The sequence below is a fragment of the Williamsia sp. D3 genome (assembly GCF_000506245.1).
Taxonomy (GTDB): Bacteria; Actinomycetota; Actinomycetes; order Mycobacteriales; family Mycobacteriaceae; genus Williamsia; species Williamsia muralis.
In genome coordinates this window covers 171,897-284,332 of sequence record NZ_AYTE01000003.1, presented here as the reverse complement: position 1 = coordinate 284,332, position 112,436 = coordinate 171,897, and the positions used below count along the sequence as shown (strand labels likewise).

Annotated in this window: 116 protein-coding genes and 4 pseudogenes (2 of these 120 cut by a window edge); 51 read left to right on the top strand and 69 right to left on the bottom strand. The window is 63.8% G+C overall.

Annotated elements, in window-relative coordinates; translation table 11 throughout:
• On the bottom strand, positions 1 to 645 hold the start of the coding sequence (locus W823_RS59210) for a condensation domain-containing protein (RefSeq protein WP_161633963.1). It extends 1,929 nt beyond the left edge of the window; 645 of the gene's 2,574 nt are visible here — the first part of the coding sequence; it begins with the start codon at positions 643 to 645; its stop codon lies off the left edge, out of view.
• A complete protein-coding gene (locus tag W823_RS59205; protein ID WP_152537964.1) occupies positions 642 to 2,417 on the bottom strand; it encodes a condensation domain-containing protein in 1,776 nt (591 codons plus the stop codon). The genes W823_RS59210 and W823_RS59205 overlap by 4 nt, the downstream gene beginning before the upstream one ends.
• A 200-nt stretch (positions 2,418 to 2,617) precedes the next feature.
• Between W823_RS59205 and W823_RS33615 the strand changes: the two genes are divergently transcribed.
• From W823_RS33615 to W823_RS33605, 3 genes are all read left to right on the top strand, one after another.
• Positions 2,618 to 3,553, top strand: coding sequence for a methionyl-tRNA formyltransferase (locus W823_RS33615; protein ID WP_023954556.1), 936 nt, complete (start codon positions 2,618 to 2,620; stop codon positions 3,551 to 3,553).
• 114 nt (positions 3,554 to 3,667) lie between these two features.
• Positions 3,668 to 4,984: an NAD(P)/FAD-dependent oxidoreductase gene (locus tag W823_RS33610; RefSeq protein ID WP_031331225.1), complete on the top strand. Its 1,317-nt coding sequence runs from the start codon at positions 3,668 to 3,670 to the stop codon at positions 4,982 to 4,984.
• Between the two features lie 21 nt (positions 4,985 to 5,005).
• The gene (locus W823_RS33605) at positions 5,006 to 5,722 is read left to right on the top strand and encodes a pyrimidine reductase family protein (RefSeq protein ID WP_023954554.1); all 717 of its coding nucleotides are present in this window, start codon (positions 5,006 to 5,008) and stop codon (positions 5,720 to 5,722) included.
• A 25-nt stretch (positions 5,723 to 5,747) separates the two neighbouring features.
• Here W823_RS33605 and W823_RS33600 read toward each other — a convergent pair whose 3' ends face one another.
• Both W823_RS33600 and W823_RS33595 read right to left on the bottom strand, forming a co-directional pair.
• Complete coding sequence (locus tag W823_RS33600; protein WP_023954553.1) at positions 5,748 to 6,356, bottom strand: flavodoxin family protein; 609 nt, start codon at positions 6,354 to 6,356, stop codon at positions 5,748 to 5,750.
• Between the two features lie 54 nt (positions 6,357 to 6,410).
• Positions 6,411 to 6,917 (bottom strand): CinA family protein, encoded by a 507-nt coding sequence (locus W823_RS33595; protein ID WP_023954552.1) that lies wholly within the window; start codon positions 6,915 to 6,917, stop codon positions 6,411 to 6,413.
• A 105-nt stretch (positions 6,918 to 7,022) separates the two neighbouring features.
• Between W823_RS33595 and nadE the strand changes: the two genes are divergently transcribed.
• The gene (gene nadE / locus W823_RS33590) at positions 7,023 to 7,859 is read left to right on the top strand and encodes an ammonia-dependent NAD(+) synthetase (protein ID WP_023954551.1); all 837 of its coding nucleotides are present in this window, start codon (positions 7,023 to 7,025) and stop codon (positions 7,857 to 7,859) included.
• Positions 7,860 to 8,011: 152 nt separating this feature from the next.
• Positions 8,012 to 8,455, top strand: coding sequence for an Hsp20/alpha crystallin family protein (locus tag W823_RS33585; protein WP_023954550.1), 444 nt, complete (start codon positions 8,012 to 8,014; stop codon positions 8,453 to 8,455).
• 204 nt (positions 8,456 to 8,659) lie between these two features.
• Here the strand turns inward: W823_RS33585 and W823_RS33580 are convergent, their stop codons facing one another.
• Together W823_RS33580 and W823_RS33575 are read right to left on the bottom strand one after the other, a co-directional pair.
• Complete coding sequence (locus W823_RS33580; RefSeq protein WP_023954549.1) at positions 8,660 to 8,962, bottom strand: hypothetical protein; 303 nt, start codon at positions 8,960 to 8,962, stop codon at positions 8,660 to 8,662.
• A 25-nt stretch (positions 8,963 to 8,987) separates the two neighbouring features.
• A complete protein-coding gene (locus W823_RS33575; protein WP_023954548.1) occupies positions 8,988 to 9,281 on the bottom strand; it encodes a hypothetical protein in 294 nt (97 codons plus the stop codon).
• A 180-nt stretch (positions 9,282 to 9,461) separates the two neighbouring features.
• Here W823_RS33575 and W823_RS33570 point away from each other — a divergent pair, with 180 nt between their 5' ends.
• Both W823_RS33570 and W823_RS33565 read left to right on the top strand, forming a co-directional pair.
• Positions 9,462 to 10,574 (top strand): glutamate--cysteine ligase, encoded by a 1,113-nt coding sequence (locus W823_RS33570; protein WP_023954547.1) that lies wholly within the window; start codon positions 9,462 to 9,464, stop codon positions 10,572 to 10,574.
• A 27-nt stretch (positions 10,575 to 10,601) separates the two neighbouring features.
• Positions 10,602 to 12,062, top strand: coding sequence for an aminotransferase class I/II-fold pyridoxal phosphate-dependent enzyme (locus W823_RS33565; RefSeq protein WP_023954546.1), 1,461 nt, complete (start codon positions 10,602 to 10,604; stop codon positions 12,060 to 12,062).
• On the opposite strand, the gene W823_RS33560 is transcribed toward W823_RS33565, so the two are convergent.
• Positions 12,063 to 13,061, bottom strand: coding sequence for a helix-turn-helix domain-containing protein (locus W823_RS33560; RefSeq protein WP_023954545.1), 999 nt, complete (start codon positions 13,059 to 13,061; stop codon positions 12,063 to 12,065).
• 70 nt (positions 13,062 to 13,131) lie between these two features.
• On the opposite strand from W823_RS33560, the gene W823_RS33555 reads away from it, so the two are divergent.
• Positions 13,132 to 13,329, top strand: coding sequence for a hypothetical protein (locus tag W823_RS33555; RefSeq protein ID WP_152537963.1), 198 nt, complete (start codon positions 13,132 to 13,134; stop codon positions 13,327 to 13,329).
• 62 nt (positions 13,330 to 13,391) lie between these two features.
• Here W823_RS33555 and W823_RS33550 read toward each other — a convergent pair whose 3' ends face one another.
• Positions 13,392 to 14,285 carry a GGDEF domain-containing protein gene (locus W823_RS33550; protein WP_051406316.1) on the bottom strand — a complete coding sequence of 298 codons (894 nt, stop codon included), beginning with the start codon at positions 14,283 to 14,285 and terminating at the stop codon, positions 13,392 to 13,394.
• Here W823_RS33550 and W823_RS57955 point away from each other — a divergent pair.
• Positions 14,278 to 14,415, top strand: a complete 138-nt coding sequence (locus tag W823_RS57955) for a hypothetical protein (protein ID WP_161633962.1) — start codon at positions 14,278 to 14,280, stop codon at positions 14,413 to 14,415. The two genes, W823_RS33550 and W823_RS57955, sit on opposite strands and share 8 nt — an antisense overlap.
• A 275-nt stretch (positions 14,416 to 14,690) precedes the next feature.
• On the opposite strand, the gene W823_RS33545 is transcribed toward W823_RS57955, so the two are convergent.
• The 5 genes from W823_RS33545 to W823_RS33530 form a co-directional block, all read right to left on the bottom strand.
• A complete protein-coding gene (locus W823_RS33545; protein WP_023954542.1) occupies positions 14,691 to 15,356 on the bottom strand; it encodes a response regulator transcription factor in 666 nt (221 codons plus the stop codon).
• The gene (locus W823_RS33540; RefSeq protein ID WP_081729606.1) at positions 15,353 to 16,615 is read right to left on the bottom strand and encodes a sensor histidine kinase; all 1,263 of its coding nucleotides are present in this window, start codon (positions 16,613 to 16,615) and stop codon (positions 15,353 to 15,355) included. The genes W823_RS33545 and W823_RS33540 overlap by 4 nt, the downstream gene beginning before the upstream one ends.
• 69 nt (positions 16,616 to 16,684) lie before the next feature.
• Positions 16,685 to 17,170 (bottom strand): MMPL family transporter, encoded by a 486-nt coding sequence (locus tag W823_RS59200; RefSeq protein ID WP_255326125.1) that lies wholly within the window; start codon positions 17,168 to 17,170, stop codon positions 16,685 to 16,687.
• The gene (locus W823_RS33535) at positions 17,149 to 18,906 is read right to left on the bottom strand and encodes an MMPL family transporter (RefSeq protein WP_255326124.1); all 1,758 of its coding nucleotides are present in this window, start codon (positions 18,904 to 18,906) and stop codon (positions 17,149 to 17,151) included. The genes W823_RS59200 and W823_RS33535 overlap by 22 nt, the downstream gene beginning before the upstream one ends.
• Before the next feature lie 154 nt (positions 18,907 to 19,060).
• A complete protein-coding gene (locus W823_RS33530; RefSeq protein WP_023954540.1) occupies positions 19,061 to 20,566 on the bottom strand; it encodes a long-chain fatty acid--CoA ligase in 1,506 nt (501 codons plus the stop codon).
• Positions 20,567 to 20,910: 344 nt separating this feature from the next.
• On the opposite strand from W823_RS33530, the gene W823_RS33525 reads away from it, so the two are divergent.
• Positions 20,911 to 21,573 carry a TetR/AcrR family transcriptional regulator gene (locus tag W823_RS33525; RefSeq protein WP_038252103.1) on the top strand — a complete coding sequence of 221 codons (663 nt, stop codon included), beginning with the start codon at positions 20,911 to 20,913 and terminating at the stop codon, positions 21,571 to 21,573.
• A 248-nt stretch (positions 21,574 to 21,821) separates the two neighbouring features.
• Here W823_RS33525 and W823_RS33520 read toward each other — a convergent pair whose 3' ends face one another.
• The 4 genes from W823_RS33520 to W823_RS33505 all read right to left on the bottom strand — a co-directional run bounded on the left by W823_RS33520 (position 21,822) and on the right by W823_RS33505 (position 25,438).
• Entirely contained in the window at positions 21,822 to 22,691 is an 870-nt protein-coding gene (locus W823_RS33520; RefSeq protein WP_023954537.1) for a mycofactocin-coupled SDR family oxidoreductase, read from the bottom strand.
• Positions 22,692 to 22,855: 164 nt separating this feature from the next.
• Positions 22,856 to 23,305, bottom strand: coding sequence for a VOC family protein (locus tag W823_RS33515; protein WP_023954536.1), 450 nt, complete (start codon positions 23,303 to 23,305; stop codon positions 22,856 to 22,858).
• Positions 23,306 to 23,321: 16 nt separating this feature from the next.
• Complete coding sequence (locus W823_RS33510) at positions 23,322 to 24,827, bottom strand: CoA-acylating methylmalonate-semialdehyde dehydrogenase (RefSeq protein ID WP_023954535.1); 1,506 nt, start codon at positions 24,825 to 24,827, stop codon at positions 23,322 to 23,324.
• Positions 24,828 to 24,874: 47 nt separating this feature from the next.
• Positions 24,875 to 25,438 (bottom strand): cupin domain-containing protein, encoded by a 564-nt coding sequence (locus tag W823_RS33505; RefSeq protein WP_023954534.1) that lies wholly within the window; start codon positions 25,436 to 25,438, stop codon positions 24,875 to 24,877.
• A 307-nt stretch (positions 25,439 to 25,745) separates the two neighbouring features.
• Between W823_RS33505 and W823_RS59460 the strand changes: the two are divergent.
• Together W823_RS59460 and W823_RS33500 are read left to right on the top strand one after the other, a co-directional pair.
• A pseudogene (locus tag W823_RS59460) lies at positions 25,746 to 25,847 on the top strand (DUF3237 domain-containing protein); the annotation flags it as partial.
• Positions 25,848 to 25,918: 71 nt separating this feature from the next.
• Positions 25,919 to 26,854 carry an alpha/beta hydrolase gene (locus W823_RS33500; protein ID WP_023954532.1) on the top strand — a complete coding sequence of 312 codons (936 nt, stop codon included), beginning with the start codon at positions 25,919 to 25,921 and terminating at the stop codon, positions 26,852 to 26,854.
• 358 nt (positions 26,855 to 27,212) lie between these two features.
• On the opposite strand, the gene W823_RS33495 is transcribed toward W823_RS33500, so the two are convergent.
• On the bottom strand, positions 27,213 to 28,250 hold the full coding sequence (locus W823_RS33495; protein ID WP_023954531.1) for an NADP-dependent oxidoreductase: 1,038 nt from the start codon (positions 28,248 to 28,250) through the stop codon (positions 27,213 to 27,215).
• Between the two features lie 300 nt (positions 28,251 to 28,550).
• On the opposite strand from W823_RS33495, the gene W823_RS33490 reads away from it, so the two are divergent.
• The 3 genes from W823_RS33490 to W823_RS33480 all read left to right on the top strand — a co-directional run bounded on the left by W823_RS33490 (position 28,551) and on the right by W823_RS33480 (position 31,105).
• Positions 28,551 to 29,006: a nuclear transport factor 2 family protein gene (locus W823_RS33490; protein ID WP_235189350.1), complete on the top strand. Its 456-nt coding sequence runs from the start codon at positions 28,551 to 28,553 to the stop codon at positions 29,004 to 29,006.
• Positions 29,003 to 29,461 (top strand): DUF3237 domain-containing protein, encoded by a 459-nt coding sequence (locus W823_RS33485; RefSeq protein ID WP_023954529.1) that lies wholly within the window; start codon positions 29,003 to 29,005, stop codon positions 29,459 to 29,461. Before W823_RS33490 ends, W823_RS33485 begins: the two co-directional genes overlap by 4 nt.
• Positions 29,462 to 29,974: 513 nt before the next feature.
• Complete coding sequence (locus W823_RS33480; protein ID WP_235189348.1) at positions 29,975 to 31,105, top strand: alanine--glyoxylate aminotransferase family protein; 1,131 nt, start codon at positions 29,975 to 29,977, stop codon at positions 31,103 to 31,105.
• A 699-nt stretch (positions 31,106 to 31,804) separates the two neighbouring features.
• Here W823_RS33480 and W823_RS33475 read toward each other — a convergent pair.
• Together W823_RS33475 and W823_RS33470 are read right to left on the bottom strand one after the other, a co-directional pair.
• Positions 31,805 to 32,158, bottom strand: coding sequence for a VOC family protein (locus tag W823_RS33475; RefSeq protein ID WP_023954526.1), 354 nt, complete (start codon positions 32,156 to 32,158; stop codon positions 31,805 to 31,807).
• Positions 32,159 to 32,266: 108 nt separating this feature from the next.
• Positions 32,267 to 33,544, bottom strand: a complete 1,278-nt coding sequence (locus W823_RS33470; RefSeq protein ID WP_023954525.1) for a serine/threonine-protein kinase — start codon at positions 33,542 to 33,544, stop codon at positions 32,267 to 32,269.
• 112 nt (positions 33,545 to 33,656) lie between these two features.
• On the opposite strand from W823_RS33470, the gene W823_RS33465 reads away from it, so the two are divergent.
• Positions 33,657 to 34,460, top strand: a complete 804-nt coding sequence (locus W823_RS33465; RefSeq protein WP_152537962.1) for a nucleoside phosphorylase — start codon at positions 33,657 to 33,659, stop codon at positions 34,458 to 34,460.
• Here W823_RS33465 and W823_RS33460 read toward each other — a convergent pair whose 3' ends face one another.
• Entirely contained in the window at positions 34,461 to 35,318 is an 858-nt protein-coding gene (locus W823_RS33460; protein ID WP_023954523.1) for an arylamine N-acetyltransferase, read from the bottom strand. It abuts the gene before it with no gap.
• Between the two features lie 238 nt (positions 35,319 to 35,556).
• Here W823_RS33460 and W823_RS33455 point away from each other — a divergent pair, with 238 nt between their 5' ends.
• Both W823_RS33455 and W823_RS33450 read left to right on the top strand, forming a co-directional pair.
• Positions 35,557 to 36,108 (top strand): NADPH-dependent FMN reductase, encoded by a 552-nt coding sequence (locus W823_RS33455; RefSeq protein ID WP_023954522.1) that lies wholly within the window; start codon positions 35,557 to 35,559, stop codon positions 36,106 to 36,108.
• A 112-nt stretch (positions 36,109 to 36,220) separates the two neighbouring features.
• A complete protein-coding gene (locus W823_RS33450; RefSeq protein ID WP_023954521.1) occupies positions 36,221 to 36,643 on the top strand; it encodes an SgcJ/EcaC family oxidoreductase in 423 nt (140 codons plus the stop codon).
• 33 nt (positions 36,644 to 36,676) lie between these two features.
• Here W823_RS33450 and W823_RS33445 read toward each other — a convergent pair whose 3' ends face one another.
• Positions 36,677 to 37,423, bottom strand: coding sequence for an SDR family NAD(P)-dependent oxidoreductase (locus W823_RS33445; protein ID WP_023954520.1), 747 nt, complete (start codon positions 37,421 to 37,423; stop codon positions 36,677 to 36,679).
• A gap of 88 nt (positions 37,424 to 37,511) precedes the next feature.
• On the opposite strand from W823_RS33445, the gene W823_RS33440 reads away from it, so the two are divergent.
• Complete coding sequence (locus tag W823_RS33440) at positions 37,512 to 38,072, top strand: TetR family transcriptional regulator (RefSeq protein WP_023954519.1); 561 nt, start codon at positions 37,512 to 37,514, stop codon at positions 38,070 to 38,072.
• A gap of 158 nt (positions 38,073 to 38,230) precedes the next feature.
• Here the strand turns inward: W823_RS33440 and W823_RS33435 are convergent, their stop codons facing one another.
• Positions 38,231 to 38,947 carry a winged helix-turn-helix transcriptional regulator gene (locus W823_RS33435; protein ID WP_051406327.1) on the bottom strand — a complete coding sequence of 239 codons (717 nt, stop codon included), beginning with the start codon at positions 38,945 to 38,947 and terminating at the stop codon, positions 38,231 to 38,233.
• A gap of 181 nt (positions 38,948 to 39,128) precedes the next feature.
• On the opposite strand from W823_RS33435, the gene W823_RS33430 reads away from it, so the two are divergent.
• Genes W823_RS33430 through zwf form a run of 3 tightly spaced genes read left to right on the top strand, consistent with a single transcriptional unit; the run spans position 39,129 to position 41,662 of the window.
• A complete protein-coding gene (locus tag W823_RS33430) occupies positions 39,129 to 39,710 on the top strand; it encodes a universal stress protein (RefSeq protein WP_023954517.1) in 582 nt (193 codons plus the stop codon).
• Positions 39,711 to 39,755: 45 nt separating this feature from the next.
• Positions 39,756 to 40,145: a hypothetical protein gene (locus W823_RS0127630; RefSeq protein ID WP_023954516.1), complete on the top strand. Its 390-nt coding sequence runs from the start codon at positions 39,756 to 39,758 to the stop codon at positions 40,143 to 40,145.
• Between the two features lie 44 nt (positions 40,146 to 40,189).
• Positions 40,190 to 41,662 (top strand): glucose-6-phosphate dehydrogenase, encoded by a 1,473-nt coding sequence (zwf, locus tag W823_RS33425; protein WP_023954515.1) that lies wholly within the window; start codon positions 40,190 to 40,192, stop codon positions 41,660 to 41,662.
• Here the strand turns inward: zwf and W823_RS33420 are convergent.
• The 5 genes from W823_RS33420 to W823_RS33405 all read right to left on the bottom strand — a co-directional run bounded on the left by W823_RS33420 (position 41,659) and on the right by W823_RS33405 (position 47,413).
• A complete protein-coding gene (locus W823_RS33420; protein WP_023954514.1) occupies positions 41,659 to 43,224 on the bottom strand; it encodes an MFS transporter in 1,566 nt (521 codons plus the stop codon). The two genes, zwf and W823_RS33420, sit on opposite strands and share 4 nt — an antisense overlap.
• A 198-nt stretch (positions 43,225 to 43,422) precedes the next feature.
• Complete coding sequence (locus W823_RS33415; protein WP_023954513.1) at positions 43,423 to 44,304, bottom strand: alpha/beta fold hydrolase; 882 nt, start codon at positions 44,302 to 44,304, stop codon at positions 43,423 to 43,425.
• Between the two features lie 93 nt (positions 44,305 to 44,397).
• Complete coding sequence (locus W823_RS33410) at positions 44,398 to 44,754, bottom strand: UBP-type zinc finger domain-containing protein (RefSeq protein WP_023954512.1); 357 nt, start codon at positions 44,752 to 44,754, stop codon at positions 44,398 to 44,400.
• Between the two features lie 111 nt (positions 44,755 to 44,865).
• Positions 44,866 to 45,039, bottom strand: a complete 174-nt coding sequence (locus W823_RS57950) for a hypothetical protein (RefSeq protein ID WP_023954511.1) — start codon at positions 45,037 to 45,039, stop codon at positions 44,866 to 44,868.
• A gap of 190 nt (positions 45,040 to 45,229) precedes the next feature.
• A complete protein-coding gene (locus W823_RS33405; RefSeq protein ID WP_023954510.1) occupies positions 45,230 to 47,413 on the bottom strand; it encodes an FUSC family protein in 2,184 nt (727 codons plus the stop codon).
• Between the two features lie 147 nt (positions 47,414 to 47,560).
• On the opposite strand from W823_RS33405, the gene W823_RS0127620 reads away from it, so the two are divergent.
• A complete protein-coding gene (locus W823_RS0127620) occupies positions 47,561 to 47,770 on the top strand; it encodes a dodecin (protein ID WP_031331204.1) in 210 nt (69 codons plus the stop codon).
• A 12-nt stretch (positions 47,771 to 47,782) separates the two neighbouring features.
• On the opposite strand, the gene W823_RS33400 is transcribed toward W823_RS0127620, so the two are convergent.
• The 3 genes from W823_RS33400 to W823_RS33390 form a co-directional block, all read right to left on the bottom strand.
• Positions 47,783 to 48,157 (bottom strand): MerR family transcriptional regulator, encoded by a 375-nt coding sequence (locus tag W823_RS33400; protein WP_023954508.1) that lies wholly within the window; start codon positions 48,155 to 48,157, stop codon positions 47,783 to 47,785.
• On the bottom strand, positions 48,157 to 49,689 hold the full coding sequence (locus tag W823_RS33395) for a SulP family inorganic anion transporter (protein ID WP_023954507.1): 1,533 nt from the start codon (positions 49,687 to 49,689) through the stop codon (positions 48,157 to 48,159). Before W823_RS33395 ends, W823_RS33400 begins: the two co-directional genes overlap by 1 nt.
• 118 nt (positions 49,690 to 49,807) lie before the next feature.
• Positions 49,808 to 51,325, bottom strand: coding sequence for an amidohydrolase (locus tag W823_RS33390; RefSeq protein ID WP_023954506.1), 1,518 nt, complete (start codon positions 51,323 to 51,325; stop codon positions 49,808 to 49,810).
• Positions 51,326 to 51,388: 63 nt separating this feature from the next.
• On the opposite strand from W823_RS33390, the gene W823_RS33385 reads away from it, so the two are divergent.
• Positions 51,389 to 52,918 (top strand): acyl-CoA synthetase, encoded by a 1,530-nt coding sequence (locus W823_RS33385; protein WP_031331202.1) that lies wholly within the window; start codon positions 51,389 to 51,391, stop codon positions 52,916 to 52,918.
• Positions 52,919 to 52,928: 10 nt separating this feature from the next.
• Positions 52,929 to 53,411 carry a PPOX class F420-dependent oxidoreductase gene (locus W823_RS33380; RefSeq protein WP_023954504.1) on the top strand — a complete coding sequence of 161 codons (483 nt, stop codon included), beginning with the start codon at positions 52,929 to 52,931 and terminating at the stop codon, positions 53,409 to 53,411.
• A 99-nt stretch (positions 53,412 to 53,510) separates the two neighbouring features.
• Here the strand turns inward: W823_RS33380 and W823_RS33375 are convergent, their stop codons facing one another.
• Positions 53,511 to 54,770 carry a citrate synthase gene (locus tag W823_RS33375; RefSeq protein WP_023954503.1) on the bottom strand — a complete coding sequence of 420 codons (1,260 nt, stop codon included), beginning with the start codon at positions 54,768 to 54,770 and terminating at the stop codon, positions 53,511 to 53,513.
• Between the two features lie 100 nt (positions 54,771 to 54,870).
• On the opposite strand from W823_RS33375, the pseudogene W823_RS33370 reads away from it, so the two are divergent.
• Positions 54,871 to 55,997 (top strand): annotated as a pseudogene (locus W823_RS33370) (citrate/2-methylcitrate synthase).
• Between the two features lie 59 nt (positions 55,998 to 56,056).
• Here W823_RS33370 and W823_RS33365 read toward each other — a convergent pair.
• Positions 56,057 to 56,488 (bottom strand): DoxX family protein, encoded by a 432-nt coding sequence (locus W823_RS33365; RefSeq protein WP_023954502.1) that lies wholly within the window; start codon positions 56,486 to 56,488, stop codon positions 56,057 to 56,059.
• 364 nt (positions 56,489 to 56,852) lie between these two features.
• On the opposite strand from W823_RS33365, the gene W823_RS58570 reads away from it, so the two are divergent.
• A complete protein-coding gene (locus tag W823_RS58570) occupies positions 56,853 to 57,014 on the top strand; it encodes a hypothetical protein (RefSeq protein ID WP_235189346.1) in 162 nt (53 codons plus the stop codon).
• Positions 57,015 to 57,041: 27 nt separating this feature from the next.
• Here W823_RS58570 and W823_RS33360 read toward each other — a convergent pair whose 3' ends face one another.
• A complete protein-coding gene (locus W823_RS33360; RefSeq protein ID WP_023954500.1) occupies positions 57,042 to 57,992 on the bottom strand; it encodes a triacylglycerol lipase in 951 nt (316 codons plus the stop codon).
• 112 nt (positions 57,993 to 58,104) lie between these two features.
• Positions 58,105 to 58,482, bottom strand: coding sequence for a helix-turn-helix domain-containing protein (locus W823_RS33355; protein ID WP_023954499.1), 378 nt, complete (start codon positions 58,480 to 58,482; stop codon positions 58,105 to 58,107).
• A 118-nt stretch (positions 58,483 to 58,600) separates the two neighbouring features.
• Between W823_RS33355 and W823_RS33350 the strand changes: the two genes are divergently transcribed.
• Positions 58,601 to 59,458, top strand: coding sequence for an SDR family oxidoreductase (locus W823_RS33350; protein ID WP_023954498.1), 858 nt, complete (start codon positions 58,601 to 58,603; stop codon positions 59,456 to 59,458).
• 18 nt (positions 59,459 to 59,476) lie between these two features.
• Here the strand turns inward: W823_RS33350 and W823_RS33345 are convergent, their stop codons facing one another.
• The 3 genes and pseudogenes from W823_RS33345 to W823_RS33335 all read right to left on the bottom strand — a co-directional run bounded on the left by W823_RS33345 (position 59,477) and on the right by W823_RS33335 (position 63,911).
• Positions 59,477 to 60,223: an SWIM zinc finger family protein gene (locus W823_RS33345; protein WP_023954497.1), complete on the bottom strand. Its 747-nt coding sequence runs from the start codon at positions 60,221 to 60,223 to the stop codon at positions 59,477 to 59,479.
• On the bottom strand, positions 60,220 to 63,108 hold the full coding sequence (locus W823_RS33340) for a DEAD/DEAH box helicase (RefSeq protein ID WP_031331199.1): 2,889 nt from the start codon (positions 63,106 to 63,108) through the stop codon (positions 60,220 to 60,222). The genes W823_RS33345 and W823_RS33340 overlap by 4 nt, the downstream gene beginning before the upstream one ends.
• 51 nt (positions 63,109 to 63,159) lie before the next feature.
• A pseudogene (locus W823_RS33335) lies at positions 63,160 to 63,911 on the bottom strand (isocitrate lyase/phosphoenolpyruvate mutase family protein).
• 421 nt (positions 63,912 to 64,332) lie between these two features.
• Between W823_RS33335 and W823_RS0127600 the strand changes: the two are divergent.
• The 3 genes from W823_RS0127600 (at position 64,333) to W823_RS0127595 (ending at position 66,117) form a co-directional block, all read left to right on the top strand.
• On the top strand, positions 64,333 to 65,253 hold the full coding sequence (locus tag W823_RS0127600; RefSeq protein WP_023954493.1) for a GGDEF domain-containing protein: 921 nt from the start codon (positions 64,333 to 64,335) through the stop codon (positions 65,251 to 65,253).
• Positions 65,254 to 65,327: 74 nt separating this feature from the next.
• Positions 65,328 to 65,711, top strand: a complete 384-nt coding sequence (locus W823_RS33330) for a VOC family protein (RefSeq protein WP_023954492.1) — start codon at positions 65,328 to 65,330, stop codon at positions 65,709 to 65,711.
• A 118-nt stretch (positions 65,712 to 65,829) separates the two neighbouring features.
• On the top strand, positions 65,830 to 66,117 hold the full coding sequence (locus W823_RS0127595; RefSeq protein WP_152537960.1) for a hypothetical protein: 288 nt from the start codon (positions 65,830 to 65,832) through the stop codon (positions 66,115 to 66,117).
• 8 nt (positions 66,118 to 66,125) lie between these two features.
• On the opposite strand, the gene W823_RS33325 is transcribed toward W823_RS0127595, so the two are convergent.
• The 5 genes from W823_RS33325 to rnhA form a co-directional block, all read right to left on the bottom strand.
• A complete protein-coding gene (locus W823_RS33325) occupies positions 66,126 to 66,896 on the bottom strand; it encodes a GAF and ANTAR domain-containing protein (protein WP_023954490.1) in 771 nt (256 codons plus the stop codon).
• Between the two features lie 193 nt (positions 66,897 to 67,089).
• A complete protein-coding gene (locus tag W823_RS33320; RefSeq protein ID WP_023954489.1) occupies positions 67,090 to 68,199 on the bottom strand; it encodes a sorbosone dehydrogenase family protein in 1,110 nt (369 codons plus the stop codon).
• 116 nt (positions 68,200 to 68,315) lie between these two features.
• Positions 68,316 to 68,525, bottom strand: a complete 210-nt coding sequence (locus tag W823_RS33315) for a dodecin (RefSeq protein WP_023954488.1) — start codon at positions 68,523 to 68,525, stop codon at positions 68,316 to 68,318.
• A 160-nt stretch (positions 68,526 to 68,685) separates the two neighbouring features.
• Positions 68,686 to 69,603: a D-isomer specific 2-hydroxyacid dehydrogenase family protein gene (locus W823_RS33310; protein ID WP_023954487.1), complete on the bottom strand. Its 918-nt coding sequence runs from the start codon at positions 69,601 to 69,603 to the stop codon at positions 68,686 to 68,688.
• Positions 69,600 to 70,085 (bottom strand): ribonuclease HI, encoded by a 486-nt coding sequence (gene rnhA / locus W823_RS33305; protein WP_023954486.1) that lies wholly within the window; start codon positions 70,083 to 70,085, stop codon positions 69,600 to 69,602. Before rnhA ends, W823_RS33310 begins: the two co-directional genes overlap by 4 nt.
• Positions 70,086 to 70,183: 98 nt before the next feature.
• On the opposite strand from rnhA, the gene W823_RS33300 reads away from it, so the two are divergent.
• The 4 genes and pseudogenes from W823_RS33300 (at position 70,184) to W823_RS33285 (ending at position 74,910) form a co-directional block, all read left to right on the top strand.
• Entirely contained in the window at positions 70,184 to 71,206 is a 1,023-nt protein-coding gene (locus tag W823_RS33300) for a nitronate monooxygenase (RefSeq protein ID WP_023954485.1), read from the top strand.
• 311 nt (positions 71,207 to 71,517) lie between these two features.
• Positions 71,518 to 73,352, top strand: a pseudogene (locus tag W823_RS33295) (hypothetical protein).
• The gene (locus tag W823_RS33290; protein WP_023954484.1) at positions 73,352 to 73,585 is read left to right on the top strand and encodes a hypothetical protein; all 234 of its coding nucleotides are present in this window, start codon (positions 73,352 to 73,354) and stop codon (positions 73,583 to 73,585) included. The pseudogene W823_RS33295 and the gene W823_RS33290 overlap by 1 nt, the downstream one beginning before the upstream one ends.
• Complete coding sequence (locus W823_RS33285) at positions 73,582 to 74,910, top strand: hypothetical protein (protein ID WP_023954483.1); 1,329 nt, start codon at positions 73,582 to 73,584, stop codon at positions 74,908 to 74,910. Before W823_RS33290 ends, W823_RS33285 begins: the two co-directional genes overlap by 4 nt.
• A gap of 8 nt (positions 74,911 to 74,918) precedes the next feature.
• On the opposite strand, the gene W823_RS33280 is transcribed toward W823_RS33285, so the two are convergent.
• The 4 genes from W823_RS33280 to W823_RS33270 form a co-directional block, all read right to left on the bottom strand.
• A complete protein-coding gene (locus W823_RS33280) occupies positions 74,919 to 75,695 on the bottom strand; it encodes a glycoside hydrolase family 16 protein (RefSeq protein ID WP_023954482.1) in 777 nt (258 codons plus the stop codon).
• Positions 75,696 to 75,700: 5 nt separating this feature from the next.
• On the bottom strand, positions 75,701 to 75,850 hold the full coding sequence (locus tag W823_RS58305) for a hypothetical protein (protein WP_023954481.1): 150 nt from the start codon (positions 75,848 to 75,850) through the stop codon (positions 75,701 to 75,703).
• A gap of 87 nt (positions 75,851 to 75,937) precedes the next feature.
• The gene (locus W823_RS33275) at positions 75,938 to 76,372 is read right to left on the bottom strand and encodes a VOC family protein (RefSeq protein WP_023954480.1); all 435 of its coding nucleotides are present in this window, start codon (positions 76,370 to 76,372) and stop codon (positions 75,938 to 75,940) included.
• Between the two features lie 79 nt (positions 76,373 to 76,451).
• On the bottom strand, positions 76,452 to 77,525 hold the full coding sequence (locus tag W823_RS33270) for an arsenic resistance protein (RefSeq protein WP_023954479.1): 1,074 nt from the start codon (positions 77,523 to 77,525) through the stop codon (positions 76,452 to 76,454).
• On the opposite strand from W823_RS33270, the gene W823_RS33265 reads away from it, so the two are divergent.
• The 3 genes from W823_RS33265 to W823_RS33255 all read left to right on the top strand — a co-directional run bounded on the left by W823_RS33265 (position 77,524) and on the right by W823_RS33255 (position 79,244).
• A complete protein-coding gene (locus tag W823_RS33265) occupies positions 77,524 to 77,757 on the top strand; it encodes a DUF3263 domain-containing protein (protein ID WP_023954478.1) in 234 nt (77 codons plus the stop codon). The two genes, W823_RS33270 and W823_RS33265, sit on opposite strands and share 2 nt — an antisense overlap.
• 69 nt (positions 77,758 to 77,826) lie before the next feature.
• The gene (locus tag W823_RS33260; protein ID WP_023954477.1) at positions 77,827 to 78,039 is read left to right on the top strand and encodes a hypothetical protein; all 213 of its coding nucleotides are present in this window, start codon (positions 77,827 to 77,829) and stop codon (positions 78,037 to 78,039) included.
• 230 nt (positions 78,040 to 78,269) lie between these two features.
• The gene (locus W823_RS33255) at positions 78,270 to 79,244 is read left to right on the top strand and encodes an antibiotic biosynthesis monooxygenase (protein WP_023954476.1); all 975 of its coding nucleotides are present in this window, start codon (positions 78,270 to 78,272) and stop codon (positions 79,242 to 79,244) included.
• Between the two features lie 25 nt (positions 79,245 to 79,269).
• Here W823_RS33255 and W823_RS33250 read toward each other — a convergent pair whose 3' ends face one another.
• From W823_RS33250 to W823_RS33200, 12 genes are all read right to left on the bottom strand, one after another.
• On the bottom strand, positions 79,270 to 80,019 hold the full coding sequence (locus W823_RS33250) for a maleylpyruvate isomerase family mycothiol-dependent enzyme (RefSeq protein WP_031331190.1): 750 nt from the start codon (positions 80,017 to 80,019) through the stop codon (positions 79,270 to 79,272).
• Between the two features lie 98 nt (positions 80,020 to 80,117).
• Entirely contained in the window at positions 80,118 to 82,037 is a 1,920-nt protein-coding gene (locus tag W823_RS56995) for a signal peptidase I (RefSeq protein WP_023954474.1), read from the bottom strand.
• On the bottom strand, positions 82,034 to 82,672 hold the full coding sequence (locus W823_RS33240; RefSeq protein WP_023954473.1) for a SipW-dependent-type signal peptide-containing protein: 639 nt from the start codon (positions 82,670 to 82,672) through the stop codon (positions 82,034 to 82,036). Before W823_RS33240 ends, W823_RS56995 begins: the two co-directional genes overlap by 4 nt.
• A complete protein-coding gene (locus W823_RS33235) occupies positions 82,656 to 83,255 on the bottom strand; it encodes a signal peptidase I (protein ID WP_023954472.1) in 600 nt (199 codons plus the stop codon). The genes W823_RS33240 and W823_RS33235 overlap by 17 nt, the downstream gene beginning before the upstream one ends.
• Entirely contained in the window at positions 83,252 to 83,776 is a 525-nt protein-coding gene (locus W823_RS33230) for a hypothetical protein (protein WP_023954471.1), read from the bottom strand. The genes W823_RS33235 and W823_RS33230 overlap by 4 nt, the downstream gene beginning before the upstream one ends.
• 13 nt (positions 83,777 to 83,789) lie before the next feature.
• Positions 83,790 to 84,335 (bottom strand): alternate-type signal peptide domain-containing protein, encoded by a 546-nt coding sequence (locus W823_RS0127580; protein ID WP_031331188.1) that lies wholly within the window; start codon positions 84,333 to 84,335, stop codon positions 83,790 to 83,792.
• Positions 84,336 to 84,934: 599 nt separating this feature from the next.
• Positions 84,935 to 85,834, bottom strand: a complete 900-nt coding sequence (locus tag W823_RS33225) for a universal stress protein (RefSeq protein ID WP_023954470.1) — start codon at positions 85,832 to 85,834, stop codon at positions 84,935 to 84,937.
• Positions 85,835 to 85,946: 112 nt separating this feature from the next.
• Entirely contained in the window at positions 85,947 to 86,096 is a 150-nt protein-coding gene (locus W823_RS58300) for a hypothetical protein (RefSeq protein ID WP_200866336.1), read from the bottom strand.
• A 138-nt stretch (positions 86,097 to 86,234) separates the two neighbouring features.
• Positions 86,235 to 87,830, bottom strand: a complete 1,596-nt coding sequence (locus W823_RS33215; protein WP_023954468.1) for a xanthine/uracil/vitamin C permease — start codon at positions 87,828 to 87,830, stop codon at positions 86,235 to 86,237.
• A gap of 15 nt (positions 87,831 to 87,845) precedes the next feature.
• Positions 87,846 to 88,544, bottom strand: coding sequence for a cysteine hydrolase family protein (locus tag W823_RS33210; RefSeq protein WP_023954467.1), 699 nt, complete (start codon positions 88,542 to 88,544; stop codon positions 87,846 to 87,848).
• Positions 88,541 to 89,971 (bottom strand): allophanate hydrolase, encoded by a 1,431-nt coding sequence (locus tag W823_RS33205; RefSeq protein ID WP_023954466.1) that lies wholly within the window; start codon positions 89,969 to 89,971, stop codon positions 88,541 to 88,543. The genes W823_RS33210 and W823_RS33205 overlap by 4 nt, the downstream gene beginning before the upstream one ends.
• A gap of 56 nt (positions 89,972 to 90,027) precedes the next feature.
• Positions 90,028 to 90,720: a GntR family transcriptional regulator gene (locus tag W823_RS33200; RefSeq protein WP_235189345.1), complete on the bottom strand. Its 693-nt coding sequence runs from the start codon at positions 90,718 to 90,720 to the stop codon at positions 90,028 to 90,030.
• 191 nt (positions 90,721 to 90,911) lie between these two features.
• Between W823_RS33200 and W823_RS33195 the strand changes: the two genes are divergently transcribed.
• Positions 90,912 to 91,289 (top strand): nuclear transport factor 2 family protein, encoded by a 378-nt coding sequence (locus tag W823_RS33195; RefSeq protein WP_031331186.1) that lies wholly within the window; start codon positions 90,912 to 90,914, stop codon positions 91,287 to 91,289.
• On the opposite strand, the gene W823_RS33190 is transcribed toward W823_RS33195, so the two are convergent.
• Positions 91,282 to 92,043, bottom strand: a complete 762-nt coding sequence (locus W823_RS33190) for an SDR family NAD(P)-dependent oxidoreductase (protein WP_023954463.1) — start codon at positions 92,041 to 92,043, stop codon at positions 91,282 to 91,284. The genes W823_RS33195 and W823_RS33190 overlap by 8 nt on opposite strands.
• Positions 92,044 to 92,154: 111 nt before the next feature.
• Here W823_RS33190 and W823_RS33185 point away from each other — a divergent pair, with 111 nt between their 5' ends.
• Positions 92,155 to 92,802, top strand: a complete 648-nt coding sequence (locus W823_RS33185) for a helix-turn-helix domain-containing protein (RefSeq protein ID WP_369792565.1) — start codon at positions 92,155 to 92,157, stop codon at positions 92,800 to 92,802.
• Positions 92,803 to 93,013: 211 nt separating this feature from the next.
• Positions 93,014 to 93,391, top strand: coding sequence for a DUF427 domain-containing protein (locus W823_RS33180; RefSeq protein ID WP_023954462.1), 378 nt, complete (start codon positions 93,014 to 93,016; stop codon positions 93,389 to 93,391).
• A 4-nt stretch (positions 93,392 to 93,395) separates the two neighbouring features.
• On the opposite strand, the gene W823_RS33175 is transcribed toward W823_RS33180, so the two are convergent.
• Positions 93,396 to 94,418 carry an oxidoreductase gene (locus W823_RS33175; RefSeq protein ID WP_023954461.1) on the bottom strand — a complete coding sequence of 341 codons (1,023 nt, stop codon included), beginning with the start codon at positions 94,416 to 94,418 and terminating at the stop codon, positions 93,396 to 93,398.
• 147 nt (positions 94,419 to 94,565) lie between these two features.
• On the opposite strand from W823_RS33175, the gene W823_RS33170 reads away from it, so the two are divergent.
• Complete coding sequence (locus W823_RS33170) at positions 94,566 to 95,765, top strand: hypothetical protein (RefSeq protein WP_023954460.1); 1,200 nt, start codon at positions 94,566 to 94,568, stop codon at positions 95,763 to 95,765.
• 67 nt (positions 95,766 to 95,832) lie between these two features.
• On the opposite strand, the gene W823_RS33165 is transcribed toward W823_RS33170, so the two are convergent.
• Both W823_RS33165 and W823_RS33160 read right to left on the bottom strand, forming a co-directional pair.
• Complete coding sequence (locus W823_RS33165; protein WP_023954459.1) at positions 95,833 to 96,792, bottom strand: alpha/beta hydrolase family protein; 960 nt, start codon at positions 96,790 to 96,792, stop codon at positions 95,833 to 95,835.
• Positions 96,793 to 97,106: 314 nt separating this feature from the next.
• Complete coding sequence (locus tag W823_RS33160) at positions 97,107 to 98,558, bottom strand: MFS transporter (RefSeq protein WP_023954458.1); 1,452 nt, start codon at positions 98,556 to 98,558, stop codon at positions 97,107 to 97,109.
• Positions 98,559 to 98,920: 362 nt separating this feature from the next.
• Here W823_RS33160 and W823_RS33155 point away from each other — a divergent pair, with 362 nt between their 5' ends.
• Positions 98,921 to 100,135 carry an alpha/beta fold hydrolase gene (locus W823_RS33155; protein ID WP_023954457.1) on the top strand — a complete coding sequence of 405 codons (1,215 nt, stop codon included), beginning with the start codon at positions 98,921 to 98,923 and terminating at the stop codon, positions 100,133 to 100,135.
• 48 nt (positions 100,136 to 100,183) lie between these two features.
• Here the strand turns inward: W823_RS33155 and W823_RS33150 are convergent, their stop codons facing one another.
• A complete protein-coding gene (locus W823_RS33150; RefSeq protein ID WP_023954456.1) occupies positions 100,184 to 101,119 on the bottom strand; it encodes a 3-oxoacyl-ACP reductase in 936 nt (311 codons plus the stop codon).
• Between the two features lie 67 nt (positions 101,120 to 101,186).
• A complete protein-coding gene (locus tag W823_RS33145; protein ID WP_023954455.1) occupies positions 101,187 to 101,693 on the bottom strand; it encodes a nuclear transport factor 2 family protein in 507 nt (168 codons plus the stop codon).
• A gap of 164 nt (positions 101,694 to 101,857) precedes the next feature.
• Between W823_RS33145 and W823_RS33140 the strand changes: the two genes are divergently transcribed.
• Positions 101,858 to 102,751 carry an IclR family transcriptional regulator gene (locus W823_RS33140; RefSeq protein WP_023954454.1) on the top strand — a complete coding sequence of 298 codons (894 nt, stop codon included), beginning with the start codon at positions 101,858 to 101,860 and terminating at the stop codon, positions 102,749 to 102,751.
• A gap of 34 nt (positions 102,752 to 102,785) precedes the next feature.
• Here W823_RS33140 and W823_RS33135 read toward each other — a convergent pair whose 3' ends face one another.
• Positions 102,786 to 103,289, bottom strand: a complete 504-nt coding sequence (locus tag W823_RS33135; protein WP_023954453.1) for a flavin reductase family protein — start codon at positions 103,287 to 103,289, stop codon at positions 102,786 to 102,788.
• A gap of 183 nt (positions 103,290 to 103,472) precedes the next feature.
• Between W823_RS33135 and W823_RS33130 the strand changes: the two genes are divergently transcribed.
• Genes W823_RS33130 through bphC form a run of 7 tightly spaced genes read left to right on the top strand, consistent with a single transcriptional unit; the run spans position 103,473 to position 110,971 of the window.
• Positions 103,473 to 104,342 (top strand): alpha/beta fold hydrolase, encoded by an 870-nt coding sequence (locus tag W823_RS33130; RefSeq protein ID WP_023954452.1) that lies wholly within the window; start codon positions 103,473 to 103,475, stop codon positions 104,340 to 104,342.
• Between the two features lie 2 nt (positions 104,343 to 104,344).
• On the top strand, positions 104,345 to 106,048 hold the full coding sequence (locus tag W823_RS33125; RefSeq protein WP_023954451.1) for an FAD-binding protein: 1,704 nt from the start codon (positions 104,345 to 104,347) through the stop codon (positions 106,046 to 106,048).
• On the top strand, positions 106,048 to 106,833 hold the full coding sequence (locus W823_RS33120; RefSeq protein ID WP_023954450.1) for a 2-keto-4-pentenoate hydratase: 786 nt from the start codon (positions 106,048 to 106,050) through the stop codon (positions 106,831 to 106,833). Before W823_RS33125 ends, W823_RS33120 begins: the two co-directional genes overlap by 1 nt.
• Before the next feature lie 10 nt (positions 106,834 to 106,843).
• On the top strand, positions 106,844 to 107,746 hold the full coding sequence (locus tag W823_RS33115) for an acetaldehyde dehydrogenase (acetylating) (RefSeq protein WP_023954449.1): 903 nt from the start codon (positions 106,844 to 106,846) through the stop codon (positions 107,744 to 107,746).
• 32 nt (positions 107,747 to 107,778) lie between these two features.
• A complete protein-coding gene (dmpG, locus tag W823_RS33110; protein WP_023954448.1) occupies positions 107,779 to 108,807 on the top strand; it encodes a 4-hydroxy-2-oxovalerate aldolase in 1,029 nt (342 codons plus the stop codon).
• Between the two features lie 36 nt (positions 108,808 to 108,843).
• On the top strand, positions 108,844 to 110,022 hold the full coding sequence (locus W823_RS33105; protein WP_023954447.1) for an acyl-CoA dehydrogenase family protein: 1,179 nt from the start codon (positions 108,844 to 108,846) through the stop codon (positions 110,020 to 110,022).
• 22 nt (positions 110,023 to 110,044) lie between these two features.
• A complete protein-coding gene (bphC, locus tag W823_RS33100; protein ID WP_023954446.1) occupies positions 110,045 to 110,971 on the top strand; it encodes a biphenyl-2,3-diol 1,2-dioxygenase in 927 nt (308 codons plus the stop codon).
• Between the two features lie 103 nt (positions 110,972 to 111,074).
• On the opposite strand, the gene W823_RS33095 is transcribed toward bphC, so the two are convergent.
• The 3 genes in view from W823_RS33095 to W823_RS33085 are tightly spaced (at most 47 nt apart) and all read right to left on the bottom strand, a layout consistent with a single transcriptional unit that may run on beyond the window.
• Positions 111,075 to 111,866: an SDR family oxidoreductase gene (locus W823_RS33095; protein ID WP_023954445.1), complete on the bottom strand. Its 792-nt coding sequence runs from the start codon at positions 111,864 to 111,866 to the stop codon at positions 111,075 to 111,077.
• A gap of 47 nt (positions 111,867 to 111,913) precedes the next feature.
• A complete protein-coding gene (locus W823_RS33090; protein ID WP_023954444.1) occupies positions 111,914 to 112,168 on the bottom strand; it encodes a hypothetical protein in 255 nt (84 codons plus the stop codon).
• Positions 112,146 to 112,436 carry the 3' portion of a Rieske 2Fe-2S domain-containing protein gene (locus W823_RS33085; RefSeq protein ID WP_023954443.1) on the bottom strand. It continues 873 nt past the right edge of the window, so 291 of the gene's 1,164 nt are visible here — the last part of the coding sequence; its start codon lies beyond the right edge, outside the window; the stop codon is at positions 112,146 to 112,148. Before W823_RS33085 ends, W823_RS33090 begins: the two co-directional genes overlap by 23 nt.

The following is a 112,436-nucleotide window of genomic DNA, read 5'->3' as shown; positions in this document are numbered from 1 at the left end:
ATACAGCTCGCCGGGTACACCGGCAGGCACAGGTTGCAGGCGGGCGTTCAATACCAACAGTTCGAAACCATGCACGGCGGTACCGATCGACACCGGCTTGCCTGCCCGCAGGATGGAGACCGTGGCGATGTCGGTGGCTTCGGTCGGTCCGTATCCGTTGCGCATCTGCCGTCCGACGGCCCAACGGTCCACGAGGTCACCGGTCACCGCCTCGCCCCCGACCCCGAGCACCTCGAGGGAGACCAGCGCGTCCGGATCGAGCGCCGACAGCATGGTTGGCGTGATCAACGCGTGGGTGATCCGTTTGGTGACAATCCAATCGGTGAGCTCTGAAGGGCTCAGGTCCGGGGGTGAGATGACGAGGGTGGCGGCTGCGGAGAGTGCGGCGATTTGTTCGCCGATGGCCATGTCGAAGCTGGGTGAGGTGTTGTGGAGGAATCTCGAGTGGGGTTCGACGAGGTAGTTGTGTTTTCTTTCGGCGGCGAGGTTGGCCAGTCCGCGGTGGGTGATGACAACACCTTTGGGGGTTCCGGTGGAGCCGGAGGTGTAGATCATGTATGCGGGATGATCCAGCGAGACATCGACTTCCATTGCGGGGGTCGTCGTCGCGATTACCTCGCTGTCGATCTCCAGTTCGTCGATCACCAGCCACTGCACCGTGTCGGGTAGCTGGGATCGGAAGTTGCTGGTGGTGATGCCCAGTCGGCGCCCGAGTCGGTGAGCATGTGTGCGATGCGGTCGGCCGGGTAGTGCGGATCCACCGGGACAAACGCCGCACCGGTCTTGGCAACCGCCCACACGCTGCGTACGGAGTCGAGCGACCGGGGCAGGGCGATGGCAACAAACTGCTCGGTGGATGCGCCGGCATCGCGTAGCTCTCGGGCAAGCTGATCGGACCAGGCGTCCACCTGGCGGTACGTATGCGTCGTGCGCATCTCCAAGGCGACGGCATCCGGGTCGGCCAGCACTGCGGCCCTTGTCATTTCGTTCAACGTTGCCGGGGGCACAGCCGCCGGGCCACGAGATGGCACAAGAGCGCGGCGATCGTCGGCTGTCAAGACATCGAAGCCGTCGACCGCGGCGTCGGGTGGGGCTGTGGCCATCGCCTGCAGGAGCGTGACGAACCGGCGGTGGTGCGCGCGCAGCTCATCGCTTCCGTAAGCGTGCCGGTTGGCCTCGAAGTCGACGCGGGTGTTGCCGTCGGCACTCGGGTAGAGATTCACCGACAGGTCGTGGACCGGTCCGGTCGACAGGATCTGGAACCGCCCGGTGACCGGCCCCAGACGGATGTCCGACGGGAAGTTCATGATGTTGATGACCGGCCCGTAGAAGCCGCGGGAGTCCTCACCTGCGCCGAGGTCGCGTCGCAGATCCTCGGCCCGATAGCGCTGATGGCGCAGGGCCCCGGTGAGCTCGAGCTGGATGTGCGAGACGAGGTCGCCGACTGTCGTCGTCGGCGTGATCGACGCGCGGACGGGCACGATGTTGGACACCATCCCGCCCGACTTGCGAAGCACCGCGTTGGTCCGCCCCGACACCGGAAGGCTCAGGACCACGTCCGCCGAACCGGTGATTCGGGCGATGTACACGGCGAGGGTTGCGATCAGGAGCGGTGTCTCGAAGGTCCTCAATCTCGTTGAAGCGGCCTCGAGCTGCCGGGTCACCTCGGTCGAGAGCAGCTCGCCCACCCGCCGCGGCGTGACGTCGGGCGGCGATTCGAACGGCGACAACGACTGCGGCTCGGGGAGATTCGCGGCCTTTGCCAGCCAGTAGTCGCGGTCGCGCTGGAAACGGCTGGACGACCGGTAGTCGTTCTCAGCGGTGATCAGCGCCTGCAGCGGAGGGACGGCCTGGGTGGCGGCCTCGCGTCCGGCCAGCCTTGCGGTGTACATCTCGGCGGCGCGGTTGATGAACAGGATGGCGCCGTAGCCGTCGATGACGATGTGGTGGATGCAGGAGTACCAGAGGTAGTGCTCGTCGCCGACGCGGAGCACCGCTCCCTTGATCAGCCGATCGGAGAGCAGATCTATCGGCGCCGAGTAGTTCGCGTGTATCCATTCCTGCGCGGCCAGTTCGGGATCGTCCTCGCCGCGCAGGTCGATTCGCTCGAATCGATCCGAGAGGGTCTGGTCGACCACCTGGAACGGCTCACCGTCGACCTCGACGAGGCGAAGCATCCCGCAGTCGATCTCGTGCATGCAGTCGCGGACCACGTCATCGAGCAGATCAACGTCGAGTGGGCCATGGATCTCTGCGTAGTTCGCGATGACGATGGGCGTGTGGGGCATCAAATGCTGGGCGAACCAGATACCGCGTTGGGCCGCGGTCAGTGGAAACGGTGCTGATCCGGCAGCTGGAGTCGTCGGGGAAGGCGCCGAGGGGGTGGGGTTCCCGGTCGAGGTATGTGCGGAATCCACCTGAGGATCTCTTCTGTCCGGAGCGCGCTGACCCACTCGGCGAGGCCCCGTTGCATCGCTGGGTGAGTTTAGGGAATGCTGCACTAACTTCAATGGTGAATGTAGGTTTGCATAACCTATCTCTGTCGGTCAAGCTGAACGCACATTTGTGGTGCATTCGCGGGCGCCACGTACTTCCGACGACTGAAGAGGCAAGTTTCATGCGAGTAGCGACCTTCGGCTATCAGACCTGGGGACACAAGACTCTCGAAGCACTCATCGAGTCGGATCACGAGGTGGTTCTGGCCGTCACCCACCCGCCGAGTGAGCACTCGTACGAGTCCATCTGGTCGGACTCTGTCGAGGAACTGGCACGGGCCAACAACATCCCCGTCCACCTCGCGCAACGACCCGACAGCGAACTGATCGAGCAGGTCAAGCACGCCGAGCCCGACATCATCGTCGCGAACAACTGGCGCACCTGGCTACCGCGTGAACTCTTCGATCTGCCGCCGCACGGCACCCTGAACCTGCACGACTCGATGCTCCCCAAGTTCACCGGTTTCTCGCCGGTCATCTGGGCGCTGATCAGCGGGGAGAAGGAGGTGGGCCTGACCGCCCACCGGATGGACGACGACCTCGACACCGGTGACGTGGTGGTGCAACGGGCCGTGCCGATCGGGCCTCGTGACACGGCCACCGATCTCGTACGCGCGACCATCGACATCATCCCCGAGGTTCTGATCGAGGCCCTCGACCTCATCGAATCGGGCAAAGCCGTCTGGAAGCCGCAGAACCTCGCCGACCGCACCTTCTTTCACAAGCGCGCGGACATCGACAGCCAGATCAACTGGAACTGGCCCGCCGAGGACATCGATCGCCTCGTCCGCGCCCAATCGGATCCCTACCCCAACGCCTTCACCCACTTCCGTGGCGAGCGCATCCGGATCACCAAGGCCTCCGTCTCCGCAGGCATCTACGGCGGCACCCCCGGCCGGGTGTTCATCCACGAGGGGGACGGAATGGTGATCGTGGCCGGAGCCGACGCATACCGCGGAAAGAACCACGGACTGGTCGTGGAACGACTGCGGACCGAAGACGGTGTGGAGCATGCGGGCAAAGACTTCTTCCCACGCGGTGGCGGCTACCTGACGTGACGCCGCGCGCGGCCTGAGTCAGGCCCGGTCATGACCCGAACCGCATAACATGATTCGAGTTGTGAACAAGCGGGTATCGCTGCGCCGTCCTGCAGCGAAAGGAGTTGACACCGAATGACTGCACCCGGCCGGCCCCATGTGTTGATAGTGGGTGGAGGATTCGGAGGTCTCTACGCGGCAAAGCGCCTCAAGCGCGCCGATGTCGCGGTGACCGTTCTCGAGCGCGGCACCAGTCACGTGTTCCAGCCGCTGCTGTACCAATGCGCCACCGGCTTGTTGTCCGAAGGATCGATCGCGAGTCCTCTGCGGCACCTGCTGCGCAATCAGGACAACGCACACGTTGCGCTCGGTGAGGCGAACGCCATCGACACCGAGGCACGAGTGCTCACCGCGAGCCGCTTCGACGGATCGACCTTCGACCTGAAGTACGACTACCTCGTGGTGGCTGCAGGAATGCAACAGGCGTACCACGGTCACGAGGAGTACATCCAGTGGGCGCCGGGCATGAAGACCCTCGACGATGCGCTGACCATCCGCCGAAAGCTGGTGGCCGCCTTCGAGATGGCCGAATCGTTGCCCACACCGGAAGAACGCCAACCCTGGCTGACCTTCGCTGTCGCGGGCGGTGGGCCCACCGGTGTCGAGCTCGCCGGACAGATCCGCGAATTGGCCACGCGCGCACTGACACACGAGTTCCGGTCGATCGACCCGGGTGAGGCGCGGGTGCTGCTCCTGCACGGTGGCCAGCGGGTTCTGGAGTCGTTCGACAGCAAGCTCAGCGACAGCGCGCTGCGCACACTCGACAAGGTGGGGGTCGAGACCCACCTGGGCGTGCACGTCACCGACGTGACCGCCACGGACGTGGAGATCACCACCAAGGCCGAACCGAAGACCAAGACCCGGTTCGAAACCCGGACCGTGTTGTGGACGGCAGGCGTGGAAGCGGTGCCTTTCGCACGGACGCTGGCCACTGCCTTGGGTGCGGAGCAAGACCGGTCAGGACGCATCGCGGTCGAGGCGGACCTGTCCGTTCCGGGGCATCCCAACGTGTTTGTTGTCGGAGACATGATGTCGCGCAACAAACTTCCCGGCGTCGCCGAGGTCGCGATGCAGGGTGGGCGGCACGCCGGTGCGGTGATCGCCGCTGCGGTGGAAGGCAAGACCAACAAGAGGCGGCCGTTCAAGTATCGAGACCTGGGCAACGCGGCGTACATCGCCCGGCATCACGCGTTGGTCCAAGCCGGACCCCTGCACATGTCGGGTATGGCGGGATGGCTGTCGTGGGGCGTCATCCACATCGCGTTCCTCTCCGGCGCGCGCAATCGCACAGGCACTCTGCTGAACTGGGCAGCCACCCTGGCGACTGGATCGAGGCGTGAACGCGCGATCACCTACGGCGACCCGGAGACGGCCCGTAAACCGTATACATGACGGGCCGACCGGTTTCGCGACGTGAGTGAGACAGCGGTGACCGTGCTGACGGCGGCAGACACGGTGGCGCCGATCGACTTCTACAGCGATCCGCCGGACGGTGTGCGCGTCAACATGGTGAACACGCTGGACAACGAGGCGGCATTCGACGGCCGCGTCGCCGCCATCTCCGATCCGACCGACCACCAACTGCTCCTGGATCTCCGCGCGTTCGCCGATGTGTTGCTCGTCGGAGCGGGAACGGTGCGCGCGGAGTCGTATGGCCGAGTGATCCTCACGGAGAGGCAGATACGGCTGCGCCGAACCGCCCTCGGGCTCAATGGGCCACCGCCGGTTGCGGTGGTCACCTCGAAAGGGCTGTTACCAAGCGAGTCCCGGCTGTTCGGTGTCGAGCCCCGACCGTTGATCATCACGACCGCGGTGGCCGCCCAGGGTGAGCCTGATGACGCTCACGAGACGATAGTCGCCGGCCACGACCGGGTGGATCTGCCGCAGGCGATAGATGCCCTGCGGGAGCGTGGATTTCGGCGGATCCTGTGTGAGGGCGGACCGTCGTTGCTGCAGGCCCTGGCAGAGCATGACCTCATCGATGAGATGTGCGTGACGGTGTCACCCACGATTGCCGGCGGGCAGGGCGGATCGCCCAGGTCGAAGACCACTCTGGGTGGGCCTCGACGGATGAAGCTGGCACATGTTCTCTCGCACAACGATTTTCTTTATCTGCGGTACACCCGCTGATTTCTGAAAGCCGTTTGGTGGGCGGTCAATATGCTGGGTACTGGGCCGACCTCAGCTGCGCGGCCAGATGGGCCGCGTTCCTCGCCACGGTGGCAGTGGTGGTGGCTACGGGCTCAGGTGTCTCGTCCAGGTCGTTGTAGTCGGTGCCCTGCATTGCCTCACCGTTCCAGTAGGTTCCGCCCTGAGCGGGAATCGTGAAACCGATGTCGTTCAGCCCCTGGAAGAGATCTGCTGTGATCTTGTGTGCGCCGTCCTCGTTGCCGACCACTGCCGTCACCGCGACCTTGCCCACCATTGCGGGCCGCCCCTGATCGTCGGTTTCTGACAGCTCTGCGTCCAGGCGCTCGAGAACACGTTGGGCGACACTCGACATGTGACCGACCCAGGTCGGAGTCGCCACGACCAAGATGTCGGCTTTCCGGATCGCGTCGCGGATGGCCGGCCACTCGTCGCCGTCGCCCATGTCGCCTTCCACTCCGGGCTTCACGTCGTGGTCCACCACGCGGATCTTCGACCCCGACACCCCATGTGTCTCGAGCTGGGCGAGCACCTGACCGGCGAGCAACTCGGTGCTCGATGGCGCAGGCGACGGCTTGAGGCTGCAGATCAGGGCGAGGGCGCTGAGTTCAGACATGGGTGTGGAATAGCCATCGCCGGCGTACCCAAACATGGCGCCGCGGCCGTGCTGCTACCCGCCAGACGACTTCGCCCGGTCGACGAGTATGCGCACCGAGGCAGCAACTGTCGCGGCCAGAACGTCCGGCGGGTCGCCATCGAAGACCCGCTTGGTGGCGTCCACCGAACCGTGATCGAAGACGCCGAACCAGACCGTCCCGGGTTCCTTGTCCTCTTGCGGTTCGGGTCCTGCCTCGCCGGTGACGGCGACCGCCAGGTTGGCGCCCATCAGCTCTGCGGTGCTGCGTGCCATCGCCAGAGCTGCTTCTTCGCTGACGACCGGCCCCTCGGGCACCTTGAGGAGCGAGTACTTGACCTCCTTGCGATAGGCGATCACGCCACCGCAATACCAGTCGCCGGACGACGTTGCCCGGCCGAGTTGGGAGGCGAGGTTACCCGCGGTGAGTGATTCGGCGGTCGCGATGGTCAGATCGTGCTCGCCCGCCAGCTTCGCCAGTTCCTCACACAGGTCCTGCACCTCGTCCTCGGTCGGAACTCGGTCGTCGGGATCGGCAATCATGTTGTCCTCACGTTGTTTTGGGGCGCGTCGCATCGCTGCTGCAAACATCGTGCAACAGTTGCCATTCGGTTCGCAGGACCGGTGTACCCCGGCTACGGTGAAGTTATGTATTCCCTCGCAGACACAGTCCGAAACGAGTTGAACGTCCGCGCCGACATCGATGTCGCCGCGGAGGTCGAGAACCGGGTGCAATTCCTGGTCGACTACGCGCAGAACGCCGGAGCGAACGGTTTCGTCTTGGGTATCAGTGGTGGGCAGGACAGTTCGCTGGCCGGGCGTCTGTGCCAGCTGGCGGTTGACCGGATCAATCAGTCGGGAGGATCAGCCGAGTTCGTGGCGGTCTTGCTCCCGTACGGCGTGCAGGCCGACCAGGCCGATGTCGACACCGCCATCGACTACATCAAGCCGAGCCGCACGATCAGCGTGAACATCAAGGACACCGCCGATGCCGCGGCAAAGGCCACCGCTGCTGCGCTGGGCATAGACGAGCTCACCGACCTGGTCCGAGGCAACGTCAAGGCGCGTGAACGCATGATCGTGCAGTACGCCGTGGCCGGCCAGCTGAACCTCATCGTCGTGGGCACCGACCACGCGGCCGAGGCGGTGACCGGGTTCTTCACCAAGTACGGCGATGGCGGCGCCGACGTGGTTCCGCTCTCGGGATTGACGAAGGGGCAGGGAGCGCGACTCCTGGAACATCTGGGCGCGCCCGACAGCCTGTGGACCAAGGTGCCCACCGCCGATCTGGAAGACGACCGGCCCGCCATCCCGGACGAGGAGGCCCTGGGTGTCACCTACCGCGAGATTGATGCGTACCTGACCGGAGAGGCGGTCTCCGACGATGCGGCCAAGACCATCGAGCAGGCCTTCGTCAAGACCAGGCACAAGCGCACCGTTCCGGTTGCCCCCACCGACCTGTGGTGGCGGGATCCGACGGGCTGATCGGCGCCGAACCGGGAGATGGTGTGAGAGTGCGCAACTCGTCGAAAAAAGTACTTGGCACTCCCCGGTGATGAGTGCTAAAAAAGTAGTGCACAGTGATTGGCTGCCCGCCAGGGTGGCGGGCCGAAGTGTCGAGCAGGAGGTGGGTTGCTGTGCTTCGGTTTGATCCTTTCAGTGATGTGGACACGTTGGCGCGGGGACTGTTGACCGGCCAGGCGGTGGGGTCATCTCGAACGCCGAGGTTCATGCCGATGGACCTCTACAAGGTCGAGGACCATTACGTTCTCACCGCCGATCTGCCGGGCGTGGATCCCGGCTCGGTGGATGTCAGTGTGGACAATGGCACGCTGACCCTGACCGCCCATCGGACGGCACGGTCGGAGGATTCCGTGCAGTGGATGTCGAGCGAACGGTTTTACGGCACGTATCGCCGCCAGCTGACGCTGGGCGACGGAATCGACGCGGCGGGCATCTCGGCGAGCTACGAAAATGGTGTGCTGTCGGTGACCATTCCGGTTGCCGAGAAGGCCAAGCCTCGCCGAATCTCGATCAACCACACGGACTCACAGAAGTCGATCGAGACGAGTTCCTCCTGAGAACCACTGACTGACATCGCAATTGGTCGACCGCGAAAGAGGGGTGATGCTGTGGAGTTGGATGAAACCGTGATCTGGCCCGAGCCCAGTCCGTTGAACGACTGGTGGGCGAATGTCATGACAACGTCGAAATAACGCAAACACGCTTGTGCCCCCGACCTTTTGGCCGGGGGCACAAGCGTGAGAACTCAACAGAACGGATTGTCAATCGGCGGTGACGGGCAAGCTCAGGGTCAGCAGCATCAGGATGAACAGGAACCATCCGGCGCCCTGCCATACCGGCCAACCACCACCGCGTTTCCACACACGGTACGTCTGGACGAACGCCCCCAGTCCGCCGAGCAGTAACAGTGCCGGGACTCCGATCGCCCAGACCGAATTGCTCGGGTCGATCACCAGGTAGATGATCAGCCAGCCGAATGCCGCGGCGATCACCGCCAGGTCATACGTCACCGCAGCGCGGTAGACCGTTCGATCATTCCAGCGCTTTTCGACGTCATTGGTCATCGACAAGCCTCAGGTCCCTGAATGGTCAGCGGTTCTTTCGCGGGTACTTGGCGCGGTAACGCACGCGGTCACGGCGTGCCTTGAGTTCCGACACGTGATTGTCCTTGAGGCTGTCGGTCGCGCGGTAGGCGAAAAAGCCCCATCCAAACAGCAACACTGCGCCCACAGCGAGGATGACGGCAGCAATCATGTGACCGCCGGCGAGAGTCAGGATCGCCATCGCGACACAGGCCGCGCCACCCGCGATGGCCACAAATCCGGACCAGCCGACTGGCAAAGACAGTTTGTTGCGGGTTTCGTCCTTCGTACGCTGATCCATGTCGTCCTCCAGATTGACATCAGTCCTTCGTATGGCGGGTACCCGGTGCGGCCTCGCCCGAAACCACCCCCTGCCAGCCGTTTGCCGCGATCGATGCGGAGGTACCTCTCAATGAGGTGCCGGTCGCGTCTCACGGACGAGGGCGGTCGGGGTCGGTCGGGGGACCTGAGGAGGTGTGCGGTGGCGAGTACGGGTTTGGACGTTCCCACGTTCGGTGTCGAAGAGGAGCTCCTGCTCGTCGAGGAGTCGACAGGTGAACCGTTCATGGAAAGCGCCGCGGTTGCCCACGTCGCGAAATCGCTGGGACTCGACCTGGATCTCGAACTGACGCCGTGCCAGATCGAGACCGCGACGCCGATACTCGACTCCATGGCCGACCTCAGGCGGCACCTCGTGGAGAGCCGGAACAAAGCCGGTGCCGCGGCTCGGGAGATGGGCGGCCGCGTGCTTGCAGCGGGCGTGCCGCCGATCGTCGGAGAACGTCAGCCGGTATCGAAAACCGACCGCTACCAGCGCATCGCACAAAACTTCGGCATCATCGCTGCCGAGCAAGGCGTGTGTGGATGCCACGTGCATGTGGCGGTGCCGGACCGCGCACGTGCAATCGAGGTGAGCAACTCACTGCGACCATGGTTGCCCGTTCTCGTTGCGCTGACGGCCAATTCGGCCATCCACCGATCATCGGACACTGGGTACAGCAGCTGGCGGACCATGCTGTGGTCGCGATGGCCGAGCGCGGGTGCTCCCCCTCATCTCGCATCGGTGGAGGAGTACGACGCCGCCATCGCTCGGCTCCTCGAGGTGGGCGCGGCCCTCGACGAGGGGATGATCTACTGGGATGTGCGGCCTTCCAGCAACTTTCCGACCATCGAGGTCCGCGTCAGTGACGTTCCCGCGACTGTGGACGAGACGGTGCTCTACGCCACGCTGGTGCGTGCGCTGGTGATGACGGCCCTTGCTGACGGCCCGCCCGCCGCCGCGAGGGCAATCAGTTCCGATGACATTCGCGTGGCAAAATGGCGGGCAGCACGCGACGGTCTGACCGGCGAGTGTCCAGATCTGCTCTCCGGGAGCATGGTTTCGGTGCGCGCCGCCGTGGACGGGATGCTCGCCCACATCGCGCCCGCACTCGACGCCCTGGGTGAGCGTGCGGCCGTGGATGACGCGCTGGACACACTCTTCCGCCGTGGAAACGGCGCGATGCAGCAGCGTCAGGTATTCCAGCGGTGCGGCGCTCTGGCGGTTGTCGAGCATGTCGCGGCGCGCACCCTGGACGCCGACACCTTGCGTTGAACCAGCCGATCTCTGGACAGGAGGATGATGGACCAATCACGCGCACCACTGGTCGAGGCACTGGCGGATTACCACGACGCCGGCCGATACGGCTTCACCCCACCGGGACACCGGCAGGGAGCAGCGATCGACGAACGCACGAAGTCGGTCATCGGGGCCGACGCATTCCGCGCGGATGTCTTGGCCTCTGGCGGACTCGATGATCGTTCGTCCAGCAACGGTTACCTGCGGGATGCGGAGTCGTTGATGGCAGAGGCCGTCGGCGCCGACGATGCATTCTTTTCCACCTGCGGGAGTTCCCTGTCGGTCAAAGCGGCGATGATGGCCGTCGCCGGCGGTGCCAGGGGAGAACTCCTGGTCACCCGCGATGCTCACAAGTCGATCGTCGCCGGGCTCATCTTCTCGGGTCTGCAGCCACGGTGGATTCGCCCGAGGTGGGACGAAGAGCTGCACATCACGCATCCGCCGTCACCTGCGGCGGTCCGCGAGGCCTGGCAACGTCACCCCGATGCCGCCGGCGCGCTGATCGTGTCGCCGACGCCATATGGCACATGCGCGGACATCGCCGGGATAGCGGAGGTGTGTCACGAGTACGGCAAGCCCCTGATCATCGACGAGGCGTGGGGCGCGCACCTGCCCTTCCACGCGGAACTGCCGACCTGGGCGATGGACGCCGGTGCTGACATCTGCGTGGTCAGCGTGCACAAGATGGGGGCCGGATTCGAGCAGGGATCGGTGTTCCACGTGCAGGGCGACCTGGTGGACCGGGCCCAACTCTCGGCATGCGCCGACCTGCTGATGACAACAAGTCCGAACGTCCTCATCTACGCGGCCCTCGACGGCTGGCGTAGGCACATGGTGGCCTCGGGTGAGCAGATGCTCGACAGTGCGTTGCATCTGGTGAGGGGTGTTCGCAAGCAAATCCAGGAGATCGACGGTCTGTCCGTGATGCACGAGCGGCTGGTGGCGGAGGAGGCCTCACACGATCTTGATGAACTGCAGGTGCTCATCGACGTCGACGATCTGGGTATCAGCGGATATCAGAGCGCGGACTGGCTGCGCGAGCACTGCCGAATTGATGTGGGCCTCAGCGACCACCGGCGCATACTGGCCACGTTCTCGATGGCGGACACCGAGCAGACTGCCGGCAGGCTGCTCTCCGCGCTGCGTCAGCTGAGTGAAGCTGCACCATCGATGCCGCAGCCGCACAATGTGTTCCAGCCGGATCCGCCGCAGCTGGAACTGGAGACCGTGATGTTGCCACGTGACGCGTTTTTCGGCGACGTGGTATCCATACCGGCCGACGACGCGGTGGGACGGATTGCGGCGGAGCAGATCACGCCCTACCCCCCGGGCATTCCGGTGGTGGTGCCCGGCGAGCGGATCAACGCTGAGGTGGTCGAGTATCTGCAAACCGGCAAAGCCGCAGGCATGAACCTTCCCGACGCCATCGACAAATCCCTGGAGACCATGAGGGTGGTGCGTTGATCACCTGGCGCGGAAGGTCGCCCGATACTGACTGGGCGTGGTGTCCATCAATCGGGTGAAGTGATGTCGAAATGTCACAACGGAAGCAAATCCCACCAGCGCAGCAACGCGTTCCACTGGTTCGGATGATGTTTCCAGCAGTTCCAGGCTCACATCGATCCGGCGGGCGATCAGCCACTTGATCGGTGTGGTGCCAGTGGTCTTGGTGAACTGGCGCAAATAGCTGCGTCTCGACATATTGCACTGGGCGGCAAGGTCGTCCAGGCCCAGGGGGCGGTCGATGTGTGCGAGCGCCCAGGCCATGCTGTCGGTGATGGCGGTGTCGTCTTGGACTGCTGGGAGCGGGTTCTCGATGAACTGGGCCTGTCCGCCGGAACGATGCGGTGCGATCACGAGGCTTCGCGCCACCTCGTTGGCGACGGAGGGACCGTGGTCGTTGCGCACGATGTGCAGGCACAGGTCGAGCCCGGCCGAGCATCCTGCGCTGGTGAGCACGTCGCCTTCGTCGATGTAGAGGGGTAGGCGGTCCACCTCGATCTCCGGATGCCGCTGCTGGAGCTGCTCTGCGTAACGCCAGTGGGTGGTCGCCCGTCGCCCGTCCAGTACCCCGGCGGCGGCCAGCACGAAGGCACCCGAACAGATGGAGACCAGACGTGCCCCCCGCCCCGCGGCGTCCCGGACTGCGGAGATGACATCGGGAGAGATGGGGGCGTGTATGTCGCGGATGCTGGGGATGATGACCGTGTGTGCTGCGGCGAGTTCTTTGAGTCCGAATGCTGCCTTCAGGGTCGCCCCACCGACAACTCTCACCGGAGCGGTTGTCTCCGTGCACAGTTGCACCGAGTACCAGGGTCGCACCATGCCCGGCCAGAATGACTCGGAGAGCTCGGCCAGGCCGAATATCTCGGCGGCGATACCCATTTCGAAAGCGGTCATCCCGTCGTAGGCGAGGATGGCCACGGTGCGGGCTGACCCCGGACGGGATCTCTGCGAAGACATGGCACTATCTTAACGAAGATCGGCATCAGTGCCACTTCTGGTTGTCGGCCATGTCCGCCACCCTTGGTACATGGACAGACAGAACGTGACTGTGATGCAACGACTTTGGCGAGCTCTCAAAGAGTTCGCGGCAGGGGTGGACGCGGCCAGCGCGTTGGCCCACAACAGGACCCCGTCCGAGGAGTCGGTGGCCAGGATTCGGCAACGCGAGTTCTGGGAAGTCGAGATCGGTGACAGGTTCGTATGCCGGGGCATCGGCAAAGGCTGACTGGAGGGTAAGTGATGAGTGAGTTCAACCCTTGGGGAGAGGCCGGCTCGGTATCCAGGTAGTCAGTGAATCGGCGTGTCGGCGTGACTGATCTGGTTGCCTCCGGCGCGTTTTGCCTCGTACATCGCGGTGTCGGCTGCGGCGATCAGACCGCTGATGAGCTCGCGGGTGTTGCCGGTGACCTCGACAAGGCCGATACTCGAGACGCCGAGGCTGGCGGTCACATTCCACGACATCGTGGCGATGGCTGTGCGGAGGCGTTCGGCGGTGTCGTCAGCTTTGCCGGCTGGCGTGATCTCGGCTACCAGGAACTCCTCGCCGCCGATGCGGCCGACGACGGCGTCCTCGGGACTGGCTCGACGCAAGCTGTCGGCGACGGCGATGAGGGTCATGTCGCCGACGGTATGGCCGTAAGCATCGTTGACCGCCTTGAAGGCGTCGAGGTCGATCATCACGACGGTGATACTTCTCTCGGGGTCTCCGGCGGCGCCGGTGATGAGATCGGACGCGGCACGGTGGAACCCGCGACGGTTGCGCAGTCCGGTCAGAGCATCGGTGGACGACTTCAGGGCGTCGACCGACAGCCAGTGAACGAGTACCTGACCACAGAATGGCACCGCAAGGATGCCGCCGCCCATCACCAGTAGCTTCGACAGCGCCATGGCCAGATCGCCGCCGACCGCGATCCGGACAGCACAGATGACGGCGGTCACCAGCGAGATGATCAGCGTGAGCGACAGGTAGCGAGCACAGTGGAAGAAGCCGATATAGCCCGCAAGGCCGATGAACGCCGTGCATCCGAGCATGCCTGCACGCGGATCGGAGTCAGCCAGGCAGGCCGCCGCGATGAAAAGGGTTCCTGCGACGGAGGCGAGTTGCGACTGCCTGCGGTTCGGCCACCGCCACGCGTAGCCGGCGGCGATTGCGGATAGACCGACCGTCACGGCGATGGACACGATTTTCTGGGACGTGTTCTGTGGACCCGAGGGACTCAACATCATCAAGAATGTCGCCATCGCCAGCATCGCCAAGATCGCCGCAAGGACGTATCTGGTCGCCGACGTCAGGCTACGGGCGGCCAAATAGTCAGACAGCCAGTCAAAGTGGTCTGGCTGCCGCCACCACAGGAGGAGTTGGCGCACTTGACAACCCCCCGTATCGGGACGGTTCGGACGGCCGACTTCAGCCTTGATGCTACCCGTGCACGCCGGGATTCTTGCGGCCTTCAGGGAACCCAGCTAATCGGGCCGGTGTCCCGAGAGCGACCGCCCCGGCGGTCGGTGTCGTGCACAGGTGGATGTGAACGAGTGGGCGGATGCCAGCCACCATAACGGCGTGCGTACGCGCGCGGCGATGAGGATCTATGGGCCCGGTGCCAGGCCTGTCTGAAAGGCGATGACGACGAGTTGCGCTCGATCGCGGGCGTCGAGCTTCGTCATGGCGCGTTGCACGTGGGCACGAACGGTGAAGGAGCTGAGAAACATCCGTTCGGCGATCTCCTGGTTGGACAGGCCCGTGGCGACGAGAGCCACCATCTCGAGTTCGCGCGGAGTGAGCGCGGCGAGCTGCTTGGGGTGGTACGGCGAGCTGACGTTGGGCGCGGCCAGGAAGTGGGCGACCAGGGAGCGTGTCGCGGCGGGGGAGAGCAGGGTGTCGCCGTCGGCGATCGTGCGGACGGCGTCGAGTAGGTCTTCGGCCCCAATTCCCTTGCCGATGAAACCGCTTGCCCCGGCGCGCAGCGCCTGAGCGACGTACTCGTCGGTTTCGTAGGTGGTGAGAATCAGGATGCGAGCGTCGCGTAGCTCCGGGTCGGCGCAGATTTCGGATGTGGCGGTGAGACCATCGACTTCGGGCATGCGTATGTCCATCATCACCACGTCCGGGCGTAGCTCACGGGTCAGTGTCACCGCTTCCCGCCCGTTGGACGCCTCGCCCACGACAGTGATGTCATCGGCGCTGTCGAGGAGCATTCGGAAGGCGGCACGCAGCAGGGCCTGATCGTCGGCGAGTAGCACTCGAAGCGTCACGATGTTCCTGCCGATCCGTCACCGGGCCGTTCGTCGCCCACTGCGCGGCCGACCACTTGTCCTCTGATGGTTGCTCCTTTGCGCTCCGTCGTCGCGTCCCGGCTTGAGGGGAACGGCAGTGTCGCGGCGACGAGATAGCCGCCTTTCGTGCGCCGGCCCGCAGTGAGTCGGCCCCCGACTGCGGTCACCCGTTCGCGCATACCGATCAGACCGTACCCAGGGGGCCGCTTGGGTGGGCTCGAGGCGGCAGGTCCCGTCAACTCGGTCGCGGCACCGCGGATGCAGCCCCCGTCAAGGCCCCCGTCGTCGGCAACGGTGATGGTGACGTGATCGCGGCCCCAGTCGAGTTGTACCCGGGCGGTGTCGGTGTCGGCGTGTTTGGTCACGTTGGTCAAGGCCTCCTGCACGATGCGGTAGGCAGTGAGGTCCACGCCGGGCGGCAGCGGCTTGACGGTGCCTTTGTGGTGCACCGTCGCTTCGAGACCCGCGCGCCGGAAGGATTCGAGCAGCGCGGGAAGCCGAGACAGGCCGGGCGCCGGTTCGGTCGGCGTCGACGCGTCGCCGGACTGACGGAGCAATCCGACGGTGGCCCGCAAACCGTCGAGCGCGTCGCGGGTGGTCTCGACGAGTTCGGTCACGCTCGTGCGGCTCTGCTCCGGTCGGGCGTCGAAGAGATGAGCCGCGACCGTGGCCTGCGCGTTGGCCAGGGTGATCTGGTGGGCCACGACGTCGTGCAGTTCCCGGGCGATACGTACTCGCTCTTCAGCCACTCGCTGTCGTGCCTCGCTGTCCCGGGTCTCTTCTGCGCGCTGGGCCCGTTCCTCAACAGCCGCCAGATAAGCCCGCCGGATCTGCGTCGAATAACCGAGCACACCTGACATCAACACGAATGCCACCACCGAGCCCAACCTGCTCGCGTCTTGCCACGAGAGAGACCCGAACAACGGGGTAGGAGCAATCATCAGTACCGAGGACGTGATCAGTACCGCGGCCGCCGGGACCCGTTCGGCGCGGACGGCGACCGAATAGGCGGCGATCACCGCTGGTGCCACGATCAGTGGGGTCAGCAGCAGATCCAGCGGGGCGACCAGCATGCCGGCCACGGTCGTGATAGCCATTGCGGCCAGGGGAGCGCGGTGCCGCAGCGGTAGCACGGCGCTGGACGCCAGGGCGATGACATAAGCGGCGGCAGGTGGTGGCGAGAGTGTGTCGTCGACCTGGAGAACGCCGCCGAGCAGCGACAGCGCGAACGCCGTCATGGCGACGGCGCCTCCCGCCACCATGTGCGGAAAGGCGGAAGGGCGCCAACCGTATTGATCATGGCCGGCTCAGTTTCGAGCTACATCCGAGGTATGTGTGGACACGGGGACCTGCTTGCTCAATGCGTCACCCTCGATGTCCACATTCGGAAGCACGCGTCCGAGCGTACGGGGCATCCACCAGGCTCGGTCCCGGAGAAGTGCCAGCACCGCGGGCACAATCGCCATCCGGACCACGAACGCGTCGAAGAGGACTGCCGCGGCCAAACCGACGCCCATCGTCTGGATGGTCGGACTGGCGAGGCCGATGAAACCCGCGAACACACTGATCATGATGATCGCGGCAGCGGCCACCACACGTCCGCTGTGCCGGAATCCGGCGACGATGGCTTCCTCCGGGGACGCACCCTGAACGTAGGCCTCCCGCATACGGCTGACCAGAAACACCTCGTAGTCCATTGCGAGGCCGAACACGATCCCGATGATGACAATCGGCATCAGCGACATCACCGGTCCGGTCTGGTCGATACCGATCAGATCGCGCCCCAGCCCCACTGGAAGACGGCGACGAGGACGCCGAACGCCGCACCCACCGACAGCAGGAAGCCCAGAGCAGCCTTGATCGGAACCAGGATCGAGCGGAACACCACCATCAGCAACAGGATCGCCAAACCCACGACCACAGCCAGGTACGGGATGAGTGCATCGGACACCGCTTCGGAGATGTCGATGTTCAGAGCGGTCGTACCGGTCACCAAAATAGCTGCACCTGTGGCACTTTCGACACGGGAGACCTCTCCACGGATCGACTCCACCAGGTCCTTGGTATCGCTACTTGTCGGTGCGGTCTGCGGGATGGCAGTGAGAACTGCGGTGTCGTTGTTGTCACTGATGACCGGATCGCCCACCGATTCGATTCCGTCCACTGCGCGGATCGTCTCCATCACGAGATCGGTGGTGGCCCGGGCATCCTCTGACTTCGGCATATCTACAACCACCGTCAACGGACCGTTGAAGCCGGGGCCGAAACCATCCGACATCAGGTCGTAGGCCCGGCGTTCGGTGGTCTGCACCGACTTGGACTCGTCTCCGGGCAACCCGAGTTCCAGGCTCAGTGCAGGTAACGCCACGGCCCCCAGACCGACGCCGGCGATCAGCAGCACGGCCACCGGTCGGCGCAGCACGAACCGCGCCCAACGGGTGCCGAGTCCTTGCTTTTCGATGGCGGTGGGCAGCGGATGCGGGGACTTCACTTCCTGCTCGGCGGTTTTGCGGACGGAGCGGGGCAGGACCCGGCGGCCGAAGGTTCCGATCAAGGCCGGGACCAAAGTCAACGCGACGAGAACGGCGAGACCTACAGCGCCGGCTCCTCCCATCCCAATTTTGGTGAGTTCAGGGACCCCAACAACCCCCAGCCCGAGCAACGCGATGATGACGGTCGCGCCGGCGAAGACCACAGCCGATCCAGCGGTCCCCACCGCTCGGCCGGCAGCTTCCTCCGGGCTGCGGCCCCGGGCGCGTTCGTCGCGGTAGCGGGAGATGATGAACAGCGCGTAGTCGATCCCGACCGCCAGCCCCAGCATCAGCGCCAAGATGGCGACGGTCGACGTCAGGCCCAGGGGAACAGCGAGCGCCGACACCAGGAAGAAGGCGATGGCCACGCCCACAAACGCTGTGAGCAAGGCCAATCCGGCGGCGACCAACGATCCCAGGGCGATGATCAGTACCACCGCCGCAACCGCGATGCCGATCATTTCCGTCGTACCACCCGGTGACACTTCCGAATCCAACGCGGAGCCACCGATTTCCACGGTCAACCCAGCATCTCGCGCCTGATCCGCGGCGTGCTTCAGGGCGTCTTTCGTCGGTGCGGTCAGGTCAACGGCCCCGACGCTGTAGGTGACCGTGGAGTAAGCAATGGTGCCGTCCTCGCTGACGGCGTCTGTTTCGAAGGGGTCTGTCACCGAAGCGACTTGACCGCCGCCGCCCAGCACACCGAGTGCCTGTTCTACGGACGACCGGTTGTCGACGCCAGTCATCTGCTGCCCATCGGGGGCCTGAAACACCAGACGCGCTTCGGCGCCCTGGGAGTTGTTGTCGGGGAAGCGCTCATCGAGGAGGTCGAAGGCCTTCTGGGATTCGATGCCGGGCATGGAGAGTTCCTCTTCCTCCCCGGCCGGTGCCAAGGCGAGGGCGACCCCGGCGATCATCAAGACACCGAGCCACAGGGAAATCACGACGCGGCGCCGCCGAAAAGCCCACCGCCCGACCCGATACAGAAGTGTTGCCACCGTTGATCACTCCAGACACTGCTAGACAAAGGAATATGCGCGGATTGCGCAGCTACAACATCCCTTGTGAGCACCCCGTCTGGCATCGTGCCTCGGCATCCCTTTTGTTGTAGTCCAGCCGAATCGGAGATGCCCGGGTCCTGGTGCATATGCACTAGCGACAGTCGGTCTGGTGGGTGTTAGGAGATTGCACTTCACGCCGGAGAATTTTGCCGGTCGGACCCTTGGGTAGGACGTCGACGAGCCACACTTCGCGAGGGTACTTGTAGGCGGCAATGCGCTCTCGTACAAATGATTTGAGTTCCTGCGATGTCGCATGCGCTCCGGGTTTGAGCGCAACGGCGGCGCCGACTTCTTCGCCGAGGTCTGTGTGTTTGATACCGACGACTGCTGCCTCGGCAACCGCGGGGTGTTGGTAGAGAACTTCTTCGACTTCGCGGGGATAGACGTTGTATCCGCCACGGATGATCAGATCCTTTTTACGATCGACGATGGTGTAGTAGCCGTCGGTATCGCGCGTAGCGATGTCTCCGGTGCGAAACCAGCCGTCGGGGATCGCCGTGGCGGTGGCTTCGGGTCGGTTCCAGTACCCTTTCATGACGTTTTCGCCCTGGATGGCGATCTCGCCGGCCTCGCCGTCGGGTACGTCGACGCCGGCGTCATCAATTATTCGTAGGCGGCACCCGCGCACCGGCACGCCAATGGTGCCGGGTCGGCGTTGAAGGCCCGGCTGATTGAAGCAGGCGATGGGTGCTGTTTCGGACAGTCCGTAACCCTCGTATATCTCGCACGCAAATTTTCGCTCGAAACTTCTCAGGACCTCAACGGGCATGGCCGCGCCCCCGGTGATACATGTACGCAGTGAGGACATGTCCGCGTTGTCGGCTTCGGTGGAATGCAGCATCGCGGCGTACATAGTCGGCACCCCCTCGAAGACCGTGACTTGATCGCGGGCAACAACATGGAGCGCCTGGACGGCATCGAAGCGGGGAATCAAGGTGAGCAGGGCGGAAGCTTTGACCGCCGCATTCAGGCCGCAGGTGAGCCCGAAGACATGGAACAGGGGTAGGCACCCCATTATTACGTCCTCAGGGCCCACCTTGATCAAGGTATCCACGGTAGTCGCCGCGTTGGTCGACATATTGCGGTGAGTGAGTTCTGCCCCTTTGGGTTTGCCGGTGGTTCCCGAGGTGTACAGGATGACGGCCGTGTCATCGTCGGATCGGTCCGTGGCGGCAAACAGTGGCTCCCCAGAGAGGCCATCCGGCCCCGTGCGCGGGACGAGGATCGCGGGAATCCCGATCTTTGATGCGGCCTTCGAGACAGTGTCCTCGCCGACATCTAGCCCGTAGATGAGCCTCATACCGCAGTCGGTGAGGTAATACTCAACTTCGCGTGCTTTCAGAAGAGGATTCATCGGGACCGCGATCGCGCCAGCCAAAAGTATCCCGTAGAAAATCACCGGAAAAGCGGGGACATTTGGCAGTACAAGGCCCACTCGGTCGCCGGGTTCGACCCCCCGTGCGCGTAAATCACCCGCTACCGCGGCCGCGCGGTGATGGAGTTGTTCATAAGTGAGGACATATTCATCCAGTTGTACTGCTGGTCGACTGCCGTGCTTTTCCGCGGACGCAATCAAATTTTCGGCGAGAGTGGACATAGCTGACTCCTGGTAATAACTACTCGGCCATTGGAAGTTGGCATGCGAGCGACATCGAGTACAGGTGAACATCCGTCATGCTGACGTGGTCTGGTCGCACGACAGCAGCGGTCGGTGGCATTGTGGCCGGGGTTTCAACCACTATGGACGCTCTGTGTGTGATTGTCAACACCATGTCGAAACTCGGTCGGCGGAGTAGCGATGAGCTGGACCGGGTCTCACGGTTTCGGAACACGCTCGAAGGATGCTGGGTGTATCGCCGCAGCAGGTGCCTGCGCCGTCACCGTCTCAAACCTGCGCTGCAGGCACACGCTCTGTAGTAGTTCGTGTCCTACCATGTACCCATGGTGTCCACATCCTTGTCAGGCCTTGGTTCGTCGGAAGCAAAGGTGGGCCGGCGCAACCTCAAAGGGGACAGGCGCGAGCAAGCGATCCTTGAGGGCGCCTATGAACTACTGCGTACGGTGCCGATGCGGAGCGTCTCGATAGACGATCTTGCCAAGCGGGCCGGATTATCCCGGTCATCGTTCTACTTCTACTTCGAGTCCAAATGGCAGGTGTTGTCGGCCCTGCTCTCGCGGGTGACCTCTGATGTCTACAGTGCCTCGCAGCTGATTTTCGAGCGGCCAGCCGGGATGTCGCCCGAGGCCGCGATTGAGCACGCAGTCTCCGAAGTCATTCAAGTCTGGGAGCAGCACGGCCACGTTCTTCGCGAAGTGGGAGACGCCGCTGCAGCCGAGGCGGAATTGCAGGTGCAATGGGACACCATTCTCGGTCGATTCATAGACGCCGCTGCAGCGGGAATTGACCGCGATAGGGCTACAGGCGTGGCTATAGATGGACCGCCGGCAAGGTCGCTGGCCGCTGCGTTGATGTGGATGGGAGAACGTAACCTCGCTTTGATGAGTGCGCGCAGCGAGAATGCAATTCCCTTGGAAGACATGGTCGAAACCGTGACAACAGTTTGGCTGCGGACGGTTTACGGTCTGGAGTGGAAACCTCGGTGAGCTGCGCACGTCTGGCGCCATAACACTGCGCCGCGTTTATGAAATCGTCAGTATTGCAAGCCGTTAGAGGCGTTCTTCTATTCTGGCCTTTGCCGGGCGGGTTCGATCGTATCTCTGGACGAACAACCCATGTGGTCTCGCCTATCTCAAAGACCGACGGTGGTGTCATCGCTCGTGGCTGGAGCAATGACACCACCGGTCGAGGACAGACTGCATCCTCGTGACGCTCAACGACGCCTGCTTCCCGTTCAGGGGTTGTCGGCTGCCATCTTGGTCATGTTCAGTCCTGGCATGAGCATGTGTCCGCCTTCGACCAACATCTCGAGACCGGTTGTCCACTGAGATTCATCAGATGCGAGCCACAGAACGGCCTCGCTCATGGCGCGGGGTGGCAGCAGGCCCACGTCACGAAGGGCCGACCAGTACTTCGCTCCCTGCAAGTCTTCTTTGGTGCCCTGGCCTGGCCCTTTACCTGCGCACAGATCGTAACCGCCCTGCCAGTCCAGGGCGGGGGTATCGGTGGGGCCAGGAAGAAGTGAGTTGACCCGAATGCCGTATTGCCCGAACTCCAGCGCGGCACCCTTGGCCAGCCCGAGGACTCCGTGTTTCGAAGCAACGTAATGAACGTAGTGAGGAGATCCCTCGACGCCATTGCCGGACGATGTGATGATCACGGATCCGCCACCGCGCGCCTTCATAGCGGGAGTGACAGCCTTCAGGGTGCGCCAGACGCCCATGATGTTGACGTTCAACACATCTGCGAATTCGTCTTCAGGAATGTCTGCGAAGGGGTGAACAGTCCAGATGCCTGCGTTGGCCACTGCAACGTCGAGGCCACCGAAAACACTCACGCCCTCGGCGACCAAATTGTCGAGTGCGGTTTGCTCTCGGACGTCCCCTTCGTGGGCAATGATCCGCCGGCCCAGTGCCTCAACCTCTTTCACCGTGATCTTGAGTTCGTCGGATGTGGCGACGGGATAGGGCACCCGGCCATCTGCCGGGCAGTCGAACGCAAGTATGTCGGCGCCCTCTTCGGCGAGACGGATGGCGTGCGCTCGTCCCTGTCCTCGTGCCGCGCCGGTGACGAGCGCGACTTTACCTGCCATTCGTTGTCCCATGATTACTCCTCCTTGAGTGATTTACTTGGGGTATAGGTCTAGCGGCCCGCCAACTCGACAGGATCTTCAATTGGTGAAGCGATTAGCGACTACCGCCAGAGCTTCTGTCTCCCAGTGTTTTTCGCGATTGACCCGCTGGCGGAGTGATCAGAGGACCTCTCCGTTCAGCGACCTTGAGCGCCGGGTCTGATCAGCTGGAGGAGAACATCGATTCCAGGGGGCTCGGTCCAGACATGTGTAGATTCACCGATTGTGATGGGCGCTGCGATGGGGTCGCGACGACCGGGTCCCCGGATGTCGCATCCGACGAGTTCCGGTCCGTCCGCGCGGTGCAGTCGGAGGGCTATGTGATCGAGTTTCGATGTCGCGTCGCCGAGAGCATCGTCGAGGGCGACCGAGTCCTCGACGGTGTACAGCTCGATCTCTGCGCCGGCGGTGTTGAGAAATACTGAAGCAATGTTCATCGCGGGGGCGCTGAACGTCCTAGCAACTTCCACGTCAAACCTGTTGGTCCATTGGGTGATAGCTGCATCAAGATCGCGAACAAGTATTCCGATGTGGTCGAGCCGGGGAAGGTAGTCACTGGGCCCCGCTACCGGGACGTGTGTGTCCATCGATGATCCTAACTGGCTATTGAATGCCGGCCGCGACGAAGTGGGGAGCCAGACCCTGAGTAGGTTCGATCCATCGTTGGGTGACGACCTTGGCCCTGGTGTAAAAGCGGTAGGCGTCATAATTGAGCCCGTCGTCTCCGAAGCGGGAATCCCCCCAGCCCCCGAACCCGAACCACGAAATAGGCACGGGGATGGGAACATTGATACCGACGCTGCCGGCCAAGACCCCGCGGGTGAACCGGCGCGCAGCGGGTCCGCTGGTGGTGAAGATGGTGGCGCCGTTGCCGTAGGGATTGTTGTTCACGATCTGTAGGGCTTCTTCGAGACTGGCGGCGCGCACGACTGCGAGCACCGGCCCGAACACTTCCTGGCGGTAAAGGTCGCTCTCTACGCTCACGTGATCGATCAGGCTTGGGCCGATGAAGTAGCCGTCACCGGGTGCAGATCGTTCGCGGCCGTCGACGACCAGCTTTCCTCCGTCATCGGCGGAACGGTCAAGCGCGCCCCGAACGCGGTTGATCGCAACTTGCGAGATGAGTGGCCCCATGTCGACTTCCGTCTCAGCGCCGGGTCCGACTCTGAATGCGCGTGCGCGGTCGGCGGTCTTCGCGACCAGTGCATCTGCGGCCTCGCCGACAGCCACCGCAACGGTCACCGCCATACACCGTTGCCCTGCAGCGCCGTAGGCCGCCGACACCAAAGCATCAGCTGCAGCGTCAAGATCAGCGTCGGGCATCACCACCAGATGGTTCTTTGCGCCTCCGAGAGCTTGAACCTTTTTGCCGGTGTGCGCTGATCGGCGGTAGATCTCCCGTGCCACGGGCGTAGAACCGACAAACGACACGGCCGCAACCTCCGGGTGATCCAAGAGAGCCTCGGCTGTCTCGGTACCGCCCTGGACGACGTTGAGGACACCGTCAGGTAGACCGGCCTCGCTCATCATCTGCGCCAACCGAATTGCCGCCGAGGGCACCCGGTCACTGGGCTTGAGAACAAACGCGTTGCCGCAGGCTATGGCCGCCACGAGCATGGATACCGGCACCATGATCGGGAAGTTGAACGGCGTGATGCCGACGCACACACCCAGCGGCTGACGGAAGGAGTACGTGTCCACCCCGTTGGCCACCTGGTCGGCGTACTCGCCTTTGAGCTGCTGGACAGCCGACAGTGATACATCGATTGCTTCAACCGACCGTGCCACCTCGCCCCGGGCGTCTGGCAAGGTCTTGCCTTGTTCCGATGTGATGATCGACGCCAGCTCATCGGTGTGTTCCACTACCAACGACCGAAATCGGTGCAGCACAGCAGCGCGAGCGGGGACGGGGGTATCAGCCCAGGCACCTGCAGCCTTTCGCGCATTGTTCACCGCGTCGTTGACCGTTTCGGAATCGCCCTGCACGACGGTTCGCACCACGCGTCCGGTGGCAGGGTCATGGATGTCGGTTCGCGGGCCGTCTGAGAACTCGACGGCTGCGCCGTCGATCCAGTGCGGGACGGTGTCAAGATATACGTCGATAGTCACTGCTGCTCCATGTTTGATGTGCTCGACTTGATCGAATGCGCTGGCGTTCAGGCCTTCTGATCGCGGGGATGGGGCAGATCCGGGAACATTTCGAGGCCGTAGTTGACCTTGAGATTCTCGACCTCTGCCTGAAGCTGCTCGGGCGTGCGGAGCTCGCGATTCCGTGCTTCGTAGAAGTACTTGTCGATTCCGGTGTTGGGTTCGAAGCCTGCGCGATCAGGTCCGGGCACGAACACGACGAGGATCCGAGCTTCCTCGCCGACGACTTCATACGTGTGCCTCTGGTCTTTGCGTCCCCAGACGAATTGACCCTTCTTTGCGTTGTATGAGCCGGCTTCGGTGTGGATCTTGATCTCGCCATCCATGACGAAGAAGCCTTCTTCTTCGCGGTGGTGGATGTGCCAGACCGGTTCGGTGCCGCGTACCCAGTTGGTCTCGATCATGATGAGCTGGCCGTTGGTTGTCTCGCCGGTCGCGTGGATCCAGAAATCCACACCAGTCATGAAGTCCCCGGTCATGTTGAAGTGAATCTGGTCGCGGTGCGAAACGTAGCTTTCGCCGTCGCGCGAGGTCGAGGGCTGAATCTGGTCTACATCCGAGTGGATGGTCATGACAATCCTTTCGTGTCGTGGTGCCGCTGGCCAGTCGGGAAGCGGCAACTGAAAGTGAGAGTAGACTCACAGTCGTTGATAGTCAACACCGTGTCGAGAGCGTGATCCTGTTGTGTTTCGGACGAAGAATGAGGCCGCGACCCACCACCCCTGGCCCCTAAGCCGTTGGTGGAGCAGCACTTTCGCGTCAGCCCGCACAGCCGTTAGAAGTGGACTATATGTTGACTGGAATCGACTTGTAGTCCATTCTCGACTTCAAAGTGCACACCGTATGCGTGTGTTCCTCACAAGAGATGGAGGTTGTTCAGTGAGACTCGAGCCCGAATTCACTTACACTGCCGAGCCTGCTGCGCCTCAGATTGTCGGGCCGGGGCCGTACGGGTTGCGTCAGGTTCTCGCGGTCACCGGCGTGAACCAAAGCATCTTCGTCGGACAAAGGCGCATTCAGCCAGGGCCCGTCGTCGAGTTCCGAGTCGTCGCATGACCGCACTCGATCCACAAGTGGTTCAGCTACTCGACGGCCTGGCAGCGAAACCGCGGGCCCAGCCGTGGGAGGTCTCGATCGCGGCCTACAGAGAAGCCGGTGAGGGCCTGATTGCCTTAGCCGGACTGCCCAACAAGCGCTGTGAGGTAGACGATTTCATCATTCCGGTCCGCGAAGGGTCCGTCGCTGCACGGCGATATCGACCTTCCGGAACTGCAACTCGAAGACTGCCCGGGGTCATGTACACCCACGGAGGCGGATTCGTCCGTGGAAGCTTGGACTCCCACGACCGGCTATGCCGAGAACTTTGCGTTCAGGGTGGTTTCGTTGTCGTCGCGGTCGACTATCACCTGGCTCCGGAGAACCAGTTTCCGCGGGCGCACAACGATGCCCTTGATACCTTCGAGTGGTTGACCGAGCATGCCACCGAGCTGGACATCGACGCTGACTCACTCGCCGTTGCGGGAGACTCTTCAGGAGCCTCTCTAGCTGCAGCTGTGGCCAACGCCGCTCAGCCGCAAGGGCTGACAGTCAAGGCTCAGGGTCTACTGTGCCCAGCGCTCGATGCCACCATGGGCAGCAACTCGATCGAACGGTACGGCGATGGCCCGCTGCTCACCCGCGAGGTCCTGAAATGGTCCTACGATCTCTATGTGCCCAACGATGGGGATCGCCAGTCATCTCTAGCGTCGCCGGTGTTGTCTCGGAATCTGGAGGGGTCGCCGCCAGCAATCATCATCAGCGCGCAGGTTGATCCTGTGGCCGATGACGCCCGCCGCTATGGCGAGAAACTGACCGCGGCCGGGGTGAGGGTTCACAGCGAGGAGTACCAAGGCATGCCGCACAGTTTCGTTCTGCTCGCAGGCGTTCTGGACAAAGGTGAACACGCCATAGCATCTTTCGCCTCCGGACTAGCCGGCCTCCTCAGATAACGAGAATCTCTGTGCGGCAGCGTATTGGCCTATCTCGGAAATGATGTTCGTACGCCCACGCAGTGGTGGAAGCGACTTCCTGGACCCGCAGCGGCGTTCCCGGATCGTGTTGGACTCGCCGAGTTGGGTAACGCTGCTGTCGGGAGCTTGTCCAGAGTTTTCGCCACAACCCCTGCGCTACCGCAGGACCGCGAAAGTTGGCCAGCACAAGCTCATTCCAGAGCGCGCTAAGGCCGTTACGCGTCGCCGTGCGTCCCATCCCGCGCGACAGTCACAAGCAGTCGGTCTACCGGACCGCCGCCCGCGCGGGAATCGAACCAATCGGCATGTGTACCTGTGGGACCGATTGCTTGGGTCGCTACACCAGGTCAGCGACCTTCACCACAACTTTGCCGCGAGTTTCGCCGGACAGCGCACGGTTGAGCGTCTCGCGCGCTTGTTCTAGACCATCCACGATGGTCTCGTCATACTGCAGGGCTCCACCACCTAGCGCTTTGGCGAGCTCCCCGATGATTTCGCCGTACCGGTCGACATGGTCTGTGACGATGAATCCCCGTAGGGTCGCTCGCTGCATCAGCAGCTGACTGACATTCCGAAGACCTGGCCGGTCGCCTTGCTCGCTGTAATCGTTGTACTCAGAAATGAGACCGCACAGAGTTATTCGGGCACCTACGTTCAGCCTGTCGAGGACGTAGTCCATAATCGGCCCGCCGGCATTCTCAAAGTCGACATCTATGCCGTCAGGGGTCGCGTCATCGAGTTGTTTGCGCCAGTCATCAGAGTGGCGGTCAACACATGCATCGAACCCGACTTCTTCAACCAAATACTGACACTTTGCGGCGCCTCCGGCGATACCCACGACCCGGGAACCGCGCTGCTTTGCCAGCTGGCCGGCGATGGAACCAACTGCTCCCGCGGCGGCCGAGACAACGAATGTCTCTCCGGGCTGTGGATCGCCAAGCTCCACACCGAGGAAAGCGGAGATGCCCGTATGGCCAAGCACTCCAAGAAACGCCGGCAAGGGGGCCGGCAACGGTTCCGGAAGTACCGTAAAAGGAATCTCCAGAGTCGAGTCGTCCGCGATGCAATATTCCTGCCAGCCGGTGAAACCAACCACGAACGCGCCGACCGGAAGGTCCGCTCGCCGACTCTCGACGACTTGTCCAACGCCTAGCCCGCGCATCACCGAGCCCAATTCGACTGGCGCAATATAGGAACGAATCTGACTCATCCAGACGCGATTCGTAGGATCCAGCGACAGGTAAAGAGTTCGAATCAACGCCTGTCCCTCCCTGATGTCAGAAAGCGACTCCTCGAGCCACTCCAAGTCACGCTCGGTGACCTCACCTGTCGGTCGGCTACGCAGACGAAATTGACGATTGATGGATGTGGTCACACGAACTCCTGAAGCTCAGGGGCGGATAAGGAAGGCAATGTCGGCAGCCGCGATCTCGTGCGTGCCGAACAGGTGGGCTCTACAGCGCCCAGAGTAGACTTACTGTGGACTAAAGTCCACAGTCTGTCGGTTTAAGTGCGCCGCAAGTCCTGGCGGTGGCCTCACGTGCGGTTTCTGATCTCGACATAGTGTTGACTATCAACGACAGACCGTGCATCTTTGACTGGTAGGCGGTTGTGCCACAGCCGCCAAGAGCGAACATTGGAGGCGCGAATGAATGCACAATCTGACAACCGCAGGGTGGTGGAGCAGTTCTGGGGGGCCCTGGACGATGGCCCACCACGCGGATCGGCGTTGGAGGCGTGGAAGAAGTTTTTTGCATCTGATGCTGTATGGGAGATGCCCTTCGCGCCCGAGCCTCTCGTGCAAGCGGTTCCAGGCGGTGACCTCATTGGTCACTTCATCGATTGGTTCTTCGAGTCAGTGCCGGACTTGCGAATTGATTCGCTGACGGTGCACGACACGGCCGATCCGGAACTGTTCGTCCTGGAGCTACACGGAACGGCAACTGTCACTCAGACGGGCAAGATCTATGCGAACACCTACTGCACGCATATGCGAATTCGTGACGGCCACATCGTCCTTCTGCGTGAATATTTCAATCCAGAGGTTGTGGTCGAGGCCTTCGGACGTGACGAGATCGCCAAAGGAATGGCGACGGTGATGGCTGCCGCCGGAGTGGGAGTTGTCCAGTGAGACTCGAGCCTGAATTCACATACACTGCCGAGCTTGCTGCGCCTCAGGTTGTCGGGCCGGGGCCGTACGGGTTGCGTCAGGTTCTTGCGGTCACCGGGGGCACTGTGACTGGTGAACGGATTAGCGGAAAGGCTGCTCCCGGGGGTGGGGACTGGCTTCTGGCCGGCGACGACGGCTTTGGTCGCCTGGACGTGCGTGCGCAGTTCTTCACCGATGACGGAGCGGTCATCTATATGAATTATCTGGGATTGGTGGAGGTCACCGAAGCTGCTGCCGGAGCGCTCGGTGGCGGGGATACGGGTACCGATTTCGGGGATCACTATTTCGTCACGACGCCACGTCTGGAGTGCGGCGATCCCAAGTACACCTGGGTCAACCAAAGCATCTTCGTCGGACAAGGACGCATCCAACCCGGACCCGTCGTCGAGTTCCAAGTCTTCCGAGTCGTCGGATGATGTTGGTGGCCTACACGTGAGAACCCTGGGGCCCACTCTGCGACTCCTGCAGTAGGCCACCTTCTGGTTCTGGGGCCGCCGACCAGACGAATAAGTCGGCGGCCCCGCCGGTCCCTATGCGTTCAGGAGCACACGAGTGGACTCCGGTGGAGGATGCGGCTCCTGTTAGAGAACCGATGATCGAACAGAGGACCTCATGCAACCCCTCTCCTGCACCCTGCTTGACCAATTGCGTGAAGGACACGACCTCCAAAATCCCTCGGCAACAGTAGGTTTGCACGAATCCGTCCGCGAAGCAGACGAGATCGACGGCGACTGGAAGCGCGCGAAGTTCGACGCGCAGGTTGCTACGGTCGACTCATGACCACTGGCCCGAAACCAACTCAACTCTCGGCGGATCTCGGGCCGATCAATCCTCCGGTCCGGTTGTTGATGGGTCCAGGCCCAATCACGGCGCATCCACGGGTATTACAGGCGATGTCTGCCCAGTTGGTCGGTCAGTATGACCCATTCATGACCACGACCATGAACGAGGTCCAAGCGCTCTACCGCGAGGTCTTTGTCACCTCCAATGAAGCAACGCTGGTCGTCGACGGCACCGCTCGAGCGGGCATCGAGGCCGCGCTGGTCTCGTTGATCAGCCCTGGCGATCGGGTGCTGGTGCCGAGGTTCGGCCGGTTCGGTCAGTTGCTCGTCGAGATCGCTGAACGCTGTGGCGCGGAAGTTCACGCCATTGATGTCGAGTGGGGGCGCGCCTTTGACGCCGAAACGATCGAAGCCGCAATCAAGACGGTGCGCCCGAAATTACTCGCCATCGTGCAGGGCGACACCTCGACGACGATCGCTCAGCCGCTCGATGAGCTCGGGGCAATTTGTCGCGAGTACGACGTCCTGTTCTATTGCGATGCCACAGCCAGTATCGCGGGCAACCGGCTCCTGACCGATGAGTGGGGCGTCGACGCGGTGTCGGCTGGTTTGCAGAAATGTCTGGGTGGGCCGTCCGGAAGCGCGCCATTGACCCTGTCTCCCAGAGCTGTTGAGGTGATCGAGTCTCGCAAGAGCATCGAGGCCGGCATCCGTGATGCCGACAGCGTGGTTCGCGCGAATCGCGTCCAGTCCAACTACTTCGATCTCGGTCAGATTCTCGACTACTGGGGACCGAAGCGATTGAACCACCACACCGAAGCCACGACGATGCTCTACGGTGCTCGCGAATGTGCACGCTTGTTGCTCGAAGAGGGGTTGACCGAGTGCGTGTCGCGGCACCGTCTGCATGGCGACGCGATGCTTGCCGGAGTCCAAGGACTCGGACTGAGGACGTTCGGCGACCTGCGATACAAGATGGCAAACGTTGTTGGAGTCGAGATCCCGGAAGGCGTGCACGGCGAGGCAGTACGCGCTGACCTGCTGACGGACTACGGCATCGAGATCGGTACCTCCTTCGGTCCTCTGCACGGACGGATCTGGCGGATCGGCACAATGGGATACAACGCTCGCCGCGACGCCGTTCTGACCACATTGACCGCGCTGGAAGCGGTGCTCCGTCGGCACGGGGTCAAGGTTCCTGCCGGTGGTGGGAGTGAAGCAGCCATCGAGTCCTACGCATCTGCGATGTCGCCGAGCGGGGCTGCTAAGCCCTCCTAGCTCTGCACTGCCCTGAACGGGAACCGTGCTCTGTCCGCACGAGCCGAAGCGGCATACCTTCGTTGCCTCGATGACCGAGCCTGAGCGCGAACACTACCCGTGTCACAGGGGTAGATATGCGAGCGGCATTCACGCTGCAGTGGTGGCCTTTGTTCCTCGGGTATGGCGTCGCCATGGCCTTCACGCTTCGCTGGATACTCGCGGCACCAGTGGTTGCCGCGGTCAACGTCGTGCACAGAAGTGATTGCTCGAATGGGGCGCGATGTGTTTCCTGATGTTCATCAAGTTGGTTAGCCGAAAAAAGTGACAGACACGTCGTCACGTGTCAAAGTTGTATCGGCTCAGATGATCCCGAGACCCACGAGAGTCCGAGCTTCGACAAGTCCGCTCGTTCAAAGTCTCCGTACAAAGGATCATCATGGGCTCAGTGGAAATCTATGTCTTGGCTGCACTCGCGTTCATCGGCTGGATCCTCGGGTTCTAGCGCTACACCATCACCCGGTGACTATCCCGGGACCGAATCGACCCAGGGGCCGCCGTGCCTCTCTCGGGCACCTCGACTTGTTTCGTCGATTCCTGACCCATCGCTTTGCGACGGAAATCTCAGAGGCAGACTTGGCTGGCCCTAGACGCTGAAACCAACGCTGCTCCGCAAGACAGGCGCGGACTGCAGCGGTCGGGTATCGACCTATGAGGCGATCAGGCGGGAACGAGGTCGAACTCGTTGCCTTCGGGATCGGCAAAGCTGACCCACTGATTGTTGTTCTCGCCGAATGAGCGCAGTTCACGCGCACCCAGCGCGATCAGGCGGCGGGTCTCGGCATGTACGTCGTCCGATTTGAGGTCGAAGTGCACCCGGTTCTTGACCGTCTTCCCTTCGGGAACTTTGTGAAACATGAGCAGGGGGCCCGAATCACCGTTGCTCGGCGCGATCGAGGCGAACTCCTCCGTGGCGTCGTCGCCTAGGTCGCGTTCGAGTACGCGCGACCAGAAGCCGGCAAGAGCCGCGGCGTTCTGCGCATCGAAACTGATACCGAGTACTTCCAGCGACATGGCTGCCTCTTTCTCTCCATTGCGGTAGTTGGGTTATACCGCGATCGGGCCCGGCCCGGCGGATGAGGCGCAGAGGCGGGTTCGGGCAACCGTGCCGTGACGCTGAGTTCAGTTGTCGTTCTTCTTCTCGCCGTTCCCGTTGCCGTTGCCCGGTTTGTTCTCCTTCTCCTTCTCTTTCTGCTTGTCGTTTCCGGTGTCGGCGGGCACCTCGACGAGAGGGGGAGCCGGCTCTGTCGGTGCAGGTGCGGCTGCGGTGGTCGAGGTGGTGGGCACCGTCGCCGTGGTCACCGGCGCCGGCGCGAGTTGCGGGCGCTCCGAGGTCGAGGCGCTGGTGGTGCTCGGTGTGGTCGCCGGGGCATCGGAGGAATCTGACCCGAGTGACACCGCCAGAATCGCGGCCACCACCGCGACGATCGCGGCGGCGACGAGCCCCGCTGCCATAAGCGGCCGTCGTGACCGCGACGCAGGCGCGGGAGCCGCTTGTGCTGTGTAGGTAGCAGATGGCGGGATGGACGAGGTGAATGCCCGGGTTGCCGGCGGAACGGCCGCGGGCACCGGCGGCGCAGAGGGCGGATGCATCGGCTGAACCAGCAGGGCTCGCCGCATGCTCTCGGCATCGGGGAAACGTGCAACGTGGTCCGGCGCCATCGCACGTTCGATCGTCCCGACGAGCATCGGATCGGCAGAGGGCGACAGCGCCCGCAGCGGGGTCGCGTCGTGCTGCAAGATGGCCCGCGCCACCGACAAGATGTTGTCGCCGGCGAACGGGCGGAATCCGGCAACCATCTCGTAGCCCATGACGCCGACCGCATACAGATCGTCGGTGACACCTGCCGGTTTGCCCTCGATCCGATCAGGACTCAGATAGGCGACGGTTCCCAGCACTTCACCGGTCGCGGTCTGGTTCGACTCAGCGGTTTTTGCGATACCGAAGTCGGTGACCTTCACCGAGCCTGCCGTGCTGAACAGCACGTTCCCGGGTTTGATGTCGCGGTGCAGGACTCCGGCTGCGTGCGCGGCGCTGAGGGCGGACAGGACATCGGCGAGCACGGCCCGGACCCGGTCCGGGCTTACGGGAGCCTCGGCGATCTCGTCGGCGAGGGTGCGACCCGGTAGTCGCTCCATGACGATGAACGGGCGTCCACCGTCCTCGCCGCTGTCGTACACGGCCACCACATTGGGATGATTGATGGTGGCAGCGGTACGGGCTTCACTCTCGAATCGCAGCCGGATATCGGCGGCTGCGGCCAGATCCGAGCGCAGCACTTTCACTGCTACCGGACGTCCGAGTCGCAGATCCCACCCGTCGTACACGTCACCCATGCCGCCGTGGCCGAGCAGACCGCGCAGTTCATAGCGGCCGGCGAGTGTTTCGGGAGCGGGCATTCCCTTACGCTAGCGCCCTTTGTTTCGGGTTTCGCGATCGCTAGTGGTTTCATCCGCCGGCTGAACTGCCGAGACCCGCTTCGAGTGGCGAGGCCCCGTGCCCTGTGGGAGCGTGAACGCTCCTGAGGACGGGATGGAAATCGTGTCAGAGCAGATCGTCGACAAGGCTGCCGCGGGACGTGGTGCCCGGCAGTACCACATCGGGATAGCGCCCGGCGAGGTCGGAAGCGTGGCGCTGCTGCCAGGGGATCCATTCCGGGTGCCGTTTGTGGCGGAGTTCCTGACCGACGTCACCGAGGTCGCACACAACCGCGAACATCGGACCATGACGGGCATATATCGCGGGAAGATGATCACCGCGACCTCCACCGGAATGGGTTGTCCGTCCACGGCGATTGCGGTGGAAGAACTCGCCCGCGTGGGCGTCACATCCATGATCCGGGTGGGCAGCTCGGCCGCACTGCAACCGGGTATCGAGCCGGGTGACCTTCTTGTCAGCGAAGGTTCACTCCGTAACGACGGAACCACCGCCGCGTACGTGCACCCGGGGTTTCCCGCGGTACCCGACATCGGGATCGCCGGCGAACTGCGTCGCACCGCCGAATCGATGAGGCAGCAGCGGGGTGGATTCGGCGTCTATTCGGGTATCAACGCCACCGACGACGCCTTTTACGCCGAGGGCCCCGACTGGATAGCGCAGCTGACCGCGATGGGGATTCTCAACGTGGAGATGGAGAGCTCCGCGCTGTTCGTGGTGGCGAAGTTGCGCCGTCTGCGTGCGGGGATGGTCTGCGCCTGCTCGAGCAACCTCCTCGAGGGCGTGAGTGTGTATGACAAGAAGGACTCGGCGCTCAAGGACGGCTGGATGCGCAGCATCGAGGTTGCGCTCGATACCGCTGTGGCCCTTGACTTGTGACTAGGTGTCCAGAACTTCCTCGACCCGGTCTCGGAGGCCGGTCACGCCGTCGAGGTTGATACCGAAGTCGCGTTGGAGCACCTCGATCACCTCGTCAGCCGATTCGAGACGGGTACGGGTCGACGAGCCATCGCGTCCGTGTACCGCCAAGTTGCGGCCGCGCAGATTCCACCGCGCGTCGTCGGTGACCCTGGCCGCACTTAATCCGACCACGAAGACCGACTCCGGATGTGTCGAGACGTACCAGCTCCCGACTTCCAGATCGACCTGCGGCTGCGGGTCCTCGGTGAACCGGTACAGCGGCTGCCATTCGCCGCGGATCAGCGCTTCTAGCACCAACTCCTGATCGCGCCGCCGGATCCGGTAGGGCTCGTGGCGAGTCGCCTGCACTTCGTCGGTGACCATCCAGATGGGCGATGACAGTGTCTGGCCCCCGAAGCCGACGTCGACGAGGTACTTGCCTGCCGTGCCCGGAATGGTGACTGCACACACCTGGTGTGTTCGCGCCGGTAAGTGGTCGTCGGCCTGCATCCACACCACGCGCCCGGCCAATGCGTCAACCTCAAAGCCCAACTCCAACAGTACGTATCGCATCAGGCCGTTGTGTTCATAGCAGTATCCCCCGCGCCCCCGGTGGACCAACTTGTCGGTCAACGCCGCGGCGCTGAGGTCGGCGACGGGCACACCGAGCAGGGGGTCGATGTTCTCGAACGGGATGGTCCGGGTGTGCGCTGCCACCAGCGCGTGCAGGGTTTCGATCGTCGGTCTCGACGGTCTGGTGTGATGGATGCGCCGAAAGTAGGCGTCGATGTCGAGGCCGGATGAGTTCGTGACCGTGGGTGCCGGAAGTGTGCTCATGACAAGAATGGTCCAACTTCAAGTATGGGTGAAGTCAAGGGGTGGGAAAATCCACTGGAAACCGTCGGATACCGGCCCGCCGAGGGCAATACTCCCTCGGCACCCTCCTAAGGGACAGATTTGGGGGAGCGCCAGAACAAAACTCTCGGTGAGACAAACCCGTGGCAACCGGCCGTTCGTGTCGTAAGGTCACTGGCGGTCGAACCCGACCGGCACCGTCATGTCTGGAGTGAGTCACGTGAAAGTCTCTGTAGTCGTCGGAAACCCCAAACCGCAGTCGCGGACCCGCACTGTGGCGGAGGCGCTGGTACCGGCCCTGCTGACTCCAGGAAGCTATGACGTCGAGGTGATCGAGCTCGCCGACTACGCATCTGAATTGTTCGAGTGGTCGTCGGAGCGACTGAAGGCGGTGACCACTGCTGTCGCCGACAGCGACCTGGTGATCTTTGCGACGCCCACCTACAAGGCGTCCTATACGGGTCTGCTCAAAGCGTTCCTCGACCGCTACGGAACCGATGGGCTGCAGGGAGTGGTCGCGATCCCCGTCTTCACCGGCGGCGATCTCACGCATTCGCTCGCTCCCCAGACCACACTGTTGCCGCTGCTCGCCGAACTCGGCGCGGTGGTGCCGGGCCGCGGGCTGTACTTCGTGATCGACGATCTGCCCCGACTCGACGAGTTCATCGCCGAAGCTGTTGCTCGCTACGCGAAGGTGTTTGCGTCTTTGACCGCGGTTGCAGGTGCGGTCGTGGGGGTCGAATCTGCCGACGTGCCAGCGGAAGCGCAGTAGATCCTGGGCGTCTGCCAACTGACAACGGGCGAGCGCTGTCCCAGCCCGCACGAACATCTGCGCGTGAACCAAGTATTGACTTCATGCTCACTTGAAGTCCTAGCGTCGTGTCATGACTCAACAATCAGGCCGCATCGTGGCGCCAGAGACCGCTGATCTCAAGGCAATCCGAAGGATCATCACCGATGTTCAAGAGGGGTTCAACAACAACGACCCTGTTCAGATGAACTCGCACCTTGCCGACGACGCGGTCGTCGTGAACGCCCGTGGGGCGGTCCTCGAAAGGCGCAGGGCAATCGAGGAGTCCACGAAAGATGGCTTGGCGTCGGGGTTTCTGAGAGACGCGACCGCCTACTACGAATTGGTCGATGTCACGCTGCTGGCCGAAGACGTCATTGTCGCTCGCAAGAACGCGTGGTCCACCTCAGAGGACGCGCGCGACGGCAGGCCCCCGGAAATGAACGCGTTGTATGTCTTTGTCCGTCGCGAGGGTCGTTGGGCGATTTGGCGTCGGCAGAACACACTCGTCGTATGAATCGATCGACGAGCTAGAGGGCCCGCGGTCCGGTCACAGCAACACACCGCCGGATACTTCGATGCGTTCGCCTGTCGCCCAGCGGAACTCGCAGGACACCAGGGCTGAGATCGCGTCGGCGATCTCAGCTGGGTCGCCCACTCGCCCGAGCGCGGTTTGTCCGGACAATCCCGCGCGCATCGCTTCGTCGTCGCGCATGGCTCCGCCGTTGAAGTCGGTTGCGGTGGGGCCGGGCGCGATCGAGTTGATCCGGATGCCCCGAGGGCCGAGTTCGGCAGCGAGGCTGCGGGTAAGAGCCTCGAGGGCCTTCTTTGATGCCGCGTAGACGGAGGTTGCCGGGCTGACGTGTCGGCTGAGCGAACTCGATACGTTCACGATGCTTGCCCCTTCCGAAAGGTGTGGCAGGAAAGCCTGGGTGACAAAAAGCGGACCGCGGACGTTGACGGCAAAGGTGGCGTCGAAGTCATCGGCCGTAATGGCGCCAAGCGGCGCGAACAGGCCCACCCCAGCGTTGTTGACCAGCACGTCGACTGTACTGGCGCTCCACTCGTGCTCGATGCCGGCGAGCACAGCGACACGTGCCGCCTCGATGGAGGCGAGGTCCGCGACATCCAGGTGAACCGCGATGGCCTCGCCGCCCAACTCGACTATCTCATCCACGACCTCGCTCCCACCGCCGCGCGAGGCCGCGACCACTCTGATCTTGTTTCGGGCCAGAGCGAGCGCGGTCGCTCGTCCGAGTCCGCGGTTGGCGCCGGTCACGAGGGCGATATGGGTCATGGCTTCTCCAGTCAGATAAGTAAATGAATACTTACTTGTAAGGTAGATCGTGTTGGAACACCCGTCAACACGAAGCAGGGAGTGAACTATGGCCCGCGACGCCGAGGCGACCAAGGAACGGATCCTCGCTGCGGCAACCGACGAGTTCTCTGCGCACGGATTTGCGGGTGGGCGGGTAGAGCGGATCGCTGCCAAAGCGCAGAGCAACGTTCGGATGATTTACGCGTACTACGGCGGCAAAAGCGGCTTGTTCGACGCGACCCTGGCTGCGGCGCTACGTCGGATGGCCGAGAACGTCCCGCCGCGCCCTGAAGACCTTGCCGGTTGGGCCGGTGACGTGTTCGACCATCATCAGCGTTTCCCCGAAGTGCTTCGGCTGAGCATGTGGGCTCAGCTCGAGCGGCCAGAAGCAACTGCTGAGCCCAGCGAGATTTACCGGAACAAGGCACTCGCTGTCGCGACGGACGCGGCCCGACCATTGTCGGCCGTCGACGTCCTGGTCTTCATCTACGCCATCGCGCAAGCCTGGCAGCTGTCGCCCAAAGGGCTTACCGGACTTGACGAATACGAGACTGATGGAGATGGAGTTGCTGCTCACCGGCAGGCTGTGGTCACCGCAGTCGATAGGATGTTGCAGGCCCGATCCTGAGTCGAGACGTCTCAGATGCCGCACGACGACCTGCTGCTGAACCCAGGCGCCTAATTGATTTAGTACCGTCGCCGACTGTCTAAATTCTGCGGCGCCCGCGCAGGTGCGTCACGCCCATGTTCGGGCAGGTGCGCAGCGCACTTCCGTGGGCGTGGGGTCTACGTGCCCGATGCGATTGACAGCGCCTGACGGATCCGATCAGCGCCCGACCTTTGCGCGAGGCTGGCCTCCAGCATCTCGAGGAGCGATCGCAAAGCGTCGGGGTCGCCATCAATCTTGACGAGACCGTTTTCGATGGCCTCGGTCACGGTCATCCGATTGCCGGCGATGGCAGCCATTGTCGGCGGCTCCGTCCAAATGACCGCGTCTGCGGGCGTTTCGGGCGACCCCGCTTGGACGCGGGGGAACCCATCTTGAAGTTGTAGTGTCGCAACACTATTACCGACGTTGAACTCGAACCTCGCAGTCACTCCTCGAAGTGATTCCTTGTCGAGCATGCGCGCGAGGAACAGCAGTGACCACTCGGCGTGAAAACTCTCATCGGACTTTGGATCTTCGCTGGTGTGATGTCGAGCCCCCCACAATGCCAACGGCACCATCGCGTCTGCGAGTTCTTGGCCGGGGTCGGTCAGTTCATAGACGGTCGAAGCGGCAGGCGGGCTCAGATACCGCCGCCGGACAATCCCGTCGACCTCGAGTTGTTTGAGTCGCGACGCCAACAAGCTGGTGCCGATGCCGGTCAGCACGTCCGAGAGGTCGGAGTACCGCTTCGGCCCCGACATCAGCTCGCGCACGATCAGCAACGTCCACCGCTCGCCGACCACATCGAGCGCACGGGAAAGCCCACAGAACTGGTCGTAGCTACGTCGCACCATGGCCACCACCGTACCCCAGAACAGTGGTTACAAAAGTGCATACTTCCATTTGTTACTTGTGTACTTCTAAATCTTATGTAAGAGTCGAATCAGCACGGCGGCCCGCGAGGCAACGCCAACCATCGGCGCCCCTCGGGCTTTACGCAAACCCAGGACCCCTGACACTGTGAGGCGATTGACCATGGCCGACAAGATGCTGTCCCCCTTTCAGCGAGGCCACTTTGTGGCCTACACGACAACCCGCCAGGACGGGCCAATTGTTCTCGGCTGCAACGGTTCAGAGGCATCGATTCGAGCAATCACAGCAGCAAGCCGATTGACGGGTGGGCCCGCGGACATCATTCTCGTGTGCGCGATCAGAGCGCCCTCCCCACCGCCGCGCCCGACCCGACTGCACGACGCTTTGAAGGCGGAGGCGTACCTGCTCACCGACCGGGCAACTGTCGATGAAGTCCTGCGCCGCAGTACGGAGGCGGCACTTGTAGCCGGTCTGCGGCCCCTCGCCGCGCTCTACCTCCACGGCGATCCCGTCCGCGTGCTGCTCAGCACCGCCGAGCGGTATCAAAGTCCGACCATCATCGCCGGTATGAACGGGCAGAGTCCGAGTCGGTTAAACCGTCGTCTGGCTCGACGACTACCCAGCGACGTTGCACTCATCGCCACTGACGGAACTACACATCTGCGGAGCCGGTCGGCGTCAACCACGCACAAGCACAACCAGACGAAGGCATGGCGTGCAGTGCACAGGCCTGCGAATGCGTGAAACACCAGCAAACCTCGTCAAAAGCCGGAACCAGCAGGAGGAATCATGCACGCGCCATTGATGATGAAAGCCCTTGCCGCAGGGCGGATCATTCTCGGGGTAACGTCACTAGTCGCGCCACGAGCGTTCGCCACCGCCGTCGGAGTTGTAAACCCCAGCGACGAACTGTCATACATGACGCGCGTCTACGGCGCCCGAGCAGTTGCTATGGGAACCGGCTACCTCACCGCCACTCCACACGAGCAGGCACGGTGGGCCAAGCTATCGCTTGCCATCGACATCTGCGACACCACCGCGGGCATTGGTCAGGCTTTCCAACAACCGAGTTCGCGCCGACCTGTCGCCCTCATGATCGTTCTCACCGCGACCTATGCCGTTGTGGGCTTTGTGGCAGCACGTGCCCCACTCAAGCCGATGTTCCCCCGGCCCAACTGACAGTTGACGCGCCCAAATGCCCCCGAGGTGGGACCATCACTGGTGTGACCGAACTGATCGAGGCCCGCGGCAGCAAAGAGAAGCGGGATCTCGCCCCCCACGTCGTTGTACTGTTCGGCGCCACTGGTGACCTTGCCCGGCGAAAGCTGTTGCCGGGGCTGTTCCATCTGTTCTTGTCGAAGCTGGCACCCGAGTTACGGATCGTCGGTACATCGCTGGACGACTTCGACACCGAGGGGTTCCGCGAGGTCGCGATCAAGGCCTGCAGTGAGTTCTCCAGCAGGATGTTCACGCCTGAGGCCGCCGCCGAGTTCGCCCAGCACCTGACCTACGTGCCGCAGGGCGACGGGGCCGAGGCGCTCGCGGCCGGCGTACGCGTGCAACTCGATGCGCTCGGCAGTGAAGCGCGCATGTTGCACTACCTCAGTGTTCCGCCGAAGGCGGCGATGGCTGTGCTGGAGATGCTGCACGCGGCCGATCTCGTCAAGCGATCGCGCGTCATCATGGAAAAGCCCTTCGGTACCGACCACGAGAGTGCGGTGGCACTCAACGCCTCCATTCACCGATGGTTCAAGGAAGAGCAGGTCTTTCGTATCGACCACTTCCTCGGCAAGGAGTCGGCGCAGAACATCTTGGCCTTCCGGTTCGCCAACGGATTGTTCGAACCGATTTGGAACCGCAACTTCATCGACTACATCCAGATCGATGTGCCAGAGAAATTGTCACTGGAGGGCCGCTCCCACTTCTATGAGTCGACAGGCGCGTTCCGGGACATGGTGGTGACACACCTTTTCCAGATCCTGGCGTTCGTTGCGATGGAACCACCCACCGCTCTAGCTCCGGGACCGATCGGCGAAGAGAAGAACAAGGTCTTCCGCTCCATGCGACCACTCGATCCACGCAATGTGGTGCGCGGCCAGTACGCCGGATACCGCGACGAGCCCGGCGTGGCGCCGGAATCCGAGACCGAGACGTTTGTGGCGCTGAAGGCCGAGATCGACAACTGGCGCTGGGCCGGCGTGCCGTTCTACCTACGCACGGGCAAGAGCCTCGGCGAAGGCCAGCGCATCATCTCCATCGCCTTCCACGAGCCACCCAAGAGCATGTTCCCGCCGGGTTCTGGTGTGGGACAGCAAGGTCCGGACCACCTCACGTTCGATCTGGCCGACGCGTTCAAGGTGTCGCTGTCGTTCTACGGCAAGCGACCGGGACCGGGTATGAAACTCGACAAGCTGAGTCTGCAGTTCGCCATGCAGGAGACCGATCAGGTGGGACTTGTGCTCGAGGCGTATGAGCGCTTGATCCTCGACGCGATGAAGGGCGATCGAACGCTCTACACAACAGCCGAAGGCATCGAGCGTCTGTGGGAGGTTTCGGCGCCTTTGCTCGAGAACCCGCCGCCGGTTCGCAGCTACGACCAGGGCTCCTGGGGACCGAACGCGATTCATCAACTCATCGCGCCCCACGCGTGGCGCCTGCCGTTCGAGAGGATCTGGCGGAACAAGAAGCAGAGCTAAGACCCGTCGCGCGCATACGCTTTCATGAGTCTGCGTTCGTCATCGACCTTCGGATAGCCGAAGAACACCACCACGGCGCCGCCCAGCACAACGGCGATTGCCGCGGCGTAGGCCAGGTGGTCGCCGTGAACAAACGCATCGCGGGCGCCGGCGATGACCTCTTTGCCGTACTCGGGATAACGCTCGGCCAGCACCTCAGCACTCGAAAACGATTTGGTGAGAGCAGCTTCGGTCTCGTCGGTGACCTTGGACGCGTCGGGCGAATCCGAGATCGACTTGGTGAAGTCGCGGGCGTATCCGGCGGTCAGGATTGCACCCAGGATGGACTGCATGATGGCCCCACCGAGATCGCGTTGCAGGTCTGACATGCTGGACGCCATTCCTGCGCGCGAGCGTGGCACCGATCCGGTCAGCGACCGCGATGCCGGCGTGCCGGCGAAGCCGACCCCGATTCCGACCAACGCGTACGCCACCGCGATCTGCCAGTAGTGCGCATCCTCGGTCCACATCGTCAACGCCGCAACGAGACCGGCGAGGATGAACACGAATCCCACCAGCAGAGTGATGCGTGAACCACGCGCCTCGACCATCCGGGCGGACAACGGCGCGAAGAGCACCATTCCGATCGCGGCGGGAACGATGGTGGTGCCGGCCTCCAACGTCGAGTACTCCAGCACATTCTGCAGATACTGCTGGCCGATGAACATCACACCCATCAGCGTGCCGAACACGACCACGCCACCGAAGGCGGCCACCCAGAAGGTACGGCGACTGGCAATCGAGAGATCGAACAACGGTGTGGGGGCATGACGTTGCCGCACGAAGAACGCGATACCGGCGGCCAGAGAGATCGCGGCCAGTACACCCACAGCCGTTCCGGCGCCCGACATCGGGATGAAGTTGAGGGCCAGGATCATTGCGCCCACGAACACGATGGAGAGCACGCCGCCGAGGTTGTCCACGGACTCGGACGCATCGCCGGAATCGGACGGTACGAGGAATATCGCGGCCACCAGTGCCACCACGGCCAGCGGCAGGGTCACCAGGAACACCGAGTGCCAGCTGAACACCTCGAGCAATGCACCTGAAACGATTGGCCCCAGTGAGGAGATCGCGCCACCCAGAGCCGACCACGCGGCGATCGCACGAGTGCGACTCGGACCCGACCAGAGTGCGGTGATGACCGCCAGCGTGGTCGGAAACGCCAGTCCGGCGGCGATTCCGCCCACCAGACGCGCAGCGAACAGCACCTCGATCGACGGCGCGAAGCCGGCCACCAACGAGGCGGGGATCGACAACAACATGCCGAAGACGAGCATCCGTTTGCGGCCGTGCCGGTCGCCGAGTGCGCCGAAGTACAGCACGGAGGCGGCCAATCCCAGTGAATATCCCACTGCGACAAGGTTCAGTCCGGTGGCACCGGCGTCGAAGGCTTTGCCGATGTCGGGGAGTGCGACGTTGGCGACCGCAAGGTTGATGTTGGCCACCCCGGCGACGAGTATCAGGGTGCCAAGCACCACCTTCGCGCGTGGTGGTGCTTCTGATGTCACGGTGGCCGTCAAGGGTGGCTCCCTTCGTCGGTGCCGGGGCACCAGACAAGCAGTCTGACTCGATGGTGATCGAACGAACATCCACATGAAAAACAACAGGGTGCGCAAAGAGTATCCCGCGACCGAGCGCGCAGCTCAGGGTTTGATCGTCGAACTGTCCCGCAGTCTTCGGGCTGTGTTCATCGAAGCAACCCAGGGAACGGCCTGCGATCACAAGCCCAGCGTCGACCGGATGATCGCGGCCAACTCCAGTGGGGCGTCGCTCTGCACCGAGTGCCCCGCTCCGGGTACCGAAATCACCCCGGTGCCCGGCCGTCGACGGACGATCTCGGCGGCATCGTCGTCTGTGACAAAAGCCGACGCACCGCCGCGGACCAGCGTGAGAGGAATGGTGCTGGCCGACAAGGCATCCCAGAGTGGCCCGGGTTCGATGCTCTCGCGCATCTTGTCGTAGCGCCACTGCACACGACCGTCGTCGAGTTCGCGGGTGTTGTGGATGACCCCGCGACGGATCGACGACCTGCTGCGTCCGGGTGCGGCTGCGGCGGTCAGCTTGATCAGTTCGTCGCGGTTGTCGTACGTGTCGGGTCCGCTGACCAGCGCGACCGTGCCTCGATCGGCTCCGCTCAGTTGCTCAACCCGTTTTGGCGATTCGGGGCTCACGTCGACGATCAGGGCCCGTCGGATGAGGCGGGGCTCGAGTGCGGTGATCGCGATGGTGGTGAGTCCGCCCAGCGACATCCCGACAACCAGTTCGGCGTCGGGGGCGAGGTCGCGGATGACCGGAGCGACGGCGACAGCATTCGGTTGCGGGCGGTAGTCGTGGTCTTCGCGCCAGCCGGAGTGACCGTGCCCCGGCAGATCGACGGCGAGCACCGGCAGGCCCAGTGCCAGGATCACGCTGTCCCAGGTGTGGGCGTTCTGTCCGCCACCATGGAGGAAGACGATGCGGGGGGACTCGGCGGTCCACTGCACGCTGCTGACCACGTTGCCATCTACATCGGTGTCGATGCGGGTCACCTCTGGGATTCGATCGAGGTCGATATCCAGTTCGGCAGCGTTCTCGGCCAGGAGGTCGAACTCCGAAGCCATGGTGCCCCTTCCACATCGATGGTGATGTGAAGGCTACGGGCCCTAGACATCGTGCCGCCACCGTTCCGGGCCGCCACGAGAGCCCAAACCCGGTCAGTCGGTCCGGTTCTTCAGCCGGCTCATCCAGTCGGCCGGCACGCGATCACTAGGACCCGGCGTCGCCTGATCGACGGGGTGCGCGTGCGGCGGAGCGAGTTCGGGGCCGCGGTAGTAGTCATTGGTGGCGTAATTCCAGAACCAATCCTCACCAGGTTCGAACGACTGGATGACGGCATGACCCGTGTCGGCGGCATGGTGTGAGGCGTGCCGGGACAGCGAATCATCGCAGCAGCCAACGTGACCGCACGTTGCGCACCGGCGTAGGTGGAACCACCAGCTACCCGTCTGGTCGCATTCGACGCAACCGGAACCGCTGGGTGGCACCGACGGGTTGATGTCTGGAGTTGTCATTCTGGGCCCTCTCGCTCATCGATCGTTACTCGACCACAAGATCAGTGTTCGATCGTTTGCGCATCTTGTCCACCGCGGATCGCGCCCACCGCGCAGACCCACCAGACCGCGTCAGCCGACATTGCGCCCCTTGCTGCCTCGATCGAGCAGGTCGAGTTCGAGCTCGGTGCGGGCCCGGCTCATGCCAGATCCGGCGTCGAAAGACGCCCGCGGCGACGTGCGATTCTGATACGTCGCAATCAATCCGGCAATCACGGCCGGCCCCAAGATCACCAAAATGTCCATGGCAGCAACTATCCGTTCGAATACATCACGCCAACAGTGTCTGTTTTGACAGTATTGGCAAATATCCTGCCAAGCGATCGCTCGACAGTGTTTGTGCAGGCCAGGACAGTGTCGGCGGTTCAGATGGCGCGGGGCAACCGATTTTCCGTGCGTGCGCTGCTCGGAGTCGACCGTTCGTCGGACAGGGCGGCTAGGTGCTCGGCCGTCCGAGTGGGGACGCAGCAGACGGCTCGGCAGCGCCGTACATCAGTTCGAGTTCGCCGAGATACGCGCATGTGCCGATCAGTGGTCGCGCAGTGGCCATGTCCAATGGGTGATCGGCGGTGTCCGCGCGCAGAGCCGACACGGCATCCTCGGCGATCCCGACTCCGCCGTCGGCGTGCGTCGTATGGCCGCTCCGGATCTTGGCGGTGTGGCGCCTGACCACCGCCCGAAGTCGCGGATGGCCGTCCGGGTCGGGCGGCAACGGGAGGTCTGCGATCGAATCGGCGACCACGCGGAGGCGAGTGGCGTGTCCGAAAGCTCGGAGCATGGGCGTTCTCTCGTCCGTGGGCCCACCACTTTCTGAAAGATATTGGCGTGCCGCATCATCGGCAGTGCGATAAGCGATGACACTCAGGTTGCGATGCTTGGTGACGTCGGCGTTCGCCGAGCGGTCGGCGCCCCGGAGTAATCGGCCCACCACAACATCGAGGTACTGCAGGTACTGGCCGGTTGCGCTGTCGATGGCTGCGCGTGCCGTCGCTGCGACACCTCGGGGCCAGAGGAGAAACGAGACCACCACTGCCACTGCGCATCCGATGGCAACATCCTCTACGCGAATCAGGCCCACGTGCCAACCGCTGGGCTTGAGAATGTTGAACATGGTGATCACCAGCACCGTGAACGCAGCTTGACCGGCGGCAAAGGAGAAGACCTTGGGAATGTAGGCGGCTCCGAAAGCTGCAAAGGGAAGCAGAATCCACAACAGGGTGCCGTTGGTACCCAACACGACGACGATGGCTCCGCCGATGACAAACCCCGCGGTGGTTCCCGCAACTGCCCGTACCACTTTCGAGCCCGTGGTCAGGGCACTGCTGCGCAGAACCGACATCGCGCCCAGCACCACCCAGAACCCGTGCTGCACCGGCACCACTTGAATGAGGGCCACTGCGGCAGCGAGGCCCACACCGGTGCGAAGGGCGTTGCGGGCAATCACCGACCGGGCGATGACGACCGGGGATGCGGCTTTTCGGGTGGCCTCGAGTTCGGACAGCACGAGGTCTGCTGCGCCGGTCGGTGGCAACTGCCTGCCCAGCACCTTGGCGATCATCGGCCGCGCATCGGCAGCAGACGACCACGCGATGGTCCGCCCGACGAGAGCCACTGTTGTGCCGACGGTGTGAACCGTGAGCAGTCGGGCGCCAGTGGCCTCCGCCTCGGACTCGCTCGGTTCTGCGACGATCTGTTCGACGTTGTGACCGAATCGGTTTCGCAACACCGCAGTCAGGTCCGTTGCTGTGGAGACGAGACGTTGCCGATACAGGTCATCGTCTTCTGTTGACCGCCCTTCGCCGAGCACCTCGACGCAACGACGCAGGACCGCCGAGGCAGGGTCTCGGACATCTTCGGGTAACCGGGTCTGGCCGTGAGTGGTCTGAGCGGCAAGCCATTCGAGGTCGTCCACCACGCGTGCCAGAGCTCGACTGCCGGCCGTGAGTCCCGTAGGTCGGCTGTCGGTACCCAGGTACACCTGACGCAGTTTCTTCATCGCGTCCATGACTCGCGCGGTGGACGCGGTGTCGTTGTGGCTCATGGCGATGTGTTCGGCAAGAGCCTCGCAGACTTCCCGGGCCCGGCGGCGCAGCGCATCGTGGTGATCCGGGGGCAGGAAATACAGCGCAGCCGGAATGCAGAACACCAGGGCCAGAGTCCAACCCAACAGTCGGTCAGAGATCGGTCCGACATCAGGGACTGCCACCGGCAGGACAAACGCGAGAAGAGCCGCGCGCTGACCTGCGGCAAAACTGGAACTGAGAATGGCCAGGTAAGACACCACCACCCCGACCACCAGCATCGAGACCACGCCCACCCAAGCAGGCGTCGCCAGAATCGTTCCGACGGTGATGAATACGTACCCCACCACAGCGAGGCCGGCGAAGCTGACGGCACGTCGAGTGCGGTTGCCGGGGAAGTCGACGAGCACCAGTAGCGCAATGGTGCCGAAGATGGCGAACAACGGAGTCTGGGGGCCGCCGACATGCACGGCGATTGCAGCCACGATCGGGACGATGATCGCGGTGCGCACCGCCCTCCGCAGCGCATCGAAACCGTGGTCGCGCGAACGCACGGCCGCAGGCAGCGAGCGCAGTCGACGCGGGACGGGCAAGCCCATGGCGTGATGGTAACGGCAGGAGTCCGATTCCACGGGGCAACGGTGACCGACGTCGAGATCGATGTCGTGCGGCGCCGCAATCGCCTAACGTGGGTTGGGCGAGAGATCAACAAACCCTCGCCGAGCAGAACGAGAATGGAGATTCGCATGAGCGACAACGTCTACCGCGTCACCGAGATCGTCGGGTCGTCGACAACGAGTACCGACGACGCGATCAAGACCGCGATCGCCCGGGCCAACAAGTCGCTGCGTAACGTGGATTGGTTCGAGGTGGTCGAGACCCGAGGACACGTGGAGAACGGGAAGCTCGCGCACTTCCAGGTCACCCTGAAGGTCGGTTTCAAACTGGAGGACTGAGGAGGTCCGTCGTCAGTCGAGGTCGTCGAGTATGCCGATGAACTCGGTGGCGTACTCGACGTGGGTGAGCAGGCGTTCGTAGCGGTTTCGGGCGTCGGCTCTCACCTCGTCGATGACGGTGCGGGCAGCGGGATCTGGGTTGTCGGAACCGTGTATTGCATCCACGGCGCGTAAGAACGTGCGCATCTCGTCGAGGCTGTAGCCCAGTGGTTTCATCCGCCGGATGATCAGCAGACGTCGCACGTCGTCTTCCGTGTAGAGCCGGAAATTGCCTTCGGTGCGGGCTGTCGGTGCCACCAGGTCGATGTCTTCGTAATGGCGAAGTGTCCGGACCGACAGGCCGAGCCGATCGGCAACCTCGCCCACCTTCATGCGATCGCCGGCCATCAGTCGGATGCGCCGAGTCGGCCCGACAACCGTTCGAGGCGCGCGAGCCCCGCGCCCTCCAGCCCGACGATCGTGGCCTGTTTGCCACGCGCCCGGTACTTGCCCAGTACGGCATCGAGACTGGCGACCGTCGACGCATCCCAGACGTCGGCATCGCTCAGGTCGATGATGACCCTGTCGGGATCGCCCGCATAGTCGAACTGATAGACCAGGTCATTGCTCGACGCGAAGAACAGCTGTCCGGTGACCCGGTAGCGACGCACCTCGGCGAAATCGGAACTCTCTGGGTCGTTTTCGGTGACCGGCGTGACCGTGGTGAGATGTGCGACCCGGCGGGCGAACAGCACCATTGCGGTGAGTACGCCGAGAACAACGCCGATGGCGAGATTGCTGGTGAAAACCGTTGCGACAACGGTGACCAGCATGACAAGAGTTTCCGGAAACGGCATCACCCGCAGCGTTCGGGGATGGACGCTGCGCCAGTCGAACGTACCGACCGACACCATGATCATCACGGCGACCAGGGCGGCCATCGGGATGACACCGACGATGTCGCCGAGAACCACGACAAGGATCAACAGGAACAACCCGGCGAGGAACGTCGACAGTCTGGTGCGGGCGCCCGATTGCTTGACGTTGATCATCGTCTGACCGATCATCGCGCAGCCACCCATGCCGCCGAAGAACCCGGTGACGACGTTGGCCACTCCTTGGCCCCACCCTTCGCGGGTCTTGTCGGAGTGTGTGTCGGTGATGTCGTCGACCAGCTTGGCTGTCATCAGCGACTCCATCAGTCCCACGAGGGCCATCGCCAGTGCGTAAGGCGCGATGACCGACAGGGTGTGCATCGTGAACGGTACATCGGGGATCAACAGGGACGGTAGCGAATCGGGCAATGCGCCTTCGTCTTCCACCGAGGGGACATCCCAGCCGAACGCGGTGACCACCACCGTCAAACCCACGATCGCCACAAGTGGCGAGGGAATGGCCGTGGTGAGCCGGGGCAACAGCACGATGATCGCCAAACCCGTTGCCACCAGGGGGTAGACGAGCCAGGGGATGTCGTCGCCGATGAGATGCGGCAGCTGGGCTCCGAAGATGAGGATTGCCAACGCGTTGACGAACCCGGTCATCACGCTGCGGGGAATGAAGCGCATCAACTTGGCAATACCGATCACGCTGAGCGCGATCTGGAAGATGCCGGCGAGGATGACGGTGGCGATGAGGTGGTCGAGTCCGTAGTCGTCGACGATCGGCGCCACGACAAGCGCAACAGCGCCGGTGGCCGCGGAGATCATCGCCGGCCGGCCTCCGACCACGGCGATGGTGACGGCCATGGTGAACGACGCGAACAGCCCCACACGCGGGTCGACCCCGGCGATGATCGAGAACGAGATGGCCTCGGGGATCAGCGCGAGCGCCACCACCAGACCTGCCAACACTTCCCGCCGGAGATCGCGTGGTGAACGCACGAGTGCGCGCACCGTTGCCGGCGGGTTCTGAGAATGGGTGACGGAGTTCGTGCTGGGCACGCGCGTCCTTTCGAGCTGAGGGGGGCAGTCGGAGTGGTGGCCGGCAGACGTGGCCGGACCGCCCGCAAACCTACCGTAACGAGAGGTTTGCCCCCAAGTCGTGCTGTCTCGTTCGCCGTTACAGGGCCAGGTGAACGGGCCGGCCGCGGACGACGGTGGCGGCGATCCCGAGTGCGCGCAGACGAGCCCCCATCTGTGTCGACGAACCTGATGCGATCGGATTGTCGTCGAGCAGCACCACATCGCCCCGACTGCCCACTGCCACCGTGGTCTGCCCATCAGTACTGGCCGAAAGGGCCTGCGCCGGGGTGAGCGCCTCATCGGGGTTCCACGGCTCGGTTGTCGCGTCGGCGCCCCGATCGATGGCTGCTGCCATCGCGATTCTCGGATCGAGCGGCGCAACCGGTGCATCGGAGCCGAGCGCAAGTGTGACACCACCCCGCAGCATCGAACGAAGGGCGAAACAACGGTCGGTGCGGTCGGACCAGCATTGCCGGGCCACCTCCCGGTCGTCGACCAGATGGGCCGGTTGGACACTCGCCCGTACGCCCAGTTCTCGCATCCGCCGGATGTCGTCGTGGCGGATGAGTTGCACGTGTTCGATGCCGCCGCCTGCGCCTGTTGCCTCGAACGCGCTCAGTGCTTGGTCCACCGCAGCATCACCGATGGCGTGCAAGGCGATGTCCATGCCGCCGCGGTGCCCACGGGAGAGCAACTCCACGAGGGACTGGTGGTCGTACGCCTGGTGGCCGAGTGTGTGGTGTTCGGTGTCGGTATAGGGCTCGCAGCAGAACGCGGTGCGGGTGTTGAGCGACCCGTCCGAGAAGATCTTCAACGGCCCCATGGTCAGCAACCCTCGTCCGTCGGCGAGTTCGCTGCCCGTTCGCAGACCTGCCGCCAGGACATCGTCGAGTCTGTCGGGGTACGTGACCGGCCGGATACGGATCTGGTCGATACCGCGGGCAAATCGCTCCGGCCACTCCAGGTAGCCCGCAGCCATCTCGAAGTCGACGACACCGACAACACCTTTGCTCGCTGCGTCCGAGATGGTCGCGCGCAGCAGGTCGTCGATGTTCTCCGATGCGGCGGTCAGGGCGCTGACATGGTGTTGCAGGTCGAACCACTCGGACTCGAGAAGTGGCCCGTCGCGAAGCGGAACCCCCAGAAGTGCAAGAGCTTTGGTGTTCAGCCAGCCGGTGTGACCGTCGCCGCTGGCCAGGATGACCGGATGGGATCCGCTGACGGTGTCGAGCATGGCAGCGGTTGGCTGTTCGGGCCAGGTGGCCGTTCGGAATCCGTAGCCGACGATCGCGCCGGATCGCCAGGGGTGGGGCAGTGACGCCACGTGGTCGGCGACGATGCGCAGCACGTCGCCAGGACCTGAAGTGCCGGATACGTCCAATTTGGAACGGCTTTGGGCCCACCAGGTCAGGTGAGCGTGCTGGTCCCAGAGTCCGGGGATGGCCCAGCGGCCGTCGGCGTCGATCACCGTCTCCGCGCCGCGTGGGCGAAGCCCGGCAGCGATCTCGGTCACCGTTCCGCCGTCGATCCGGATGTCGACGGGGAGATCTGTGGGGGTTGGTCGGCCGACCGACACCAATCGCGCACCGCGGATCAGAGTGGATGAGACGGTCATGGCGCCCAGCTTCTCACGACAGATGTGCGGTCGAGATACTTGGACTTCCTATAAGTTTGTCCCATGAGCACAATGTTTCGTGCCAGTACCGTCGACGGCATCCTCCGGCGGAGCGCGGCCAAATTCCCTGATCGCATCGCACTCCGGTTCGCCGATCGCTCGTGGTCCTATCGCGATCTGGATGCCGCTGTCAGCAGGGCCGCGGGACACCTCCGGTCGATCGGCCTGAGCGGAGGTGATCGGGTCGCGGCGTACGGCACCAACTCCGACGCCTACCTCATCGGATTCTTGGCCTGCGCCCGCGCCGGACTGGTCCATGTACCTGTCAACTATGCGCTGAAGGGTGGCGAGCTCGAATACCTCGTCGGGCAGTCGGGAAGTCGTGCGGTGCTGGTGGACCCGGCACTTCGGCCCGGCCTCGCGCCCGTCGCCGAATCGCTGGACGTCGAGCACATCATCGCGCTGCGTGACGACAACGATTCACTACTGGAGCGCTGCAGTTCGGGAGACATCCCGGACATCGACGACCCGGTTGACGAGACCAGCCTCGTGCAATTGCTCTACACCTCGGGAACCACGTCGAAACCCAAGGGCGCGATGATGACCCACGGCGCCATGGTCCACGAATACGTGTCTTCGGTGATGGCGCTCGCCTTCACCGAGTCGGACAATCCGCTCATCTGCATGCCGCTCTATCACTCGGCTGGCATGCACGTGTTCATGCTCCCGTACCTGTCGGTGGGAGCCACGATCAGCCTCATGGAGACCCCGGACATCCCGGAGATTCTGCGGCGCTTCGAAGCCGAGAAGATCGGGTCGCTGTTCCTGGCGCCGACCGTGTGGGTGCCGCTGGCCGGTCATCCCGATCTCGAGACCCGCGATCTCTCGACCCTGCGTAAGGCCCAGTACGGTGCCTCCATCATGCCGGTCACCGTGCTGAACCGGCTACGCGAACGCTACCCCGACATCGCCTTCTACAACTGCTTCGGTCAATCCGAAATCGGCCCACTGGCAACGGTTCTGCAACCCGAGGAGCATGCGGACCGGCCGGCGTCATGTGGCCGAGCAGTGTTCTTCGTCGAGACGCGAGTGGTGGACACCGACGGCAACGACGTCGCCGACGGCACCCCCGGTGAGGTGCTCTACCGCTCTCCGCAACTGTGCCAAGGCTATTGGGACAACCCCGCAGCCACCGAAGAGGCGTTCCGGGATGGTTGGTTCCATTCCGGTGACCTGGTCACCCGTGACGCGCAGGGCTACATCACCGTGGTCGACCGGATCAAAGACGTCATCAACACCGGTGGGATCCTGGTGGCATCGCGTGAGGTCGAAGATGCCGTGTACACCCATCCCGGTGTCGCGGAGGTCGCAGTGATCGGTACACCGGATGCCAAGTGGATCGAGGCGATCACTGCAGTGGTGGTGCTGCGTCCGGACGCGGGCGACGTGTCGCCCGATGATCTGATCGCTCACGTCAAGGAGCAGATCGCCCCCTTCAAAGTGCCGAAACGCGTTGTGTTCGTGGAAGAACTGCCGCGGAACCAGAGCGGTAAGCTGCTGAAGCGAGAACTGCGCACCGGATTACAGGACTAGACTGCATCCTATGGCCAGAACAGTTGCGACCACCACCGAAGTCGAACGCCAAGCACTGCTGGATTTTGTCCGGCCGCGCCACCACATGCTGCTCAGTACGGTCCGATCCGATGGCAGTCCGCAGCTTTCGCCGGTCACCGGAGGAGTGGACGAGGAAGGCCGCATCGTCATATCGACATACCCCGGCCGCGCAAAAACGGCCAACGCCCGCCGTAACAGCTCGGTGAGCGTGTGTGTGGTGTCCGACGAATGGAACGGCGCCTGGGTCCAGATCGATGGAACCGCCGAGGTGCTCGACATGCCGGAGGCCGAAGATGCGCTTGTCGACTACTTTCGTAGCATCTCCGGTGAGCACCCCGACTGGGACGACTACCGCAAGGCGATGCGTGTGCAAGGCAAGTCGCTGATCCGGATCACCCCGTCGCGCTGGAGTCCCATTGCCACCGGCGGATTTCCGGAAGACGTGGCTGCCCGCCTCGACGCTCAGGACTGACTCCGGAGGAGTTTGCCACGCACCGTCTTGTGCACGCACGGGTTTGAACCGGTGCGCGGCGATCAAACGATGCGCCAGCGGGGACGGCTCGCAGTCGACTCACGGGGTAGGTGGTCGCACCCCGACGTAGACACCCTGCGGCCGGAACCGCAGTCTCGGCTCTTCGTATTCCTCGATGGCGTGGGCGACCCATCCTGCGATTCGCGCGATCGCGAAGATCGTCTCGGCCGCGTCGGGTGACATGTCGAAGCGAACCGCGATCGCGGCCAGTGCCATATCCGAATTGAGGAACGCGGCATCGGTCTGGCCGGCGATACCCCGCAACTCTTCGATGGTTCGGATGACTTTCCGGTCGCCGCCGGTGGTGGTGGCCATCAATTCGAACAGCGCCTCGGCGCGCGGATCGTGGTCCCGGTACACCACGTGGCCGAAACCGGGTAGGGCCTGGTCAGGCCCCGACCACAGCGCCGATGCACTCGACGGTTCGTCCAGCGCTTCGGCCAGGAATCGTGACGCTTTGCTGGCGGCACCCCCGTGCAACGGCCCGTCGAGCGCACCGAGGCCCGCCGTGACCACGGAATAGATGCTGCCGCGCGCGCTCGCGGCCACCCTGGCCGCGACCGTGCTCGCAGTCAGGTCGTGGTCGGCCAGCAAGACCAGCGCGGCGTTCAGCAAGCGGATACGGCCGCGATTGGCGGGGATGGGGGTGAGCCGCGGCCACAGCCTTGCCGCGAGTGAAGTCCCGATTGCGTCCTGACCGGAGGCGACAGGTAGACAATCGACCACCGTGTCGAGGATGCCGGCGGCCTTGCGGGTCACCACATCGTGGGTGAGCTGGTGGCGGAGGTTGTCGCGGGATCCGAGTACGTCGATGGCCATTCTGACCATGTCGACACGGCGGCCGGCAGGGTTGCTGAGGGCTCTCAACTGTTTGATCACACTGCGGGGCAGCATGTTTCGACCCCAAACTGGCTCGCTCTGCCACAGCATTGCGGCAACTGACTCGAAGTCCACCGAGGTGGAGAGCGCGGCGGCATCCTGGCCACGGTAGTAGAGGTGATCATCGTCGAGCAGTGTGATCTGGGTTCGGATACGTTCGACGACGCCGGCCGGAGGTCGGCCGGCGGAACGCCGGGTCAATGCGTCCACCTCGTCGACGGCGAACACGCTGCCCCGGACCCCGTCGACGGCAGCGCTGGTCAACAGCCCCCGGCTCACGTAGGCGTACACGGTTTGCGTTTTGACGCCGAGCACCCGGGCGACTTGCGCGGTGGTGAGGTAGTCGCGTCCATCGTGTCGCAGCGGTGTGGGTCGCCGCCGACGGTGATGGGCCGCGTGGTCGGTCGATCGAACTGCCATCGTCGAGGTCCCTTCACATTGATTCGATCAACATTGACACATGGCAACTACCGGTCGAATGTGATTGCCAGACAACCACACTTATGGATCGGAGATTCACATGTCGGTGATGGTCGCCCCGCCGGGGTTGAGCAACGTCGTGGTCGCGGATACCGCGATCGGTGATGTACGTGGTGACGAGGGCTTCTATCAGTATCGCCAGTACTCGGCCATCGACCTGGCAAGGACGAAGACGTTCGAAGAAGTGTGGTTCTTGTTCGTCTACGGGCGCCTTCCTGACCCCGACGAGCTGGACGCGTTTGTCGTGACGACGCGGGCCCTTCGCGCGATTCCAGCGGATTTGTCGTCGCTGCTACGCACGATCGCCCTGGCCGGCAACGAGCGGCAGATGCTCGCGCGACTACGCACCGTGTTGTCGGCGGCCGCGGCAACCACATCGGTGGTGCCACTGTGGGATGCCGGTCCAGATCAGAGGATTGCCGACTCGCTGGCCGCCACGGCGATGACGCCGACCATTCTTGCCGCCTTGCACCGGATTCGAGAGGGTGAGGATCCGCTACCACCGCGCGACGACCTCTCGACCGCGGAGAACTGGTTGTACGGATTGACCGGCAAGAAACCCGAGCCAGAGCGCGCACGAGCGATCGAGCAGTACCTGATCGCCACCGTCGATCACGGTTTCAATGCATCGACGTTCACCGCCCGGGTGATCGCGTCGACCGGCGCCGACGTCTTCAGTGCGGTGTGTGGGGCACTCGGCGCATTCTCCGGACCCCTACACGGCGGCGCGCCGGATCGGGCACTCGATGCCCTCGACGAGATCGCCGAGACCGGCGATGCGACCGCCTGGGCCAAAGCCCAGCTGGCGGGGCGTAGCCGCATCATGGGTTTCGGTCACGCGGTGTACCGCACCAACGACCCGAGGTCGGATCTGTTGCGCGACATCGCGTCCCGACTCGGCGGACCGCTGGCCGAGTTCGCCATCGACGTGGAGAAGGATGTGGTCGCGGTGTTGGCCGAGGCCTATCCGAATCGTCCTTTGTACGCGAACGTCGAGTTCTATGCCGGGGTCGTCATGGACAGTTGCGGAGTGCCCCGACAGATGTTCACACCCACCTTCGCGGTGAGCCGGATGGTGGCTGGTGCGCCAATATTCTCGAGCAGGCCGAGGATCGCAAGATCATTCGGCCGAGCGCCCGATACGTCGGCCCACCGGTTGTTCGGTGAGCCCGGTGGACCCGGCGAGGTGATCTCGCCGGGTCCAGGTGTCGGGTGACATCGTGTGTTCAGCGCACCAGCGGCATGATCGAACGAACCGTTGCGCTGCGCAGCCACAGGCCGGCCCACACTGCGATGCCGACGGCGACTGGCAGGAAAATGCTTGCGCTGAGCGACTTTTCATCGATCATGTGGGATGTGGTCGCGCCACCGAAGTATCCGGTCAGAAGTACCGCACCGAGAATCGCGGTCCGCGGGTACAGGTACAACGCAAGGCACCCCAGCATCACCACGCCCATGGCAACGATGTCGCCGTCGGTGAAGCCGAGCTCGTACGACGCCTTCGTCACCTCTTCCGGCAATGCCAGGTGCGAGATCGCGTCGACGAGCAGCAAAATGCTGACAAGTCCGGTCACCACTCGGCCGGCGATCTGAGACCTCCGGCTGATGGGGGACGTGGTCCGGGTGGACGTGGCTGGGTTGTCGGCGATGGCGGTCATGATGCGCTCCTGGTGTTGTGGCGGTTCTTGTGAAGTGAGACCGTGCCCGAACACAGAAGTAATCGCCGGGAGCAGCGCCGGTTGTTGTCGCATAGGCGGAGGCAAATGGTCTCGTCCCGCTGAAAAATGACTTAGCTCTCAGCTCTCGGAGCAGCACAATGGCCGGATGCAATCAGAAGCGTCGGAGCGCAAGTGCCCAACTCGGTTCCATGTCACGTCAGTAAAGAATCGTGCGTCCATCTCTCGGAGCGGGTTGGACTGGCGCCTCATGGGTGCCGCACGTGGAATCGCCGGTTCGGATCGGCCGGAGCAAGAAGGGTGCTTTCTCGCTGCCAATGAGTACGAGTGTGACTGGTTCGTTCGAATGAACAACACCGGCGGACCTGTTGACGTGTGGGAGGTGACCGGCGTTGACGCCGATACTTTGGTCCAGTCACCTCAGGGTTACTACTTCTTCCCCGGTGTGGTCGGCCGCGATCGGGTTCGGCTGGTTCAACGGGACATCCCGCTCGTCAACCGCCGATGAACTCCTACCCGACCGGGGGTCGGAGACTCAGCCGGTGAAGGGTGGGACGATCTCGCATCCGACTGCCTGAGGGTGCGCCGGGTCCAGTGCGTTCAGGACGAACTGCGCCGCACGGCGAGATCCCGCGATCCCGGTGTGCTCGGAGTAGTCCAGTGAACATCCATCTTGCACAACGATGTTCGTGGCGTTCTCAGCTCGCAGCTCCCCGCTCGTGTATGGAACAACGAGTTCGTCGAAGCGCGTCATGATGTTGGTGTAGGTGATGTCGGGGTCATAGAGGCCGTCACGCTGCAGCTTCTTGAGCATGTCCGAACCCTTGGTCATCTGCAAGCACGCCGCGCAGATGGCCCCGATGGTCTGCTGCTGAACCTGGTCTATCCCAAGCGCTTTGGCATAGGCAGCGATCTCACCGGCCGCGGCGACGTTGGTGCCGTTCCACAACGGCGCCAGGGAGATGTACTTGTCGACCTTGTCGGCTCCACCCAGGAACTTGATCCAGTAGGTGGGCATCAAGGTGCCCTGTGAATGCCCCACGATGTCGACCTTGGCCGCGCCGGTCGATGCGCGCACCCTGTCGACAAAGGCGGCCAATTCGGCGGCACTCTTGTCGATGGATGCGAAGCCGCCGAGTGCGCTGATCGGCCACGGGGCCCACGGGATGGCGCCATAGGTCAAGGCGAAGACGCAGTAGCCGTTGTTCGCAAGCAGCGGCGCGTAGGTACCCCAGTTGGTCTGGGCGCCCCCGCCCGTACCGTGCACAAGAACGACGGGCCGCGGATGTTCGGGAGTCGGCTTGCAATTCCAGTCGTTGGACCCGGGCAAGGAGCCGCCGGGCCGAGTGAGTTCGCTGGGGATACCGGCGAAGAAGTTGTAGTCGACGGGCAATGGATCCTTCGCCGCCACCGGACCGGTGCCGAACACGGTCCCCAGGGTCAACACGAGAGCAGCGATCACCCCGGCGATCTTCGCTCGTTGCATTCTGCTCCCACTGCCCATCGCAACTGGTTAGCTACGCTTCGAGGATAACCGGCAGCTCAGGCGGGGAGTCGGGATCGGTGAATCTGGCAGGAGTTCCCGACGGGTGGGACGGTCACTGGTTGTCGTAGGCGGCGCGGGCGGCATAGACGACGTCCATGTTCGATTGCACCAGTTCGATCAGGCCGTGCAGCCGTTCGGCGATCTCCCGGCCCAGCGGCGTCAGGTCGTACTCGACCTTGGGCGGGATGGCCTCGAGCACCGTGCGGGTGAGCATGCCGTCGCGCTCGAGGTTCTGGAGTGTCTGCGACAGCATCCGTTCACTGACTCCGTCGACCCGCCGACGTAGGGCGTTGAATCGATAGCTGCCCTCGGCGAGTGCGGCGAGAACCAGCAGCCCCCAGCGACCGGTGACGTCCTGGAGTGTCTCGCGTGATGAACAGTCGCGCGCGAAGACGTCTGCTTCGAGAGAGTTGTCCACCTGGTCGGCCATTGCTCCACGATAACCCAGCTGTGACCAGGATGGTTACTCATAGGCTTGCGCTTACTAAAAGTAAGTGCATACTGAAACGGTAGCGTTGAGAACGGCGCTTGGAGACGGAGGATTTGAAATGCCAACAGCGGTCACCGGTGCCACCGGCCAACTGGGAACACTTGTCATCGACAGCCTTCTCGATCGAGGTGTGCCCTCGACCGAGATCGTCGCAGTGGTGCGAGACACCTCGAAGGCAGCGGCCCTGAAAGACAAGGGCGTCGATGTTCGATCTGCCGACTACGGCGACCCGGCAGCATTACGGGCGGCACTGACGGGCGTGGACAAACTGCTTCTCGTCTCGGGCTCGGAGGTGGGCCAGCGGGTTGCGCAGCACATCAACGTCATCGACGCGGCCGAACAATCCGGTGTCCAGCTGATCGCGTACACCAGTCTGCTGAACGCGGACCGGAGCAACATCTCCCTCGCCCCTGAGCACCAGGCCACCGAGGCCCGCCTTGCCGAGTCGTCGGTTCCCACCGTGCTGCTGCGGAACGGTTGGTACTGGGAGAACTATGAGGCAGCCATCCCTCAGGCGGTCGAGTCCGGGAAACTGTACGGCGCGGCGGGTGAAGGACGCCTCGCCGCTGCGACCCGGGGCGACTTCGCCGCCGCCGCAGCCGCAGTCCTCACGCTCGACGATCAGGGCGGCAAGATCTACGAACTCGGTGGTGGCGAACGCCTCACCTATGCCGAGTTCGCCAAGGCCATCAGTGAGATCTCCGGCGCAGAAGTGACGTACCAGGACCTCCCGCAGGCCGACTACGCCGCCGCGCTGGAGCAGGCCGGCCTTCCGGGTCCGGTCGCCGCGATGCTTGCCGATGCGGACGCCGGTATCTCGCGCGGCGAGTTGGACACGGCAAGTGGTGACCTGCAAACACTCATCGGACGGGAGTCGACCCCGGTCTCCGAGGTCATCAGGTCGGTTCTCAACTGAGCCCCGCCACAGAGTCGCTCAGCGGATGATCCGGGCGTAGAGGTCAGCCAGCTCGTCCACTGCCTGTGCCACATCCATCGCCGCAGAACCCGATCGGCGTAGAGCCGCCGTCAGGGCAGTGGTGTCCAACTCGGACAACACGTCGATCGGCGGTGGATGTGGTAGTCCCGGCATCTGGCGCCCGTCGCCGTAGAAGTCGATATCGGTCGGTGGTGCAGAGGCTTCGTCAGGCTCAGCCGAATCGGCCGATGGTGCGTCCCGCAGGTGGGCCAGCAAGACGCCGAGTTCAACCCCCATCACGGTGAGCAGGGTGCTGGGCTCCTTGTCGATCGACGCCGCGATCTCGAAACACACCGACAACACGTGAATACAGCGGTCACTGTCGTCGGGGCACGTGCAGTCGACTCGCAGATCCGACGCCTCGGTCGGGATCACCAGCGAACCGAGCAACTGCGGTTGCTTGCCGCGCGTCAGGGCGACGAGATCGTCTGTCTTGCCTTCATGCCGCAGCATGGATACGACAGTGGCCGGATCGGCTGCGAGCGTGTTGATCTCCACCTCGAAGGGGTCGAGCTGGCTACCTTGAACCAAGGCGCTGACCCGGCCCGACCGCATCACCAGGTCGATGACGTTGCGGTCCCGAAAATAGCTGCGCGCCTTGACGATCTTTCGCTGTTCGGCAGTCGGCTCGACGGCCAGCAGGAAAGCCTTGGACCACGGCGTGAGGCCGTAACCGCGTTCAGGTGCCTTCTTCTTGCGGCTCATTCGCTCACCGCCTCATCATGCAGGCGCATCAGCTCGTAGAGATCGTCGTCGCCGGTGTCGGCGAGCCAATTCTCGCCGGTGGCCACGGTCATCTCCGACAGCTCACGTTTGTCGGAGATGAGCTGGTCTATACGCTCCTCCAGGGTTCCGACGCAGACGAACTTGCGTACCTCCACACGGCGCTCCTGGCCGATTCGGTACACGCGGTCGGTGGCTTGGTTCTCGACGGCGGGATTCCACCAACGATCAAAGTGCACAACATGATTCGCGGCGGTGAGATTGAGACCGGTGCCCCCGGCCTTGAGTGACGCGATCATCACAGGTGGCCCGTCCGCCTCGCCGAACTCGGCGACGAGTTTGTCACGCGCCGGGCGGCTGAGGCCCCCGTGCAGGAACGACAGGGGATGGCCCAGTCGGTCGGACAACCATGGTTCGAGCATGGTGCCGAATGCGGTGAACTGGGTGAAGACCAGGGCGCGCTCGCCGTCGGCGACGATGTTCTCGAGCATGTCCACCAGCAATTCGACCTTGCCCGAGCGGTGTTCGTTCCGGCGGAGGATGGGGGAGCCGTCGCCGAGATAGTGCGCGGGATGGTTGCAGATCTGTTTGAGCCGGGTCAGGGCGGCGAACACCGTTCGGCGTCGTTCACTACCGGGCTGACGGCTCTCGCCCTTTCCGAGGGCATCCATCAGGTCGTCGATGACGGCGCGGTACAGCCCAGCCTGCTCGACGGTGAGGTTCGCCCGAACGGTCAGCTCGGTCTTCTCCGGTAGATCGGAGATCACGCTGGGATCGCTTTTGACCCGCCGCAAGATGAACGGCGAGGTGACCGCCGACAGCCTGCGTACCGCATCCCGATCACGTTCGCGCTCAATGGGTTCGGCGTAGCGGTTCTTGAACACCGACGCGGTGCCCAGCAGTCCGGGATTGACCAGGTCGATGACCGAACGAAGATCTTCGAGCCGGTTCTCCACCGGGGTGCCCGTGAGGGCGACACGGTGACGAGCCGACATCGCCCGCACCGCTTTGGACTGGGCGGTGTTCACGTTCTTGATGTGCTGGGCTTCGTCTACCACGAGGCGGTCCCACTTCACCGCGCTCAGCAGCGCCCGGTCGCGCGAAGCGATCGCAAACGTCGTGATGACAACATTCACCTTGGCCGCCGCCGGTTCGAAGTGCCCGTGGGCAAGGCGGCCTGGTCCGTGATGGACCAGCACGGTGAGGTGGGGCGCGAACTTGGTGATCTCTCGTTCCCAGTTACCCACCACCGACATCGGGCACACCAAAAGCGTTGTGCGCGAACCGGCACCGTCTGGTGCACTTTCGCCGCAGATCAGCGCGAGCACCTGGATGGTCTTACCCAGGCCCATGTCGTCGGCGAGCACCGCGCCGATGCCGAGCGAACTCAGGTGCCTCAGCCACTCCATCCCACGGTGTTGGTAGGGCCTGAGCTCGGCACGCAACGATGCGGGAGCCTCGAGCGGCGGTGGGGCCAGTTGCCCACCGCGCTTGATGTCGTCGAGCCATGACAGACCTTCCACCCGCCCGACCGGTAGCGGCAGCCGGTCGTCTCCGTCGGTGACGAGGTTGAAGAGCTCACCCATGTCGGCCGGCTGACCTGACTCGGCCAGTGCCCGCTGCGTCTGGATGAACGCAGCCGACCTCGACAAGGCCGCGTTGTCGGCGCGCACCCACTTGCCGCGGATCCTGACCAGATCACCCTTCTGGCGCGCCAGTGCTTCGAGTTCGGAGGCGTCGAGAATGTGGTCGCCCAAGGCCAATTGCCATTGGAAGTCCCGGATCTCGCCGAGTCCCACCATGACAGCGCGAGAACGCGGCCCACCCTCGGGCTTGCCCCGCAGCGTCAGGGTCGGCCTCACATGGGCGATGGACCGAGGGAGCAGTACTTCGAACCCGGCGTCCGCCAACGCGGCGACTCCGGTGTCGAGCAGAGCCAGCACCGTGTCGGTGGAGAGCAGGAAATCCAGGGAATGGTGGTCGTGGTGGGCGGCTTTGAGGTCGGGAAAAGCGCGAACGGCTCCGGCGACCTCGGTGGTGATCTCATCGATCTGATGTGGATCCAGCCGGCGCAGCTCCACGGGTTGATCCGGACGGTCCATGGTTCGCCGGCACACCTGCAGGCGCCACCGGGTCACCAGGTCGGAGTCGTCGTTGTCGTCTTCTTCGGGCTCGCACAGCCGGAGTACCAACGCGGACTCGCCCTGCCGGAGGCCGTCGGCCCAGTTCGCCCACGCAGCCGCGGCGGACGCGGCCCGTTCCGCCGACATCTCAGGCGAATCGGTGTCTGGCAACAGGCCTCGGACCAGGCTCGACCGCACTGAAGTGGGGGCGATGTCGGAGCAGCGGATGCGGCAGAGGTGGTCGGTCATCTCGCCACAGAAGTCCATGATGGCGGTGGAATCGCCGTTCTCCAGGATCACCGGTGGCGCGGACGCGATGGCCGTGGAGAGCCAGGCCCGCCAGCCCGCCGTGGTGAGCGGAGCCCAGCGTACTGCCCACTCGCCGGCGACCCGGTTCACCGCCGGAGCGACGGCCCCGGCACTGACGAAACGCTCGGTGGATTCCAAAAGGAAACGGTAATAACGTAATTCGCCACCGACGGCAGGATCATCATTCACCGACCGCAGCAGGTCGCAGGAAGCCGCCGGGCCCAGTGTCAGCGATGAGACGTCGCGACGGGTGGGCCCGGGGCCGGCAACGGTGATGGTGCGCCGCAGTGACCGTCCCGACACCGCTGTGGCGACCGGCTCCGGTAGCCCGTCCGGCACGTGGCCGGTGCACGGTTCGCCGTTCGCGTCGGTGAACCACAACGACAACCCCACCCCTGAGCGCCACAAAGCGTGCGCCGCCGCTGTCGCAACCACGTCAACATGGTGGCACGCCGGTGCGACAGCCGATGCCGAGCGGGCCGCTGGTCACTTCCAGCGTGCGAGTACCTCGCCAGCGCGTTCGGCCAAAACCATCTGCAGGATCGGACCAAAGCTGACCCGGGCGACACCGAGCGCAGCCAGGGCTGCCTTGTCGTCGTTGGCGGGGTGACCGATCGCGTTGACCGGGAGAGGTAGCTCGGCGGTGAGGCGCTTGTGGACGTCGTCGGAGTGGAAGCCGACGGGGTAGAGCACGTCGCGCCGGCGGCGGCCGCCAGTTTCAAGCGGTCGATGGCGCGGTCGACGCGGTCGTTTTCATCGCCGACCTGTTTGACGAAGAGGTCGGTGCGGGCGTTGATCACCACGTGGGTGTCGGTGGCATCCGATGCTGCACGCAGTGCTCCGACGAAGTCGGCATGCTCCTGTGCCTCACGCAGACGGCCACCCTCGCTGTGCACGGTGTCCTCGATGTTCAGACCAACGGCGCCGACACTGAGCAGGCCATCGATCAGTCGCTTGGGGTCTTCGCCGTAGCCGGACTCGATGTCGACCGAGATCGGTACGTCGACAGCTTCGGTGATCTGCTTGATGCGGGTGATCAACTCATCGAATGTGATGCCCTCGTTGTCGGCCTTGCCAATCGAATCCGACACCGGGTGACTGCCCACGGTCAGCGCCGTGAAACCGGCGGACACGGCGAGATTCGCCGACCACGCATCCCACACCGTCGGGAGGATCACCGGATTTCCTGGCTGGTGGAGTTCGAGCAGAGTGGTTGCCTTGCTTGCGAGATCAGTCATGGTTTCTACAACTACGCCCGTCCGAGCGGCCATTCCATCGGTTCCCACATGTTGGACGATCGAACCGGCGACGTCCGGTTCTTGTGTGGTCTGCATCTCACCGAGCAGTCTCGCGACCCTTCGATGCCGAATTGACAGAGTGACATTTTCGCAGCCTGCTCACGTGTTGATTCGTACCGCCCACTAACTGCTTGGAGACGCCGCATGCACTTCATCCGGAGGTGGTGGCGGCAACCGTTCGATTATCAGTGGACGCTGAACTACCACCGCTCGCGCGGATCCCTGGTCGTCAACCGCCAAGCCGTCGGGATGTGGTCGTTCTTCTACGGGGTGGCCGCGCTGCTGTCGCTGGGGTCCCCCGGCCGGTCCACGCGACACCGTCGCCGCGCAAGGTGCGGTCGCGGTTGCTGCGGTCAGCAGCATGGTCGTCGGCCTGGCTTGGCTCCGGGGCCCATGGCCGTCCAGACGAGCTGCGCAGCTGTTCCTCGTCTACTGCGACGTGGGTGTCGCGGTGGTGCTGTTCACGTTCGCCGACCCGTTCGTCGCGATGACCGGCTGCGTGTTGTTCGCGGTGACCGCCGCCCACATCAGCGCATTTCACAGCCCGCGATGGCTGGCTGCGCACCTGGCGTTCGCCACGTCGACCACCGTGGCGTTGTACCTCAACGTGATGGTTACTCCCGGGCAAGACGTATTCATCGCATCCGCCCTGCTGTCAGTCTTGCTGTCGGTTCTGTTGTCGGCGCCGATCATGATGCAGTCCGGCCTGCTGAACCTCGGCCACGACGCCAGCGATGCGTTTCGCGATCACCTGACGCAACTCCGCAACCGGCGCGGCCTGGAAGTGGACTTCCCCCAGCTGCGCTACGACGGTCCCCGGACCTTGCTGGCCGTGCTGATGCTGGACATCGACGAGTTCAAGACGGTGAACGATCAGCACGGGCACCACGCGGGCGACACCGTCCTCGCACTCGCCGCCTCCAGACTCTCCGCGACGGCGGGTCCGGCAGCGCTGGTGGCCCGGGTCGGTGGCGAGGAGTTCGCGGTCGCCGTCACGGGCTCAGTCGAGCAGCTGGTCGATCTCGCCGAACGGCTCCGGATCGTGCTGCGCAACCCGCATGACGCCTACCCGATCACGGTGAGCGTCGGGGTTGCCGTGGCGGCGCACTGCATGACCAAGTCCGGACGCCTTCGACCGACCATCGCTCTGCTGAGTGCACTCGCGCCATCGGCTGACGCCGCGATGTACCAGTCGAAGAAAGGCGGAGGAGATGCGGTGACCTTTGCGCCACCCGCCGTCGAGCACGATCTGCCGCCGAAGAGCGCCGGGGTCGACCGATGAGTTGAGGGCACATCGGTGGTCGGTATTGGCAAGGGGATGACCATCGGCGGTGACCGCCGGCGAGGAGGATCGACATGCTCGACATCAACAACGCGTTCAGTGGGTTCGCGGTCAAGGACATCGAGGAGGCCCGGAGTTTCTACTCCGAGACACTTGGCCTCGAGGTCGAGGACGGCCCGATGGGGCTGCTCAACCTGCACCTGACCGGAAGCACCAACGTGCTGGTGTATCCCAAGCCCGACCACGAACCGGCAGTGTTCACCATTCTCAACTTCGAGGTCCCCGATATCGATGCGGCGGTGACCGCGCTGACCGAACGAGGGGTCGAGTTCGACCGGTACGACGACTTCGACCAAGACGAGCGGGGGGTCTTTCGCGGATCTCGAAACGACCAGGGTCCGGACATTGCATGGTTCCGGGACCCATCGGGGAATGTGCTTTCGATCATCGGGGTGTGACGGCCGGAGGTGACGCCGCTGCTTCGGCACCCTCATCGCCGGTAAGGTCCGTGAGTCGAACGGATGAACATTTCGCGATAGACGACGCGAGTTTGCGATAACCGGCAGAATGTACAGTGTGACTTTTCTTGAGTGGCCGGGTCGTCAATCGCAGCTCAGGCCAGTACTCGTCCGTCGCGATGCGCGGCCGACCGTTCCGCGCGAGATGACCGGGTTGCTGTGGGACCCCACCGTCGGGGGCCACCGGCCGATCCGGCCCTCTGTCACGCGCACGACCCGCAGCATCGCGCCCCGCGAGACACCGCGCATCTCCATCAGCGGCAGTGACCTGACGATATTGCTGTCGATGTCGGGGCTGCTGGGCGGAGTGCTCGGAGTGGTCGGGCTGATCGAACTCAACTCCTGAGCGCGTGCTCAGTGATCTTCCAGGTCGAGGGTGCGCAGGTTCATCCGCCGGGCGACCACATCGTCCGCGACGTCCTTGAGTGAGCGATCGTGCCGGAAAGAGAATGCCCGCAACCTGGCCAGCCCTTCATCGGCAGACACGGACAATTGGGCTGCCACCATGCCGGATGCGAGGTAGACGTCTGACCGGGAGAACCTGTCCGTGGTGTGGTCTTGTGCCTGACTCATATCGGCTGCGGCCGTGGCAACCCGGTCGTCGTAGTCGCCCTGGGTGGCGAGGTAATCGTGCCAATTGCGGGTGACCGTGTACCCGGCAGCCGTCGCAGTCGCCGTCGCGGCAGCGTACTCATCGGCACTCAACGCGCCGGCTGTGCGACGGTACAACTCCAGCACAGCCAGAGGCGTCCCTCCGGCGGCCACCGGGAAGGCGAACACGGCACGAGCACCGAGGCCGAACGCCTCACCGACGAATGTGGGCCACGGGCTCGCCGTTCGACTGTCGAGATCGGAGAGTAGCCGGGCGTCGTGGTTGTCGTAGGCATCCAGACACGGACCCTCGCCGAGCGTGAACTGCAAATCGTCGAGCTGCTGGGCCAGAGCGTCGGTCGCATAAACCAGGTCGCGAACACGGCTCGATGTGGTGAGGAGGGTCAGTGCGGCTCCATCAACACCGGCGGCGTGCACCACGTCCTCGCAGAGTTGTCCCAACCCCGTCGAGACGGAACCGCCAGTGCGTGGTTGGCCGGCGCCGCGGACATCGTGATCTTTCCCGCCGCCCACTCGATCTCCCTCCTTGAGGCGCGCATCTGTGTCTCTTGGCGAATAGCCGTGAGCGAGGATAACCAAACATCACCGGAAACGGTGCCGACGTGCCTGCCCCTCGGCCGTCGCAAGGGATAGGCGGCTGAACTTGAGATGTTGGTAAAAACGTTGTGACACAACGATATTCGTCGCGTATCGGTGCGTCTTGTGGTCAGTTGGGGAGGGCCGGCACCCGTTTGATGCGGTCATCGCCCGAACGTGCGTCGCCCCGCCCGTCGGTGTTGTTGGTGAGAAACCACAGCGAGCCATCGGGGGCCACGGCGACATCACGCAAACGACCGAACTCGCCGACGTAGAGATCGCGTGCGGTCTCGGGAGCGGCCACGGGTACCGCACGCAATCGCTCGCCTCGTAGATTGGCGATGTAGATGGTGTCGCCTGCGATGGTCATGCCGCTGGGGCTGGCGTCGTCGGGATTCCATTGCTGGACGGGGTCGATGTAGATGCTGTCGAATTGCTCGCCTCCGCCCTCCAGTCGGGGCCAGCCGTAGTTGCCGCCCTTCTCGATGACATTGAGCTCATCCCAGGTGTCCTGGCCGTACTCGGAAGAGAACATGGTCCCGTCGGCTGCCCACGCCAGACCCTGGACGTTGCGGTGGCCGAGCGACCACATCGGGCTGCCTGCTGTCGGATTGTCGGCGGGCACGTCTCCATCCGGGGTGATCCGCAGGATCTTGCCGGAGAGACTGGCGGGATCTTGCGCTTTCGGCCGGTCCTGGGCGTCGCCGGTGGAGATGTAGAGCATGCCGTCGGGACCGAATGCGATACGGCCGCCGTTGTGGGTTCGTCCGCCCGGGATGCCGGTAAGAATGGGTTCGACGGGGCCGAGTCCGAGACCTCCGGTTGATCCGGTCAGGCGGTATCTCACGACACGGTTGTCCCCGTCGTCGCTGGTGAAGTAGACGTACAGGATCTCCTCCCGCATGGCGAGACCGAGCAACCCGCCCTCGCCTGCGGGTGCGACATCAGCCACCGCGCCGACCACCCGGGTGCGGTCGCCGACGACTTCGAGGATGTTGCCGGAGTCGCGTTCGCTGATGAGCGGTGCATCGTCGGCGAAGACGATCGACCATGGCGCGTCGAGCCCGGTCACCAGGTCCGTCGGCGCCCCGGCCGGAGCGACAGTTGCCGAAGAGGAGGCAGGGGTGGTCGCTTGCGAGGTTGCACCCGGATCAGTGGATCGTTCGTTGTCAGGGGTGTCGCACCCGGCGACGAGCAGCGCACCCGCCACCGCCAGCGCGATGCTGAATCTATGTGTCATGCGCGTCTTCCGGTCGGGGAGGTACCGGGTGAACGCGCCTTGCCGACGCCGGCCGTGTCCGGTTTGGGCTCCTGTGAAAACCGTACCCGGACGCCGCGCCGACGCCGGCGTGCTTGTCAGTCCTCGAGCTTGAAGCCGATTTTCACCGTCACCTGGAAGTGGGCGATCTCGCCGTTCTCCACATGGCCGCGCGTCTCGACCACCTGGAACCAGTCGATGTTGTGCAGTGTCTGCGCAGCCCGTGACAGCGCGGTCTTGATGGCATCGTCTGAGCTGGTGGTCGACGAACCGACGATTTCGGTGACCCGGTACACGTTGTCGCTCATGCCAATCTCGATTCTGTTGGAGTGTGATCAGGCTGTGGCTCAGCCTCGACACCGAAAACATGCCGCGCCTTCAGCCTCCCGATGTTCATGAGGCCGCGCAACCATTACGGTGCCGCAGATTATTTCTCGGCCGGCCGCCGCGTCTCACTCATCGGCAGAATCAATAGCTCGCATCGGGATGTACCACCGCGAGCATGTCGCCGCCTGCGGCGAAACGCCGTAGGTTCTCGGCCAGCCATGGCGCCATGGTGCGGGTGAGTCCCGCGGACGGATTGGCCACGTGCGGGGTGATGATCACGTTCTCGAGGTCCCACAGCGGATCGTTGGCGTCGGGTGGCTCCGGGTCGGTGACGTCGAGCGCTGCGCCGGCGATTTCACCAGCCAGCAGTGCATCCCGCAGGGCAGCTTCATCGACGAGCGGCCCGCGCGCCACGTTGATCAACCAGGCATGCCTGGGCAGCGCAGCGAGCGTGCGGGCGTTGATCAGGTGCCTGGTCTCGTCGGTGGCCGGAGCCGCGAGGACCACGTGGTCGATGAGACCCCACACTTCGTCGATCCTGCTCGCCGGCAGCGTCTTCGAGGCGCCCTCGACGGGCCGGCCGGATCTGTTGACCGCGATCGCCTGGGCTCCGCAGGCCTTCAACCGGGGTATCAGCGACCGGGCGATGCCACCGGCGCCGATGATCCCGACCGTGGAGCCGTGTAGCGACCGCACAGCCGGGTCGATGGCCTTCTCATCCCAGTGCCGCAGGACCGCGACGTTGATCTGGCGAAGGCCCGCCAGCAAGAGCGCGAGAGCGTGCTCGGCGACGTTCTCGGCGTAGAACCCCGACGCGTTGGTCCAGATCCGCCGATCGTCGAGCAATCCCGCGCGCAGGAACGACTCGATGCCTGCCAGCCGCAGCTGCACCCATTCGATCGAGTCGGGCAGCGGCTCGGGGAAACCGTCGACGTTCCCGACCCAGACAAGGGCGCGCGCGTCCGCGAGGTCGGCCAGAGTGCCGCCTGCCGATGTTATGGCCTCGGACAGGTGTGAATCTGTGTGCGGCAGCAGAGCCACCGGGATGGGGGCGGTCATCCGGCCACCTGGCCCGTCGGTCCGCCGTCGCGCAATGCCCTCGCAGCGGTGGTGGCGAGCTGGTCGGCGATCTCGTTGTAGTGGTCGCCGGCGTGACCCTTTACCCAGCGCCACTCCACATCATGGCGAGCGCACTGCTCGATCAGCTCACGCCAGAGATCGCTGTTCTTGACCGGCTTCTTGTCCTTGGTGAGCCAGCCGTTGTTCTGCCACCCGGTCACCCACTTCATGATCCCGTTGCGGACGTAGGTGCTGTCGGTATAGAGGATGACCTTCGAGGGCTTCTTGAGTGCCTCGAGTCCTTTGATGGCCCCGGTCAATTCCATCTTGTTGTTCGTGGTCGCAGGATCGGCGCCCGACAACTGTTTCTCGTGGTTCTTGTACCGCAGCACCGCGCCCCACCCGCCCGGCCCGGGATTGCCGAGGCATGCTCCGTCCGTCGAGATCTCGATCGGAGTCGCCATGTCGATGTCGTCGGCCATGGCGAAGAGGCTACCGTCGCGTCGAGACCGAATGCAGCAGCCCGACTGCCGCACACCCGAGCCGGTGACCGCAGGCTCAGATCCCCGGGAGGTAACACGTGCCCACCTTCGACCTTCGTGACCTGGACGCCCCCGTGATCGGCGCTCCGATGGCCGGTGGGCCCAGCACGCCGGCGCTTGCGGCTGCGGTGACAAATGCCGGCGGTATGGGCTTTCTGGCCGGAGCCCTGTTGAACGGCGAGAAGCTGGCCGCGGACATCGAGGAGGCGAGGTCTCTGACGTCGGGGCGCTTGGGGGTCAATCTCTTTGTCCCGCAACCAAATGCCGGTGATCCGGCGCAGATCGAGGCTTACGCAGCAGAACTCGCGCCACTGGCAGACAAGTTCGGTGCTTCGCTCGGTGAGCCGCGATACGACGACGACGCCTGGGCGGAGAAGCTCGAGGTGTTGCTCGACCTCAAGCCCGACGCGGTGTCCTTCACCTTCGGATGCGCCACGGCCGACGAGATCCGCCGACTCACCGATGCGGGCATCTTCACGCTCGGCACCGTGACCACGTCGACCGAGGCGGACATCGCACTCGGCCGCGGAGTCGACGCGCTGGTGGCGCAGGGCCCAGGCGCCGGTGGGCATCGCGGGACCTTCGACCCCACCGCTGAACCCGCACCGGGCAGCCTCGACGAGCTCCTCGCCGACGTGGTCGGACGGGGAGTCGATGTGGTCGCGACCGGAGGCATCGCGACTCCTGAGGAAGTGAGCCGGGTACTCGCCCTGGGCGCACGGGCGGTCCAGGTGGGCACGGCGTTCCTGCTCGCCGACGAGGCGGGGACCAATGCCGTGCACCGCGCCGCCCTGGTGGATTCCGAGTTCACGACGACGGGAGTCACACGAGCGTTCTCGGGCCGTTACGCGAGGGGTCTTTACAACCGGTTCATGCAAGAACACGACCCTTCCGCGCCGTTCGCCTACCCGCAGATCCACCATCTGACCGGGCCCCTGCGGAAGGCTGCGGTCGCTGCGGGTGATCCGCACTCGACGAACCTCTGGGCCGGTACGGACTTTCGTAACGCCACCTCCGGTACGGCTGAATCCATCGTGGCCAGGCTCGTCTCGGCCCTCTGAGGTTGTCCCGGGCCGTTCGCCGATCCACCTGGATGGCTTGGTGATCTGACTTCGAGACCCAATGGATCTTGACACCCGGCGTTGTAACGTACAAAGTCAGGTGAACGCACGGTTACAGACGGCGGAGCCCGACGGCCTCGTCTACCTCCAGTGTACGGCTGTGCACTGAACTTGATTCGTACAGTCCCTGCGTTTTTGCAGGCAGAAGTCATTTCGTCCCCTTGTGGGTGCACGTGCGTTTACTGTATTTTTACTGAGAATCCTCGGATGAGTGGATTCGGCCCAGTGTGGTGTGAGGTGGCGGGGAGTCGATGTTGACACAAGGTGAGAACGTGCTGGCGGCGTCCGAGGGCGGCGGAGCGGCATTGGATCAGGTCTTCGGCATGAGTGCGGCCGCCGGGGTGGTGTCGGTGATCCTGCTCTGGGTGGGCTATCTCCACCGCACCCGGAAGATAACCTGGCTCGCGTCTACGGCTGAGTGGGCCGGGCGCCGCCTGAACCGACCGCCGTGGGCGGCACTGCCCATCTTCCTGTCACCAGCACCATCATCTGCGCGCTGTTCGGGTTCATCTGGGACGTCAGTCTGCACATCGGCAAAGGTCGCGACGAGGGTCCGCTGGCAAACCCTGCTCACTACTTCATCCTCGTCGGCCTGTTCCTCCTCTTCATCGCGGGGATGCTGGCCGTCTTCCTGCCGTACGACAAGCCCGGTCCGGCAGCCGTTCGGATCACCCGCACCTGGTACGCACCCGTCGGTGGCATCTTGCTGGCCGGCTGTGGCTTCTACGCCCTGGTCGGTTTCCCCCTCGACGACATCTGGCACCGCATGTTCGGCCAAGACGTCACCCTGTGGGGCCCCACCCACCTGATGTTGATCGGTGGCGCGGGGTTGTCGCTGATCGCAGTGGTGTTGCTCGACCGTGAGGGCCGCGCCGCGATGGGCGAGAATGCGCCGGCCGACGGGTGGGGCAACTGGCTCACTCGGTGCATGGCGTTCGGCGGACTTGTCATCGGCCTGTCGGTCTTCCAGATCGAGTACGACTTCGGTGTCGAGCAGTTCCGGCTTGTCCTGCAGCCCATGATGATCGCCGGCGCGGCAGCGTTTGCCCTGGTCGCGGTCCGCATGACGCTCGGACCCGGATCAGCCATCGCCGCAGCCCTTTTCGCAATTGCCATCAGAGGGATCGTTGCACTGGTCGTCGGTCCCGCACTCGGAGCACCGATCAACTTCTTCGCGCTGTACTTCGGCCCGGCCGTGGTGGTCGAACTGCTGGCCCTAACGCCCTTGGTGAGACGACCGGTGTTGTTCGGGGCTGTCTCCGGACTCGGCGTGGCCACCCTCGGTCTGTGGATCGAGTCGTGGTGGATCGATGCGGTGTACCACTACCCGTGGCCGACCGGGATGTGGGCAGAAGCCCTGGCCATGGCGATCCCGGTCAGCATCGCCACCGGTGTGTGCGGCGCTCTGTTGGCCGTCGTCTTGCGAGGCGAGCCGCTGCCGCGTCCCCGCCTCAGTGCTGTGGCAGTGGTGCTCACGGTCCTGATCGTCGGAGGGGCCGTAGCCAACGGGTTGCGCACCGAGGTGCCTGAGAATGCCAGCGCCACAATCACACTCACCGATGTGCCGAGCAATGGCGGTCGCATGGTGACGGCCGAGGTGACAATCGACCCGCCTGGGCTGGTCAGTGACGACCCCGAATGGGTGTCGATCCTCTCGTGGCAGGGCGGCATCGAGAACGACCGCGGTCTTTTCATCGATCCGCTCGAACGCGTCGGTGCCGGCATCTACCGGTCCACCGAGCCGGTGCCGGTGTCGGGGACGTGGAAAACGCTTCTGCGCGTGCAGGATGGCACGACGATGACCGCCGTGCCGATCTTCTTGCCCGCCGACCCGGGCATCAGCGCCCCTGAGGTGGCTGCGGAATCGACGATGACACGTGAGTTCATGCCCGAGATCAAGATCTTGCAGCGAGAGCGCAGCTTCGACTACCCGAGCTGGCTGTTCACGGTCGCCGGCCTGGTGGTGTTGGCGTGCTCGTTGATCTTGATCGCAGCGCTGTCGTGGGGTGCCGGCCGGATCAACAACAGGCAGCAGGAGACCGGGGCCCGTACGGACACGCGACCGACAGTGCAACCGCAGACCTGATGGGCGACAACAACGTCCAGTATCTGGCCGGCCACTCGCTGCTGTTGGCCGCGCCGGCGTTCTTTCCGGCGCTCATTCTGGTGATCGTGATCGTTGTCATCGCCGTCAGGGATCGACGGCGCGGCGACGATGATGGCTCCGGTCTCGATGGCGACGTCGAACGCGACTCCACCGAGCACGACGGCGACGAATACGTTCGCGACGACGGAAACGCCGGAGACGCCCGGGGATGATCGTTGCGCATGGCCTGGGCGGATCCGAGGACCTGCCCATCCCGTACACGTCTGTGCTCATCGGTGGGGCATGGGCTCTGACGTTCTCGTTCGCGGTGGTGGTTTTCGCATGGCGTACACCGAGGTTCGGTCCGGACAAACCAGGGCGGCCGGCACCGCTGTGGGTTGCTCGCTTCGTCGATTCTCCGGTGACGCGCACCGTGGCGGCGGTGATGGCTCTGGTGTTCGCGGTGTGGGTGATGATGGCCGGGGTCTTCGGGCCGGATGCGGACGACAACCCCTTCGCGGGAAGTTTCTACGTGCTTCTCTGGGTGGGCCTTGTTGTTCTGTCCGTGTTGGTCGGCCCGGTGTGGCGAGTCATCTCGCCGATCCGCACCGTCTATCGATTCGGTAGCCGAGTTGTCGGACGATCGCGTTCCGACCGCACACGCGTCTATCCCATGACGTGGGGCTACTGCCCCGCAGCCATTGGTTTGTTCGCTTTCGTCTGGCTCGAACTCGCCTCACCTGAGCCGGATTCGGTCCCGGCCATCCGGATCTGGTTGCTCTGCTACGTGGTCCTCATGGTCGCAGGCGCTGCCGTCTGGGGAGACCGCTGGCTCACCAGGTCCGACCCGTTCGACGTCTACAGCGTTGTCGCTTCCCGTCTTTCGGTATTCGGCCGTGACCGGGCAACTGGGCGGATCGTCGTCGGGAACCCGATGAATCACCTGACCACGCTTCCGATTCTGCCCGGCACGGTGGTTCTGCTGTCGGTGCTGCTCGGCTCCACCGCTTTCGACAGCTTCTCCGACTTTCCCCAGTGGAAGGACTATGTGGAGTCGATCGGCGGCGGAGATGTGGGCTCCTCGGCGGCACACACCCTTGCCCTTGTCGTCTTCATCGCGGTGGTGTTCGGAACCTTCACGCTCGCCACCCGCGCCACCGGTGGCGTGAGTTCGGCGCAACGACAAGCACTCCCGGGCCAACTCGCACACACGCTGATCCCCATAGTGATCGGGTACGTCCTGGCCCACTATCTGCAATATCTGGTGGAGAAGGGGCAGGAGACGTTCCTGGCTCTTGGCGATCCGCTCGGCCGAGGGTGGAATGTGCTGTGGCTCCAGGACGCCCACCCCGGTTATGTTCTCTCACAACACCCGACCGTGGCGGCCACGCTCAAGGTTGGGTTTGTCCTCGCCGGTCACATCGCCGCAGTCATAGCCGCGCACGATGCGTCGTTGCGACTTCTTCCGGCACGTCACCAGCGCACCGGCCAGTTGGCGCTGTTGCTGACGATGGTTGCGTATACGTTCCTCGGTCTGTATCTGTTGTTCGGCGGTTGACCGCCCGGTCAGGCGTAGCCGCGAAGATGATCAATCACCATTTCTGGCACCAGATCATCGTCGGCGCCGTTGGACCGCTCCGGGAAGTCGAAGACGGCCAGCATCATCTGCATGGGATAGGTCGGGGGATTGAGGCATCGCCGGACAAACGTGCCGTCGACGTAGAACTCGACTGCATCGGTGGTCCACTCGACCGCGTAGTCATGGAAGTCGCCCACGTCGATGGGCAGCACCGTCGTCGTGAAGTCGTCGACCACCGACGGATCGCGAAACGGATGCAGACCGGTACCCACCGCGGCAGAGGGCGACGAGGTGACGGTCTCGCCGAAGATCTCGGCCACACAGATCTCGGCGCTGCGCTCGGGAGCGTCTTCGAGGCCCACCATCCACCAGGCGAACATGGATCTGGGCGAGACGGTGGCACGCATCCGGATTTCCAGGTAGCCGCCCGCCGGCGTCCAGCCGCGAAACTCCGGTTGATGCTCTCGCACCACGGCCCCGTCGAAAGGCGGTTGCTGTCCCAGGGTGCTGCCGACAGCTCCGGATCCGTTGCCCGACTGGATGCCGGAGACCCGTAGCGGGGAGTGCTCGCCCGCCAGCCACAACGGCTGCTCCGGTGGGATGGACAGATGCAGACACGAGTCGGAGATCGAGTAGGTAGCCGCGGTGAGCGCTCGCGAACTCCATGCGGGCAAGTAGTGCGGCGACCACACGGCCGGGTCGAGACCGGGGTTGTCGAACTCCTCGGCGAAGGTCAGACGGCGGCCGCCGATGTCGGTGACCACGTGAATTACTGCCCGTCCGTGGAACCCTCGGTCCCACCCAGGGCGTGACCGCGGTTGATCTCGTGTCCGTGCTCGCCCGCCTCGTAGACGGCGGCTTGTCTCAGGAGTTCATCGGTCTCGCCGATGGGTTCCTCGTCTTCGAATGGAAAGGTCATCGATCCTCGCTGGTGATGGTCGCGTGCTGACCCCACCGTACGTCGCCAGCTGATGTGGCCGAGCGAAGAACATTCTCCAGGACCGAGTCAGGCGAGGACCACCGTTCCGTCGGCCTCGACGTGCCAGCCGGGGTTGTGCGCGATCTCCCAGATGAGGCCGTTGGGATCACGGACCTGTGCGTGGAAGATGCCACCGAAAGCGCCCGGCTGCGGTGGTTTGAGCAGCGTCGCGCCGGCCGTGACCATGGCGTCGGCGACCGCCCGGACACCGTCCTGACTGTCGACGTTGTGGGCAACTGTCGCACCGGAAATCGATGGGGCAGCGGCCACGCCGACGTCCTCGGCGAACTTGCCGGCGTCGAAGAACCCGAGCACGACGCCGGGCGCGATCTGGAAGAAGATGATCTCGTTCTCCACGTCCATCAGCGGCTTCCATGCGAGAGCGTTCACATAGAACTGCCGTGCGGCGTCGAGGTCGGCGGTGGCGAAGGTCAGGAAGTGGATCTGCTGGTCGAGTTGCACCCTTCTCACGCTAGGTCAGGGCGGCCACGGACTCGTGAACGTTTCGGACAATTGCGCAGACGATGTCAGCGGGAAGGGATCAAGTGCGGGAAGGGATCAAGTGCGGGATCACCCGGACGTAGACGACCATGCCGACCACCTCGACCAGGGTCTGCGTGACCACCACGGCCGCTGCCAGTTCGTAGCCCGCCGGTAGGGCAAGGGCCAGCGGGAGCACCACGAGTGAGTTGCGGGTGGCGCCGCTGAAGACCAGCGCGCGGCGACCGGGGTTGTCGAACGCGAACCTCGAGGCCACCCAGCGACCCACAAAAGCCATCACGAGCAGGAAGAGAACGTAGAACGGCACAACCGCGACAACGTCACCGAGACTGCCGGACACCTTCGGTATCTGCGACGCGACAACCACGAACAGCACGATTACCATCAGCGGCACCATCGCGGCTGTTGCACATGAACTCACCCGACGCGCGATCGGGAAACGCACCGCCAGCGTCTGGGTGGCCCACGCGAGCAGCAGTGGCACCACGATGAGGATCACAAAAGCCTCGACGAGAGGTCGCACCGCGATGATCTGGGCGAGGTCCGAACCGAGGAACACGGCGAGGTAGACCGGTAACAACAGCATCTGCGCCAGGAGCAGAAGCGGCGTCGCGGCCAGCAACCGATGGGCGCTGCCCCCAGCGAGCCCGGAGAAGACGATCACGTAATCGATACAGGGGCTGAGCAGCACGAGCAGCACACCGAACCGGACTGCCTGGTCGTCCGGCAAGAACACGAACATCGCCGCGACCACCAACGGGACGATGGCGAAGTTAAGCACCGCGACAGCGACCAGGAACCGGCGGTCTTGAAGCGACCGGGCGAGGTCACGGGTGGGGATCTGCAGAAACGTCACGTACAGGAGCGCGCCGAGAGCGGGGTTGATGGCCCAGTCCAGCGACCCGCCGGCGCCCGGTGCGACAAGGCCGAGAACGATGCCGGCACCGATGGCCGCCACGTAGATGATCACTTGCCGGCGGTCGAGGACCTCGATCAACGTCGACAGTCGATGACGCACTGCCCCTCGCTTTCTGGTCCGCACGATCTTCTCAGACGGCTGATCCGGCCCTTTGTCGGATGCGAAGTTCAGTCGCAGGATCGATAATTGGACCATGACCACTCTGAGCAACATCCCGCCGGACGAGGTGGAGCGAATGCTCGACTTCGCCCGGCGCTGGTACCCGTACGGCGGAGGGTCGGCCGACGACATCCTGGTGGAGTTCGGCATCGGGGAGAGGGACTACTTCGAGCGCCTCACCGATGTGCTCGACACCGATCAGGCTGGTAGTCACGACCAGTCCGTCGTCGCCGCGATCCGTCAGGTGTGCACCCGCCGCCTCGCATGACTGCGCCGGTGTGAACGGGGCTCCCATCTGCGTCGGACAGGAACTATAGAGCGGCTACAATTTTGCGCCATGACCTCCGGGCAGTGGGAGCAGGACTCGAACGAGGCGCAGGCAACGTATTTCGCCGCCCAGCTCGAGTTGTGGGCAACGCAGATCGAAGAAGAGCTGACCAACAACAAGGTGTCAGCGGAGATGCACTCGCGCAAACGGTTCGAGTTGTACGAGGTCCGTCGACAGATTGATGCACTTCGTCGACGATTTCCGGCCGCCTTCAGCGTCTGAGGCGTCAATGGTGCTCGCGCGACCGGGTTTTCGTGACACGCGGTTGCTACCTCCCTCGGTTGCGCCGAGGTCGTGCCGATGAGCGACTTCTGCACACGGCCGGTGAAACGCAGCCGTCTCACGTACGATTCCGCCAGGAAGTCGAAACGACGCGCTTCGAGTCACGTCGAGGTGTGGCCCAAGCCGGCCTGCCCGTGATTCCACCGCGTGACGACGAGTAGGAGCCGGCGATGACCGCCGAAGCAACAACCACAAACAATGCCGCAACGGTGATCATCGGCCAAAAGGTCCGCCCAGGAACTGAGCGTGCATTTGCCATCTGGCAAGACGACATGAATGCTGCGGCGGCCCGCTATCCGGGGTTCATCGCCGCCGAGACGGCTCAACCGACAGACGTCCAGCCCGACTGGGTGGTGGTGTATCGCTTCGACTCGGTGGCTCACGTGCAGGCCTGGATCAACAGCGCCACACGGCAAGAACATCTCGACAGGGGCCGAGAGTACTTCGACGGCCCCGCGACGCAACAGGTCATCACCGGTGGCGCGGCCCCGGTGGATCCGCTTGTCACCGTGGTGGTGACACACCGGGTCTCACCGGAACACATCGACGACTTCCTCGAATGGCAGGGCCGCATGCGCGAGGCCGAGACCGGGTTCAAGGGGTTTCGCGGGACTGAACTGTTCCGGCCCATCGAGGGCTTGCAGAACGAGTGGACGGCGTTGTACCGCTTCGAGAGTGCCGCCGACCTGGATGCATGGCTCACCTCACGTGAGCGGCAGGTACTGCTGGACGAGGGCAAGAAGTTCAACGAGTTCGAGTTGCGCACCATCGACAACTCATTCGGTAGCTGGTTCGCGTTCGACCAAGACGGTCACCGTGCGCCGATACCGTCGGACACTAAGATGTCCACCGCCGTCTGGGTGGGTCTCTATCCCACCGTTGTGCTGCTCTCGCTTGCCCTTTCACCTCTGGGCATGCCGCTCTGGCTCGGGTTGCTGATCGGCAACCTGCTGTCGAGCTTTGTGATGACCTTCTTCACGATGCCGTACTACGTCAACAAGATCCTTGGTCACTGGCTGTACCCGTCACCGAACACTCCCAAGAGGCAGACGAACTTGCGGGGGTTCGCAGTGATCCTTGGGGTGATGGCTCTGTGGACCGTGGTGTTCTACCTTGTCACCGTGGTGTTCTGGACACTGCCTTGATGATCGGCTGACTCAGAACTGCCGGTCAGAACTGAGTACGTTCGAGCCAGGTGTCCCACACCTGACGATCACCCAGGATCTCCAGGCCCGCTTCCTCCGCCGATTTGCGTCGGCTGATCGCCAGCAGCAGGCCCGATGCCGGCCCTCGTACGGCAGCATCTGCTTTTGCGTGGCTGTGGTCCCATGCCACTGTTCCTTCCTCGCCGCGGATGAACCATTCGCCGTCAGGACCGAGATCTGTCTCGGATGCATGTAGATGCAGGGTTGCCCCGTTGTCCAGGGGAGCTGTCGCGCCTGCCGGCCGCGCCGACATGAGACCCAGCCATTCGGAAATTCCGTCGGCAGCGAGATCAGCGACGAGATCGAACGGAACGTCCAGCGCCAGTTGAGCATCCGCGCGGTGCACGGTGGTCTCGTGTAAACGTCGTCGAATCCACCAGGCGGCCGGCTGGGGTCCGGTGAACGTCCACACCGGGGTGTCGGCACCGGTCTCCGCGACTGCGGCGAGGAGCTTCTGGACACCGTCGTTGAACCACTCGATGGCACCGTCGATGTCTTCCGGCGGTTTGCCGTTCGGCACCTGGCGCGGATCGGCCGGACTGTCACGTTGCTCGCCCACGATCTGCGCCGCCCAGCGATCTCCACGTCCGACATGCCGGAAGAGTTGCTGGATATTCCATTCGGGACAGGTGGGCACGGGCAGCGCGAAGTCGGCATGCCGGATCGCTTCGCCGAGGAGACGGTTTTGTTCCAAAAGTGCGTCGCTGAAGTTCACGATCGAACAGTAGCGCCCCAAGACGTCGACGAGACAGAATCGACGGGCGAACGAGCCGAATTGTTGTGTGGCGTTCTGCTGAACGGCTGCGCTGCTGGTTATCCGGAGCCGGTGGGCTCCAGATAGGGCGAGGAGAGCCATGTTCCGGTTTCGCGGCTGATGGAGGTCGTCCCCGATACGCCGGTGACCCGTAGTTCGTCGGAACCGGTGACCCATTGCAGGGTGTCCTCGACCGCTGCGGGGGTGCGGAATTCCTCCACGTTGTTTGCGTTTCTGATGACCACGGCTGGGCCGGTGGCGGTTTGCATCAACTGTGCTGAGTAACTGCCGGACGACGAGGTGGTGATTGCGGACAGTGGTTGCTCCGTTGCGGCTGCCGTCGTCGTCGCGGTGGTTGTCGTGGGTGCGGAAGTTGTGGCCGTCGTGGTTGCGGGTGCGGTGGTGGTTGTGGTCGCGGTGGTCGTTGTTGTGGGTGCCGCTGTTTGGGGTGTGGTGGTTGTCGTGGGTGCCGGGGCGGTGGTGCTGGTGGTGGTGGTCATGGGCGCGATTCGCAGGGCGCTGGCCGCGGGCTCAACGCACGCAACCCCGTTGGCCGAGCTTGCGGTGATTTGATGGGATACGAACTCTGTGGACTGTTGCGCGTCGTCCACGCGGGTATGGACTTCAACGTTGGCAGCCGTGCCGGTGAGGCCACCGTTTTGGACGTCGGGATACGAGATCGTTCTACTCACTGGCTGGCCCGCGGCGGTGCCGAACGGTGCCGATACATTGGCGGAGAACGCGACGTTTCGAGTCGCTGGGTCCCGAACGGCCACCCGGTAGGTGTACCCGGCCAGGTGGGGCCAAGACACGGTGGCGGTTTTGGTACCGGCGTTCGTCACGCAGGTAATGGACGCCGGTGGCGGAATGTATCCGCTGTAGCCGGCGACTTGAGGTCCACGGCAAGAGAGGTTTTCGTGGTTGTAAGAGATCGAATCCTGGTACACCCGGTAGCCACGCCAGGCCGACGAGACAGCGCCCCCGGGGAGAATGGTGTGGATCTCGGCCTCGTAGTCCCACTGGGTGGAGCGAATCGGAAATCCGGTGGCCCCAAACGTCACTGACTGGAGCGACAGCGTGGCAGCTGCGGTGCCAGGGTCGATGTCGATGGTTCGCCACACATTGCCGGTGAGATCGCGGAGGATCATTCGGTACTGGTAGGGCGGTCCCATGTGTCTCCAGGTCAGGGTGACCATGCGCGCGTTGGACGCCCCGCCGGTGGAACACGTGACGTACTCGGCACCGAAAACGGGCCAGTTGATCTGCGGGACGAAGTCGGATCGAGATGCAAACGAGCCGGTGGTCGCCGAGGCTTGACTGGTGTAAACCGCAGCAGTTCCCTGCGAATTGGCAAGAGTGACCAGCATGGTCGCCGCGAGTCCGAGGACGATGAGCGGCGGTGCTGATCGGGCCGCATGCTTGGGTTTGTCGGCGCGAGGTGGTTTGTCGGCGCTGTCTTTTTGATTACGGCCGGTGGGGAAGACCACCAACCAGAGGAGGCCGACCACAAACAGGCCGCCGATGACTTTCGCGGCGGGTGTGTCCAGCCATGCGGCCACGTAGCCCAGGCCGTCGACGTGAAAGAGAACACGGTGAGCGGAGTCGACCACGTAGGGGAGGGCATCGGGCACATTGTTCGCGTCGCCTTGCAGGGTGAGTGCAACAGCGTCGCCCGCCGTGGAGTCGACCGACACCACGCGGTGAGTGATTCGGACTCCCTGAGCGTCGTCGACGCTGATCACGTCGCCGGGTTTGATGTCGGTGGCGGACACGTCTTTTGCGATGGCCAGCGCACCTGTGGGGATCGTCGGCTCCATCGAGCCGGACCGAACGATCAGCGGTGTGATGCCGAGGAACATGGCTGCCGCTGCCGCGATGATGCACAGCAGGCCGAGGGCGGCACCCGCCGTCAACGCGATCTCGCGAAAGATCCTGGCGCGTCTGCGATGCTCCGTGGGATGTGGGTGTGTGTGGGTCATGTTGACGTCGCAGTGAACGTGGCGGTGATGGACGAGAGTGTCTGACTCTGGACGCTCAGGGGGGCGGCCGGCACGAGTGCGACAACAAAGCACAGCGATTGGGTATTGGTGCCCGCGGTAGCGCTCAGCGTTTGCGCGGTGGTGATGACCGACACCGAATTGGCAGCGCGCAGAACGGCGGTGCCGATCTGAGTGCCGGTGCAGCTGCCGGTGGCCAGGCCATTGGCGGTTCCGTTTGTGGGTGCGGCACTCGTGAACACCGTCATCCGGAGATTGTTGGCGAGCGCCGGGCTACCCGCCGGGGTACTTGCTGTCATCGTGTAGCTGACCGGAAGTGTCGAAAGGCTGTTCTGAACCTGCAATGTTGCCGCTCTGCTCTCGCCCGGGAGCATGTTGGTCATGGTGAGACCGGTTGCGCCGGTGAACGGATACGACTTGACCCCGTTGACGCGGAGATCGAGGATGCCGGTCTTGAAGTCTCCAGACGTTGCCGCCGCAGAATTGCTCCACAATGCCATCGTTCCGACGGCGCCGAGTCCCAGGACCATGCCGATGGCCAGGATTGCTCGCAGCCGGACACCGAGTGGCCCGGTGAGCGCCTCCCGGAAACGGGCCGAGTCAAAGCTGTGCGACATGATGTGACGTCTCTTCTGATTCGGGCTCCTGCCGACGTGAGCGTCGTGCGTCGCGAACGCTGCCGACAGTCAGCAGAAGGGCGTAGGAGAACAGCCCGATCACCAGTGCGCCGATGGTCCAGGCGCGCTGTTGTCCGGTGAGCCAGTTGTTGACATACCCGAGGTAGGGGATGCTGTACCAGACCTTGCCATTGACCTGTTCGGCCACAACGGGTTTGGTATCGGGGGTGTCGTTGGCGTCACCCTGCGTGGTGTAGGTCCGTTCGCCCCTGGCGTTTTGCGAGCTGGCGATGATTCGGTGGGTGACCACCGTAGGCTCACCCGGCCGCAGTTGGTATGTGATCGCGTCACCGAGCCGGAGGTCTTTGCCTTCCACAGGCTTGACAATGATCAGCGTCCCCGGTGGGTACGTCGGCTGCATGGACCCCGTCAGCACCGTGAACCGGTCGGCACCGGCCGCGACCGGGATCACAATGGTGACCACAAGCACTGCCGACATCGACAGCAGCAACGCCCAGCTCAGTGCGGAGCGTATCCACCACAGGGGCCCGGTGTGCTCGTTTGCGGAGCCTGGAACTGTCATAGCTGTTGATCCGCTCGGAAATTGAGGGTGACAGAGCTTGTGCTGTTCTGTGGTGCCGTATTGCCCACGGTCGCCTGTAAGCACCAGACCTCAGAGGTGTTGATGGGGACGGTTCGGGCCGCGGACGGGAACGCAGTCCATGGTCCGGCCACAATTCCTGTTGGATTGCCACTCGCCGGGCAACCGGCGGTGCTGTTGACGACCGAGGCGGAGAAAGTCAGTGGAATCCCGGACGTAGTCGGCGAAATCGACAACAGCCGGTAACTGACCTTGGTATTGCCCACCACCGTGATGGTCAGCGGGCGTTGCACCACCGAACCCGGGCTGAGGTTGGTCCCGCCGAAGGCCGTCCACGGATACGTGTTCGAGCCGCCGGCGAGAATTTTCAACTCGCCTGATGTGAGGGCTGCGTCACCGATCTGATCCTGATCGCGCCAGGTGGCGCCGGTTTGCTGTGTTGACAGCAAAACCAGAACGGTGATCGTCACGGCGGCCGCAGCCCCCAACCAGAACTTCTTCACGGAGTTAGGGAGCTCAGTTGGTGTTCTGTACCAGGGTGAGCGCGGTAGCGCCGAGATTGATCGTTGCATTCTGCGCGGCCGTGGTGGATGTGGCCGCGTCGAACGCCATTGTCACCGTGATCACCACGGGCTGCTTACCGTCGGTGGGGTTGATCTGTACTCCGGTCGGGCCGCTGGGGAGCGCGACGCCGTTGGCCGTTGCCGCCACCGACGGGTTCAGCGCCGCCTTCAATGCTGCATCTCCGGTGACTGCGCCGAGGTCAACGGACAGTGTTGCAGTGAGGTTGTCACCGGTCGCGTTGACGGCGGTGCTGCAGTTGTACGAGACAACGTCGCCCGGCACGATGCGGAAGGCGTTGATGTCGGCGATGGCGGTGTTGTTTTTGACATCGGTCCATCCGCCGCCGCCGGTGCAGTCGTCGAGTGACAGCTGACCGGAGTTGATCTCCCCGCCAGGCGAGGTGCCCTCGTCATTCCAGTAAGCAAGGCTGCCGGCACCGCCGAGTAGAAGGATGGCTCCTGCGCCGGCGGCAACTGCTGCTTTGGTTTGCTTATTCATGGTCAATCTTCCTGTAGTGGGCCCGAACTGGACCCGCTGAGATGGAACGATGGACACGGCTCAACCCCGAAAACCCAAAATGAAACTCGAGAGGTCGGACAAATACATTTCGTCCTCAGCGCCGACCGGCCCGAAACAAGTACCTCGAAACAGGTACATCACCCAGCGCTCATCTAGTATGTCGCATTTGCGACTTTTCCGTTACGGATATCTTTTTACTCTGCAAACATGCAGGTCAAAGCTTCGATGTGTGGGCCCTCTGGCAAAATATCGCAAATATTCTCTCGGTGTTGCCGATTTTCTTGTGGCAAGAAAGTCCAGATTGGCGGCCCGGCAGAATTCCTGGTCACGCGTTGCGGCAGCAAATGTGCAGCAACTTCTGATCCAGGGTCAGCCACATTGCGCAGAGCAGGCGGGAAGACGTCGGTGGCAGAGGTGGCCCGAAGGGTTGTTTTGCAGACCAGTAGCGCGAACCGATGGGTGAAATGCCCCCACAGACAATGCGATCGACTCGTGGTCCGCATATGTCCAATACACCGACCCAAGAGGTCGGCGTCGCCGTACCTGGCACCCACGCCCAGTTGAGCAGCGAGGTCCCGTCAGCGCACCACGAGCACCGAACAATCCGCGTGATGGATCAGACTCTGGCTGACCGAACCGAGGACAGCCCCGGCGACCTTCCCGTGTCCGCGGCTTCCGACCACCACGAGCTGTGCCGATTGTGAAAGTTCCTTCAGCCCCTTGGCAGGCCCGGTGTCGGTGTACACCTTGTTGACGTGAGCGCCCGGGAATCGTGCACGCAGCGGTGCCACCAGTTCGTCCAGTTTCTGCTCTTGGTTGGACTGCAGCAGATGCAGCAAGTTCCAGTCGACCGGGCCCTCGCCGTATCCGAGCCCGATCGCAGCGCCGGTTTCCCACATGTGTGCGACGGTCACCGGCGCGCGGAGGGTGTCGGCGACTCCGAACGCCGCCTCGAGTGCACGCGTCGAGTTCTCTGACTCGTCCACTCCGACGACAACGGGCAGCGTCTCGCCGGTGTCGGAGCAGGCGGTCCTGCGCCACACCAGGACCGGGCAACGTGAGTTGTTGACGATACGGATCACGTGGCCGCCCAGGATGAGATCACTTGCGGCGCTTGTCCAATGAGATCCGATGACGACCAACTGCGCAGTGGCGGAGATCTTTCCGAATGCGGTGCCAACGGCCTCGTTCACGATGTGCCGCTCGATGGTCAGGTCGGGATGCACCGCCCGGATGGCGGATTCCGCCTCGTCGATCTTCTTGCGGCCCTCCTCGGCGAGTTCGGCGGCCAACGCCTCGGGCGTGAACACCATCGCGTTGGCGAAGTACCAGTCGATACGAGGTATGGCGTGGAACAGGGACAGGGCTGAATGGCTTGCTGCGGCAAAGTCCGCCGCCCATCGGGCGGCGCCGAGTGCGGCCTCGGAACCATCGATCCCCACCACGATTGCCGGTGCGTTGCTGGCGTCGGTGTTCATCTCACATCCTCGGTCCGGTGAACCGGATGATCAAGGCCAGCGCCATCGCTGGAAGTGCCCGGCTCGTCTCGAACCCTATGCCGTGGTTGCAGGCTGCATCAACGCATCGACCTCACTGACCGTCAGACGTACCCTCACTGCCACCGAGCGCGTGGTCACGTTCCTCGCCCGTGCCCTCTTCGCCTGCTTCGTACGTCTTCTTCTGCTCGGCTGTCTCGTCGCTTTCGCCGACAGGCTCTTCGTTCTCGTGCGGGAAAGTCATGCGGTCCTCCTGCTCGTTGATACCTGGTCCTGCTGTCACCACCGTACGGGGCGTCGTTCGCGCCTTTCGATCGTCCATGGTGAGAGACCGAGAGCCCCACGGCGTACGTGAGGCTCTCGGTAACCGTTGCATTCTGCGCTACTCGCGGGCGGCCTCGACGTCATCGATCTCGACTTCGTCCCTCGCGTTCGGAAGGAAGTGATAACCGAGGCAGACGATTGCGAAGAAGAGGTAGCCAAGAGCTATCTCGGGAGCCGCGGCCCACTCGACCTCAGGAGCGTGGATCAGGCCGATGAACGTCAGCGCAGCACCGGCCACGGAGGCGAGGGCCGCGTACAGGAACTTCTTCTCGATGATGAACGTGACCATGGTGCCGAGCACCAGGCCCACCAGAACGGCGCCCTCTCCGAGCGCTTTGAGTCCCTCGTAGACCACGCCGGCGCCGTCGAGTGAGTCGTAACCGACCTCACCTGCCGTGGTGCCTGCGGCGCTGAGGGCGTTGTCGATCAGGCCCGTTGCCCACTGAGCAAGGTTGGGGATGATCGCGATGACCACCGCCACGGCGTGGATCCGGGGAACCGCCTGGAAGGCCTGGGCGCCGATGAGCAATCCGATGTACAGGAGGATGGGGACGATCGCCGGGACGGGCAACAGTGAGTCGAGCACCCCGAAAAGGCCGAGGAAGCAGAGCAATCCGATTGCCACGCCACTGGCGAGTGAGTAACTCGTGCGACCGCCGGCGTCCTTCCAACCGGGATGACCGATGTAGACCGCGGGGGGGAAGGGCGAACCGAAGGCCGATCCGATGACCGCGCCGGCGCCGTCGGCGAGAAGCACACTGCGCAGGTTGTAGCTGTCTCCGGCGGCTGCTGCGCTTTCGACGTTGCTCATCGCCTCCGTGAAGTTGTACACGCCTAGCGGGATGGCGGTGCCGAGCAGTGGCGCGAGGTCTTTCAAGCCGTCGAAGAGCATGTCGAATCGTTGGTCGGGAACGCCGACGGCGATGTCGCTCACGGCGTCGGACACCGCCGGAGCATCCATGAATCCGCCGGCCCATCCGATGGCGGTACCCACGAGGAGAGCGGCCAGGCCGACCGGAATGTTGCCGGGCAGACGAACATTCGTGAAAAAGCCGATCAGGATGATCGCCAGGACGGGGAGACCGATCCATGCCGCCTCCCACATCTGGGCTGCCGGGCGCATGGAGATGAACGTGATCGAGATGCCTGCGAGTGTGCCGAGCATGGCCGCCCGTGGAGTGATCTTGCGGATGTACGGTCCGACGAATGCGCCGATCATCACGATCACACCGATCATGAAGGCCCACGCCAGTCCCGCCTGCCATGCCGCCATCGCGTCGTTGGTGTTGAGGTAGACGGGCAGCATCACGACGAACACGACGATGAACATGTGTGGCACGCTCGGCCCGTAGGGCAGGGCGGTGACATCGGTGCGGTTCTCTTTGGCCGCCAGTCGGCGCGCCAGGAACGTGTAGTAGAGATTCCCCAGGATCAGGGCCACACCAAGAGCGGGAAGGACTGTGCCGAGAACATCGCCGGCAGGCACGCTGACGACACCGATCATCAGCCCTGTCAGGGTCAGGACGTTGACCAGGATGTTGAATCCCAGCCCGAAGAAGGCATTGGTGTCGCCGCGGGTCCACCAGGCGACGGTGACCTTGTCGTCGGTGGGGGATGGGGGAGTAGCCGCCGATTGGTTGACTTCTGTACTCATTTGTCGTGCTTTCTGTCAGCTGTGTTGCGAAGGATCGGGGATGAGAGACAGGGCGGCGATGGCCGCCGTGGAATCGGCAACCCAGCCGAAAATTCCACCTTGCGCACTGATCATTTCCAGACCGACGCGCTGAAAATCGGGAAAATACGAACCGACACAATCGGATACGACAAGACACTCGTATCCGCGGTCGTTCGCCTCTCTGGTTGTGGTGTGAACACACACCTCGGTGGTGACCCCGGTTACCAGCAGTTGGGTGATGCCCGCGTCGGTGAGGATCTGCTGCAGGTCGGTGGCGTAGAACGCGCCTTTGCCGGGTTTGTCGATCACGACTTCGCCTGCAATCGGTGCCAGCTCATCGACGATGTCGTGGCCGTACTCACCCTGGATCAGAATCCGGCCGTATCGGCCGGGGTCGCCAATCCTCTTCGATGCCGCCCCACGGCGGAGTTTGCTCGGGGGGCAGTCGGACAGGTCGGGTTTGTGACCCTCGCGGGTGTGGATGATCATGATGCCGGCGGATCGGGCCGCATCGATCAACGCCGCAAGTGGCGGAACCACATCGAGGAGCAGGCTCACGTCGTTTCCGAGACTCTCGCCGAAGCCGCCCGGTAAGACGAAGTCGCGTTGCATGTCGATGACGAGCAGGGCTGTCCTGCCCAGCTCGAGGGGAAATGGAGCCGGCACCGCGGTGTCGACGGTGACCACGGTCATGGGTTCTCCTCGTGGGATGCGATTGGGGTGGTGACTGTTTGGGGAATCTGCCCGGCCCGCGCGGCGTCGCGTGGCTCGTCGAGGAGTCGAGCTGCGAGGTCGAGCACAATGTCGTCGGACAATGCGGGGCCGAGTACTGTCACACTCAGCGGGCGCCCATCAGCGGTGTGACCCACGGGAATCGCTACGCCGGTGAGGTCGAGTAGATTGCCGAAATGCGTGTAGTGCCCCAGCATCGTGTTGCAGTCGATGGGTTGCTCGAGCACCTGCGCAACTGTGAAGGTGGTTCCGATGGTGGGGACCACCAGCACGTCCATCTGGCGCCACAGGCGCCCGACCTGTGCGCGCAACTCCTGCAGCTTCTGTTGTGCGGCGAACGCGTCGACCGCGGTGTATCGCTCACCGCTCCGCAGGATGTCGCGCACAACGGGATGGATCGATTCCGGTTGTGCAGCAAGGAAGTCGGCGAATTCAACCAGTCGCTCGGCCACCCATGGCCCGGAATACAGCAGGGCACCGGCCTCGAGGAACGGCGACAGCGGGGCGTCCACCACTGTCGATCCACGCGAAAGCCGTTCGCGGAAGGCAAGATGGGCGGTTTCCATGTCGGAGTCGCCGAAGAAGTCGAGTTCCTGCGGTGGCGGCAGGCCGACACGAATCGGCGCACCGCTGTGGCTGTTGCCTCGTGCGCGCGACCACGAGTCGTTCTCGTCCTCGGCTGCCATCACGTCGAATGCGCGGTCGACATCGTTGAGCGATCCGGCCATGATCGTGATGCAGTCCAACGACTTACATGCCGGCACCAGGCCCACCGCGCTGATGACGCCCCGCGAAGGCTTGAACCCGACGACCCCATTGAGTGCGGCGGGAACCCGGCCCGATCCCGCAGTATCTGTTGCGACGGCGAAAGGAACCTGGCCGAGGGCAACGGCGAGGGCTGAACCCGAGCTGGAGCCCCCGGAGATCATCTCGTTGCCATATACGCTGCGCGGCACGGTGAGTGGCGTTCGAGTGCCGTTGAGTCCGGTGGCGAACTGGTCGAGGTTGGTCTTACCGACATACAGAGCGCCCGCATCGAGCAGGCGTTGGACCACCGCCGCGGTGACCTCTGGCACGTAGGCGAAGTCGGGGCACGACAGGGTGGTCGGGACGCCGGCGACATCAATGCTGTCCTTGACCCCGAACGGCACCCCGTACAGCGGAAGGGTGCGCGCCCCGGGTCGTCTCTCGATGGCTTCGGCGGCGGCGATCAGTTGTTCACGCGGCACCGTGGAGATCCAGGTGCCGTCGTCTCCACGGGCGGCGATGGCGTCTGCGACACGAGCGGCGGTGGTCGCCGGGGTACCGGTGCCGGTGGCGTGTGATTGGAGTATCTCGGCGATCGAGGGTCCGAGCGTCGGGCCGTGAACCGGTTTCCGGAAAGTCATAATGTCGATTGTCGACAGAATCGTGGCGGCGACGGAACGGTTGTGTGTCGATCGTGTTAGTTGTTGCTCTCAAGTCCCAGATACGCGAGTTGTCCGTGATTCTTGGCCGCCTCCACGGCAACTCGTGCATCGTTGGTTTCGAGTGCTTCGAGAATTCGCTCGTGCCGACGGATGCCGTCACTGGGGTCGTGGACCCGCGCCTCCGCGCGCAGGTTTATGGCCATCGGGAGCTGCAACTTCAGCAGCACGGGTTCCATGGCGATGTCGAGCTGCCGGTTGCCCGCCAACCCGACCACTGCCGCGTGAAAACGACGATGGGCATCGTCCTTCTCGAGGTCGTCGTCGCGCCTACCGGCCTCTCGCATATCGTCGAGCGCGGCCCGCACCGGACTCAGAGCGGTGGTCACGTCGGCGAGCGGCAGAGCCTTCTCAATCGCGTGCCGCTCGAGTAGGTGCCGTAGCTCGAACAGCTGCAAGATGTCCTGTGGCGACCATTCGGTGACCCTTGATCCGCGCCGGGGGAGATGCTCGACCAGTCCCTGCTGCCCGAGTAGTCGCAGCGCCTCGCGCAGTGGCGCCCGGCTGATACCCAAGTCCGCACACAACTGTTCTTCGACGATCTTGTCGCCCGGCTGCAGTGCGCCGCTGAGTATTGCGTCACGAATCCGCCTCGCGGCCACGTCGACCAGACTCACCGGTAAGCCGTCGCCTCCCACAGCTCGTTTCGGTGCTGCCACGGGTGAACCCACCCCCTCCATCGTCGGCGTCCTCACCATTCTGTCGACAATCCTAGAGCGCGCCGACGAACGCGAGCATTGTCGGCCGGAGCGGCGATGCGGCAGGCGGTCGATCAAAGTGTTACCTCGGAGGTCATCGCTCCAACACACCGCGGCGCAGCAGGATGGTCATCACAACATCAACGCAAGACGAAGGAGATGCGATGACCGACATGACCGCCCTGGTCGACGACTACTTGAGCGCCTGGAACGAAACCGATCCAGGCGCACGGCGAGCGATCGTCGAGAAGGTCTGGGACTCCGAGGGTGTCTACACCGATCCGCTCGCTTCGGTGACGGGCACAGAAGCGATCGATCAGGTGCTCGCCGGGGCTCAGCAACAATTCGCGGGGATGCGGTTCGTTCGGGGTGACGTGTTCGAGGCGCACCACAACATCGCCCGCTTCACGTGGGAACTGGTGCCGGCGAACGGGGGCGAGGCCGTGGTGGTCGGCTTCGACGTCGCCGCGGTGAATGACGACGAGAAGATCACCAGCGTCTACGGGTTCATCGACAAGATGCCGGGTCAGACCGCTATGTGATGGTGAGGCCGCCGTCGACCACGATGGTCTGTCCGGTGACGTACCCGCCGGCCGGTGAGGCGAGCCAGACCGCGGTGGCCGCGAGTTCTTCGGGATCGCCACTGCGGGGCAGAACCTGGCGGGCAGCCATCTGCTGCAGATAGCCGTCGGGGTACTGGGCAGTCATCTCTGACTCGAAGAATCCAGGGGCAATCGCGTTCACCCGGATACCTTTTCGCGATCCCCACTGCTGGGCGAGGTCCCGGGTGAGCCCCGAGATAGCGGCCTTGCTCGCGGAGTAGGCGGCCTGCGGAAGGCCTGCGGTGGTGATGCCCAGGACGCTCGAGATGTTGACGATCGAGCTTCCCGGCTTCATCACCCGGCCGCAGGCCTGTGCAGCCCAGTAGGAACCGTTGAGATTGATGTCGATGACCGACCGGAATTGCTCGGGAGTCTCCCGGGTGGCAGGCACGGCCGTTCCCACTCCGGCGTTGTTGATCAAGACATCCACCTGGCCGAACTCGGTCATGGCAGCCTCGACCATCGCGGTGGCCTGCTCGACCTGCGTGATGTCGGTGACAACCGACAGAGAGGTGCCTCCCACGGACTCGACCAACGCTGCAGTCTTCTCGAGCTTGTCGGCGCGGCGGGCGGCGAGCACCACGCGGGCTCCCGCCTCAGCGAACCCCTTGGCGAAGGCAACCCCCAAGCCGGACGAGGCGCCGGTGACGATCACCACCCGGTCATCGAGCCGAAAGCGGTCGAGCACAGTCATGAGAACTCCTCTTCGATCGTCGAACACCCACCCACGGGCAGCAGTCGAACATGCGCTCGGTGCAAAACCCGCAGTCCATAATGCTGACAGATCAACCCGGGAGATCAGTACATGACCGAAGAACAGCGTTACCTTTTCGGTGACCTGCTGCGGCAGTGGCGTACCACCCGCAAGGTGCCGCAACTGGAGCTCGCGTCAGCGGCCGACGTCTCGGCGCGGCATCTGAGTTTCCTGGAGACGGGCCGATCGGTGCCGAGCCGCGCCATGGTGCTCAGACTGGCCGAGCATCTCGATGTGCCGCTGCGTGAGCGCAACCAGATGTTGCTCGCCGCCGGATATGCCCCGTCCTACGGTGAGACGCCGCTCGACGGTTCCCGAATGACCATGGTGCGGAGCGCTTTACGTCAGGTGCTGGCCGCGACCGAACCGTACCCGGCCTTGGCGGTGGACCGGCACTGGAATCTCGTGGACGCCAACGCAGCGGTTGCCGCCTTCACCGACGGTGCTCCCGACGACTTGCTGGAGCCTCCGTTCAACGTGCTCGAGTTCAGCCTCGACCCGCGGGGGCTCGGGTCCAGGATCATCAACCATCGGCAGTGGCGCACGCACTTGTTCGAACGACTCGACCGGCAGATCAGGGTGACCGGCGACCCGGAATTGAAAGCACTGCTGGCCCGCCTCCAGCGGTATCCCGTGCCCGACGCGACGAGGATGCCGACGCAGATGCCACCCTCTCCGGCGATGTTGCGATCTACCTGAGGCTGCGCAGCGACCAGGGTGAGCTGTCGTTCTTCAGCACGGTCACCACGTTCGGTACGCCTCTCGACGTGACGGTCGACGAACTCAGCGTCGAGAGCTTCTATCCGGCCGACGACAAGACGGCGGAGTTCCTGCGACTTCGCTGATCGGTGACGCGGGGAATGCACGGCTGCGGTGAGCGTTGGCACCGAGGGAGAGAAAGAGGCGAACCATGTCGAGAACGCAATTGATCCCTGGCCCAGACCATCCGATCACGGTGGAACCGAGCACCGACTCGGTGACCGTGACCGCAGGCGGCACGCTCGTCGCCGACACCGACAAGACGCTCACCCTGCGTGAGGCGTCCTACCCGCCGGTGGCGTACGTGCCGCTGGCTGCGGTCGATCCAAAAGTGCTGCAACGCAGCGACACCGAGAGCTACTGCCCGTTCAAGGGCAGTGCCTCCTACTTCGATGTCGTCACCGACGAAGGCGTCATCAAAGATGCAGCCTGGACGTACGAGGAGCCCTACGACGCGGTCGCGCCGATCGCCGGGCACCTCGCCTTCTATCCCGACCGGGTCGACATCTCTGTTGACCCTGCGAGCTGAGTCCTCAGAACCCGCCGGCCACCCGCACCACGGCCCGGCCTGAGAACTCTCCCGCTCGAACCTGGTCGATCACGCCGACGACGTCTTTGACGTCGACCTCGGACACGAACTGCTCGAGGTGCCTGGGGGCAAGCGGTCCGGCAAGTGCAGCCCAGATGGTTCGTCGAGGCTCGATCGGCATCTGCACCGAGTCCATGCCGAGCAGGGCGACACCGCGCAGGATGAACGGCAGCACGGTGGTGGCCAACGCAGGTCCGCCGGTCAGGCCGCTGGCCGCCACGGCGCCCCCGTACTTGATGCCGCTCAGCACCTCGGCGAGCGTCTTGCCGCCGACACAGTCGACGGCGCCCGCCCACTGGGCCTTGCCGAGCGGGCGGGGTTTGGCATCCGGGTCCAGTGGCAGTCGGCCGATGACGTCGGCGGCACCGAGTTGTCGCAGCCGATCGCCCGCGTCCGCCTTGCCCGTGGACGCGACCACCTCGAAGCCCTGACCCGCCAAGATGTCGACGCTGACCGAACCGACGCCGCCGGTCGCGCCGGTCACCAGTACCGGGCCGTCGGCGGGGGAGATCCCGCGATCGAGCAGTGCTTGCACGCTCATCGCCGCGGTGAACCCGGCGGTCCCGATCGCGGCACCGTCGCGTGGCGAGAGTTCCCCGAGGGCAACCACCCAGTCGGCCGGAACGCGTGCGTACTCGGCGTAGCCGCCGTGGCGGCCGGTGCCGATCTCGTAACCGTGGGCGAGAACCAGATCGCCGACCGCGAAGTCGGGTGACTTCGATTCCACGACCTCGCCGGTGAGGTCGATGCCCGGAACGATCGGATAGTCGCGCACCACACCACCTTTCGGCGTCAGGGCGAGTGCGTCCTTGTAGTTGACACTGGAGTACAACACCCGGATGGTGACGTCGCCGGTGGTCGCGGTCGGAGTGCCACCCTCGGGCAAGAACGATTCGTCCACGGTCTCGATCGCGGTCTCGATACCGTCGTCGGTCTGTCGCGCCACCAGGGCTGAGAACTGATCCATGAAGCGACGTTAACGCCACCCACGGCACGATGGGACGACGGGGGAGCCCGAACGTATGAACTCATGCCGCAGGCGGCACACCCCTGTCGTCGGCATCGCAGGGCTGGCACCATCGATGGCGGATCATCAGCGGAAGAAAGGTCAGAAATGCCCAGCCCCGTCACTCTTGTTCCATCGCCGGACTCGCACGACGACCGCCGCATCAGCGCGTTGCTGGTCAACGGTGAACGCACTGTCAGGGTTGCGACCACGGCAAACGTTCCCCTGGCGGGTGATGCGACGCCGTGGCTGGCGCCCGCAACCCTGATCGGGATGCGGAACAAACGTGACGTGGTGGTGTACGGCGACGTCAGCGAGACAGCGGTGCAGGGCAGCGTCAAAGCCCAGGACACCCTCGGTTCGTGGTTTCCCGACATCTTGGACGAGGTGACGATCACGGCCCCGATGGCGGTCGAGACCACCAGGACCTCCGGCCGGCGCGGGGTGGGCGCATTCTTCTCTGGTGGCGTGGATTCGTACTACACCGCGCTCAAACACCTCGACGAGATCACGCATCTCATCTTCATCCACGGTTTCGACATCGATCTGTCCAACAACGATCTCGCCGAACGAACCCTCGACGCCTTGCGGAAATCGGCGGCCGAACTGGGTAAAGAGCTCATCGAGGTGAAGACCGATCTGCGCGGCCGGCTTGACCGGAACCGGCTCAACTGGGGTCTGCAGGGCCACGGTGCGCTGCTGGCGCACGTCGGGATCGCGTTGTCGACCGTGGTCGAAAAGATCTATGTCCCTTCGAGTTACACTGCCGACCAGTTGCACCCATGGGGTACCCATCCCGACTTGGATGGGCATTGGTCCAGCGACGCGGTCGAGTTCATCCACGACGGGGTCGAGGCAAGTCGGGCGGCGAAGATGGAGAAGTTCATCGAGGAAGACGCCGCGATGAACAATCTGCGAGTGTGCTGGTGGAACCAGGACAACGCCTACAACTGCGGCGAATGTGAGAAGTGCCTGCGCACCATGATCAATCTCTACATCGCCGGTGGTCTCGAGCGGTGCGCCACGTTGCCCGACAAGATCTCCATCGAGGCGATCGACCGGTTGCACTTCAATCGCGATGCGAAACTCTTTGTGGCAGAGAATCTCGCCGAACTGCGGGCCGGCGACATCGACGACCCGGAGCTCGAAGCGGCGCTACAACGGGTTCTCCACAGGTCGAAGTTCAAGGACTTCACGACGATGGCGAAGTTCGTGGCAATCGGTGTGAAGAACATCCTCACACCGCAAGGTGTGCGATTCCTGATCGGTCTCTATCGGCCGGCGCTGAACAAAGACCTCGTCGCCTGAACGCAGCAACAACGACGTCGCCGCGACCCGACGAACTCTGGGGCGCGGCCGACGGACTGTTGTGGAGCTAGACGCCCAGCGAAGGAGCGAGCGTTCCGTACCACGATTCCTTGAGGCGGTCCTCCCAGTGGGTCCACCAGTGCACACCCTCCGGCGTGATGTGGACCTGCGGGTTGACGCCGGCGACACGGAGGCTGGCGACGTAGAGCTGGCTACTGATCGACGCCGCGGTCTCCAGCGGCACCATCTGGGAGAACTTGATCGGGTCGAACGACGGGCTCGCCGGGTTGAAGATCGGGTTGGTCCGAGGCGAACCCGCACCCGAGGACACGTACACGCGCTTGCCACGCAGGTTTCCGGTGTGCAGCGAGGGGTCGTTCGCCGTCCAGGCTCCGGCCGGCCACACGCCCCACATGTTGACCGGGTTGCCGCCCATCTCGAGCACGGATGCGGCGATGCCCTGTGCAAACCCCGGGGTGCTGACCGTGGGGTAGCCGCTGTACGACGCCACGCCCTGGTAGAAGTTGGGGTGCTTGGAAGCAAGGTTCAACGCGGAGGTGCCGCTCATCGAGAGTCCGGCAATGGCGTTGCGCCGGTTGTCGCTGTTGAACGCCGACTTCAGGTAGGCAGGCAGTTCCCGGGTGAGGAAGGTTTCCCATTTCTGCCGGCCCAGGGTCGGGTCGTCGCGCTGCCAGTCAGTGTAGAAACTGCCGCCGCCGCCGAACGGGATCGCCACATTCACGTTCTTGCCCGCGAAGAACTGCTGCACATCGGTCTCGATGAGCCAGCCGCTGTTGTTGTTGGGTGCACGCAGGCCGTCGAGCAGGTAGAGGGTGGCGTGGCTGCCACCACCTGACGCGGGGAGGACGCGAACGGGGATGTTCTTGTTCATCGCGGCGGAGTAGACGTAGACCGTCTGAGGGGCTGCCGACGCAGTGCCGGGTGCCGCGGCCACCGAGACCGCCACTCCGGCCACAAGGGCAAGGGCTCCGGCGACGAACTTTCGCCAGGCGTGCTTTGCGCGCATCAGTTTCCTTTTGTACGTGGTGCCAGTGAATGGCCCGATCCGGACCGGTGCTCACCCCGGTGCCGCATGCGGGCCCACGGGAAAGATAACAGCAAAATAACAGGGCCTTCTGCTGTATGCACGCCCGGCAACGTCGCTGATGGCGGCTGCGATTGTGAGCTTTGCGAGCGACCCCGCATCACCTGCATCGCTGTCGATATCTAACGCAGAATCAACTGTTCGGCCAGACCGGAGAACCCGATGATGTGCCTTTGTGGCGAAGAAATCCCCAGGTGGGGTCCGCCAGAAGGGCACATCATCGGGATCGGGTGGGGTCAGGCGTCTGCGTAGACCGTCCCGCGGCGGAGCATCAAGGTGAGGCCGACGGTCAAACCGGTGCCGACAAGGATCACGATGGAGACGGTGTTGAGCCCGCTGACGGTGGGCGCGACGCTACCGGCGACCGCCGACGACGCCAGGATGGTCGTGGCGATCGACGTGCCGACGCCCTGCCCGGCAGTGCGAACGACAGTGTTGAGACCGGTTGCCTCGCTGGTGTTCTCGACCGGAACCTCTTCCACGATGAGGTTCGGCAGGGCTGTGTAGGCAAACGACGTCGCGATGGACACGGTGACCACCATGACAAACATCCCGACCTTGGAATCGTGGAACATCATCAGCATCACGCCCGACACCCCGTACACCAGGCCGCCGATCAGGAGCGACACCCGCGATCCCATGGTGCGCGTGATCCGGCCGCTCAACGGGGTGAAGGCGAACCCGAGGAGTGCTGCGACGAATGCCAGCAGTCCGGCGTCGGTCGGGGTCATGCCCAGGCCGAAGGGCGCGCTCGTGGGCGTCTGCAGCACCAGGGGAACGATCATGTTGCTGATACCGAAAGGACCGGCGGCCAGCGTCAGCGTCGCGAGCATCGTCAACGCGACCTTGCGATGGGCCAGGAGTCGCACGTTTGCGATCGGATCGGTGACCCGCAATTCCCACAGCACCCAGAGCGCCAGTACCACCGCACCGCCGATGAGCAGGCCGAGCGTCCTTGCGTCGCTCCACCCCCAGGTACCGGACTTGTTGATGGCGAGCAAGATTGCCGCGATTGCCGGGGCGAAGGCGATGGTGCCGAGGAAGTCCACCTTCTGGCTGGTGCCGACCGGTCGTCGCCAGGGCAGCACGAATAGCACAAGCAGCAAGGTGAATGCGGCGTACGCGGCCGCGACGATGAAGATCATGTGCCAGCTGGCGTGATCGATCATCAAACCGGCAACGTAGGCGGACGCTGCACCGGCGGCCACCGCCGTCCCGGAGATCAGGGCGACAGCGACAGGGACCTTCACATTGGGCAGGTGTTCGCGGGCCAAGCCGATGCACAGCGGCAGGATCGCGCCGGCGACGCCCTGGATCGCACGACCGATGATGATGGCACTGATGCTGTCGCCGAGGGCGCTGATCAGTGACCCGATGGTGGCGGCGGCGAGGATGAACACCAGAACTCTCTCGCGTCCGTACATGTCGCCGAGCCGACCGCAGACGGCCGCTGAGGCCGCGGCGACCAGCAGAAAGGCTGTCACCGCCCAGCCGACCGTCGCAGCGTCGCTGTTGAAGTCGGCGATGATGGTCGGGATCGCCGCGAACACCATCGAGGTCTCGAAGGCGCTGATTATCTCGACGAGGACCAGGATGCCGATGATCACCCCGGTGGAGCGCCGGCGGTTGAATCGTCCACCTTCGGGCAACGGCTTTGCCGGCGCCGTCGGGTCGGGAATTGTTGTCATGGATGTCCTCCAGGTAGACGTGGTGATGTGTGACGAACGCGGCTGTCGCCGACTGCGGCGTATAGGTCTGTGGCGCAGTACATGTGGATTCGATCGGGCGAGGACGGGCTGCCTCCGCCGCGGTGAGCCAAAAGCTACAGTGACGCAGCGCACACCAACTGTTCAGTCCCACTGGCCGGAATCGGATGTCGTTCGGCGCTCCGAATCGTCGCCGGGGCGGCTTGGAGGAGACAGATGAGTCGCTGAGCCGGGCGACGTGTGATGCGGGACGTCCGATGGACAGGCAGGTCTCGCTCACCGGGACTGTTGTGATCCCGAAGGGTGGGCGCTGTCACAGTGCCTGCATGAAAAGAGGCGCACATATGAGCGAAATCGTTGCCGCACTGCATCGTCGGAAGTCGGTGCCCACACGGTGGTCGGCGGTCGCTGCCACGGCCGTGGTCACCCTGGCGGTGGTCTCATGCTCATCCGGCGCGGACGAGAGCGCGGACGGCGACAAGGCGCCCGTGAAAGCAGGCCGAGTGCTGTCCGCGGCCGTGGTCGACGGACCGGTTGCTCTCCGAGATGCGGCCCAGACCAAGTTGATCACGTACTCGTCCGAAGACGCGAGCGGGAACGCCATCGTGGTGTCCGGAACGGTTGCGGTACCGAGAACTCCCGCCCCGGCCGGGGGTTACCCGGTGATCAGCTGGGCGCACGGAACCACCGGCGTGGCAGATGCGTGCGCACCGTCCGCGGCTTTCGGCGGCGGTCCGACCCAGGCGTATATCACCGAAGTCGATGCCGCATTGAATGATTGGCTGAGCAAGGGCTTTGCCGTGGTTCGCACCGACTACGAAGGTCTGGGTACTCCGGGGGTCCATCCCTATGTCAACGCCGACTCGGAGGTGAACGCGCTCACCGACATCGTGCGGGCAGCGCGTGAACTCGACCAGTCGATCGGCACAGACTGGTACGCAGTCGGCCACAGTCAGGGCGGCCAGGCCGCATTGTTCGCCGCCGCAGACGCTCCCGAACGTGCACCAGAGCTCGATCTGCGAGCTGCAGCGGCCATCGCGCCCGGGAGTGGACTCGATCGACTGCCGGAGTACTTCAAATCGGGTGTGCCCGGAATCGCTGCAGCGCAGTCATTTCTCCCACTGATACTCCTCGGTGCGCAAGCAGCCGATCCGTCGATTCGTCCCGAGGACCTGCTGACCGATCAGGCTCGTCCGCTCCTGGACTCCGCCAGGACCGGCTGCCTGGACGACATCCGCCGCGTGCCACCGGTGGTGGACGGCCAGGTGTTCCGGGCCGATGCCGACCTCGGTCCGTTGACGGACTACATGACAAAGCAAGAGCCCGCGGCGGTGAAAGTGGTTGTGCCGACGATGATCGCTCAAAGCTCCACCGACGCGGTGGTGCCGAAATCCGGCACCGATGTCCTGGTCGACACCCTGTGTGCTAGAGGCAACCAGATCGACTACCGACTGTACGAGGGCGCCGACCACCGCCAGACCATCGGCGCCTCGTTGGGTGACATCCAGTCTTTCGTCTCCGCGGTGGAAACCGGGGCACCGGCAGCCGACGGCTGCTGACCGACAACCCTGCCCGCCCGCCCCGGGGCGGGCAGGCAGGGTCAGAGGTCACTGCAGAGCGCCTTCGTTGGTAGCCAGGGCGGGCTTCTCCAGTTCGGCCACTCCGTAGGCGGCGTATGTCTCGTACTCTCCACGGCCGGAGAAGTACGGGGTCAGCCGGCCCGCGAGCTCCTCGGCCGAGAAGGCGGAACCGACTGCGTCGAAACGGTTCTCCACCTCAGGGGCGTGCATCAGCGCGACCATCTTGCCGTACACGACAAACACCTGACCATTGATCTCGTCGGATGCGGGGGAGGCGAGATAGCGCACGAGGGTGGCTACGCGCTCCGGCGCGAGCGGATCGCTGTCGGCGGCACCATCGTTCTCGCCGAAGGCATCAGCGGTCATTGCGGTGCGTGCCCGCGGGCAGATGGCGTTGGCGCGCACCCCGTAGCGTGACAAACCCTGTGCGGTCGAGAGTGTCAGCGCGGTGATGCCCGCCTTTGCCGCCGAGTAGTTCGGCTGGCCGGCCGAGCCGAACAGAAATGCTTCTGACGACGTGTTGATGACACGCCCGAACACCGGTTGGCCGGCGTTTTTGCTCGCTACGCGCCAATGGACTGCGGCGGCACGCGAGGTGGCGGCGTGGCCTTTGAGATGCACACGGATCACGTCGTCCCAATCGGATTCGGTCAGGTTGAAGATCATCTTGTCCCGCAGAATCCCGGCGTTGTTGACCAGGATGTCGAACGACCCGAATCGGGTGACCGCCTCCTGGACAAGGCGCTCGCCCATCGACCAGTCCGAGACGTCACCGGTGAGCGCGACAGCTCGACCACCGGCGGACGTGATCTCCTCGACCACCAGATGCGCGTTGTCACCCATGTCGTTGACGACCACGGCGGCGCCCGCCTCGGCCAGCGCCAGGGCTTCCGCGCGTCCGAGACCCGCGCCCGCGCCCGTGACCACGGCGACGCGGCCGGCCAGATCGAGTGTGTCCACCATATTGAGCTCCTCAGTTCGTTGGCTACTGCAACGAAACTAGTATTCATTCTAATTTCGACGCAAGTGGTCAACCTTCATGTTCGGCTCGGACCCCCTCGGCCAGCAGTGCGCGTGCGTCGGGGCGGCCGTCGAGCAGACGCCCGGTCCGGTAGGTCACCTTCCACGTGCCGTCGATCTTCTGCAGCTCCCAGCGGGTCGCGGTCACCCGCAGGACCGTGAAGTGGTCCCCGTCGCGAATGATCAACTGCGACTTGCATGTTGCGACCGCTGTGTCGCCATCCACGATGATGTGACCCGGCTCCAATACGTGCCCGCAGCCGCCGTCGATCCACGCCTGGTGAGCCTGCGATCTCACCATCGCCGTGATCTCGGCATGTCCGCGCATGACGCCGGTGTCCACGTCGTAGACGCCATCTTCGGTCCACAGGCGGGCCACGGCCTCGGCCGAACCGCTGTCGACGGCCGGGCCGTAGGCCGTCATCAACTCGGTGATCGCCAGTTTGTCCTCGAGCAGGGTGACGCGCTCGGTGAGTGTGTGGATGAGAAGGGCCACGTCAGGGGTGGTATCGGTCATGGATCAGCCTTTCGTTTTGTTGGCCGGAGAGAGCGGGGATTCGTAGCGCCGCCGACAGTGGCTGCTGCGACGCGCTTCCCAGTCACCGGGACTGCTGTTAGTATTACAAGAATTCATTTCAGTTTTGTCCTGGATCTTGGATTCGACCAGGTTATGGAGGCTCGATGACGGTCATTGATTCCGGTGCTGCACACCCCCGCTCTGCCGGTAAGCGGGATCTGCCGCCCTCGATGCTCGAACGAATGACGCTCATTCTCGATTCATTCGGCGGCCCTGCGTCGCGGCTGACTCTCGAAGAAGTGGCCGGGCGCACGCAGCTGCCGCGATCGACGGTGCACCGCATCCTCGACCAACTGGTCCGGTTGAACTGGGTGGAACACGCCTCGTTCGGCTATCGACTCGGCCGGCGGTCGATGGGTCTCGGCGGAGGGGACGGTGGTCATGCACAGGTGCGTGCGGCAGCCGCGCCTCTGTTGCACGATCTGCACATGCAGACCGGCATGGTGGTCCATCTATCGGTCCTCGACGGGGGCGAGAGCATCTACCTCGACAAGGTCGGTGGACGGTTCGCGGCATCGCTGCCGTCACGAGTTGGTGGACGCGGGCCGGCGTATTCCACCGCCGGCGGAAAGTCGATGCTCGCCTGGCTCGACCCGGAGCGCGTCGACGCGATCTATCAGCAGCGGCTGAATCGGTGCACCGACCACACGATCCCTGATCTGCCGACCCTCCATCAGGAACTCAACCGCATCCGACAGCGCAGCGGATTGGCATTCGAACGCGGTGAGTCCGTGCGCGGCGCCGCGTGCGTCGGAGTGGCGGTCCGCGGATACGACGGCCCGGTTGCGGCGATCTCGCTCTGCGGAGACGCACGGACCGCGCAGCTCAAACGGGTTGCCCCCCTGGTCGTGCGGGCGGTCCGGGAAGTCACGCGCACCCTGTATCCCGAGGCCGGTACCACTCGCCGGGGGCGCAAAACCCCTCCGATGCCGGACAACACGTGGTCGGCAGAGGCCTTGGACCGACTGCTCGCCGTGCAGTCCGGACAGTGGCTGTAGTCGATTCGTCACGCGCGATGAACCAGCCGATGCTTCAGGCACGCACAAGCTTTGAAGCCGTGTCGAGGCCGAATCCGCCGCGGAAGAAGATCATCGGACGCTCGTCGGTGACCGACTCCAACCCGAGGATTCGGCCGATCACCACGTCGTGATCGCCTGCGGTGTGCACGTCGTGGATCTCGGCATGTACCCGCATGAGCACACCTGGGAGCGACGGCGTCGCCCACTTGCTCAGATCCCAGTCGAGTCCCTCGTACTTGCGCCCGTTGCTCGATCCGAATCGGGAACACAGATCGGTTTGGTTCTCGTGCAGCACGTTGATGCTGAACCGGCCCGTGTTCCGGATACGGGGCCAAGACCGCCCGCGGTGGTCGGCGCAGAACAGGATCAGGGGAGGATCAAGCGACACCGAGGCGAAGGACTGGCAGGCGAAACCGATAGGTCCCTCGTCGTCCATACCGGCGACCACGGTGACTCCGCTTGCGAACTGACCCAGTGCCTTTCGCATGTCGGTCTGCGACATCGTTTCGATCGACATCCGAACACCTCCGGTTCTGTTGTGTGGCCGATGATGAGGTGAGGCTATTGCGGCCGGCCTCGGCAGCCGTACGAGGTCTCGCTCAGCGGAAGCGCCAGAGTCCAGCCGGCCTTGGCGTGCTGGGGATCTCGCTCAACGAGACCTGGGCTGTGGATGAGGCGCCGGGCTGGCAACGTTCGGGCCATGACGACAGACGTGAGCTACGAGCGCAGTCTGCGGGAGTTGAACACCGATCTCGGGATGCTCCGGTTCCATGAGGCAGGCGAGGGCCCACCACTGCTGCTGCTTCACGGCTCCGGGCCCGGGGTGACCGGGTGGAGGAACTATCGGGGAGTGCTTCCCGAACTGGCCGAGCATTTCCGTTGTTTGGTACTGGAGTTCCCCGGATTCGGGGTCAGCGATCCTGGCGACGGCCACCCGATGTCGATGGCGCAGTCCGCCGTCGGGCTCTTTCTCGATGGTCTCGAGATCGATACCGCGCACATGATCGGGAACTCGATGGGCGGGATTGTCGCCACCAAGGTCGCGATCGATGAACCCAGCAGGGTCGACAAGTTGGTCACCATTGGCGGAATGGGCAAGGCCACCTTCTCGCCGGGGCCCAGCGAGGGAATCAAGCTTCTGATGGAGTTCACCGACAACCCCACCCGCGAAGGATTGGTCCGCTGGCTCTGGTCGATGGTCTATGACCCGGCTGTGATCACCCCTGAACTGATCGACGAGCGCTGGGAGCTGGCGACCGAGCCGACAACCCTCGAGATCGCTCGACGGATGTACAGCAGTAAGGCCTTTGCCGCCTCCATGGTCGCGTCGGCGCGCTCAGACGCGCCGCCGTATTGGTCGCAGCTCGGCAAGGTCAAAGCCCCGACGCTGCTGACCTGGGGGCGAGACGACAGGGTGAGCCCGGTCGACATGGCAATGCTGCCGATGCGAGACATCCCGAACAGCGAACTCCACGTTTTCCCCAAGTGCGGGCACTGGACGATGATCGAGGCCCGAGATGCCTGGGTCTCTGCGGTGCTTGCCTTTCTCACCCGCAAGGACAGGACGTAGACATGGCCGACAACAATCGCTTCGACACCCGACAGTTCGAGACAGTCGTCGACTTCCTGGTCGTGGGAAGCGGCGGCGGTGGCATGGCGGCCGGAATCACCGCCGCGCACAGCGGACTCGACACACTCATCATCGACAAGGGCGCCACCTACGGTGGATCCACCGCCATTTCCGGCGGCGGCATCTGGATTCCCAACGCGCCCACACTCCTGGCGAAAGGCGTGGTGGACAAACGGAGTTCCATCCGTCGCTACCTCGACGTCATCACCGAAGGCAAGGTGCCCGCGGATCGCCTCGACGCTTTTGTCGACAACGGGCCCGCGCTCATGGAACTGCTCGACAAGAGCCCGCACATGAAGCTCTACTGGGTCAAGGGGTACTCGGACTATCACCCCGAGTTCGAAGGGGGTAGCGCGCTGGGTCGCACCATCGAGTGCAAGCCCTTCGACACCCGCGCGCTGAAGGAAGACGAGAAGTTCCAGCGCCCGAACAGCATGAAAGGCCCACTGGGACTCTGGGTCACATCGAAGGACTACCACGACCTCGCCATGGTCAAGAGAACGTGGAAGGGTCGCAGGGCCTCGCTGGTCGCAGCGTGGCGAGTGTCCTCCAACGTGATCCGACGCCGGCACATGGCGACCGGCGGCCGTGCCCTGGTCGCACGGATGCGCATGGTCCTCAAGGACGCAGGCGTCCCCTTATGGCTGAAGACGTCGATGACCGAACTGATCACCGACGACCGCGGAACAGTCATCGGTGTGGTGGCCGAGCGTGATGGCACAACCATTCGTATCGGTGCGCGCCGCGGCGTGTTGTTGGCGACAGGCGGTTTCGACCACAACAAAGAGATGAGGGCACAGTATCTGCCCCGACACGGTGTGGCCGACGTCAGTTCGGGTGCCCGAGAGAACGTCGGCGACGGGATCGTTGCGGGACAGCGTCTCGGGGCGGCAGTAGACCTGATGGACGACGCGTGGTGGATGCCATCGGTCCTTCATCCCATGGGTGCGGTCATCCCGTTGGTTTCTGAGCGGTGTATCCCACCGTCGGTGATCGTGAACAGCGCCGGAAAGCGTTTCACCAACGAGTCGGCTCCCTACGTGAACTTCGTGCACGAGCAGCTGGAGGGCGGGCACGTCCCGGCATGGTTCATCATGGACACCAAGGCCAAGAATCGGTACCCGTTCGCGCAGGTACTTCCGAATGTTCCCTTCCCTCAAGGGTTCTACGACTCCGGTGTGGTGCACAAGGCCGACACGCTGCGTGAGCTGGCCGAAGAGATCGGTGTCCCAGCCGACACGCTGGTCGAGACCATCAACCGTTTCAACGGCTTCGCGCGTTCAGGTGTGGACGAGGACTTCGGTCGCGGCGAGAGCGCATACGACCGTTACTACGGAGATCCGACGATGAAGAACCCCAACCTCGACGAGATCGTCAAGGGGCCCTTCTATGCAATCCGTTGTGAGGCAGGAGACCTGGGCACCAAGGGCGGTTTGGTGTGCGACGCAAAGAGTCGAGTGCTGCGCGAGGACGGAACGGTCATCGACGGCCTGTACGCCACCGGCAACACGTCGGCGTCGGTGATGGGCAACGAATATGCGGGCGCAGGAGCGACGATCGGACCATCGATGGTGTTCGGCTACATCGCGGCCCGGCATGTGTCGGCGACCGAACGGGGCGCAACGCTCGATTCGGCCACAGCCTGATGCTGATCGATGACGAACGCTTGTCGGCCGCCGACCTCCTGTGGTACGCCGAAGCACACCGCTCGCCGATCGATCCCCTCAGTACGACGTTCGAGCAGATCGATGTGGTCGACGCGTACGAGATCGCGCTGATCAACATCCGAAGGCGGCTGGCTGCCGGGGAGAGTGTGTACGGCCACAAGGTCGGCCTGTCTTCCGAGGTGATGCAGGCGATGATGGGTGTCGACGAGCCCGACTACGGACATCTCCTGTCGTCGATGGTGTATTCCGAGGACGCCCCGATCGACTCCGCGCGATTCTGTTACCCCCGTATCGAAGTCGAGATCGGCTACGTGCTGGGCGAAACCCTTCCTGGGGAGGGCTGCACCGAAGAGGACGTGCTCGCTGCCACTGAGTACATCGTTCCGAGTATCGAGCTGATCGATTCACGGATCAGGAATTGGAAGATCGGTCTGGTCGACACCATCGCCGACAATGCTTCGTCCGCGGGGGTCATCCTCGGTGCGGGGAGGGTCCGGCCATCGGACATCGACATCGGAGGTATTTCAGCGGTGCTCTTCGAGGACGGCGTGGAGATCGCTCGCGGCGAGGCGAGCGCGGTTCTCGGGAATCCGACGAAGGCCGTTGCGTGGCTGGCACGCACGGTCGCGGCCTTCGGGGTACGCCTCGAGGCCGGCCACGTCATCCTGCCCGGCTCGTGTACCCGGGCGATCGACGTGCATGCAGGCTCAACCTTCCGGGCTGACTTCAGCGGCATCGGCTCCGTGACAGCGCAATTCAAGTGAGGAAGAACCCATGACCAAGGCGAAGGCCGCCATCGTCGGATCCGGCAACATCGGCACCGATCTGATGTACAAGTTGCTGCGCTCGGACATCATCGAGCCGCGGTGGATGATTGGGGTCGATCCCCAGAGTGAAGGACTTCGGCGCGCCGCCGACGCCGGCATGGTGACCAGTTCGGAGGGCGTCGATTGGCTTCTCTCACAGGATGAGAAACCCGACCTCGTCTTCGAGGCGACCTCGGCCTATGTTCACCGTGCGAACGCACCCCGGTACGCCGAACTAGGTATCACCGCCGTCGATCTGACACCCGCGGCGCTCGGTCCGGCGGTGATCCCGTCGGTGAACATGGGCGAGCACCTCGACGCGCCCAACGTCAACCTCATCACCTGCGGTGGCCAGGCCACGATCCCCATGGTGCACGCGGTGTCTCGTGTTGCCGAGGTCGCCTACGCCGAGATCGTCGCGAGTGTCGCGTCACCGTCTGCGGGGCCGGGAACGCGAGGAAACATCGACGAGTTCACCATCACCACCAGTCGCGGAATCGAGACCATAGGTGGGGCAAAGCGGGGCAAGGCGATCATCATCCTGAACCCCGCAGAGCCGCCGATGTTCATGCGGGACACCGTATTCTGCTCGATTCCGGCCGACGCCGACCGCGATGCCATCGCAGCGTCCATCTACGAGATGGCGGGCTCGGTGCAGCAATACGTACCCGGTTACCGCCTGCGGGCCGAGCCACAGTTCGACGAACCCAGCACGACGAGCGGTGGCTTGGCGCGGGTCGAGATCTTCCTCGAGGTGGAAGGCGCCGGCGACTATCTGCCGCCCTACTCGGGCAACCTCGACATCATGACAGCCGCCGCGACGAAAGTCGGCGAGAGTTTCGCTTCGAACCTGCTCGCCGGCGCCGTCTGAACCGCCCGAACTGATCTTCCTAAGGAACACTCATGCCCTACAGTCCTGATCTCGACATCCGGATCACCGACTCGTCGTTGCGCGACGGGTCCCACGCAAAGCGCCACCAATTCACCGTCGACCACGTCAAGGCGGTCGTGGCCGCCCTCGATGGTGCGGGTGTTCCGGTGATCGAGGTGACCCATGGTGATGGTCTGGGTGGGTCATCGTTCAACTACGGGTTCTCGAAGACTCCTGAGCAGCAGTTAATCCGGGCGGCGGTCGAGACGGCGACGTCGGCGAAGATCGCGTTCTTGATGTTGCCTGGTCTGGGGATCAAGGACGACATCCGGGCGGCGCAGGACAACGGTGCGCAGATCTGTCGTATCGCGACCCATTGCACCGAGGCCGATGTGTCGATTCAGCATTTCGGGTTGGCGCGTGAGTTGGGGCTCGAGACCGTGGGGTTCTTGATGATGTCGCACAGTCAGCCTCCCGAGGTGCTCGCGAAACAGGCGCGGATCATGGCCGATGCGGGTTGCCAGTGTGTGTACGTGGTGGATTCAGCCGGCGCACTGGTGCTCGACGACGTCAGCGATCGAGTGTCTGCACTGGTATCAGAGCTGGGGGACGACGCTCAGGTCGGTTTCCACGGCCACGAGAACCTCGGACTGGGCGTTGCGAACTCCGTCCTCGCGGTGAAGGCTGGTGCGCTGCAGATCGACGGTTCCACCCGCCGGTTCGGGGCCGGGGCGGGCAACACCCCGGTGGAGGCATTCGCCGCGGTGACCGAGAAGCTCGGCATCCGAACGGGTATCGACACCCTCAAGATGTTCGACGCCGCCGAGGACGTCGTACGGCCGATCATGGACGGCGAGTGCCTCCTGGACCGTATGTCGCTGACGATGGGATACGCAGGCGTCTACTCGAGTTTCCTCAAGCACGCCGACAAACAGGGCGAACGCTATGGGGTCTCCGGCGCGGAGATCCTCATCGAGGCAGGTCGCCGCAAGCTCGTCGGGGGACAAGAAGACCAGCTGATCGAGATCGCGATCGGTCTCGCGGAAACAACCTCTGCCTAGGCGTTCGCCGGGTACCTATAGAAAGCCGAGAACATCATGGGCCAGGTTCTGGACAACATTCAGCAATTCGCCGAGGAAATCCGCGCCGAGGGCGTGGAAGGTGACAAGCTCATGCGGCTGTCGGACACCTCGGCAAAACGATTGCGGGACTCCGGGGTCATCCGCATGCTGCAGCCGAAGGAATATGGCGGATTCGAGGCACATCCTCGCGAGTTCGCCGAGACCGCAATGGGTATCGGAGCCATCGACGGCGCGGCCGGCTGGGTGAGCGGCATCGTCGGTGTGCACCCGTGGGAACTCGCCTTCTTCGATCGCAAAGCGCAGGAGGAGATCTGGGGTGATGACCCCGACATGTGGATGGCATCCCCTTATGCCCCCATGGGTGTGGCGAAGCCTGTAGAGGGCGGCTACATCCTCAACGGGCGCTGGTCGTTCTCCTCAGGTACCGACCATTGCGGGTGGATCATGATCGGTGCCGCCGTGGGAGACAAAGACGGCAATCGGCTCATGCCACCGCAGAACCTGCACGTGTTGCTACCGCGCTCGGACTACGACATCGACCCGGACAGCTGGAATGTCGTGGGGCTGCGCGGTACCGGCAGCAAAGACCTCATCGTCAAAGACGCCTTCATCCCCACGTATCGAACTCTCGCGGCAGGCAAGGTGTTCGACGGAACCGCAGCCAAGGAGTTCGGCCGCACCCAGACCCTCTACAACTTCCCGTTCTCGTGCATCTTTCCGCTCGGAATCACGTCGTCGCTGATCGGCATCGCCGAAGGCGCTCTCGCTTGTCACATCAACACCCAGCGCGATCGGGTCACGGTGTCGGGGACGGCGATCAAAGAAGACCCATATGTCCTGTTCGCGATCGGTGAGGCAGCAGCGGAGATCGCTGCATCACGGGCAGCCGTCCTCGAAACGGTCGACCGATTCTGGGACATGACGGAAAAGGGTCAGGAGGTCTCGTTCGAGCTGCGTGCCATCGGTAGGCGAACTCAAACCGCTGCTGCGTGGCGTGTGGTGCGGGCGGTCGACGAGGTCTTTGCACGGTCGGGCGGCGGTGCGCTACAGCTGAAGACCCCGATGCAGCGTTTCTGGCGCGACGCTCACGCGGGCTTGGCGCACGCAATCCACGTGCCGGGGTCGATCTTCCATGCTTCGGCGCTCACCCAGATGGGCGGCGAGCCGCAAGGCCCGCATCGCTCGATGATCTAGATCTGACACGAAAGGTTCACCCATGACCGACATACGAGCACTTGGATATCTGCGAGTCCAGACCCGCGACGTCGACCGGTGGCGCGAACTGACTGTCGACGGATTGGGCATGTCGACGGGTTCGGGTCCAGAAGCCGACGGTCTCTATCTGCGGCTCGACGAGCGTCGTTCCCGCATCGTCGTCTTGCCCGGCGAGTCGGACAAGGCGCTGGCCATCGGCTGGGAGGTGCGTGACCAGTTCGCCCTCGAGCGTGTTCGCCAGGCGATCGAGAAGGCGGGCATCACAGTCGACGTGTTGTCCGAGGAAGAGTCGCTGTATCGCGATGCCGAACAGGTCATCGCGTTCGACGACCCGTCCGGTACCAGGACGGAGATCTTCTTCGGTCCGGTGCTCGACCACAGTCCGGTGGTCACGCCACACGGCGGCCGATTTGTCACCGGCACAGAGGGACTCGGCCACGCCGTGCTCCCGACGTCGGCATTCGACGAGACGTACGCCTTCTACACCGAGGTGCTCGGCTTCCTGCCGCGAGGCGCCATCCGCCTCGGCGGTCCCGACGCGCCCGCACCGGCCCGGAGAGTGCGGTTCCTCGGCGTCAACCAGCGTCACCACAGCCTCGCGCTGTGTCCGGCGCCGGCGAGTCAGGACCCCGGCATGGTGCACCTGATGGTGGAGGTCGACACACTCGACGCCGTGGGGCAGGCCCTTGATCGTGTGAACAAGTTGGGGTTCAGCCTCTCCTCGACACTGGGCCGCCACACGAACGACAAGATGGTGTCGTTCTATGTGCGCGCACCCGGCGGCTGGGACCTCGAGTTCGGCACCGAGGGCATGCTGGTCGACGAAAGCCATTACACCGCTGAGGAAATCACCGCTGACAGCTACTGGGGCCACGATTGGTCGGGCTCCGAACCCCTTGCCGCCTTTGCGCCACCGGTCGACATCTGACCACCTGCCCGCGTCCGACCAAGACAAAGCCTCCCGCTTCGTTCATTTCCTCCAGTTGCAACCGGAGGATGTGACCGAAACGGGAGGCTTTGTCAGTTGTTATTCAGCGGCGTCCGAGCAAGTTGCGCATGCTCTCGGCCGCGCCCTTGACGAGTTTGTCCCGGGGGAAGCCGTTTCGTTTCTGGGCGGCCTCGTAGTTGCCGCCGGCAACCCATACCGGGCCGTCGGTGAGATGCTCAATTCCCTCGCGGGCAACATCTTCCGGCTCGGCAACGTTCATGCCGGGCACATCGAAATTCAACCCGGCCCGGATCATCGCCGGGGTGCGTGTCACCCCGAGCACCAACTCGACCACGTGGACGTCGAACGGCTCGAGCTCCAACCACAGACTCTCGGCGAAGATACGGCCGAACGCCTTGGATGCGGCGTAGATGCTCTGGTCTTCTGAACCCATGTAGCCGGCGAGGGATCCGAGCAACATGATGCCGCCACGCCCACGTTCTTTCATCTTGGCCCCGAAGTGGTGGGACAGGGCGAGTTGAGACGTGATGTTCAGGTCGATGACACCCTGGAATCCGGCGAGGTCGCCGGTGACGAAATCGTGCCCGTAGCTGTTGGCCCCGGCGTTGAAGATCAGCAGGCCCACCTCGATGTCGTCGGTGGCCCGCCGGATCTGCTCAAACGCGTCCGGTGAGAGAAGGTCGAGTGCCAACGTCCGGACCTCGACCCCATTGTTTCGCGCCCTCTCTGCGGTCTCATCGAGAGGCCCGGGTTTTCGGGCTATCAGCACCAGATTGAGGCCGGCAGTGCTCAGAAGATCGGCGAACGATGCGCCGACGCCTTCGGATCCGCCGGCGATCACCGCCCACGGACCGTAGTGTTTCCTGTCGATCAAGGACGTACTCCTTCGGGATGATGCGGACGAAAGTGTGGAACGGACTGTCAATGTGATTGCGCCAGAGGCCGAACCGGCGTGTCATCGGCCACCGGGATGGAACCGGAGCGGGCGGCGTTCTCGATCACGTCGGTCAGCGTCTGGCATCGCTCCAACGGCGCCCCCACGCGGCGGGCAGCACCACCGGCGAGTTCTCGGCATGCCGCGCGGGCATCGTCGTTCCACTGCACCGAGGTGTGTTCCCAGCTGTTCTTCTGGACGAGAACCGCTGCCCCACACTCAGTGCACTGCAATGGCTGCATCGGAACCGATGGCCTTCCGGGCGACGTTGGCTTCCACTTCCTTCTTCCACGACTCCACCGGACGGGTGGTGTCGAGTTCGAACTCGAAGCGTTCGGTCATCTCCGGTGTCACGTCCGCGACGTCGACATAGAACTGCTCGTACCAGCGCCGTAGTTGGTAGACGGGACCGTCCTCCTCGCACAGCAGCGGGTTCTCGATGCGCGTCTTGTTCTTCCAGATCTCGATGTCCTGCTCGAAGCCCTTGGCGATGAACACACCGAAGTTCTT

Bases quoted from the DNA above. Each gene is read 5' to 3' on its own strand.
- W823_RS33195 (WP_031331186.1), top strand. From the start codon at position 90,912: ATGACCGACATGACCGCCCTGGTCGACGACTACTTGAGCGCCTGGAAC.
- W823_RS33190 (WP_023954463.1), bottom strand. From the start codon at position 92,043: ATGACTGTGCTCGACCGCTTTCGGCTCGATGACCGGGTGGTGATCGTC.
- W823_RS33430 (WP_023954517.1), top strand. From the start codon at position 39,129: ATGGCCGACAAGATGCTGTCCCCCTTTCAGCGAGGCCACTTTGTGGCC.
- W823_RS33205 (WP_023954466.1), bottom strand. From the start codon at position 89,971: ATGACTTTCCGGAAACCGGTTCACGGCCCGACGCTCGGACCCTCGATC.
- W823_RS33520 (WP_023954537.1), bottom strand. From the start codon at position 22,691: ATGGGACAACGAATGGCAGGTAAAGTCGCGCTCGTCACCGGCGCGGCA.
- W823_RS33565 (WP_023954546.1), top strand. From the start codon at position 10,602: ATGGACCAATCACGCGCACCACTGGTCGAGGCACTGGCGGATTACCAC.
- bphC (WP_023954446.1), top strand. From the start codon at position 110,045: ATGACCGACATACGAGCACTTGGATATCTGCGAGTCCAGACCCGCGAC.
- W823_RS33410 (WP_023954512.1), bottom strand. From the start codon at position 44,754: ATGACAACTCCAGACATCAACCCGTCGGTGCCACCCAGCGGTTCCGGT.
- W823_RS58300 (WP_200866336.1), bottom strand. From the start codon at position 86,096: ATGACTTTCCCGCACGAGAACGAAGAGCCTGTCGGCGAAAGCGACGAG.
- W823_RS33360 (WP_023954500.1), bottom strand. From the start codon at position 57,992: ATGCAACGAGCGAAGATCGCCGGGGTGATCGCTGCTCTCGTGTTGACC.
- W823_RS33375 (WP_023954503.1), bottom strand. From the start codon at position 54,770: ATGGCAGTTCGATCGACCGACCACGCGGCCCATCACCGTCGGCGGCGA.
- W823_RS33540 (WP_081729606.1), bottom strand. From the start codon at position 16,615: ATGACGGCGTTCGCGCTGTCGCTGCTCGGCGGCGTTCTCCAGGTCGAC.
- W823_RS33385 (WP_031331202.1), top strand. From the start codon at position 51,389: ATGAGCACAATGTTTCGTGCCAGTACCGTCGACGGCATCCTCCGGCGG.
- W823_RS33530 (WP_023954540.1), bottom strand. From the start codon at position 20,566: ATGTCCACTCTCGCCGAAAATTTGATTGCGTCCGCGGAAAAGCACGGC.
- W823_RS58305 (WP_023954481.1), bottom strand. From the start codon at position 75,850: ATGACCTTTCCATTCGAAGACGAGGAACCCATCGGCGAGACCGATGAA.
- W823_RS33285 (WP_023954483.1), top strand. From the start codon at position 73,582: ATGATCGTTGCGCATGGCCTGGGCGGATCCGAGGACCTGCCCATCCCG.
- W823_RS33345 (WP_023954497.1), bottom strand. From the start codon at position 60,223: ATGAGCCGCAAGAAGAAGGCACCTGAACGCGGTTACGGCCTCACGCCG.
- W823_RS33475 (WP_023954526.1), bottom strand. From the start codon at position 32,158: ATGTCGCTGGAAGTACTCGGTATCAGTTTCGATGCGCAGAACGCCGCG.
- W823_RS33240 (WP_023954473.1), bottom strand. From the start codon at position 82,672: ATGTCGCACAGCTTTGACTCGGCCCGTTTCCGGGAGGCGCTCACCGGG.
- W823_RS33235 (WP_023954472.1), bottom strand. From the start codon at position 83,255: ATGACAGTTCCAGGCTCCGCAAACGAGCACACCGGGCCCCTGTGGTGG.
- W823_RS33155 (WP_023954457.1), top strand. From the start codon at position 98,921: ATGAGCGAAATCGTTGCCGCACTGCATCGTCGGAAGTCGGTGCCCACA.
- W823_RS33525 (WP_038252103.1), top strand. From the start codon at position 20,911: ATGGTGTCCACATCCTTGTCAGGCCTTGGTTCGTCGGAAGCAAAGGTG.
- W823_RS33180 (WP_023954462.1), top strand. From the start codon at position 93,014: ATGTCGAGAACGCAATTGATCCCTGGCCCAGACCATCCGATCACGGTG.
- W823_RS33330 (WP_023954492.1), top strand. From the start codon at position 65,328: ATGCTCGACATCAACAACGCGTTCAGTGGGTTCGCGGTCAAGGACATC.
- W823_RS33580 (WP_023954549.1), bottom strand. From the start codon at position 8,962: ATGACCAATGACGTCGAAAAGCGCTGGAATGATCGAACGGTCTACCGC.
- W823_RS33445 (WP_023954520.1), bottom strand. From the start codon at position 37,423: ATGACCCATATCGCCCTCGTGACCGGCGCCAACCGCGGACTCGGACGA.
- W823_RS33125 (WP_023954451.1), top strand. From the start codon at position 104,345: ATGGCCGACAACAATCGCTTCGACACCCGACAGTTCGAGACAGTCGTC.
- W823_RS33460 (WP_023954523.1), bottom strand. From the start codon at position 35,318: ATGAGCACACTTCCGGCACCCACGGTCACGAACTCATCCGGCCTCGAC.
- W823_RS33150 (WP_023954456.1), bottom strand. From the start codon at position 101,119: ATGGTGGACACACTCGATCTGGCCGGCCGCGTCGCCGTGGTCACGGGC.
- W823_RS33350 (WP_023954498.1), top strand. From the start codon at position 58,601: ATGCCAACAGCGGTCACCGGTGCCACCGGCCAACTGGGAACACTTGTC.
- nadE (WP_023954551.1), top strand. From the start codon at position 7,023: ATGTATTCCCTCGCAGACACAGTCCGAAACGAGTTGAACGTCCGCGCC.
- W823_RS0127620 (WP_031331204.1), top strand. From the start codon at position 47,561: ATGAGCGACAACGTCTACCGCGTCACCGAGATCGTCGGGTCGTCGACA.
- W823_RS33500 (WP_023954532.1), top strand. From the start codon at position 25,919: ATGACCGCACTCGATCCACAAGTGGTTCAGCTACTCGACGGCCTGGCA.
- W823_RS33185 (WP_369792565.1), top strand. From the start codon at position 92,155: ATGACCGAAGAACAGCGTTACCTTTTCGGTGACCTGCTGCGGCAGTGG.
- W823_RS33160 (WP_023954458.1), bottom strand. From the start codon at position 98,558: ATGACAACAATTCCCGACCCGACGGCGCCGGCAAAGCCGTTGCCCGAA.
- W823_RS33480 (WP_235189348.1), top strand. From the start codon at position 29,975: ATGACCACGACCATGAACGAGGTCCAAGCGCTCTACCGCGAGGTCTTT.
- W823_RS33595 (WP_023954552.1), bottom strand. From the start codon at position 6,917: ATGATTGCCGATCCCGACGACCGAGTTCCGACCGAGGACGAGGTGCAG.
- W823_RS33265 (WP_023954478.1), top strand. From the start codon at position 77,524: ATGACCACTCTGAGCAACATCCCGCCGGACGAGGTGGAGCGAATGCTC.
- W823_RS33215 (WP_023954468.1), bottom strand. From the start codon at position 87,830: ATGAGTACAGAAGTCAACCAATCGGCGGCTACTCCCCCATCCCCCACC.
- W823_RS33440 (WP_023954519.1), top strand. From the start codon at position 37,512: ATGGCCCGCGACGCCGAGGCGACCAAGGAACGGATCCTCGCTGCGGCA.
- W823_RS33415 (WP_023954513.1), bottom strand. From the start codon at position 44,304: ATGGCTTCGGAGTTCGACCTCCTGGCCGAGAACGCTGCCGAACTGGAT.
- W823_RS33130 (WP_023954452.1), top strand. From the start codon at position 103,473: ATGACGACAGACGTGAGCTACGAGCGCAGTCTGCGGGAGTTGAACACC.
- W823_RS33560 (WP_023954545.1), bottom strand. From the start codon at position 13,061: ATGTCTTCGCAGAGATCCCGTCCGGGGTCAGCCCGCACCGTGGCCATC.
- W823_RS33115 (WP_023954449.1), top strand. From the start codon at position 106,844: ATGACCAAGGCGAAGGCCGCCATCGTCGGATCCGGCAACATCGGCACC.
- dmpG (WP_023954448.1), top strand. From the start codon at position 107,779: ATGCCCTACAGTCCTGATCTCGACATCCGGATCACCGACTCGTCGTTG.
- W823_RS58570 (WP_235189346.1), top strand. From the start codon at position 56,853: ATGAACAACACCGGCGGACCTGTTGACGTGTGGGAGGTGACCGGCGTT.
- W823_RS33400 (WP_023954508.1), bottom strand. From the start codon at position 48,157: ATGGCCGGCGATCGCATGAAGGTGGGCGAGGTTGCCGATCGGCTCGGC.
- W823_RS33390 (WP_023954506.1), bottom strand. From the start codon at position 51,325: ATGACCGTCTCATCCACTCTGATCCGCGGTGCGCGATTGGTGTCGGTC.
- W823_RS33315 (WP_023954488.1), bottom strand. From the start codon at position 68,525: ATGAGCGACAACGTGTACCGGGTCACCGAAATCGTCGGTTCGTCGACC.
- W823_RS33140 (WP_023954454.1), top strand. From the start codon at position 101,858: ATGACGGTCATTGATTCCGGTGCTGCACACCCCCGCTCTGCCGGTAAG.
- W823_RS33365 (WP_023954502.1), bottom strand. From the start codon at position 56,488: ATGACCGCCATCGCCGACAACCCAGCCACGTCCACCCGGACCACGTCC.
- W823_RS33090 (WP_023954444.1), bottom strand. From the start codon at position 112,168: ATGCAGCCATTGCAGTGCACTGAGTGTGGGGCAGCGGTTCTCGTCCAG.
- W823_RS33170 (WP_023954460.1), top strand. From the start codon at position 94,566: ATGCCCAGCCCCGTCACTCTTGTTCCATCGCCGGACTCGCACGACGAC.
- W823_RS0127580 (WP_031331188.1), bottom strand. From the start codon at position 84,335: ATGAATAAGCAAACCAAAGCAGCAGTTGCCGCCGGCGCAGGAGCCATC.
- W823_RS33515 (WP_023954536.1), bottom strand. From the start codon at position 23,305: ATGGACACACACGTCCCGGTAGCGGGGCCCAGTGACTACCTTCCCCGG.
- W823_RS33575 (WP_023954548.1), bottom strand. From the start codon at position 9,281: ATGGATCAGCGTACGAAGGACGAAACCCGCAACAAACTGTCTTTGCCA.
- W823_RS0127630 (WP_023954516.1), top strand. From the start codon at position 39,756: ATGCACGCGCCATTGATGATGAAAGCCCTTGCCGCAGGGCGGATCATT.
- W823_RS33555 (WP_152537963.1), top strand. From the start codon at position 13,132: ATGGACAGACAGAACGTGACTGTGATGCAACGACTTTGGCGAGCTCTC.
- W823_RS33270 (WP_023954479.1), bottom strand. From the start codon at position 77,525: ATGGTCCAATTATCGATCCTGCGACTGAACTTCGCATCCGACAAAGGG.
- W823_RS33380 (WP_023954504.1), top strand. From the start codon at position 52,929: ATGGCCAGAACAGTTGCGACCACCACCGAAGTCGAACGCCAAGCACTG.
- W823_RS33600 (WP_023954553.1), bottom strand. From the start codon at position 6,356: ATGTCTGAACTCAGCGCCCTCGCCCTGATCTGCAGCCTCAAGCCGTCG.
- rnhA (WP_023954486.1), bottom strand. From the start codon at position 70,085: ATGGCCGACGACATCGACATGGCGACTCCGATCGAGATCTCGACGGAC.
- W823_RS57950 (WP_023954511.1), bottom strand. From the start codon at position 45,039: ATGGACATTTTGGTGATCTTGGGGCCGGCCGTGATTGCCGGATTGATT.
- W823_RS33225 (WP_023954470.1), bottom strand. From the start codon at position 85,834: ATGAACACCGACGCCAGCAACGCACCGGCAATCGTGGTGGGGATCGAT.
- W823_RS33175 (WP_023954461.1), bottom strand. From the start codon at position 94,418: ATGGATCAGTTCTCAGCCCTGGTGGCGCGACAGACCGACGACGGTATC.
- W823_RS33255 (WP_023954476.1), top strand. From the start codon at position 78,270: ATGACCGCCGAAGCAACAACCACAAACAATGCCGCAACGGTGATCATC.
- W823_RS33290 (WP_023954484.1), top strand. From the start codon at position 73,352: ATGGGCGACAACAACGTCCAGTATCTGGCCGGCCACTCGCTGCTGTTG.
- W823_RS33260 (WP_023954477.1), top strand. From the start codon at position 77,827: ATGACCTCCGGGCAGTGGGAGCAGGACTCGAACGAGGCGCAGGCAACG.
- W823_RS33405 (WP_023954510.1), bottom strand. From the start codon at position 47,413: ATGGGCTTGCCCGTCCCGCGTCGACTGCGCTCGCTGCCTGCGGCCGTG.
- W823_RS0127600 (WP_023954493.1), top strand. From the start codon at position 64,333: ATGGTCGTCGGCCTGGCTTGGCTCCGGGGCCCATGGCCGTCCAGACGA.
- W823_RS33610 (WP_031331225.1), top strand. From the start codon at position 3,668: ATGACTGCACCCGGCCGGCCCCATGTGTTGATAGTGGGTGGAGGATTC.
- W823_RS33135 (WP_023954453.1), bottom strand. From the start codon at position 103,289: ATGTCGATCGAAACGATGTCGCAGACCGACATGCGAAAGGCACTGGGT.
- W823_RS33435 (WP_051406327.1), bottom strand. From the start codon at position 38,947: ATGGTGCGACGTAGCTACGACCAGTTCTGTGGGCTTTCCCGTGCGCTC.
- W823_RS33145 (WP_023954455.1), bottom strand. From the start codon at position 101,693: ATGACCGATACCACCCCTGACGTGGCCCTTCTCATCCACACACTCACC.
- W823_RS57955 (WP_161633962.1), top strand. From the start codon at position 14,278: ATGGACACGATTTTCTGGGACGTGTTCTGTGGACCCGAGGGACTCAAC.
- W823_RS33310 (WP_023954487.1), bottom strand. From the start codon at position 69,603: ATGACCGCCCCCATCCCGGTGGCTCTGCTGCCGCACACAGATTCACAC.
- W823_RS33505 (WP_023954534.1), bottom strand. From the start codon at position 25,438: ATGACCATCCACTCGGATGTAGACCAGATTCAGCCCTCGACCTCGCGC.
- W823_RS33320 (WP_023954489.1), bottom strand. From the start codon at position 68,199: ATGACACATAGATTCAGCATCGCGCTGGCGGTGGCGGGTGCGCTGCTC.
- W823_RS33165 (WP_023954459.1), bottom strand. From the start codon at position 96,792: ATGCGCGCAAAGCACGCCTGGCGAAAGTTCGTCGCCGGAGCCCTTGCC.
- W823_RS33470 (WP_023954525.1), bottom strand. From the start codon at position 33,544: ATGCCCGCTCCCGAAACACTCGCCGGCCGCTATGAACTGCGCGGTCTG.
- W823_RS33105 (WP_023954447.1), top strand. From the start codon at position 108,844: ATGGGCCAGGTTCTGGACAACATTCAGCAATTCGCCGAGGAAATCCGC.
- W823_RS33355 (WP_023954499.1), bottom strand. From the start codon at position 58,482: ATGGCCGACCAGGTGGACAACTCTCTCGAAGCAGACGTCTTCGCGCGC.
- W823_RS33450 (WP_023954521.1), top strand. From the start codon at position 36,221: ATGACTCAACAATCAGGCCGCATCGTGGCGCCAGAGACCGCTGATCTC.
- W823_RS56995 (WP_023954474.1), bottom strand. From the start codon at position 82,037: ATGACCCACACACACCCACATCCCACGGAGCATCGCAGACGCGCCAGG.
- W823_RS33120 (WP_023954450.1), top strand. From the start codon at position 106,048: ATGCTGATCGATGACGAACGCTTGTCGGCCGCCGACCTCCTGTGGTAC.
- W823_RS33210 (WP_023954467.1), bottom strand. From the start codon at position 88,544: ATGACCGTGGTCACCGTCGACACCGCGGTGCCGGCTCCATTTCCCCTC.
- W823_RS33615 (WP_023954556.1), top strand. From the start codon at position 2,618: ATGCGAGTAGCGACCTTCGGCTATCAGACCTGGGGACACAAGACTCTC.